The 110,479-nt window shown below is 68.4% G+C and carries 99 protein-coding genes, 1 tRNA gene, 1 other RNA gene, 5 pseudogenes and 4 riboswitches (1 of these 110 running past the window's edge); of the genes and pseudogenes, 65 read left to right on the top strand and 41 right to left on the bottom strand.

Translation table 11 applies throughout. The features are described 5' to 3' along the window. From A5728_RS08235 to A5728_RS08225, 3 genes and pseudogenes are all read left to right on the top strand, one after another. A pseudogene (locus A5728_RS08235) lies at positions 1 to 939 on the top strand (ATP-dependent helicase); the annotation flags it as partial. A 24-nt stretch (positions 940 to 963) separates the two neighbouring features. After that, entirely contained in the window at positions 964 to 1,167 is a 204-nt protein-coding gene (locus tag A5728_RS08230; protein ID WP_064846562.1) for a hypothetical protein, read from the top strand. Between the two features lie 220 nt (positions 1,168 to 1,387). Then, the gene (locus tag A5728_RS08225; RefSeq protein WP_064846561.1) at positions 1,388 to 2,494 is read left to right on the top strand and encodes a DNA-formamidopyrimidine glycosylase family protein; all 1,107 of its coding nucleotides are present in this window, start codon (positions 1,388 to 1,390) and stop codon (positions 2,492 to 2,494) included. Positions 2,495 to 2,604: 110 nt separating this feature from the next. Here A5728_RS08225 and A5728_RS08220 read toward each other — a convergent pair whose 3' ends face one another. Further along, on the bottom strand, positions 2,605 to 3,624 hold the full coding sequence (locus A5728_RS08220) for a CAP domain-containing protein (protein ID WP_064846583.1): 1,020 nt from the start codon (positions 3,622 to 3,624) through the stop codon (positions 2,605 to 2,607). Between the two features lie 274 nt (positions 3,625 to 3,898). Continuing rightward, positions 3,899 to 4,885, bottom strand: a complete 987-nt coding sequence (locus A5728_RS08215) for a pseudouridine synthase (protein ID WP_064846560.1) — start codon at positions 4,883 to 4,885, stop codon at positions 3,899 to 3,901. Between the two features lie 74 nt (positions 4,886 to 4,959). Here A5728_RS08215 and idi point away from each other — a divergent pair, with 74 nt between their 5' ends. Then, positions 4,960 to 5,502 carry an isopentenyl-diphosphate Delta-isomerase gene (idi, locus tag A5728_RS08210; RefSeq protein WP_064846559.1) on the top strand — a complete coding sequence of 181 codons (543 nt, stop codon included), beginning with the start codon at positions 4,960 to 4,962 and terminating at the stop codon, positions 5,500 to 5,502. On the opposite strand, the gene A5728_RS14135 is transcribed toward idi, so the two are convergent. Together A5728_RS14135 and A5728_RS08200 are read right to left on the bottom strand one after the other, a co-directional pair. Further along, positions 5,482 to 6,111: a HEPN domain-containing protein gene (locus A5728_RS14135; protein WP_156523414.1), complete on the bottom strand. Its 630-nt coding sequence runs from the start codon at positions 6,109 to 6,111 to the stop codon at positions 5,482 to 5,484. The two genes, idi and A5728_RS14135, sit on opposite strands and share 21 nt — an antisense overlap. A gap of 72 nt (positions 6,112 to 6,183) precedes the next feature. Continuing rightward, positions 6,184 to 6,498, bottom strand: coding sequence for a hypothetical protein (locus tag A5728_RS08200; RefSeq protein WP_064846557.1), 315 nt, complete (start codon positions 6,496 to 6,498; stop codon positions 6,184 to 6,186). Between the two features lie 582 nt (positions 6,499 to 7,080). Between A5728_RS08200 and A5728_RS08195 the strand changes: the two genes are divergently transcribed. Both A5728_RS08195 and A5728_RS08190 read left to right on the top strand, forming a co-directional pair. Further along, positions 7,081 to 8,259, top strand: a complete 1,179-nt coding sequence (locus A5728_RS08195; RefSeq protein ID WP_064846556.1) for a glycoside hydrolase family 76 protein — start codon at positions 7,081 to 7,083, stop codon at positions 8,257 to 8,259. 62 nt (positions 8,260 to 8,321) lie between these two features. Beyond that, positions 8,322 to 8,864: an NUDIX hydrolase family protein gene (locus A5728_RS08190; protein WP_035963988.1), complete on the top strand. Its 543-nt coding sequence runs from the start codon at positions 8,322 to 8,324 to the stop codon at positions 8,862 to 8,864. 26 nt (positions 8,865 to 8,890) lie between these two features. On the opposite strand, the gene A5728_RS14130 is transcribed toward A5728_RS08190, so the two are convergent. Beyond that, positions 8,891 to 9,127 (bottom strand): hypothetical protein, encoded by a 237-nt coding sequence (locus A5728_RS14130; RefSeq protein WP_156523413.1) that lies wholly within the window; start codon positions 9,125 to 9,127, stop codon positions 8,891 to 8,893. A gap of 213 nt (positions 9,128 to 9,340) precedes the next feature. Here A5728_RS14130 and tgt point away from each other — a divergent pair, with 213 nt between their 5' ends. Continuing rightward, positions 9,341 to 10,651 (top strand): tRNA guanosine(34) transglycosylase Tgt, encoded by a 1,311-nt coding sequence (gene tgt / locus A5728_RS08180; protein ID WP_367402662.1) that lies wholly within the window; start codon positions 9,341 to 9,343, stop codon positions 10,649 to 10,651. Continuing rightward, positions 10,648 to 11,508: an MBL fold metallo-hydrolase gene (locus tag A5728_RS08175; protein ID WP_064846553.1), complete on the top strand. Its 861-nt coding sequence runs from the start codon at positions 10,648 to 10,650 to the stop codon at positions 11,506 to 11,508. The genes tgt and A5728_RS08175 overlap by 4 nt, the downstream gene beginning before the upstream one ends. A gap of 64 nt (positions 11,509 to 11,572) precedes the next feature. On the opposite strand, the gene A5728_RS08170 is transcribed toward A5728_RS08175, so the two are convergent. Beyond that, a complete protein-coding gene (locus A5728_RS08170) occupies positions 11,573 to 12,319 on the bottom strand; it encodes a queuosine precursor transporter (RefSeq protein ID WP_064846552.1) in 747 nt (248 codons plus the stop codon). Between the two features lie 121 nt (positions 12,320 to 12,440). Here A5728_RS08170 and A5728_RS08165 point away from each other — a divergent pair, with 121 nt between their 5' ends. From A5728_RS08165 to A5728_RS08130, 8 genes are all read left to right on the top strand, one after another. Next, complete coding sequence (locus A5728_RS08165) at positions 12,441 to 13,268, top strand: hydroxymethylpyrimidine/phosphomethylpyrimidine kinase (protein WP_064846551.1); 828 nt, start codon at positions 12,441 to 12,443, stop codon at positions 13,266 to 13,268. Positions 13,269 to 13,419: 151 nt separating this feature from the next. Continuing rightward, a complete protein-coding gene (locus A5728_RS08160; protein ID WP_064846550.1) occupies positions 13,420 to 14,085 on the top strand; it encodes a TetR/AcrR family transcriptional regulator in 666 nt (221 codons plus the stop codon). A gap of 153 nt (positions 14,086 to 14,238) precedes the next feature. After that, positions 14,239 to 14,532 (top strand): type II toxin-antitoxin system VapB family antitoxin, encoded by a 294-nt coding sequence (locus tag A5728_RS08155; protein ID WP_064846549.1) that lies wholly within the window; start codon positions 14,239 to 14,241, stop codon positions 14,530 to 14,532. Between the two features lie 126 nt (positions 14,533 to 14,658). Further along, a complete protein-coding gene (locus tag A5728_RS08150) occupies positions 14,659 to 15,912 on the top strand; it encodes an endonuclease/exonuclease/phosphatase family protein (RefSeq protein ID WP_064846548.1) in 1,254 nt (417 codons plus the stop codon). A gap of 163 nt (positions 15,913 to 16,075) precedes the next feature. After that, positions 16,076 to 18,037, top strand: coding sequence for an ExeM/NucH family extracellular endonuclease (locus A5728_RS08145; RefSeq protein WP_064846547.1), 1,962 nt, complete (start codon positions 16,076 to 16,078; stop codon positions 18,035 to 18,037). Positions 18,038 to 18,100: 63 nt separating this feature from the next. Next, a complete protein-coding gene (locus A5728_RS08140; protein ID WP_064846546.1) occupies positions 18,101 to 18,544 on the top strand; it encodes a hypothetical protein in 444 nt (147 codons plus the stop codon). Between the two features lie 98 nt (positions 18,545 to 18,642). Beyond that, positions 18,643 to 19,035: a hypothetical protein gene (locus tag A5728_RS08135; protein WP_064846545.1), complete on the top strand. Its 393-nt coding sequence runs from the start codon at positions 18,643 to 18,645 to the stop codon at positions 19,033 to 19,035. Positions 19,036 to 19,359: 324 nt separating this feature from the next. After that, positions 19,360 to 20,019 (top strand): leucine zipper domain-containing protein, encoded by a 660-nt coding sequence (locus tag A5728_RS08130; RefSeq protein ID WP_064846544.1) that lies wholly within the window; start codon positions 19,360 to 19,362, stop codon positions 20,017 to 20,019. A 110-nt stretch (positions 20,020 to 20,129) separates the two neighbouring features. Here the strand turns inward: A5728_RS08130 and A5728_RS08125 are convergent. The 5 genes from A5728_RS08125 to A5728_RS08105 all read right to left on the bottom strand — a co-directional run bounded on the left by A5728_RS08125 (position 20,130) and on the right by A5728_RS08105 (position 25,350). Beyond that, positions 20,130 to 20,214 (bottom strand) — tRNA-Ser (locus A5728_RS08125). A gap of 130 nt (positions 20,215 to 20,344) precedes the next feature. Beyond that, positions 20,345 to 21,160 carry a sugar ABC transporter permease gene (locus A5728_RS08120; RefSeq protein WP_167318016.1) on the bottom strand — a complete coding sequence of 272 codons (816 nt, stop codon included), beginning with the start codon at positions 21,158 to 21,160 and terminating at the stop codon, positions 20,345 to 20,347. Positions 21,161 to 21,260: 100 nt separating this feature from the next. Further along, positions 21,261 to 22,778, bottom strand: a complete 1,518-nt coding sequence (locus tag A5728_RS08115; protein WP_231885572.1) for an ABC transporter permease subunit — start codon at positions 22,776 to 22,778, stop codon at positions 21,261 to 21,263. Positions 22,779 to 22,888: 110 nt separating this feature from the next. Next, a complete protein-coding gene (locus tag A5728_RS08110; protein ID WP_035960781.1) occupies positions 22,889 to 24,121 on the bottom strand; it encodes a maltose ABC transporter substrate-binding protein in 1,233 nt (410 codons plus the stop codon). Positions 24,122 to 24,183: 62 nt separating this feature from the next. Next, a complete protein-coding gene (locus A5728_RS08105) occupies positions 24,184 to 25,350 on the bottom strand; it encodes an ABC transporter ATP-binding protein (RefSeq protein ID WP_064846541.1) in 1,167 nt (388 codons plus the stop codon). 423 nt (positions 25,351 to 25,773) lie between these two features. On the opposite strand from A5728_RS08105, the gene A5728_RS08100 reads away from it, so the two are divergent. The 8 genes and pseudogenes from A5728_RS08100 to A5728_RS08065 all read left to right on the top strand — a co-directional run bounded on the left by A5728_RS08100 (position 25,774) and on the right by A5728_RS08065 (position 34,659). Further along, positions 25,774 to 26,787, top strand: a complete 1,014-nt coding sequence (locus A5728_RS08100; RefSeq protein ID WP_231885571.1) for a LacI family DNA-binding transcriptional regulator — start codon at positions 25,774 to 25,776, stop codon at positions 26,785 to 26,787. 12 nt (positions 26,788 to 26,799) lie between these two features. Next, positions 26,800 to 26,896, top strand: an RNA gene (gene ffs / locus A5728_RS08095) — signal recognition particle sRNA small type. 64 nt (positions 26,897 to 26,960) lie between these two features. Then, entirely contained in the window at positions 26,961 to 30,545 is a 3,585-nt protein-coding gene (locus tag A5728_RS08090) for a DNA polymerase III subunit gamma and tau (RefSeq protein WP_064846539.1), read from the top strand. A 48-nt stretch (positions 30,546 to 30,593) separates the two neighbouring features. Continuing rightward, positions 30,594 to 31,199, top strand: a complete 606-nt coding sequence (gene recR / locus A5728_RS08085) for a recombination mediator RecR (protein WP_064846538.1) — start codon at positions 30,594 to 30,596, stop codon at positions 31,197 to 31,199. Between the two features lie 143 nt (positions 31,200 to 31,342). Beyond that, positions 31,343 to 32,629, top strand: a complete 1,287-nt coding sequence (locus tag A5728_RS08080) for an aspartate kinase (RefSeq protein ID WP_064846537.1) — start codon at positions 31,343 to 31,345, stop codon at positions 32,627 to 32,629. A 14-nt stretch (positions 32,630 to 32,643) separates the two neighbouring features. Next, positions 32,644 to 33,165, top strand: coding sequence for a MarR family winged helix-turn-helix transcriptional regulator (locus A5728_RS08075; RefSeq protein WP_082943329.1), 522 nt, complete (start codon positions 32,644 to 32,646; stop codon positions 33,163 to 33,165). After that, a pseudogene (locus A5728_RS08070) lies at positions 33,158 to 34,054 on the top strand (3-methyladenine DNA glycosylase); the annotation flags it as partial. The gene A5728_RS08075 and the pseudogene A5728_RS08070, both read left to right, overlap by 8 nt. A 233-nt stretch (positions 34,055 to 34,287) precedes the next feature. Then, positions 34,288 to 34,659 (top strand): Rieske 2Fe-2S domain-containing protein, encoded by a 372-nt coding sequence (locus A5728_RS08065; RefSeq protein WP_064846536.1) that lies wholly within the window; start codon positions 34,288 to 34,290, stop codon positions 34,657 to 34,659. Positions 34,660 to 34,698: 39 nt separating this feature from the next. Here the strand turns inward: A5728_RS08065 and A5728_RS08060 are convergent, their stop codons facing one another. Together A5728_RS08060 and A5728_RS08055 are read right to left on the bottom strand one after the other, a co-directional pair. Further along, on the bottom strand, positions 34,699 to 36,516 hold the full coding sequence (locus A5728_RS08060; protein ID WP_231885570.1) for a glycoside hydrolase family 15 protein: 1,818 nt from the start codon (positions 36,514 to 36,516) through the stop codon (positions 34,699 to 34,701). Positions 36,517 to 36,620: 104 nt separating this feature from the next. Then, positions 36,621 to 37,463, bottom strand: coding sequence for an SDR family oxidoreductase (locus A5728_RS08055; RefSeq protein ID WP_064846535.1), 843 nt, complete (start codon positions 37,461 to 37,463; stop codon positions 36,621 to 36,623). Positions 37,464 to 37,697: 234 nt separating this feature from the next. Between A5728_RS08055 and purS the strand changes: the two genes are divergently transcribed. The 5 genes from purS (at position 37,698) to cls (ending at position 43,266) form a co-directional block, all read left to right on the top strand. Then, the gene (purS, locus tag A5728_RS08050; RefSeq protein ID WP_035960791.1) at positions 37,698 to 37,955 is read left to right on the top strand and encodes a phosphoribosylformylglycinamidine synthase subunit PurS; all 258 of its coding nucleotides are present in this window, start codon (positions 37,698 to 37,700) and stop codon (positions 37,953 to 37,955) included. A 2-nt stretch (positions 37,956 to 37,957) separates the two neighbouring features. Continuing rightward, positions 37,958 to 38,749, top strand: coding sequence for a phosphoribosylformylglycinamidine synthase subunit PurQ (purQ, locus tag A5728_RS08045; protein ID WP_064846534.1), 792 nt, complete (start codon positions 37,958 to 37,960; stop codon positions 38,747 to 38,749). A gap of 160 nt (positions 38,750 to 38,909) precedes the next feature. After that, positions 38,910 to 41,207, top strand: a complete 2,298-nt coding sequence (gene purL / locus A5728_RS08040) for a phosphoribosylformylglycinamidine synthase subunit PurL (protein WP_064846533.1) — start codon at positions 38,910 to 38,912, stop codon at positions 41,205 to 41,207. A gap of 39 nt (positions 41,208 to 41,246) precedes the next feature. Continuing rightward, on the top strand, positions 41,247 to 41,762 hold the full coding sequence (locus A5728_RS08035; RefSeq protein WP_035960795.1) for a GNAT family N-acetyltransferase: 516 nt from the start codon (positions 41,247 to 41,249) through the stop codon (positions 41,760 to 41,762). A gap of 13 nt (positions 41,763 to 41,775) precedes the next feature. After that, positions 41,776 to 43,266 (top strand): cardiolipin synthase, encoded by a 1,491-nt coding sequence (cls, locus tag A5728_RS08030; RefSeq protein WP_064846532.1) that lies wholly within the window; start codon positions 41,776 to 41,778, stop codon positions 43,264 to 43,266. Between the two features lie 181 nt (positions 43,267 to 43,447). On the opposite strand, the gene A5728_RS08025 is transcribed toward cls, so the two are convergent. The 5 genes from A5728_RS08025 to A5728_RS08010 all read right to left on the bottom strand — a co-directional run bounded on the left by A5728_RS08025 (position 43,448) and on the right by A5728_RS08010 (position 47,173). Then, positions 43,448 to 44,512, bottom strand: a complete 1,065-nt coding sequence (locus A5728_RS08025) for an alcohol dehydrogenase (RefSeq protein ID WP_064846531.1) — start codon at positions 44,510 to 44,512, stop codon at positions 43,448 to 43,450. Positions 44,513 to 44,795: 283 nt separating this feature from the next. Continuing rightward, a complete protein-coding gene (locus A5728_RS08020; RefSeq protein WP_231885569.1) occupies positions 44,796 to 45,110 on the bottom strand; it encodes a hypothetical protein in 315 nt (104 codons plus the stop codon). 3 nt (positions 45,111 to 45,113) lie between these two features. Further along, the gene (locus A5728_RS14790; RefSeq protein ID WP_231885568.1) at positions 45,114 to 45,287 is read right to left on the bottom strand and encodes a hypothetical protein; all 174 of its coding nucleotides are present in this window, start codon (positions 45,285 to 45,287) and stop codon (positions 45,114 to 45,116) included. Between the two features lie 27 nt (positions 45,288 to 45,314). After that, positions 45,315 to 45,566: a hypothetical protein gene (locus A5728_RS08015; RefSeq protein WP_156523412.1), complete on the bottom strand. Its 252-nt coding sequence runs from the start codon at positions 45,564 to 45,566 to the stop codon at positions 45,315 to 45,317. 191 nt (positions 45,567 to 45,757) lie between these two features. After that, positions 45,758 to 47,173, bottom strand: coding sequence for an LLM class flavin-dependent oxidoreductase (locus tag A5728_RS08010; RefSeq protein ID WP_064846529.1), 1,416 nt, complete (start codon positions 47,171 to 47,173; stop codon positions 45,758 to 45,760). Between the two features lie 77 nt (positions 47,174 to 47,250). Beyond that, positions 47,251 to 47,365, bottom strand: a riboswitch (SAM riboswitch). A gap of 128 nt (positions 47,366 to 47,493) precedes the next feature. Then, a riboswitch (SAM riboswitch) is annotated at positions 47,494 to 47,585 on the top strand. A gap of 7 nt (positions 47,586 to 47,592) precedes the next feature. Here A5728_RS08010 and A5728_RS08005 point away from each other — a divergent pair. The 10 genes from A5728_RS08005 to A5728_RS07960 all read left to right on the top strand — a co-directional run bounded on the left by A5728_RS08005 (position 47,593) and on the right by A5728_RS07960 (position 59,300). Beyond that, on the top strand, positions 47,593 to 48,396 hold the full coding sequence (locus A5728_RS08005) for an ABC transporter ATP-binding protein (RefSeq protein ID WP_064846528.1): 804 nt from the start codon (positions 47,593 to 47,595) through the stop codon (positions 48,394 to 48,396). 4 nt (positions 48,397 to 48,400) lie between these two features. Further along, complete coding sequence (locus A5728_RS08000) at positions 48,401 to 49,450, top strand: aliphatic sulfonate ABC transporter substrate-binding protein (RefSeq protein ID WP_064846527.1); 1,050 nt, start codon at positions 48,401 to 48,403, stop codon at positions 49,448 to 49,450. Then, positions 49,447 to 50,436: an ABC transporter permease gene (locus A5728_RS07995; RefSeq protein ID WP_231885567.1), complete on the top strand. Its 990-nt coding sequence runs from the start codon at positions 49,447 to 49,449 to the stop codon at positions 50,434 to 50,436. Before A5728_RS08000 ends, A5728_RS07995 begins: the two co-directional genes overlap by 4 nt. Before the next feature lie 112 nt (positions 50,437 to 50,548). Beyond that, entirely contained in the window at positions 50,549 to 52,681 is a 2,133-nt protein-coding gene (locus A5728_RS07990) for an AMP-binding protein (protein WP_197493127.1), read from the top strand. 9 nt (positions 52,682 to 52,690) lie between these two features. Continuing rightward, positions 52,691 to 53,209, top strand: coding sequence for a DUF3995 domain-containing protein (locus A5728_RS07985; RefSeq protein WP_064846526.1), 519 nt, complete (start codon positions 52,691 to 52,693; stop codon positions 53,207 to 53,209). A gap of 145 nt (positions 53,210 to 53,354) precedes the next feature. Beyond that, positions 53,355 to 54,329: a succinate dehydrogenase cytochrome b subunit gene (locus A5728_RS07980; RefSeq protein ID WP_064846525.1), complete on the top strand. Its 975-nt coding sequence runs from the start codon at positions 53,355 to 53,357 to the stop codon at positions 54,327 to 54,329. After that, on the top strand, positions 54,329 to 55,024 hold the full coding sequence (locus tag A5728_RS07975; protein WP_064846524.1) for a succinate dehydrogenase/fumarate reductase iron-sulfur subunit: 696 nt from the start codon (positions 54,329 to 54,331) through the stop codon (positions 55,022 to 55,024). Before A5728_RS07980 ends, A5728_RS07975 begins: the two co-directional genes overlap by 1 nt. 370 nt (positions 55,025 to 55,394) lie before the next feature. Next, a riboswitch (SAM riboswitch) is annotated at positions 55,395 to 55,492 on the top strand. 61 nt (positions 55,493 to 55,553) lie between these two features. Beyond that, positions 55,554 to 56,972: an O-acetylhomoserine aminocarboxypropyltransferase/cysteine synthase family protein gene (locus A5728_RS07970; protein ID WP_064846523.1), complete on the top strand. Its 1,419-nt coding sequence runs from the start codon at positions 55,554 to 55,556 to the stop codon at positions 56,970 to 56,972. A gap of 2 nt (positions 56,973 to 56,974) precedes the next feature. After that, positions 56,975 to 57,466, top strand: a complete 492-nt coding sequence (locus A5728_RS07965) for a CoA-binding protein (RefSeq protein ID WP_064846522.1) — start codon at positions 56,975 to 56,977, stop codon at positions 57,464 to 57,466. Between the two features lie 559 nt (positions 57,467 to 58,025). Next, the gene (locus tag A5728_RS07960) at positions 58,026 to 59,300 is read left to right on the top strand and encodes a hypothetical protein (protein ID WP_064846521.1); all 1,275 of its coding nucleotides are present in this window, start codon (positions 58,026 to 58,028) and stop codon (positions 59,298 to 59,300) included. A 138-nt stretch (positions 59,301 to 59,438) separates the two neighbouring features. Here A5728_RS07960 and A5728_RS07955 read toward each other — a convergent pair whose 3' ends face one another. The 3 genes from A5728_RS07955 to ilvD form a co-directional block, all read right to left on the bottom strand. Beyond that, positions 59,439 to 60,929, bottom strand: a complete 1,491-nt coding sequence (locus tag A5728_RS07955) for a sodium:alanine symporter family protein (protein ID WP_064846520.1) — start codon at positions 60,927 to 60,929, stop codon at positions 59,439 to 59,441. 130 nt (positions 60,930 to 61,059) lie between these two features. Next, positions 61,060 to 62,724: an amino acid permease gene (locus A5728_RS07950; protein WP_082943328.1), complete on the bottom strand. Its 1,665-nt coding sequence runs from the start codon at positions 62,722 to 62,724 to the stop codon at positions 61,060 to 61,062. Positions 62,725 to 62,764: 40 nt separating this feature from the next. After that, positions 62,765 to 64,603 carry a dihydroxy-acid dehydratase gene (gene ilvD / locus A5728_RS07945; protein ID WP_064846519.1) on the bottom strand — a complete coding sequence of 613 codons (1,839 nt, stop codon included), beginning with the start codon at positions 64,601 to 64,603 and terminating at the stop codon, positions 62,765 to 62,767. Positions 64,604 to 64,868: 265 nt separating this feature from the next. On the opposite strand from ilvD, the gene A5728_RS07940 reads away from it, so the two are divergent. Beyond that, positions 64,869 to 66,395 carry a gluconokinase gene (locus A5728_RS07940; protein ID WP_064846518.1) on the top strand — a complete coding sequence of 509 codons (1,527 nt, stop codon included), beginning with the start codon at positions 64,869 to 64,871 and terminating at the stop codon, positions 66,393 to 66,395. A gap of 20 nt (positions 66,396 to 66,415) precedes the next feature. Here the strand turns inward: A5728_RS07940 and bioD are convergent, their stop codons facing one another. The 4 genes from bioD to bioB form a co-directional block, all read right to left on the bottom strand. After that, positions 66,416 to 67,132 carry a dethiobiotin synthase gene (bioD, locus tag A5728_RS07935; RefSeq protein WP_064846517.1) on the bottom strand — a complete coding sequence of 239 codons (717 nt, stop codon included), beginning with the start codon at positions 67,130 to 67,132 and terminating at the stop codon, positions 66,416 to 66,418. Next, positions 67,129 to 68,403 carry an 8-amino-7-oxononanoate synthase gene (locus A5728_RS07930; RefSeq protein WP_082943327.1) on the bottom strand — a complete coding sequence of 425 codons (1,275 nt, stop codon included), beginning with the start codon at positions 68,401 to 68,403 and terminating at the stop codon, positions 67,129 to 67,131. The genes bioD and A5728_RS07930 overlap by 4 nt, the downstream gene beginning before the upstream one ends. Further along, positions 68,400 to 69,767, bottom strand: a complete 1,368-nt coding sequence (gene bioA / locus A5728_RS07925; RefSeq protein WP_231885566.1) for an adenosylmethionine--8-amino-7-oxononanoate transaminase — start codon at positions 69,765 to 69,767, stop codon at positions 68,400 to 68,402. The genes A5728_RS07930 and bioA overlap by 4 nt, the downstream gene beginning before the upstream one ends. Positions 69,768 to 69,843: 76 nt before the next feature. Then, positions 69,844 to 71,241 (bottom strand): biotin synthase BioB, encoded by a 1,398-nt coding sequence (gene bioB, locus A5728_RS07920; protein ID WP_064846516.1) that lies wholly within the window; start codon positions 71,239 to 71,241, stop codon positions 69,844 to 69,846. Between the two features lie 117 nt (positions 71,242 to 71,358). Here bioB and A5728_RS07915 point away from each other — a divergent pair, with 117 nt between their 5' ends. Together A5728_RS07915 and A5728_RS07910 are read left to right on the top strand one after the other, a co-directional pair. Beyond that, the gene (locus A5728_RS07915) at positions 71,359 to 71,988 is read left to right on the top strand and encodes a TetR/AcrR family transcriptional regulator C-terminal domain-containing protein (protein ID WP_064846515.1); all 630 of its coding nucleotides are present in this window, start codon (positions 71,359 to 71,361) and stop codon (positions 71,986 to 71,988) included. Then, on the top strand, positions 71,985 to 72,479 hold the full coding sequence (locus tag A5728_RS07910) for a GNAT family N-acetyltransferase (RefSeq protein WP_197493126.1): 495 nt from the start codon (positions 71,985 to 71,987) through the stop codon (positions 72,477 to 72,479). The genes A5728_RS07915 and A5728_RS07910 overlap by 4 nt, the downstream gene beginning before the upstream one ends. Here the strand turns inward: A5728_RS07910 and A5728_RS14125 are convergent. Then, positions 72,463 to 73,047, bottom strand: a complete 585-nt coding sequence (locus tag A5728_RS14125) for a LysR substrate-binding domain-containing protein (RefSeq protein ID WP_231885565.1) — start codon at positions 73,045 to 73,047, stop codon at positions 72,463 to 72,465. The genes A5728_RS07910 and A5728_RS14125 overlap by 17 nt on opposite strands. On the opposite strand from A5728_RS14125, the gene A5728_RS14120 reads away from it, so the two are divergent. Continuing rightward, positions 73,012 to 73,596 (top strand): NAD(P)-dependent oxidoreductase, encoded by a 585-nt coding sequence (locus tag A5728_RS14120; protein ID WP_369795623.1) that lies wholly within the window; start codon positions 73,012 to 73,014, stop codon positions 73,594 to 73,596. The genes A5728_RS14125 and A5728_RS14120 overlap by 36 nt on opposite strands. Here the strand turns inward: A5728_RS14120 and A5728_RS07895 are convergent. The 6 genes and pseudogenes from A5728_RS07895 to A5728_RS07870 all read right to left on the bottom strand — a co-directional run bounded on the left by A5728_RS07895 (position 73,521) and on the right by A5728_RS07870 (position 79,120). Continuing rightward, positions 73,521 to 74,852: pseudogene (locus A5728_RS07895) on the bottom strand (short-chain fatty acid transporter). The gene A5728_RS14120 and the pseudogene A5728_RS07895 sit on opposite strands and share 76 nt — an antisense overlap. 59 nt (positions 74,853 to 74,911) lie before the next feature. Continuing rightward, on the bottom strand, positions 74,912 to 75,793 hold the full coding sequence (locus tag A5728_RS07890) for a cytochrome c oxidase assembly protein (protein WP_082943324.1): 882 nt from the start codon (positions 75,791 to 75,793) through the stop codon (positions 74,912 to 74,914). Beyond that, positions 75,793 to 76,317, bottom strand: coding sequence for a DUF2243 domain-containing protein (locus A5728_RS07885; RefSeq protein WP_082943323.1), 525 nt, complete (start codon positions 76,315 to 76,317; stop codon positions 75,793 to 75,795). The genes A5728_RS07890 and A5728_RS07885 overlap by 1 nt, the downstream gene beginning before the upstream one ends. A gap of 142 nt (positions 76,318 to 76,459) precedes the next feature. Continuing rightward, positions 76,460 to 77,650, bottom strand: coding sequence for an acetyl-CoA C-acetyltransferase (locus tag A5728_RS07880; RefSeq protein ID WP_064846513.1), 1,191 nt, complete (start codon positions 77,648 to 77,650; stop codon positions 76,460 to 76,462). Beyond that, positions 77,647 to 78,324 (bottom strand): CoA transferase subunit B, encoded by a 678-nt coding sequence (locus A5728_RS07875; protein ID WP_064846512.1) that lies wholly within the window; start codon positions 78,322 to 78,324, stop codon positions 77,647 to 77,649. The genes A5728_RS07880 and A5728_RS07875 overlap by 4 nt, the downstream gene beginning before the upstream one ends. Beyond that, a complete protein-coding gene (locus A5728_RS07870) occupies positions 78,308 to 79,120 on the bottom strand; it encodes a CoA transferase subunit A (protein ID WP_082943333.1) in 813 nt (270 codons plus the stop codon). The genes A5728_RS07875 and A5728_RS07870 overlap by 17 nt, the downstream gene beginning before the upstream one ends. Positions 79,121 to 79,272: 152 nt before the next feature. On the opposite strand from A5728_RS07870, the gene A5728_RS07865 reads away from it, so the two are divergent. Continuing rightward, complete coding sequence (locus A5728_RS07865; protein ID WP_064846511.1) at positions 79,273 to 80,076, top strand: IclR family transcriptional regulator; 804 nt, start codon at positions 79,273 to 79,275, stop codon at positions 80,074 to 80,076. 212 nt (positions 80,077 to 80,288) lie between these two features. Here A5728_RS07865 and A5728_RS07860 read toward each other — a convergent pair. Continuing rightward, a pseudogene (locus tag A5728_RS07860) lies at positions 80,289 to 81,037 on the bottom strand (3-hydroxybutyrate dehydrogenase). Between the two features lie 250 nt (positions 81,038 to 81,287). Further along, positions 81,288 to 81,374, top strand: a riboswitch (SAM riboswitch). Positions 81,375 to 81,388: 14 nt separating this feature from the next. Here A5728_RS07860 and A5728_RS07855 point away from each other — a divergent pair. From A5728_RS07855 to A5728_RS07830, 6 genes are all read left to right on the top strand, one after another. Beyond that, positions 81,389 to 82,600: a cobalamin-independent methionine synthase II family protein gene (locus A5728_RS07855; protein WP_064846510.1), complete on the top strand. Its 1,212-nt coding sequence runs from the start codon at positions 81,389 to 81,391 to the stop codon at positions 82,598 to 82,600. Between the two features lie 351 nt (positions 82,601 to 82,951). Further along, entirely contained in the window at positions 82,952 to 84,379 is a 1,428-nt protein-coding gene (locus tag A5728_RS07850; protein ID WP_064846509.1) for an MFS transporter, read from the top strand. Positions 84,380 to 84,577: 198 nt separating this feature from the next. Continuing rightward, on the top strand, positions 84,578 to 85,801 hold the full coding sequence (locus A5728_RS07845) for a thiolase family protein (RefSeq protein WP_064846508.1): 1,224 nt from the start codon (positions 84,578 to 84,580) through the stop codon (positions 85,799 to 85,801). Between the two features lie 7 nt (positions 85,802 to 85,808). After that, positions 85,809 to 86,600, top strand: coding sequence for an enoyl-CoA hydratase/isomerase family protein (locus A5728_RS07840; RefSeq protein ID WP_064846507.1), 792 nt, complete (start codon positions 85,809 to 85,811; stop codon positions 86,598 to 86,600). Beyond that, positions 86,597 to 87,463 (top strand): 3-hydroxyacyl-CoA dehydrogenase family protein, encoded by an 867-nt coding sequence (locus tag A5728_RS07835; protein WP_064846506.1) that lies wholly within the window; start codon positions 86,597 to 86,599, stop codon positions 87,461 to 87,463. The genes A5728_RS07840 and A5728_RS07835 overlap by 4 nt, the downstream gene beginning before the upstream one ends. Before the next feature lie 71 nt (positions 87,464 to 87,534). Further along, complete coding sequence (locus A5728_RS07830) at positions 87,535 to 87,981, top strand: hypothetical protein (RefSeq protein WP_064846505.1); 447 nt, start codon at positions 87,535 to 87,537, stop codon at positions 87,979 to 87,981. A gap of 92 nt (positions 87,982 to 88,073) precedes the next feature. Here the strand turns inward: A5728_RS07830 and rraA are convergent, their stop codons facing one another. Next, the gene (rraA, locus tag A5728_RS07825) at positions 88,074 to 88,541 is read right to left on the bottom strand and encodes a ribonuclease E activity regulator RraA (RefSeq protein WP_064846504.1); all 468 of its coding nucleotides are present in this window, start codon (positions 88,539 to 88,541) and stop codon (positions 88,074 to 88,076) included. 122 nt (positions 88,542 to 88,663) lie between these two features. Next, a complete protein-coding gene (locus A5728_RS07820; protein ID WP_064846503.1) occupies positions 88,664 to 90,133 on the bottom strand; it encodes an XRE family transcriptional regulator in 1,470 nt (489 codons plus the stop codon). Between the two features lie 364 nt (positions 90,134 to 90,497). Here A5728_RS07820 and aceA point away from each other — a divergent pair, with 364 nt between their 5' ends. Next, positions 90,498 to 91,784 (top strand): isocitrate lyase, encoded by a 1,287-nt coding sequence (gene aceA, locus A5728_RS07815; protein WP_064846502.1) that lies wholly within the window; start codon positions 90,498 to 90,500, stop codon positions 91,782 to 91,784. A 298-nt stretch (positions 91,785 to 92,082) separates the two neighbouring features. On the opposite strand, the gene A5728_RS07810 is transcribed toward aceA, so the two are convergent. Next, a complete protein-coding gene (locus A5728_RS07810) occupies positions 92,083 to 92,565 on the bottom strand; it encodes a hotdog fold thioesterase (RefSeq protein WP_064846501.1) in 483 nt (160 codons plus the stop codon). Between the two features lie 184 nt (positions 92,566 to 92,749). On the opposite strand from A5728_RS07810, the gene paaZ reads away from it, so the two are divergent. The 3 genes from paaZ to A5728_RS07795 all read left to right on the top strand — a co-directional run bounded on the left by paaZ (position 92,750) and on the right by A5728_RS07795 (position 96,635). Beyond that, complete coding sequence (gene paaZ / locus A5728_RS07805) at positions 92,750 to 94,885, top strand: phenylacetic acid degradation bifunctional protein PaaZ (protein WP_064846500.1); 2,136 nt, start codon at positions 92,750 to 92,752, stop codon at positions 94,883 to 94,885. Next, positions 94,882 to 95,406: a GNAT family N-acetyltransferase gene (locus A5728_RS07800; protein WP_082943322.1), complete on the top strand. Its 525-nt coding sequence runs from the start codon at positions 94,882 to 94,884 to the stop codon at positions 95,404 to 95,406. Before paaZ ends, A5728_RS07800 begins: the two co-directional genes overlap by 4 nt. Before the next feature lie 68 nt (positions 95,407 to 95,474). Next, positions 95,475 to 96,635, top strand: coding sequence for an ATP-binding protein (locus tag A5728_RS07795; protein WP_064846499.1), 1,161 nt, complete (start codon positions 95,475 to 95,477; stop codon positions 96,633 to 96,635). A 39-nt stretch (positions 96,636 to 96,674) separates the two neighbouring features. Here the strand turns inward: A5728_RS07795 and A5728_RS07790 are convergent, their stop codons facing one another. The 4 genes from A5728_RS07790 to A5728_RS07775 form a co-directional block, all read right to left on the bottom strand. Then, complete coding sequence (locus A5728_RS07790) at positions 96,675 to 97,088, bottom strand: GNAT family N-acetyltransferase (protein WP_064846498.1); 414 nt, start codon at positions 97,086 to 97,088, stop codon at positions 96,675 to 96,677. A 49-nt stretch (positions 97,089 to 97,137) separates the two neighbouring features. After that, positions 97,138 to 97,764: a TetR/AcrR family transcriptional regulator gene (locus A5728_RS07785; protein WP_064846497.1), complete on the bottom strand. Its 627-nt coding sequence runs from the start codon at positions 97,762 to 97,764 to the stop codon at positions 97,138 to 97,140. Positions 97,765 to 97,871: 107 nt separating this feature from the next. Further along, positions 97,872 to 99,209, bottom strand: coding sequence for an AMP-binding protein (locus A5728_RS07780; protein ID WP_064846496.1), 1,338 nt, complete (start codon positions 99,207 to 99,209; stop codon positions 97,872 to 97,874). A gap of 4 nt (positions 99,210 to 99,213) precedes the next feature. After that, a complete protein-coding gene (locus tag A5728_RS07775) occupies positions 99,214 to 99,624 on the bottom strand; it encodes a PaaI family thioesterase (protein WP_064846495.1) in 411 nt (136 codons plus the stop codon). A 256-nt stretch (positions 99,625 to 99,880) separates the two neighbouring features. Between A5728_RS07775 and paaA the strand changes: the two genes are divergently transcribed. The 9 genes and pseudogenes from paaA (at position 99,881) to A5728_RS07730 (ending at position 109,266) form a co-directional block, all read left to right on the top strand. After that, positions 99,881 to 100,927, top strand: a complete 1,047-nt coding sequence (paaA, locus tag A5728_RS07770; protein WP_064846494.1) for a 1,2-phenylacetyl-CoA epoxidase subunit PaaA — start codon at positions 99,881 to 99,883, stop codon at positions 100,925 to 100,927. Between the two features lie 2 nt (positions 100,928 to 100,929). After that, positions 100,930 to 101,226 (top strand): 1,2-phenylacetyl-CoA epoxidase subunit PaaB, encoded by a 297-nt coding sequence (gene paaB, locus A5728_RS07765; RefSeq protein WP_064846493.1) that lies wholly within the window; start codon positions 100,930 to 100,932, stop codon positions 101,224 to 101,226. Continuing rightward, the gene (paaC, locus tag A5728_RS07760; RefSeq protein ID WP_064846492.1) at positions 101,223 to 102,059 is read left to right on the top strand and encodes a 1,2-phenylacetyl-CoA epoxidase subunit PaaC; all 837 of its coding nucleotides are present in this window, start codon (positions 101,223 to 101,225) and stop codon (positions 102,057 to 102,059) included. Before paaB ends, paaC begins: the two co-directional genes overlap by 4 nt. A gap of 65 nt (positions 102,060 to 102,124) precedes the next feature. Then, positions 102,125 to 102,646, top strand: coding sequence for a 1,2-phenylacetyl-CoA epoxidase subunit PaaD (gene paaD, locus A5728_RS07755; protein WP_064846574.1), 522 nt, complete (start codon positions 102,125 to 102,127; stop codon positions 102,644 to 102,646). A gap of 2 nt (positions 102,647 to 102,648) precedes the next feature. Next, positions 102,649 to 103,851 carry a 1,2-phenylacetyl-CoA epoxidase subunit PaaE gene (paaE, locus tag A5728_RS07750; protein WP_064846491.1) on the top strand — a complete coding sequence of 401 codons (1,203 nt, stop codon included), beginning with the start codon at positions 102,649 to 102,651 and terminating at the stop codon, positions 103,849 to 103,851. A gap of 111 nt (positions 103,852 to 103,962) precedes the next feature. Continuing rightward, on the top strand, positions 103,963 to 104,736 hold the full coding sequence (locus A5728_RS07745; protein ID WP_064846490.1) for an enoyl-CoA hydratase/isomerase family protein: 774 nt from the start codon (positions 103,963 to 103,965) through the stop codon (positions 104,734 to 104,736). Between the two features lie 189 nt (positions 104,737 to 104,925). After that, positions 104,926 to 105,792 carry a formate/nitrite transporter family protein gene (locus tag A5728_RS07740; protein WP_064846489.1) on the top strand — a complete coding sequence of 289 codons (867 nt, stop codon included), beginning with the start codon at positions 104,926 to 104,928 and terminating at the stop codon, positions 105,790 to 105,792. 298 nt (positions 105,793 to 106,090) lie between these two features. Beyond that, positions 106,091 to 106,999, top strand: a pseudogene (locus A5728_RS13590) (serine hydrolase). 269 nt (positions 107,000 to 107,268) lie between these two features. Then, positions 107,269 to 109,266 carry a M13 family metallopeptidase gene (locus tag A5728_RS07730; RefSeq protein WP_064846487.1) on the top strand — a complete coding sequence of 666 codons (1,998 nt, stop codon included), beginning with the start codon at positions 107,269 to 107,271 and terminating at the stop codon, positions 109,264 to 109,266. Positions 109,267 to 109,326: 60 nt separating this feature from the next. Here A5728_RS07730 and A5728_RS07725 read toward each other — a convergent pair whose 3' ends face one another. Beyond that, positions 109,327 to 109,770 (bottom strand): DUF4190 domain-containing protein, encoded by a 444-nt coding sequence (locus A5728_RS07725; RefSeq protein WP_064846486.1) that lies wholly within the window; start codon positions 109,768 to 109,770, stop codon positions 109,327 to 109,329. 180 nt (positions 109,771 to 109,950) lie between these two features. Here A5728_RS07725 and A5728_RS07720 point away from each other — a divergent pair, with 180 nt between their 5' ends. Both A5728_RS07720 and A5728_RS07715 read left to right on the top strand, forming a co-directional pair. Continuing rightward, entirely contained in the window at positions 109,951 to 110,343 is a 393-nt protein-coding gene (locus A5728_RS07720; protein WP_064846485.1) for a YidH family protein, read from the top strand. Further along, positions 110,340 to 110,479, top strand: the start of a protein-coding gene (locus A5728_RS07715; protein WP_064846484.1) for a DUF202 domain-containing protein. 202 nt of this gene lie beyond the right edge of the window; only the first 140 of its 342 coding nucleotides appear in the window; its start codon is at positions 110,340 to 110,342; its stop codon lies off the right edge, out of view. Before A5728_RS07720 ends, A5728_RS07715 begins: the two co-directional genes overlap by 4 nt.

Here is a 110,479-nt window from a genome sequence, read left to right as displayed (position 1 = left end):
GGCCCCACCCCCCCCCCCCCCCCCCCGGTGCGCGCACTCGTCTCGGGCGGGCACTCCGCGCACAAGACGCCCAAGCGCCCGGGCCGTTCCCGTACGGCCGGGCGGCGCGGCGCCGCGCGGTTGCGGGCCCGTGCCCGCGGCCCCGGCGGTGTGGATCCGGCGGCGTCCGCGTCCGGCGACGGCGCTCGCGTCGTTCGCGCCGCGGGGGGCGGTGAGGACCGTGTCACGGCCGGGCGCTGGTCCGTGCTGCGCCCCGAACCGCTCAACCCCACCGTGCGGGCGCAGGCCCAAGCGGAGCTGTTGCTGGACCGCTACGGCATCCTCACGCGCGGTCCCGTGGCGGTGGAGGACGTCCCCGGCGGGTTCTCCACCGTCTACAAGGTCCTGCGCGCACTCGAGGACGCGGGCCGCGCGCGGCGCGGGTACTTCATCGAGGGCCTCGGCGCCGCCCAGTTCACGCAACCCGCGACGGTTGACGTGCTGCGCAGTTTCACGGACGACGACGCCGCTCGCAAGGCCGAACCCCGCGTCCTCGCCCTCGCGGCCACGGACCCCGCCAACCCCTACGGTGCCGCGCTGGACTGGCCGGAAGCGGTGGCTCTCGAATCCAGCACCAAGCACCGCCCGGGGCGCAAGGCCGGTGCCGTGGTGGTGCTCGTGGACGGGGCGCTGATCCTCTACCTGGAACGTGGCGGGAAGACCGCGCTCGCGTTCGTGTCAGACCCGGCCCTGCTGCGCCTCGCGGCGGAGGCCGTGGCCGAGCTCGTGCAGCGCAGGGCCATGGACTCGCTCGTGGTCGAGAAGGTCAACGGCGACTCGGTGCTCTCCTCCGAGGACCTCGTGACCGCGGTCCGGGACGGTCTGCTGGCGGGCGGCTTCTACCAGACCCCGCGCAGCGTGCGGATGCGGGCTCCCGTGGGCGGGGGCAGGTCCGGCTGATACCACTTTGATACCTTGAGGGGCATGGCGATGACTTTGCGGCTGACCGAGGACGACGAACTCGCTCTCGCCGCCCTGGCCGAAGCGGACGGCATCAGCCGTCAGGAAGCCACGATCCGAGCCATCCACGAAGTTGCGGCCCGGAGAGGTCACGAGCGGCAGGTGACCGAAGCGTCGGCGCGTGCACGTGCACGCTATGCCGATGTGTTGGACCGGCTCGGGCGGTGACGCGGTACCTCACGACCGAGGACCTACTCGTGGTGATCAACGATCTCGGAGTCGGCCCATTGCGCGATGTGGGGTTGCTGGAGGCCACGGCGAGTGGCCGAGCCGATCTCCATGATGTCGCCGCAATGCTGCGACGGTGGCACTGACGCCACAGCTGCGAACTGCCGCCGAGCCCACTCCCGTTCGACACTGAACACCCCACCCTACCTAGGAGGCCCAGGTGCCTGAAGGTGATTCCGTCTACCGCCAGTGCAAGATGCTGCGCGAGGCGCTGGAGGGGTCCGTGATCGTGAGCTCGGACTTCCGGGTGCCCTCACTCGCCACATCGGACGTGTCCGGGCGCACGGTCGTGGCCGTGGTGCCGCGGGGGAAGCACATCCTCATCCGACTCTCCCAGGCCCCCGATGCGGCCGAGCTGAGATCCGGGGCCGAGCCCCTCACCCTACATTCCCACCTCATGATGGACGGCACGTGGCGAGTCTTCGACCGGGAACCGGCGGGGGGCGCCACAACCGGCTCCGGCGGGGAACCACGAGCGGCACGCAGCAAAGGTGATGCTCCGGCCGGAAGCGGGCGAGCGGCGTCGTCGTCACGAGCAAGGAACGGAATGCGCACGAGCCGACCCGGGGCGAGTCCCTACCGACCGCGGGGACAGGCCCGGCGGGGCGGCAGCGTGCGATCGCGTGCGGAGGCGAGGACCCGGCTCAGCGCGGACGTGGCGATCGGGCAAGGCTCGCACACCATCCGTGCGATCCTGCGCACCGAGGACGTGGAGGCCGTGGGTTTCGACGTCAAGGACGTCCGATTGGTGCCTACCCGCCTGGAGGACGAGCAACTCGTGGGGTACCTGGGCCCGGACATCCTCGGACCGGACTGGGACCTGGAGAAGGCCCTCGAGCGGCTGGGTGCGCAACCGGACCGGGCGATCGGCACCGCGCTCATGGATCAGCGCAACCTCGCGGGGATCGGCAACGTGTACCGCGTGGAGGTGCTGTTCATGTCGCGCACCAATCCATGGGTCACGGTCGGCTCCCTGCCGGAGGGCAAGCTGCGCGAGATCGTGACGCTCGCGCACAAGCTGCTGCACCTGAACAAGGACCGCTCGATGCGCTCGACCGTGGGGCAGGCACCGCAGGGGCGCCCCCTGTTCTGGGCGTACGGCAAGGACGGCCAACCGTGTCCCCGGTGCGGCGCGGTGCTGCGGCGCGGAGAGATCGACGACGCTCTGCTCACCGTCCCCGCGCCGGACGGCACCACGACGGCGCCGGGCACCGCAGTGCAGCACCCGCGCAAGATCGTGTGGTGCCCGCGCTGCCAGAGCGAGTGACGGGCTGACGAAAAGGGAATCGGCTGCGGGGTGCGCCCGGGCCTGTCAGGACCGGAACGCACCCCGTGCGCGCGCCGTCGGCGAATCCGGACGTTCCGGTTCGTGGTGCGTCAGCGGGTGACCCAGGTCTTGCCCGTGACCGAGGACCAATGGACGGTGTAGCCCTTGGAGAAGCGTTGGCGCATCTCGGAGCCCACGCGGTACTCCTCGGTGACGGGGTAGCCCCACCCTCGCTCGAAGCCGGCGGCCTTCCAGCGCTTGCCGATCACGCCGGTCTCCTTGATCACGTGCGCGCCGGAGGACGGGGACCACATGAACTTGTACTGGGCACCGCCCGCGGCCCTGAAGTTCTGGTACACGCCGCCGTTGACCAGGCCGCCGCGTTCGTTCATGGTCGGATAGCCGAACTTGGCCGCGCCACCCAGTGCTTGGTACCGGCTCTTGATGCCGCCCTTGACCGTGTAGGCCGGGGGTGCCACGGGCTTCGCGGCCACGGTGTCGGCCTGCGGGCGCGGCGCTGCCGCAGTGACCGTGCGGGTGACGTCCGAGGGACCGCTGCCGGCCGGGTAGCCGTAGGAATCCACGGTGCCCACCAGGCGCCAGCCCTCGCCCGTGCCGGACAACCGGCCGTCCACGTAGGTCAGTCCGATCCCCACGACCTGCATCCGGGGGTCCGTGAGGACCTTGTTGTGCGCGTGGGAGCCCTTCCACCAGTTCATGAGGTCGGGAACCGAGTTCTGCCACGACAGCGCGTGGATCTCCCCCGCCGCGTTGTACCCGGCGGCCCGGCGGTCCGTGAGGAACAGGTTGCTGTGGTCGATGACCTCTTCCTTGACCAGTCGGTCGGACTGGCTCTGGGCGATGCCGGACAGCGACTTGGAGTACTTCACCGGGGCCAAGCCCTTGGATGCCCGGTGTTGGTTGATCAGGTTCAGGAGCTTCTGCGCGTCCGCCGCCCGCGTGCTGCTGGACACGGACACGATGTCGGAGGGTGCGGCCTGCGCGGGGGTGCCGGTGAACAGGCCCCCGCTCAGGATCATGAGAGCCGCAGTGATGGTCGCGGCCAGGTTCGAGAAGGCTCGTCGGGTCGGGGAGTACCCGTCGAGGGCAGGAATGCGGTGATGTGACATGGGGACCATTTCGTCGTTGGGCGCACGCGCCCGCACCTCCGTGGCATGACACCACGAGGGTGTGACAGACGTACGCGCTGTGGGGGGACAGCTCGTGGTGGCATGTGCCAACCGACTCGGGGCTGTGTGTACGACAGCCCCTGTACGGGCCCGATGAGGGGGGAAGACCCGCTGATAAGGGTACCCCGGGGTAGCCGGGTTTTGGTGTGTTACATCACGCTCGGTCGGAACGTTTCGGCATCCTTCGACGGATGGTCAACCTTGCCCTTGCAGGTCAATGTGTCAGAAGTTCGCTGGACGCCCCGGATTGACGAGCCGTGTGGGCGCTGGGTGACAGACGTGAGCTCACGGTGATCATCTCACCCGTCATGGGATGGGTGAAGGTCAGGGAGCGGGCGATCAACTGCATGGGGTTGTCCGGGTCCTCCACGTCGAAATCGTCCAGCGGCACCGGGTACAGCTTGTCCCCGCGTAATGGGAGGCCCAACGAGTTCATGTGCACCCGGATCTGATGGGTGCGCCCGGTCAGCGGAGCGATCTCGTAGCAACCCCACTGCCCCGCGTCATCGGTGAAGCGTTCGAGCAGGCGGATGTCCGTGACGGCGTTGACGTCACCCGGTTCCTCGAAGGCCTGCACGACTCCCTGGATCTTGCGGATCCGGGACTCCACGCGCACCGGCTCCTTCCCCACCCGATCATTGACGCGGGCCACGGCCCAATAGGTCTTGGTCACCGTGCGCTCCTGGAACATGCGGTGGAACACCCCGCGGTCCGCCGCGTGCTTGCTCAGCAGCAGCACCCCGCCCGTGGAGCGGTCCAGCCGGTGCACGGCGGAGATCTCGTCGTTGTGGAACTGGCACCGCGCAGCCACCACCACGGAGCGGCGGACGTTCTCGCCCTTCGGTGTGCTGCACAGCCCGTGCGGTTTGTCCACCGCCAGGATCCATTCGTCCTCGTACAGCACGTCGAGGGTGATGGGCGCGGCGTCGTCGTCCGGGACCGGGCGGTGGAACCATACCGAGACCCCCGCTTCGTAAGGGGTGGCCGGGGTGACGACGGCGCCGTCGTCCTCGCGGACACGACCGGCGGCGACCTCGTGGGCGAACCACGCGGCGTCGTCCGGGAAACGCTGCTGGACGTAGTCCGCGGCCGTGGTCGGGAGACCGTCCAGAGCCCGCAAGACCGGGTCCGGGGAACCCGGGCCGGGCATCCGGACCCGCGCGGGCCCGACGCCGCGCACCGTGGGTAGCGGAGGGTTCACGCGTCGTCTCACTGCGTGTCCGATCCGGCGGTTACCATGGCCTGGAACCTAACACATGACCGTGAGGCGGCCTCGTGAGCGAGCACACCAGCCCGGAGCGCGTGGTGCTCCTGGACGATCAACACCAACCCACCGGAACGGCCCTGAAATCCACGGTTCACACCGAGGACACCCCCCTGCACCTGGCGTTCTCGTGCCACGTGCTCAACTCCCGCGGCCAGGTCCTGGTGACCCGCCGCGCGCTCGGTAAGCGCACGTGGCCCGGCGTGTGGTCCAACAGTTTCTGCGGTCACCCGGGCCCGGACGAGTCCTTCGAGGACGCCGTCGCCCGCCGTGCCCAGCAGGAACTCGGTCTGGAGATCCGCAACCTCACCGTGGTGCTGCCCGAGTTCCGCTACCGGGCCACGGACGCCTCCGGGGTCGTTGAGAATGAGTTCTGCCCGGTGTTCATCGCCGTCGCCGACGACGATCCCCGTCCCGCCGAGTCCGAGGTCGCCGAGTACTCGTGGGCCGCCCCCCACGACCTCGTGGCCGCGGTGGAGAGCGCCCCGTTCGCGTTCAGCCCGTGGCTCGCGGACCAGATCCGCGAACCCGTGCTACGGGAGGCGCTGGGCTGAGGGCCCAGGTTCACCATCCTGGATCGGGTCACCTTTGGCCGTTGTGTGTTGATCGTCCCTCGGGTTATTCGGGGCGTAGAAATCTGGCATCAGTGTTCTTCCCCAGCGCACCAAATTACCTCCACCCTCGGTGAGTGGGATCGACTCCACCAGCTTCTCCGGGGAGCACCCGACATACACGAGGCAACGGGAGGCCACCAAGACGGTCAGCGAGGTAGAAAGCACAAGGTTTTTCCTGAGCTGGGTCTGCTTCTCCAGGCCATGGGCGTAGTTGTTCCGCAGGCTCTTCACTTCTCTCTTCCACAGGTCGTGTGCCCCGGCAGCCGTCCCACAGATTATCGGCACCAGTGGCTGTACATCGTCCAAGATGTCCTGGATACGCTGATCAAGTGTGGGTTCTCCCAACTGGCTATTGAGGACACGATTTTTCAGGGTGGAGGCTATGAGATCGTCTATTTCCCCTTCATCCTTGACCCTCGCGATGATGTCCCCGATGGCGCGACGGGCCTTTTTTCTTGAGCTTTTGTCAGGGCACCGGTTTTCCCAGAGTGAAGCTTGCGGTGTAGCCCCCTCCAGCGACATGACCATCGTGGAGAAGTCTGCGTCCACGAACCGTTCGCCATGCGTGCCACGAGCTAGAACATTCGCTGTCAGTTCAGGAGCCCGCCCCAGTTCTGGACGTCATTCCAGCCAGGCAGCAATGAGCTCGACGCCAGACTCGCCCCTCCGAGCGGCCATGCCGTCATGACGTTGATCGTCTAGGGGATCTTCAACCATCCAACCGTCGACCTCCAACGGCCGCTCGGGCCCTCCGGCGATCCTCACTCGGTACCGGACGACCACAGCCCGGTTCATACGCAGCAAGGAGAAGAACTCCTGCCGTTCCTCAGCTTGGTCAGAAGTGCTCTCCAGGGACGCGATCGGAGCTTGCGCCCAGGCCTCCAATCCGCTCAGATGCATGAACAGGCAAAGTGGGGTGATCTGGGTCGATGCCATACACGAGCTCGCGCACCACGCGCCTATTCCACCCGCAAGTGATTACTCCTCGTGCATTTACTGGGGCCATACCGAGCACTCGGCCCCGACGGTCGTCCCTGCCTGCCGGCGATGGCCGCACGCTGCTCTCCGTGCACCCGGTGGGGCCGTCCTTCGAGAACGCCCCCTATGCCCAGACCCGGGCTTTCTACACCAGGATGGGTTTCCTTCCCCTGGAGGAGCACGAGGACCTCGAATGGCCGGGCCCCACGCTCATCCTGGTCCGAGCCTTGCCCGCGACAGGCCAAGGCCACACTGAGAACCAGGACCACACCCAGGGGACATCAGCACCACCAACCAACGGGGCAGGCGGCGTTGGGAGCGAGATGTCGGGGAATCGATGGGGCCCATGAAGCGAGTGTATGGGGAGGTGCTCAGGGATCCGCGCACGCCCCGACGCGAATTCCTGGTGGAGTAAAAGCACCCCACCACGGGGAAAAGCTGCGATAACTCAGAAAAGGCAGCGGGGGCACCGGGCGAGCCGCAGCAGCACCGGGCGATAAACTCCTCACACACCCCACCCGTCCTCCCAGGAGCCCCGCGATGTCCGAATCCCCCGCCCACCGCGCCGCGAAGGCCGCGCACTCCGTGGACCACCTGTTCGGTGCGCGGGCGCTGCGCGTGCCGGGCACGTACCTGGGGGCTGTCGCGTTCCCGCGCCCGTGGCGGGGGCCGTGGCACTACTGGTGGCAGGCCCATTTGCTGGACGCGTTCGTGGACGCCGCGGCCCGCGAGCGCCACGCCGGCAACCAGGACACCGCTGAGCTGGCCCGCTCCCGCGCGCACCGGTTGCTGCGGGGCATCGCCGTGCACAGCGGCGGGCGGGTGACCAACAACGTGTTCTTCGACGACATGGCCTGGCTGACCCTCGCCGTGGGGCGCCTGCGTGACGAGGACCTCGCCGCCACGGGCCGCACATCGCGCGCGGTGCAGGACGACGGCGCCGCTCTGGCCACGCGCCTCGCCTCCGGTTGCGACGACACCATGGGCGGCGGTGCGTGGTGGAACACCACGCGGGACTACAAGAACACGGCGTCCACCGCCCCGGTGGCGCTGACATTCCTACGCATGCACCGCACTGCCGAGGCTCGCGCACTGCTCACGTGGTTGTTCGACACCCTCTTCGACGCCGAGCGCGGCGTGTTCCTGGACGGCATCCGCATGGCCGCGGCGGGCTCCGGGAAGGAGATCACGTCCGTGGACCCGCACGTCTACACCTACAACAGCGGCCCGGCCCTCGGTGCGGCCCTCGAGCTCGCGGAGGTCACCGCGGATCCCGCCGAGCACGCACTGTGGCTCGACCGGGCGGCACGGCTCGTCCACGGCGCGGCCCGGGAGTTCACGGTCCCCGGCCCCCACGGTGCACCCGTGTTGCGCGGCCAGGGCGGCGGTGACGCCGGGCTGTTCACGGGCATCCTGGTGCGCTACCTGGGCGAAGCCGCGTCGTCGTCGTTGCTGGACGACGACGCTCGGGCCACCGCCCGCGCGCTCGTCACCGACACCGCGGACGCCTTGTGGGACGGGCGTCGGGAATTCGATCCGAACGAGGACTTCACGGTGCCCGCCGCGGTGCGAGCGGTGGGCGAGACGGTCGCGGTGTTCTCCCCCGAACCGGCGCAGCACGCGAACCAGGCGCAGCGGGCCGGCGCCCCGGTGGAACTCAGCACGCAGGTGCAGGCGTGGACCGTACTGGAAGCTGCCGCGCGTTCGGCTGATCGCTGAACTCGGCCGCTGACGCCGCGGATTCCTGGCCCGCGGGGGCGTCACGACGGTAGAAACGAACCATGAGTTCAGTACGCACCCCGGACCCCAACCCTGGCTGGCTCAGCGAGGACGACCTCAATCGTGCCCGCGCGTCCCTGCCGATCGTGTACGTACAGGCCATCCCCGTGCGCCTGGACCCGCTCGGTTGTCTGTCCGAGATCGGGTTGTTGCTCACGCCCAACGACGAGGGCCGCATGGTGCGCACGTTCGTCTCGGGACGCGTGATGTACCGCGAGACGGTGCGCGCGGCGCTGCTGCGTCACCTCGAGAAGGACCTGGGACCGCTCGCCATGCCGCAGATGCCGTCCACCACGGTCCCGTTCGCGGTGTCCGAGTTCTTCCCGTCCCCGTCCGAGACCGGGCTGACCGACGACCGGCAGCACGCGGTGGCGCTGAGCTACATCGTCCCCGTGCGCGGTGAGTGCGAGCCCCGTCAGGACGCTCTGCAGTTGTCGTGGATGACCCCGGACGAGGCGCTGTCCACGGATGTCCAGGAGGAGTTCGAGGGCGGGCGCGAGGACCTCATCCGCCAGGCGATCGCCCACGCGGGCTGGGGCCGCTGAACAGCGGATGATCTGCCCGGGGGGCGTCACGTGCCCCCGTTGGCTGCTTGCCGCATGAGCGGGATCGCCTGGGTGTCCGCCGCGACCATGGCCCAGTAGCTGTGGGACAGCCCGCTGAGGCTGCCCAGGATGCCGGCCACACCCGTGGCCAGGAAAAACCGACCGGCGTGGGCACACAGCTGTCCCGTGGTCAGCCCGTGATGCTCCGGGACGGGCACCACCGGTTCCGACGCCCCCAGGTTGGACAGCAACACACCGAGCATCCCGCATGCTGTGATGAGAACCCCCGCCTGGGTCTGGTGCGTGAACCGCGCGCGGATGGGCTCATTGCGCGCGTAGATGGAGGTGAAGGCACGGACGGTAGGACCCTGAAGAATTCTGTGACCTGACTCACCGGATTGCGCTCGTTCTTTCGGCATCGGGTGGAGGGGACACCACATTGTCTCTCGCTTTCGCGCAACCGGCACAATGGTGTGGTGTCCAGCACCGAATCCCCCTCCCCGTTCACCTTCCGGCTCCACACGCGCCTGCGTGATTCTCCCGTTCCGCAGCAGCGCATCCGGGACAATGGCGGCCAGTTCCAGGCCCGCACGGGCACCATCACCACGCCGCACGGCCCGATCCGTACCCCGGCGTTCATCCCGGTGGCCACGCAGGCCGCCGTGAAGGCCGTGCTCCCGGAGTCCATGGCGGCAGAGGGCGCCCAGGCGATGCTGGCCAACGCGTACCACCTGTTCCTCGAGCCGGGCGACGACATCCTGGACGCCGCCGGCGGGCTGGGCACCTTCATGAACTGGCCCGGCCCCACGTTCACCGATTCGGGCGGGTTCCAGGTGATGTCCCTGGGTTCGGGGCTCGGCAAGGTCATCGACATGTCCGCGCTCACACCGTCCCCTGGGGGCGCACAGCCCGCCCCCGGGCACAAGCGCATGGCGCGCGTGGACGACGACGGCGTGTGGTTCCGTTCCTACCTCAACGGGGACCTGCACCGGTTCACGCCGGAGGTCTCCATGCGGGTGCAGCACAACATCGGTGCGGACATCATGTTCGCGTTCGACGAGCTCACGACGCTCCACGATTCCCGCGAGTACCAGGAGGACGCCCTGGAACGCACCCGCAAGTGGGCCCTGCGCTGCGTGGCCGAGCACTGCCGGCTCACCGAGGCCCGTGCGGAGAAGCCCTACCAGGCGCTGTTCGGGGTGATCCAGGGCGCCCAGTACGAGGACCTACGGCGCATGGCCTGCCGGGATCTGGCCAAGATGGGCTTCGACGGGTTCGGGATCGGGGGTGCCCTGGAGAAACGTCAGCTGGGGACCATTGTGCGGTGGTGCACGGAAGAACTGCCCGAGGAGACCCCCAAGCACCTGCTGGGCATCTCCGAACCGGACGACATCTTCACCGCGATCGACAATGGCGTGGACACCTTCGACTGCGTCTCCCCCACTCGCGTGGCCCGCTCGTCGGCCGTCTACTCCCCCGATGGCCGGTTCAACCTCACGAACATCCGCTTCAAACGCGACTTCACGCCCATCTCGGACACGTGCCCGTGCTACACGTGCACCCACTACACCCGCGCGTACCTGCGTCACCTGTTCAAGGCCAAGGAGCGCAACGCCGCAACACTCGCGTCCATCCACAACGAGCGCTTCATCCTGGACCTCGTCTCCGGCGCGCGGGACGCCATCGACGCGGGGACGTACTTCGACTACCGTGACGATTTCCTGGCGAGGTACTACGGCGCGCCGTCGACCTCCCCTGTTCCTTCCGAAACGGGAGGCCCGCGATGAGCGACCCCAAGCCCGTGCACGCCACCCCAGGTGTCCTGCGCCGCGTGAGCGCGTGCGCCGGCGTGGTGCTCGCGCCCAATCCCGGGCCCATGACCCTCGACGGCACCAACACGTGGATCCTCTCCGCCCCGGGGGACGGCCCGGAGCACCCGAACTACGGCCACCACCCGTCCGCGCAGGGCCGGGGCGAGTGGCCCGGACCGGACGTCGTCGTCGTGGATCCCGGGCCCCTGGACGAGGCGCACCTGCAGGCGGTCGCGGCGACCGGGACCGTGGTGCTGATCCTCGTGACGCACCGCCACGGGGATCACACGGACGGCATCGACCGGCTCCACGAGATCACCGGTGCGCCCGTGCGTGCGGCCCTGCCCGAGTTCTGCCGGGACAGCGGCGAGCCCCTGCGGGACGGCGACTGCATCCTGGCCGCGGGCGTGAGCATCCGCGTGCTGGCCACCCCCGGGCACACCTCCGACTCCATGTGCTTCCGGTTGCCCCACGACGAGCCGGAGACGGTCATTACCGGGGACACCGTGCTGGGGCGCGGTTCCACCATGATCGACCACCCGGACGGTTCCCTGGGCGACTATCTGCGCTCCCTCGAACTGCTCGGTCAACGCTCGGGCGTCACGGTGCTACCCGCTCACGGCGCACCCCTGCCGGATCTGCAGGAGGTGTGCGAGGAACTCACGGAGCACCGGCTCGAACGCCTGGATCAGGTGCGGGAGATCGTCGCCGGACTCGGCCGCGACGCGAGCGTCGAGGCGATCACGGACGCCGTCTACGCCGACGTCCCCGCCGGGGTACGGCGCGCCGCGGAGCGCTCCATCGCCGCGCAGCTCGCCTACCTGGGGTACTGACCCGGGGGCACCTCGTCTACTTGGGCTCCCGAGCCGGGGGCACGACGACGCCGCTCGCGCCCTCCTACCGCGCGTTCGCCTCCTCGAGGGCGCGCGTGTCGTAGCCGGGTTCGCGGCGCTTGATCCAGCCGATCACCGCGTACGTGACCGGCATGATCACGACCTCCACGAGGACCTTGTAGACATAGCCCACCAGGACGTAGTTGAAGAACGCGGACCACGAGTCGATCCCGATGATGGGAGCGGCGATCGAGCAGAAGATCACGGTGTCCACGAGTTCGCCCACCATGGTGGAGGAGATCAGCCGCGCCCACAGGTGCTTCTCCCTGGTGCGTTCCTTGACCTTGACCATCACGTATGCGTTGAGCAGCTGACCCACCAGGTAACCCAGCAGGGAACCCGCCACGATCAGCGGGACCGGGCCCAGCACCGTCTCGAACGCGCTCTGGTTCTCGTAGAAGGGCGCCGGCGGCAGGATGATCACGATCCAGAACACCAGGGAGGAGAACGCCCCGAAGAAGAAGGACGTGATGATCGCCTTGCGTGCGGCTCGGAAACCGTAGACCTCGGAGACCACGTCCCCCAACACGTAGGCCAGTGGGAACAGGAAGAACCCGCCGTCCGTGATGATGGGGCCGAACTGCACGCCCTTGGTCGCGCCGATGTTGGAGAGCACCAGGATCACGCAGTACGCGGCCAGGATCACGTCGAAGTACGTCCGGGGGCGGCGCGCGAAGAGGGACTGCCGTTCGCCCTGCGCGAGCGCGGCGGTGCGGGAGGAGGAAGTGTGGGGCGGGGTGGCGTCAGACACGGGTGTCCTTGGGATGTACGGAAGGGTCAGGGACGTCGTCTGCCACCCGGCGTCGAGCCCAGTGTAACGGGGTGGTGCGCCGAGTCGCGGGCACGTCCCGCCCGGGAGCACAATAGCGTGCATGAGCGAAACCACACGTAACCAACCGCCCGTTGCCATGACCGTCGCGGGCTCCGAGGCCACCGGCGGTGCCGGGGCGCTCGCGGACATCAAGACCTTCACGTCCCTGGGGGTCTTCGGATCGCTCGCGCTGACGTGCATCGTGGCGTTCGATCCCGAGAACGACTGGGGCCACCGCCTCACGCCCGTGGACCAGCAGACCCTGGCGAACCAGCTGCAGACCATTTCCGCGGCGTACGACCTGGACGCCGTGAAGATCGGCATGCTGGGTTCCCCGGACACGATCCACACGGTCGCCACGGCCATGAAGGACCTCGCGCCCCGCCACCTGGTGCTGGACCCGGTGCTGATCTGCAAGGGCCAGGAACCGGGCGCCGCGCTGGACACCGATCAGGCGCTCAAGGCACAGATGCTGCCCCTGGCCACGTTCGTGACCCCCAACCACTTCGAGTCCCTGTCCCTATCCGGGATGGAGGAGATCAACGACGTGGAGGACCTCAAGGAGGCGGCCCAGCGCATCCACGACTCCTGCGGGGCCACCGTGCTCGCGAAGGGTGGCGTGCGGCTCTCCGGCCGGGACGCCGTGGACGTGTTCTACGACGGCTCCACGCTTGAGGTGCTGTCCGAACCCAAGGTGGGCGAGGTCCCGGTCTCGGGCGCCGGCTGCTCGTTGGCCGCGGCCGTCACCGCAGAGCTGGCCAAGGGCGCCTCCCCGTTCCAGGCCGCCCGCACCGCCAAGAGTTTCGTCTCCGCCGGCATCCGGCACCGGCTGGGATCCCACCTGCCGTTCGACTCCCTGTGGCAGGGCGGGCTCGCTGCCGAGGCCTGACCGAACACCGGCGACGAAGTTCCTGAAAGCCCGCGGGGAATGCCCTGAAGTAAGGGGCATTCCCCGCGGTCATGCGGTGGAATGGGGGAAGAACACACACGGCCCGTCAGTGCCCCGTCCTTTTGCTGACAGAATCAGGTAAGGTGTCGTCATGCCCCGCATCACCGCTTCCAGTAATGCCGCCCAGCGCGAGCGCACGCAGCGTGCCGTTCTCGACGCGTTCGGGGACCTGCTGTACAGCAACGGGCTCACCGATCTGACCATGACCCAGGTGGCCAAGACCGCCGGGGTGGGGCGCACCGCGGTGTACAACTACTTCGCGGACATGGGCGAACTGCTCGTGGCCTACGCCCTGGACAAGACCGAGCGCTTCGTCTCGGACCTGCATCGAGAACTCGCCGCGGTGGAAAACCCCGTAGACCAGTTGGGCGTGTACGTGCGGTTCCAGATCGAGGACCTCAGCCGCCGGCACCTGCCTCCCGGCCAGGCCATGCGCACCGTGTTGTCCCCGGAGGACTTCGCCAAGCTCGGCGAGCACGTGCAGCAACTGCAGTCCCTCCTCGCGTCCATCCTGCAGCGCGCCATGGACGAGGGCTACCTCCCGGAGGGCGACACCGACGAGCTGTCCGACCTGGTCCACGGCTCCCTCACCTCCACCGCGGATCGCAGCAAGTCGGTGCAGAGCGAGCGCGCCCAGCGCGAACGCACCCTGGCCACGGTCCGGTTCATCCAGCGGGGTCTGGGCGCCCAGTTCGACGCCGACTCCCGCCCCGTGCGCCTGCCCTCGCAGCCGCCCGCGCTGAGCGCGGTCTCCTGATCCCGAGCCCGGCCCCTCCGTCGGGTCCGGTCGACTTGTCCAGACGCCTGCCGCCTGCTGCAGCACGGGGAGCCTTCAGCCCGGCCGACGACACCTACCCGCCACGTACGCCCCGGTTCTGCGGACCGGGGCGTACGGCTTTAGGGTGAATCCATGATTTTCAAGGCCGTGGGAGACGATCGCCCCTATCCGGATCACGGTCTGGTCACGCCCTCCGGCTGGTCCAAGGTGGCCCCGCAGCAGGTCCGCCTGGGGGATCTGGTGACCACGACCTCCACCCTGAACCTGGCCACCCTCCTGGACTCGGACTGCACCTTCTACGGGGACCTCTTCCCCCACGTGGTGTCCTGGCGGGGAACCCTTTACCTCGAGGACGGTGTGCACCGGGCCCTGCGCACGGCCCTGCACCACCGTTCCGTGATCCACGCGCGGGTCCTGGAGCTCTGACCGCGCCGTCGCACGAGCCTTCGAGGCGCACGTAGCACGGATCACCAAATCTTCACTTTCCCGCCACGACCTGGTCGTTCGGCCTCCCTACCCTCGGGTCATCTCGTTCTGACCTGGAGGTTTGCCATGCGTCTGCGTTCTCGTACCGCTGTTGTCTCGGCCGCGGCACTGGCCGGAGTCCTCGCCGTGACCACCGTGGCACCAGCCGCGGCGGAGGAAGGCCCGCGAGCGGCGTCGTCGTCCAAAGGACACGAAAGCCGGGACAAGCACGGACTGCGCGTGGCCACGTACAACGCGTCCCTGAACCGGGGCGAGCAGGGGCAATTGCTGCGGGACCTGTCCACACCGGACAACCAGCAGGCCCGGAACATCGCCCAGGTCATCCAGATCAACGACCCGGACATCGTGCTGCTCAACGAGTTCGACTACGTCCCGGGCGGACGCGCCGCGCGGGCGTTCCGCGACAACTACCTGGCGGTGAGCCAGAACGGCCACGCGCCCGTGGACTACCCCTACCACTACGTGGCGCCGGTGAACACGGGCGTGCCGTCCGGTCTGGACCTCAACCAGGACGGCACGGTGGACGGACCGGACGACGCCTGGGGCTTCGGGCTGTTCCCGGGCCAGTACGGCATGGTGATCTACTCCAAGTACCCGATCGCCCGGGATCGGGTCCGCACGTTCCAGCACTTCCGGTGGCAGGACATGCCCGGTAACCGCATGCCCACCGACTACTACACGCCGGAGCAGGCCGCGCAGCTGCGGCTGTCCTCCAAGTCCCACTGGGACGTCCCCGTGCGCGTGGGCCACAAGACCGTGCATGTGCTGGCCGCGCACCCCACGCCGCCCAGCTTCGACGGCCCCGAGGACCGTAACGGGCGCCGGAACAACGACGAGATCCGGTTCTGGGCCGATTACGTCACGGGCACCAAGTCGGCGCGCTACATCTACGACGACGCCGGGCGGCGCGGCGGTCTGCCCCGCGGCGAGCGCTTCGTGATCGTGGGCGACTACAACTCGGACCCGAACGACGGCGATTCCTTCCCGGGTGCCGCGCGGCAGCTGCTCGACAACTCCCGGGTGCGCGATCCGCAGCCCACGTCCACGGGCGCCGTGGTGGCGAGCGCGCGCCAGGGCGGCGCCAACCGGACGCACGTGACGCGCCCGGCACTCGACACCGCGGACTTCTCGGACGATCCCGCCCCCGGGAACCTGCGGGTGGACTACGCGTTGCCGTCCAAGAACCTGCCCCTGCTCGACGCCGGTGTCTTCTGGCCCGCTCCGGGCCGGCCCGGTTCCGAACTGACCGGTGAGTACCCGTTCCCGACTTCCGACCACCGCCTCGTGTGGGTGGACGTCAAGGTCCCGGGCAGGCGCTGATCCCCGCACGACGGCGCGTCCCGGGTCTTCGTGTGAAGCGCCGCCCGCTTCCGTCACCGCCTGTCACGCACCCCCTGTTTTCGCAGCCTCTGTTTGCGTAACCCCGCCCCGGAGCGTGCGATCCCGATCCCCCACCCGACAAACCCTCAACTGGAGACCCCTCATGCCCGTGACATCACCCCTGTTCAGCCTGCGGACCCGCATTGCGGCCGTGTCCTCCGGCGCGCTCCTGCTGTGCGGCGGCCTGGCCGCAGCACCCGCGGTGGCCGCGCCCACCCCCGCGCCTTCCGGTTCCACCGGGACCGTGTCGATCGCTCAGATCCAGGGCACCGGGGACGAGACGCCCCTGAAGGGCCAGACGGTCACCACCGAGCCCTCCGTCGTCACCGCCGTGTACCCGGGTGATCCGGGGACCCTGGGCGGATTCGTGATCCAGACCCCCGGAACCGGTGGGCACGTGGACACCTCCCGGGCCTCGAACGCCGTGTTCGTGTACACGGGAGCCACCCAGTCCACGGTGTCCGTGGGTGACCGCGTGCAGGTCACGGGTGTGGCCGGGGAGTTCAAGGGCCTGACCCAGCTCGCGGGCAACGTGGAGGTCACTCCGGTGCGCGACAAGCTCCCCGCAGTGAAGCCCGTGACGAACAACTGGGCGTCCACCGCCGCGAACCGCGAGAACCTCGAATCCATGCTCTACCTGCCCAAGGAGAAGTTCCGGGTCTCGGACACCTATGGCGTGGGCCGCTACGGTGAGCTGGGCCTGTCCGCGGGCAAGGAGCTGCCCGCCCAACCCACTCAGGTGGCACGCCCGAACAGCCCCGAGGCGCGCGCCCAGGCACAGCGCAATGACGCCATCTCGGTCACGTTGGACGACGGCACCAACCGGGGCTTCGCGGCATCGCCCACCCAGGAACCCCGCCAGGTCCCGTACCTGACCCCCGAGAACCCCGTGGCCGTGGGCGACACCGCGCGGATCACCGCCCCAGTGATCGTGGACTACCGCTTCGACAAGTGGCGCCTGCAGCCCACCGCCCCGGTGGTCCCGGGCAAGGAACCGGCCCGGTTCTCCGGCTCGGCGGACCCCAAGCCGGGGGTGGGTGGACAGGTGCGGATCGCGTCCTTCAACGTGCTGAACTACTTCACCACCGTGGGGCAGGACAAGGGCTGCCGCGGCGGGAACTACTCCACGGACGGCACGTACAACGTGGCGCAGGGCTGTGACGCGCGCGGGGCCTACGACCGCGCGGACTTCGAGCGCCAGCAGGCCAAGACGGTCTCGGCGATCAACAAGGTGGATGCCTCCGTGGTCGGGCTCATGGAGGTCGAGAACTCCGCGAAGCTCGGCGAGCCCAAGGACGAGGCGCTCGCCTCTCTGGTCAAGGCGCTGAACAAGACGGCCGGCTACACCAAGTGGGCCTACGTCCCCGTGGCGGATTCCGAGCTGCAGCCGGTCGCAGAGCAGGACTTCATCACCAACGCGATCATCTACCAGCCCCGCGAGGTCAAGCAGGTGGGTCAGGCCCGGGCCCTCGGCTCCGAGGCCGTGGCCGGCGGCGCCTTCGAGAACGCGCGCACCCCGATCGCGGCCACGTTCACCGCGACCAAGGGCGGCGGCAAGCACGGCGCAGCACCCACCACGGTGGTGGTCAACCACTTCAAGTCCAAGGGCTCCGCTCCCCGCACCGGTCCCAACCGGGACACCGGTGACGGCCAGGGCGCCTGGAACGCGTCGCGCGTGGCGCAGGCGAGCGCCGTCGTCGACTGGATCCCCGAACTCACGGCCGCCGCGGGCTCCCAGGACGTGGCCGTGCTCGGCGACTTCAACTCGTACGCGCAGGAGGACCCCCTGCAGGAGTTCTACCGCGCCGGGTACGCACGGGCCGCCGAGGACGACTACACGTACGTGTTCGGGGGCCAGGTGGGTTCGCTCGACCACATGCTGATCTCGCCGTCGCTCGCCAAGCGCATGACCGGCGCGGCCGCGTGGAACATCAACTCGGGCCAGTCGCCCTTGCTGCAGTACGCCCAGTACCGCACCACGGCCCTGGACTACTACGTCCCGAACGAGGTCGCCTCCTCCGACCACGACCCGTTCATCGCCGGGTTCCGGGCGGGCAAGAAGTAGCCTTCCCTTCCGGTACGACGACGCCGCCCGGCCCGTTGCGCACGAACGCGGCCGGGCGGCGTCATGCTGCCAGCCCCCGCGACCTCGGAGGCGCGGGACTCCCCGGCCGCCACGGGTGGGTCGGGGAACTCCGCGGACAGCAGCGACCCCTCCGGCGGGATGGCCGCGGTGACCGGCTCGCTCACGGCGGTCGAGACGTGCCAGCACATCGACGCGTTCCGGGCCAACATGCCGGGCAACGTGAGCAACGATCCCGCGGGTGCCCTCGAGGCCGTGGCGCAGCTGCGCTCGGCGGCGCCGCAGGAGCTCAGCGGTAACCTGCGCGACATGAAGCAGGTGCTGTGCAACTTCGAGAACGGCAACAACCCCATGCAAGCGGTCGAGGGCAAGATGACCGGGCTGACCAACCAGTGCCGGGGCCTCGCGAACCGGAGACGGATCCGCGCAGACATGTGCGATCGTAATTATTCGGCGGATATTACTCGGGGGTCATTCCTGTTCCTATGATGTGCTCACCCCCTTGATCGGTGAGTACCGCACAGGCCGGCGGAGCTGTCATCACACGCCCGCCACGGGCTTCCTCACCCTTAACGAAGGATCCGCGCATGTCCGCCGCAACCTCCATCCGCCGCTCTGTCACGACCGGGCTCATCGCATTGTTCCTCGCCTCCGGCACCGTTGCCGTGGGCTCCTCCGCACCGGCCGAGGCCGCCGTGGTCAAGCCGTGCAAGGCCAGCATGTCCGTGACGCAGCCCCGCCAGTACACCAAGACCTCCGTGAAGGTCTCTCAGGTGGGTGCACGCGCCAAGGTCACCACCACGGCCAAGTACAAGACCACCACGACCAAGAAGTACGCCACCGCCTCGACCAAGGGCACCGCCGTGACGACCTACTCGATCGGCCGGGCCACCCTGAACCGCAAGGTGGTCGTGGACGTCGTCGCCACCTCGGGCAAGACCACGTGGAAGTGCTCCACGTCGTTCACGCCGAAGCGCTGACGCCTCGGGTGGTGGGCCGCCTTCCCACCCCTTCCGCTGGTGAAAATTAAGTGGAGTAAAAGCAGCCTGGCGCACGCGAGGCTGCTTTTACTCCACGAGGAATTCGACACGAGGTTCGACGCAGGGCCCGCGCCCACGCACCGACGTTCACGAATGAGAAATGCGCCCCGTGCTGACACGGGGCGCATTTCGTCGATCACAGCGCAGAGGATGGGGTGTCTAGCGTCAGGAGATCGTTGACAGTGTCGGCTGTGGGACCCACTGGGTGATCGTTGACAGGGGAGTCGCGTTATTGATGACACCACCGCCCGGTGACGATAACGGATGGGAAAAACCTCACGCCACCTCGTCATCGTCCGATCCGTGCGCGATCAACACCTCACCGTGGCCCAAGCTGCTACCCGTTACGGGGTCTCCCGGCAATGGGTCTACACCCTGCTCACCCGTTACAACACCCACGGGGTGGACGTGCTCACTCCACGCTCGAAAGCCCCCCACGCCACCCCGGGGGCCTTACGTCAAGCCCTGGTGGACCAGATCATCAACCTGCGCCGAGAACTTACCGCTGAGGGCGCTTCACCAAACCCTCAAGCGCTGGCTCACCGCCCGCCCTTACCGGCCACCACTACCGAACTCCAAGACCTCTTGGACCGTTTCCGCACCTGGTACAACACCGCCCGTCCCCACCGAGCCCTCGCACGCACCACCCCGGCTACCGCCTACACCGCCACACCCAAAGCCACCCCGACCACGACCACCACCGAATGGTGCACCCGCGCCGATGTGATCGACCCCTGGGGAAAAGTCAGCCTGCGCTACGCCGGAAAACTACGACACCTCGGCATCGGACGCGCCCACATCGGTGAACCCGTGCTGATGCTCATCCACGACAACCACGTCATCACCAGCAACGCCACCACCGGGCAGATGAACACACCATCAACCCCACCACCAACTATCAACGCCCCCAACCCCCGCACCTGAACCCACACCCCAGACACGACAAAAAGGCCCTGGAACCACAAAGTTCCAAGACCCTTCTGTCATCCATCTACCGACTCATCTGTTAACGATGACCCGACTCAGGATAAGCGCGGAGGATGGGGGATTTGAACCCCCGAGGGCGTTAACCCAACACGCGTTCCAGGCGTGCGCCATAGGCCGCTAGGCGAATCCTCCAAGCAAGCACGAGCCCCACATACGTGGGTAACGTGCGGCCATCAGCATAACGGAACTGGGCGGGCGGACGCGAATCGATGAAGTAAGTGAGCCGCCCGCGGCGGGCCCAGCGACGTCGTGAGCCCCCGAACTACCCCTTCACGGCCCCTCCGGTGAGACCGGAGACGATGTAGCGCTGCAGGAAAAGGAACAGCAGCACCACGGGGATCGCCGACAGGATGGCGCCTGCGGTGAACACTCCCCAGTTCTCACCGAACTGTACGGAGACGAATTGGTACAAGCCCACGGCCAAGGTGTACTTCTGCGGGTCCTGCAACACGATTTGAGCCAACAGGAAGTCTGAGAAGGACGCGATGAACGACAGCATGCCCACGACCACGAGGATGGGTGTGACCAGGGGAAGGATGATCGTCCAGTAGATCTGGGAGTGTGACGCGCCGTCCAGTGTCGCAGCTTCGTCCAGGTCACGCGGAATGGTGTTGAAGAAGCCGTACATCAAGAAGGTGTTCGCCCCCAACGCGCCCCCCAGGTAGACCGCGACCAGACCCATGCGGGAATTGAGCCCCAGGAACGGATACACCTCGGAAATACTGAAGAGCAACAAGAAGATTGCCACGAAGGCCAGCAACTGCGGGAACATCTGAATGATCAACAGGGACATCAGACCGCCCCTGCGGAACCTAAACCTGAACCGGGAGAAGGCGTATGCAGCTGCCGCGCCCATGAGAACCGTGCCCACAGCCGTGATGGACGAGATCAACATGGAGTTTCCGAACCATGTCAAGAACGGGTTCTGTGGATCGTTAAGAAGGTTTCGGTAGTTGGCGCCGGTGATCTCCGCGAAGAGGTCATTGGATCCCAACAAGGACCCCGTGGGCGACAACGAGGCCGATAGCGCGTAGACCAGGGGGAACAGGGCGAAGACGCACGCGATGACTGCGGCCACGTGTTTCCATCCCCCACGGGCGAACCGTTGTCCGACACTGAGCCGTGACCGGGACCCTGGCTTCCTGGAGGCGACGTTCGAGACTCGTGATGTGGACATGTCAGTTGATCTCCTCGAGTGCCCTGCTGCGGCGGAAGGTCAGTGCCGAGACCACCGCCACCATGATGAAGATGAGGATCGACAGCGCGGAGGCAACTCCATAGTCGTTGGCACCGCCGGCGAAGGCGATCTTGTAGACGAACGAGATCAGGATGTCCGTGGCCCCCACTCCCGTCGTGGATTCTAAGTCCTGGGGCCCGCCGCCGGTGAGCAGATAGATGACATTGAAATTGTTGAAGTTCATGGCGAAGGAAGCGATCAGAAGGGGTCCCACAGCCACCATGAGCATCGGCAGAGTGATCGAGCGGAACTTCTGGACGGCTCCCGCACCGTCCATGTCCGCGGATTCATAGAGTTCCGACGGGATGGACTGGAGCGCGCCGGTGGTCACCAGGAACATGTAGGGGAACCCCAACCACAGGTTTACCAGCAACAGTGAAGCCTTGGCCAGCCACGGATTGTCCAACCACGGGATGTTCGCCCCGCCCAGCAGCACCTGGTTGATGTAACCGAAGTCGGCGTTGAGCAGCCCCGCCCAGATCAAGATGGAGAGGAACGCGGGGAAGGCGTAAGGCAAGAAGATGATGGCCCGGTAGACGTTACGGAACTTGAGGTTCTTGTCATTGAACAGCATGGCCAGAAACAGACCGAGGAAGAACGTCAGGGCCACCGAGAGGATCGCGAAGGCGAAGGTCCAGAGGGTGACGGAAACGAACGGCCCGCCAAGGATGGCGGGATCGAAAATGGCCGCGAAGTTGTCCAGCCCCACGAAAACCCGCCACCCGGGACGCAGTTCTTCTCCCGCCGGGCTGACGAAGGCTCCCTGCCCGTTGTCCGTGTACACGGTCCCGTCGTCCGAGACCATGGCATTGGCCTGCTCGTCGTAGACCAACGTGGGCGTATAGGGATACGCAGTGCGGCCGTCATCGGTGCGCAGCGCGCCGACGGCCGGATCATCGGAGACCGGGACTCGCAGGTCCATGACCGCTTCGTGCGCCGCGGTGACCTGCCCGTAATCGAGGATGTCGTAACCGGGGACCGCATCGATGGCACCGTTCGTCACGGTCGCACCCTCGACCGGGCTGAGCGCCTGGTGTGCGGAGCCGACGAGAACCCGGCCGTCCTGCACGGTCGCCAAAGCCAGGTCACCGTCCGCATTGAGCACCGAGACCGGATATTCCTGACCACCCGCCACCCGCTGTTCGTACGTACGGGTCAGCTGATTGACGGCCGCTTGTTTCGTGGAATTGTGACCATCACCGTAATTGGTGAACGCGGTGGCCGCGGTATAGAGGACCACGAAGATCTGGAAGACCAGTAGGAAGATCAGCCCGGGATAGAGGTACTTAGCCGGGAGCATCCTGCGGGTCGGTAGGAAGTACACGAGGTCCGCCGCGATCAGGGCCAGGAGCAGGAACACCAGGATGCCCCAGCTCTCGGCCGCCCATGCGGACAGGATGCCGAACAGCCCGAAGGCGTTGATCAGGGCCATGAGCACGAGCTTGATCACGAACCCCATGCCGAAGCCGCGCGAGTGGGAATGCCGGATGCTCGGAGGTGACTCCGGCCGGCCGTCACCTGCTGAGTCCCTCTCCGTCGGAGAGATCACTGGACGGGCGGGGGTCGTGCTCATTGGATCTGTCCTTCGATATTGGCGATCATGCGATCCCACAGCTCGATCGGGTCCCCGTTGCCGTTGACGATTCCGTTCTCGGTGGTCCCCCAGAAGGACCACACTGCGCCCATCGCGGGGATGGCGGGCATGGGCAGTGCCTTGGTGGCGTTCTCTGCGTAGGCGGAACGCAGCGGGTCACCCTGCATACCGTCAATGGCCACTTTGCTGGCCGGTGGCCGCCCCGTGCTCTTGTAGAGCGCAGTCTGTGATTCCGAGCGTGTCAGATAGTTGGTCGCGAAGTCCTGCGCGGCCACGGGATTCGCCGCGTTCGCATTGACGAAGAACGCCTGGACTCCGGCGAACGGGCGTGCTTCCTTCCCACCCGCGGACGGGACGGGAAGAACGGTCACGTCCATACCCGCGGCTTCGATGTCGCCGAGCTCCCACGGGCCCGCGATGTGGAAGGCGGATTGCCCGGAGATGAAGGATTCTTTTGCGATGTCCGGTGTCATGGACGTCCTGAGGTCACCGCTGCGCCCCAGCTCCGCCAGGTAGCGGGCGAACTCGTGACCATTTTGTCCACCCATGGCCAGCTCGTTCGAGTACTCACCATCCGCGCCCCGCTGGAACACTTCCACACCGAACGAGGTCTGAAGGGGGTAGAGGTGATAGGGATCCCCGGCATCGGGTGACTGGCTCACCGTGAAGGGGTATTTGATGCCGCGTTCGTCCATGAGCCGATGGCCCTCGGCGCGCAGTTCGTCGAAGGTCGCGGGATCATCAGTGGTCAAGGCATTGTTGCGCACCAGGGCCACGCTTTCCACGGCGTAGGGCACCCCGTAGCTGACTCCGTTGTAGACGACGGCGTCCCGCGCGTTCTTCGTGAATTCCTCACCCCGGTCCCCCAGCTCCACGGGGGCGACCACCCCGTTGGCCGCCAACTGTCCGAGGTTGTCGTGCGGTGACACGATGATGTCCGGAGCTTGACCCGTGGGGCTCTGGGAGATGAAGTTCGAGATGGCCTGGGCGTTGATCTCGCGCTCGATGAACCGGACGTTCACACCCGTGTCGGCCGTGTATTCCTGCGCGATCTCACGCAGCGCGGGGATCTCGTCGTCACCGGCCTGGATGGTGACCTCCCCCGGCCCTCCGCCCAGCCCCGCCACCCCTGTTGTGGGTACGCTCGAACACCCGGCCAGTAGCAGAGCGCAACCAGCCAGAGCGGCTGCCCACCGCGTGCGTCTCATGGGCTTGTCCTCATCTCTCGTTCGGGTCCGTCGTCCGGCACGCCCACCGGGTCGCACGGGGCTCACGAGGGCAACCGGTTTCCGGTCGCGGCATCGAAAAGGTGGATGCGCTCGGGATCGGAAGCGACCCACAGGGTGCTCCCGGCGCTCGGCGGCGTGCGGCCGTCCGTCCGAACCACGATGGGGCTGGCGCCCCCATCGGCCCCTTCCTCCTCGGAATCGATGGAGTGGTCCGCGGCGTGTGCGGACGGATCCACCCGTACCACCGACGTGGCGGCTGTCAGCGGGGCGAGTTGGCCGTACACGTATGCATCGGCACCGAGTTCCTCAACGACCTCCACCGTGATCGGGACCCCCGTCCCTTCCGCTGCGGGTGACAGGTCCTCCGGGCGGATTCCGACGGTGACCTGATGATCGGTCACCGCCTCCTGCTGGGCGGAGGACAACTGCAGAGAAAGCGTGCCCAACTCCACATGACCGGCGGAAACCGGGGCTCGGAACAGGTTCATGGCCGGGGACCCGATGAAGCCCGCCACGAATTCGCTGTTCGGTCGGTCGTACAGGTTGCGAGGGGTGTCCACTTGCATGAGCACCCCGTCCTTGAGCACAGCCACCCGGTCACCCATGGTCATGGCCTCCACCTGATCGTGGGTCACGTACACCGTGGTCACACCCAGCCGACGGGTCAGGGACGCGATCTGGGTCCGCGTCTGGACACGCAGCTTGGCATCCAAGTTGGACAGTGGCTCGTCCATGAGAAACACCTGCGGTGAACGGACGATCGCGCGTCCCATGGCGACGCGCTGCCGCTGGCCGCCGGAGAGGGCTTTCGGTTTGCGATCGAGATACTGCGTCAGGTCCAAGATCTTCGCGGCCTCTTCGACCCGCCGACGCCGTTCCTCGGGATTGACCTTGGCGATCTTGAGCGCGAAGCCCATGTTCTCCGCCACCGTCATGTGTGGATAGAGGGCGTAGTTCTGGAAGACCATGGCGATGTCCCGATCACGGGACGGGACATCCGTGACATCACGGTCGCCGATCAGGATCGTGCCGTCCGTGACCTCCTCGAGTCCGGCCAGCATGCGCAGGGTCGTCGATTTGCCACACCCGGAAGGGCCGACCAGGACCAGGAACTCCCCGTCGGCGATGTCGAGGTTCAGATCGGTCACGGAGGGGCGCTCGGCTCCCGGGTACTGACAGGTGATGTGGTCGAAGGTCACGGCGGCCATGGGCTGAGCTTCCTTTCAGAGTCCCCGTCACGGGGAAATTCCGACATGTCACGAGGAGACTGCCGGGCGCCACCACCATCATGCGATAGTGATGGACCTCACTAATGTAAGCGATTCCATCAGTGGGAGGCAGGATCGGCACTTTGTTGCGTTGACATGTCGGAAGGAAGGAGCAAGCGTTTCCAGAAATGGGGTGAGACCCGCAGAGGAGAGGGAGCACGGGTTGGCCGGAGGCCGGTCCGCCGTGGAAGGTTTCGGGCCATAATTGGCGCATGCGGCGGTGGCGGCCCGCATCGCAGCTCATCCACCGCCCCGCCACGTGTTCTGTGCGGGATCACGCTGGTACCCACCCCTTGATGCGGAGGCACGCCCATGATCGCCCGAGAACTGTCGGCAACGCGTCGGCCGCAGGGGCCACCCCGCTTGAAGGACGTAGCCTCCAAGGTGGGGATGTCCACGGCCACCGTCTCACGCGCGCTCACGGGCCGGGGGCCCGTCTCCCCGGGGACGAAACGCCGCATCGAGGCCGCAGCCAAAGAACTCGGGTTCGTGGCGTCCTACCACGCATCGAGTCTCGCGAGCGGGCGCAGCCGGAACATCGGCGTCGTCCTGCCCTACGTGGATCGCTGGTTCTTCGCCACGGTCCTCGACGGCATCGCGAGCACACTGACAGCAGCCGGGTACGACGCCGCCCTGTACAACTTGCAGGGCGAGAACTTCCGCGAGAGCGTGCTCACCGATTTCCTGCTCCGCAAACGGCTGGACGCGGCCGCCGTGGTCTCGCTGCGATTGACACCCGGAGAGACCGAACAGTTGTTCTCCGCCGGCATTCCGCTGGTAGGAATCGGGGGCTCCCTCGAGGGTGCCCCCACGATCAGCGTGGACGATCTGAATGCGGGACTGCGCGCGACCAATCACCTGATCCAGTTGGGACATTGCCGTATCGCCTTCATCGGAGGGCCCCCCGAGGCCGGCCGCTCCTTCCCCATGTCCAGTGATCGACGCCGCGGTTTCGAACGAGCGATGTCAACTGCGGGACTGCCGATCCACGAGAGGGACCAACTCGTCTCGGACTTCACGTTCCTGGGCGCCTATCAGCAGGTTAAGAATCTGCTCGCCGAGCCAGAGCAACGGCCCACCGCCGTATTCGCCGCGACGGACGAAATGGCGGCCGGCGCCATTCTCGCAGCGAGGGACCTGGGCCTCGAGATCCCCCGGGATCTGTCCGTGATCGGCATCGACGCCCATCGCCTTGGTGAGGCCTTCGGGCTGACCACCATCGACCAGCAAGCCCACCATCAGGGCACCCGCGCCGCGCAGCTGCTCCTGCGCCAGTTAGCCGGGGAACCGGTCACCGCCGGCCACGAACTGCATCGGGCCCACTTCATCGCACGATCCTCGACGGCACCGCTCGGTTCGAACTCCTCGCCGGCTTGAGCTAAAGTATGGGGCAGCCCCTCGTGTGGCGCCATCTCGTAAAACTCCCCCAGGACCGGAAGGTAGCAAGGGTATATGGGCTCTGGCGGGTGCACGGGGGGTCTTTTCGTACCCGGCTCCCCACCCCCGCGAGTGCGCTGTGCGCGTCCGAGTCCCCGGCTAAGGTTTCATACGTGACTACCGCCCTGTACCGCCGCTATCGCCCGGAGACCTTTCAGGATGTCATCGGTCAGGAACACGTGACCGAGCCCCTGATGACCGCGCTGCGCAAGAACAGGGTCAATCACGCCTATCTCTTCTCCGGCCCGCGCGGCTGCGGTAAGACCACGTCCGCGCGCATCCTGGCCCGCTGCCTCAACTGCGCGGAAGGGCCCACGGCCACACCGTGCGGTCACTGCGAGTCCTGCCAGGATCTGGCCCGGGACGGTGCTGGCTCACTGGACGTCATCGAGATGGACGCGGCCTCCCACGGCGGCGTGGATCATGCCCGTGACCTGCGGGAACGCGCCACGTTCGCCCCCGTCCGGGACCGCTACAAGATCTTCATCATCGACGAGGCCCACATGGTCACGCGGGAGGGCTTCAACGCCCTGCTGAAGATCGTGGAGGAACCGCCGGAGCACGTGAAGTTCATCTTCGCCACCACCGAGCCCTCCAAGGTGCTCACCACCATCCGCTCCCGCACGCACCACTACCCCTTCCGCCTCGTTCCCCCGGAACCGCTCATGCGCTACCTCGAGCAGCTGTGCCAGGAGGAGGGCGTCACCACCGAACCGGGCGTCCTGTCCCTCGTGGTGCGCGCCGGCGGCGGCTCGGTGCGTGATTCGCTCTCCGTCCTGGATCAGCTCATGGCCGGCTCCGACGACGGCGGCATCACCTACGATCTCGCGGTCGCCCTGCTGGGCTACACGCACGCGGCCCTGCTCGACGACGTCGTGGACGCCTTCGCCGCTGGCGACGCCGCCACGGTCTTCGCGTCCGTGGACCGCGTCATCCAAACCGGGCAGGACCCCCGCCGTTTCGTGGAGGACCTGCTCGAACGCTTCCGCGACCTGGTGGTGGTCAACGCGGTCCCCGATTCCGCCGCGAACATCCTGCACGGGATGCCCACGGACCAGATCAACCGGTTGCGGAACCAGGCCACCCAGCTGGGCGCGGCCGAGCTCTCCCGCTCCGCGGACATCACCAACGAGGCCCTCAACGAGATGACCGGGGCCACCTCCCCGCAGTTGCACCTGGAACTGCTGTGCGCCCGCATCCTACTGCCCTCGGCGGACCACACAACACGCGGCATCACGTCCCGGGTGGACCGTTTGGAACGCCGCCTGAGCATTCCTCGAGGCACCGGAATTCGTACGACGGCGCACGACGCCGCGTCGTCGTCCCCCGCGGTGGAACCGACCGCACGCGGAAGCCAGGAGCCCACATCTCCGGAGCAATCCGGCACCGCTGCGCCGGCACCCGCGTCGTACGACGCCCCCGCACCGGAATCCGCCGGGGTACCTTCCCCGATGCCACCCGAGCGCGACGACGCCGCGACGGACTCCGTTGCCCCGTCGCAGCCCGTGCGCCCGGACGGGTCCGCCGCGGACGGCGCGGACGGTTCCGCAACGGGTCGCCCCGCGGAGGAGACCCCGGACGTCCAGGAACCCACGGACCCGCAGGACGAGTCCGAACAGCCCGAGGGCAGCAGCCACCCCGCCGCTGCGGATCCCGTTCCGGAAGGCGAGCGCGGCCCCGACGCCCAGCACCCGCCCGCGGACGGCACGACCGACACCCGCTCCCCCGCGTCACAGGACGCGGGAGCCGATGTATCGGCACGCATGCAGCAACGGGAGACGTCGAACCAGTACGGGTCCCAGCGGCCTGACGACGACGCATCCCGCCAGTACGCGCAGGGGGAGCCTCGCCGTGACGTCGCGCTACACGATGACCACCAGCCGCAAGCCCCGCAGGCGTCCGAGGAGCAGGCCGCCCCGAGCGATGTCACCAGCGGTGAACTGGAACTGCTGCGTTCCTCGTGGCCCGAGATCGTGTCCGCGCTCGCGGAGATCCGCCGCGTGGCCTGGGCCATCACCGTGCGAGGAACGCCCATCTCGTTCGAGAACCGCACTCTGCGGATCGCGTTCGAGAACGACGGCGACCTCCTGAACTTCCCCCGCTTCGAGGCGGACGTCCGTAATGCCATCCAGAGCGTGGTGGGGCTGGATTGTGCAGTGGAAGCAGTGCGCCCCGGTGACACGCGCGGCCGGCAGGACACCCCGGGTGCGGGTGGTCCGCCGTCGAACGCGGGCCGTGGCACCGGGCCCGGTCCCGGGCGGGACGCCGGCGGTGGACAGGGTTACCGGGGAGATCGCCCCGCGCCCCGGGGCAGCGGGCCCCAGAACGCTCAGGGATCCCGGCAGGATCGCGGATCGCAGCAGGACCGGGGTTATCAACGCGACGATTCCTCCTCGGAGCACGGCCAACAGTACGGATCCGGTTCACGGCGAGACACCGGTGCATCTCGCGGCGACGGACCCACCGGGCGGGACGCCAGGCTGAACGCCTCGGGCCAGGCCGGATCCTCCGACCAACCGGACTATTTCCGCGAGTCTGAGGGCTTCGGGGTCAATCGTCGTCGGGGCAATCCTCCCGCGCCCGACCGCGAACCGACACCGGAACGCGAGTCGCGGTCCATGCCCGATTCCGCCTCTCGTTCCACGTCCGGCACTGACCGGTCCTCCGTGCCCGCTTCCTCGTCGCACTCGGCGCCCGCATCCGCCCCGGACGACGACGAACCCGTCACCTCGTGGTCCGTGGCCTCCATTCCCCAACCGGGTTTCGCCGCACCGAGCGGCGGGGATTCCACGTCGAACACCGCCGATGCGGCGCCCACGCGTGATGATTCGGACCAGAATCCGGACACGTCCGACAGCTTCGAGGGCGACTCCTCCAGGGACGATGCCCACCGAGCGACGGATTCCCCGGCGGACGACCGCGCTGGCACCGGCGATTCCACCTCGGTTCCGTCTCGTGAGGGCTTGGGCGGTGCCAGTGACTCCGCGGACGTCGGCGCGACCTCGTGGACCCCTGGCGCCCCCGCGTCGGATGGCCCCGGGTCGGATGTTCCCGCTTCCGATGACTCCGCGGCATCCGAGTCCCACGATTCCGGGGCCGCTTCCGGCGGACCCGATCTGTCCATGCGTGACGGTTCCATGCGGGATGGTTCCGTGCGCGACGGCTCCGTGCCCGAGGACCCCGCATCCGGTGCTCCTTCCTTCCGTGCCCCGCAGCCGCGAGATCGCGGCCCGGAGTACTGGAGCCCGGAGGAACCGCCGCCCCCACCGGAGGATGACCCCCCGGCGGACATGTACGACGAACCCGTGCCCCGAGCGCCGTCGCCCGCGAGGGATCGTAGGGCCCAGGGCGGGAACGGCCCCGGCGGCGACAACCCGGCGGGTCCCGGTCCCGACCACGACGGGCGCGGGAACACCCGCCCCGGCGGCGTCGTCCCTCGCGAGAACGGCGACACCCGCCCCGGCGGGAACCGCCCGAGCTGGCGAGAGCGCCACGCGGAAGCGATTGCCGCGGCGGAACAGCGCTCCACCGACATCGCGCCCCCGACCTCGCGCAGCCCCGGCATGGAGGACGAGAACTTCGTCCCGGGCGCGGACGACGAATCCCTCGAGGACTCGTCCCTGTACGGGCGGGCGGCCATCGAGCGCATCCTGGGCGGCATGCTCATCGACGAGCACGCCCACGGAACGGATCAGTGACCGGGCCCATCGCCCCGCTGATCACGAACACGACAATGAAGGAGCACGGTGTACGAAGGACCGGTCCAGGACCTCATCGATGAGCTGGGGAGGTTGCCGGGTATCGGCCCCAAGTCCGCGCAGCGCATTGCCTTCCACCTGTTGGACGCGGACAAGGACGAGGTCCAGCAGCTCGTGGAGGCCATCACCACGGTGAAGACCTCGGTGTCGTTCTGCGTGATCTGCGGCAACGTCACAGAGCAGGAGGAGTGTGCGATCTGCCGGGACGCCCGCCGGGACCGCAGCGTGATCTGCGTGGTGGAGGAGTCCAAGGACGTCATGGCCATCGAACGCACCCGCAGCTACCGGGGGTTGTACCACGTGCTGGGCGGCGCGATCTCGCCGCTGCAGGGTGTGGGACCGGATCAGCTGCGCATCCGCGAGCTGATGACCCGGTTGTCGGACGAGACAGTTCAGGAGATCGTGCTGGCCATGGACCCCAACCTGGAGGGCGAGGCCACCTCCACGTACCTCACCAGGATGTTGAAAACGCTGGGTATCCGGGTCACCCGGCTGGCCTCGGGGCTGCCCGTGGGCGGTGACCTCGAATACGCCGACGAAGTCACGCTGGGCAGGGCCTTCGAGGGACGCACGGTGGTCTCCGAGGCCCGCTGAGGCCCGTAACATTCGCGTCCCTCTTTGTGTCCACGAATGCCCGCTCGACTCCGCGCGGCTGCGGGTGAGCGGATAGCATGGATCACTGATCCCGCGAGACCGCCCGTGCGTTCGGGCCGGGTGCCTGCCTGTGAGAGGAATGTATGAGCCTCATTGTCCAGAAGTTCGGCGGTTCATCGGTCGCCGATGCCGACGGTGTCCGCCGGGTCGCCCGGCGAGTAGCCGAGACCAGGAACGCCGGCCACCAGGTGGTCGTGGTCGTCTCCGCGATGGGTGACACCACGGACGACCTCCTGGACCTCGCCGGTGAGGTGGCCCGCAAACCACCGGCTCGCGAGTTGGACATGCTGTTGACCTCCGGGGAACGCATCTCCATGGCCCTGTTGGCCATGGCCATCTCCGACCTCGGCGTCCCCGCGCAGTCCTTCACCGGATCCCAGGCCGGAATGATCACGGACGGCGCCCACGGTGCGGCCAAGCTCGTGGAGGTCAGCCCCCTCCGAGTGCGTGAGGCGCTCGACCACGGCAACGTCGCGATCATTGCCGGGTTCCAGGGCGTCAACCGCTCATCCAAGGACATCACCACGCTGGGCCGCGGCGGCTCGGACACCACCGCCGTGGCGCTCGCCGCCGCCCTGGACGCGGACGTGTGTGAGATCTACTCGGACGTGGACGGCGTCTACACCGCGGACCCCCGCATCGTCCCCACCGCCCAGAAACTGGACCGGGTCTCCTCCGAGGAGATGCTCGAGCTCGCCGCCAACGGCGCCAAGATCCTGCACCTGCGCTGCGTGGAGTACGCCCGCCGCTTCAACGTGCCGTTGCACGTCCGTTCGTCTTTCAGTCACAACGAGGGCACCATGGTCATCCCCAGCCCGCACGAGAACCTCACGCCGCAGAAGGAGATCCCCTTGGAACAGCCGCTGATCGCCGGTATCGCTCATGATCGCAGCCAGGCCAAGATCACCATCGTGGGGGTCCCCGACCGCCCCGGGATCGCCGCGCGGATCTTCCGGTTACTGGCCGACTCCAAGGTGGACGTGGACATGATCGTCCAGAACGTCTCCACCGGCGAGAACCCGCTCACCGATGTGTCCTTCACCCTGGCCGAGTCCCAGGGTGACCTGGCCATGAACCTGCTGCGTGCCGCCGAAGAGAAGATCGGCTATGCGAGCCTGGACTACGACGACGAGGTGGGCAAGCTCTCCCTCGTGGGCGCCGGTATGAAGACCAACACCGGCGTGGCGTTCACGTTCTTCGAGGCGCTCGCGGAGAACGACATCAACGTGGACATGATCTCCACGTCCGAGGTCCGGATCTCGATCATCACGTCCATCGCCAAGCTCGACGAGGCCGTCCGGGCCGTGCACACGGTGTTCGGTCTGGACTCGGACGAGACCGCCACGGTGTACGGGGGTACGGGACGCTGACCCCGGCTTCATCCATGAGTTCTGATTCGGACCCGTCCGAGGATCCCCGGCTCGCCGAGATCATCGACTTCCTGGGTGGTTCGGACGAATCCGCCGTCGAGGATCCGCTGTCCCTGGCGGACCAGCTGTGCTTCTCGCTGTCCGTGGCGTCACGCAGGGTCGCGCACAGCTACCGCCCCGTGCTGGAGCCTCTGGGACTGACGCTGCCCCAGTACCTCGTGATGCTCGCGCTGTGGGATGCCAACCCGCGCACGGTGAAGGACCTGGGCGAGCAGCTCATGCAAGATTCGGCAACGCTCTCGCCCCTGCTCAAACGCTTGGAGGCCCGCGGTTACCTCACGCGGGAACGCGATCCGCACAACGAGCGGGCCCTTGCCGTGACTCTCACGGAGGAGGGCGCGCGTCTGCAGGACGGGGCGCAGGCCGTGCAACCGGAGATGATGCGCCGGTTGCGGTTGTCCCCTCAACAGGTCCGGTTGCTGAACCGCGGGATGCAGCGGTTGATCGACAACACCCAGGACGCCGAGAGTGCATGAGGCGCTGACCCGGGAGGAGTGGTCACGCCGGGCGCACGCGCACGCGGAGCGGGTGGCGCCCCACACCCGGCCGTTCCTGGACCGGCGGTCCCGCGGGGAAACGCATCCCGTGGAGGACTTCCTGTTCACGTACTACACGCTGTCCCCGGCCCAGTTCACGCGGTGGCACCCTGGGCCCGGCGTCATCCTCTTGGATGCCTCGGAGCGCGAGGGCTGGAAGCACTACCGTCCCGCGACGACCGCGGAGCTCGAGGCGGCGGGCGCGGGGGAGGGCGTGAGCGGCGTCGTCGTCGCGGTGGAGGAATTCGTGGCCGAGCGGGGCACCGCGGTGCGGTTCACGCGCGAGATCCTCGCGAACACCCTGGCCAGGAGCGGGACGTTCGACTGCTTCGGGCTGCATGAGTGGGCCATGGCCTACCGCGCGCAGAGCAACGGTGTGCGCCACGAGGACGCGCCGTTGCGCTTGGGGGCGTCCGGGACAGACGACGTGGTGGAGGCCCACCGGATCCGCTGCTCGCACTTCGACGCGTTCCGTTTCTTCCAGCCCCAGGCCGTGGAACGCAACGAGCTGCAGCCCACGCGCGAGTCACAGCGCCGCATGGAACAGCCGGGGTGCCTGCACGCGAGCATGGACCTGTACAAGTGGGCCTACAAGTTGTTGCCCGCGGTGGATTCGGACCTGCTCGCGGACTGCTTCGACCTCGCGTGGGACGTGCGCGTGACCGACATGGAGGCCTCCCCCTACGACCTCACGGAATGGGGGTACGAGCCCGTGCGGATCGAGACGCCCGAGGGCAAGGCCGAGTACGTCCGGCGCCAGCGCGCCTTCGCGCAGCGGGGTAATCGGTTGCGAGAGCGCTTGGCGGCGGCCGTCGAGCGGCTCCTGGACGGGGTCGACGACGCCGCGTCCGCGCCGCTCGATTCCGCCGGCTCCGCGCCCCGGTCACGCCGTTCGGACGACGCCGCGGTGTCCGTCCGCGCGGCCGGGCATGATGGCGCGACGAGGCAGTCCGGAGCGGGCGGGCACATCGGCGCTATGACGCAGACCGGAGCAGTCGGACGGAACGGCGCGAGCGGCGTCGTCATGCAGGGCCGAACCGCTCGGACTCGCGGAGACCGTTCATGAGGCCCGGGGAAACCGCCCACGGATGGGAACGGATCACGGCGGTCTCCGCGGTGGCAGAACCCCTCGACTTCGTGACCGCCCGCTCGAGCGCGGGCCCGGTGCTCGTGACCCGGGATGTTGACGGGGCGCTGCACGTGCTGTCCAACACGTGCCCACACCAGCAGGCCACGGTGTGCCGGGAGGCCGCAGGGCGCGCCGAGAGCTTCGAGTGTCCCAACCACTACTGGGTGTTCGGCCCGGACGGCCGGTTCCTGGGCTCGCGACTGGCCATGGCCGCCGGTCGGCAGCTGCCGCACGACCCGGCCAAGGACCTCCCCGCGGCCGCCGTGGATGTGGTGGACGGCTGGGTGGTGGCGCGCTTCGACTGAGCGGACCTCGGCGTTCGTCGTCCCCTGCTGCAGCGCGTCCTACTCGAGCGTCGCCTGCTCGAGTGCCACGGCGGCGTTGAGCAGGGCCAGGTGGCTGAGGGCCTGCGGAAAGTTGCCCAGAAACGAGTTGTCCTCGGGGTCGATCATCTCGGTGAACAACCCCACGTCATTGGCGAGAGGGAGCATCTCGTCCATGAGGTCCACGGCCTCCTCACGACGGCCCACCGTGGCCAGCGCCGCCACGGTCCAGAACGAGCACGCCACGAACGCTCCCTCCTCCTTCTCCATGCCGCTGTAGCGGTACATGAGCGGACCGCGGCCCAGCTCCTCCCGAACGGCGTCGATGGTCGAGGACATGCGGGGACCACGATCGAACCCGGTCATCGCGTGCAGCAACACGGACACGTCCAGCTCGTCGGTTCCCGGGTACCAGACGTACGCGCCCCGTTCCTCGCTCCAGCCCTCGGTCTCGATCCACTCCCGGATCCGTTCCCGTTCCGAGCGCCACCGATCCACGCACCCGGGGATGTGACCGGCCTCCGCCAGTTTCACGGCCCGGTCCAGGCCGTGCCAGCACCCCAGCTTGGAGCTCGTGTAGTGCCGGTGCTCAGGCAGTTCCCACATCCCGGAGTCGGGGCGGCGCCACAGGTCGCACACCGCGTCCGCGAGGTCGGCGAACATCCGGGCGGTGGCGGTGTCCAACACGTTGCCGCCGCCCACGTAGAGGTGCGCGATGTCGAAGACGTCCCCGTACACGCCCAACTGCAACTGGTCCGCGGCGTCGTTGCCCGAGACCACGGGGCCGATCCCCCGCCACCCGGGGGCGTCGTACTCGGTCATCTCGGAGGCGGGGACCTCGCCGTCGAAGCGGTTAAGGACGTGCAGGTCGGGGGTCTGTGCCCGGGCCCGGCGCAGGATCGTGGACACCTGCGCGTGCACGTCCTCCTGCTCCCCCAGTCGCAACAGCGAGTGCAGGGTGTAGGTGGCGTCACGGATCCACGCGAAGCGATAATCGAAGTTCTTGGTGCCCTCCCTGTTCTCGGGAAGGGACGTGGTCGCCGCGGCCGCCACGGACCCCGACGGGCTGTGGCTGAGCAGTTTGAGCGCGAGGGCGCTGCGTTCGACCTCCGCGCGGTAGGGACCGTCATAGTCGAGCAGATCACGCCATCGGCGCCACGTGTCCCGGGTCATGGCCACGTTCTTGCGGATCTCACGGGGCGAGGGCAGGCGCAAGGGCTCATCGTGCGTGGCGACCACCGCGAGCAGGTGCTCGGAATCGGGGCGCGTGGTGAACCGCCCGGAGATCTGCTGGGTCCCCACCTGCGGTTCCCCCGCATCGTCGGTGCGGACCCCCATGCCCACCCGGTTCGTGCGCAGCACGGGCTCCCCCGCGATCATCTCGACCCACGGGGAGACGGTGTTGAACATGGTGCCCGGGGCCACCCGCCACACCATGGCCACGTTCCCGGTCACACCGTCCACCGAGCGGGCCAGTTCGTTCCACGGCAATTGCCCCGTGGACCCCATGTTGAGGGAATCGGTGACCCGCACGGTCCCCGAGGCCGTGGAGAACGTGGTGGTCAGGATGTTGGTCCCGGGGACGTACTCCCGGGTGACCTCGAACTCCTCCTCCGGGCGCAGCTCGATACACCCGCCGTGCTCGGCGTCGAGCAGCTTGGCGAACGGCGGCGCGGAGTCCAGGTCCGGGACGGGGTACCAGTCCACGGATCCGTCCTGGGCCACCAGCGCCACGGTGCGCCCGTTACCCAGGGCTGCGTAGGAACGCAGGTCCACGTAGCCGTCCCGGCGCCGGGACACCTTGTTCAGGAGCTCGGCGCGGTCGGGGGTTGCGTTCACGGGGCTCGTTTCTCTCGTGAGGCGGGACGGGAGGACGGCGGATCGCGCCGCAGGAACGGCACGACCCGCCCTCCGGAGGACTCGGTGACGTCAGCGCGGCCGGGTCACAGGATCGGGCTGCCGCCGGTGACGGCGATCCTCGCCCCGGAGACGTAACTGCCGTCGTCGGACGCGAGCAACACGTACACCGGGGCCAGTTCTGCGGGCTGGCCGGCGCGCCCGAGGGGCTCCGCGTCCCCGAAACTCTCGAGCTGCTCCGCGGGGATGGTCGAAGGGATCAACGGTGTCCAGACGGGCCCGGGGGCCACGCTATTGACGCGGATCCCGCGCTCCCCGAGCAACTGCGCGAGACTCGCCGAGAAGTTGGCGATCGCCGCCTTGGTCGCCGCGTACGGCGCCAGGGTGGGGACCGGCATGTCCGAATTGACCGACGAACTGCCGATGATCGCCGATCCCGGCGCCATGTGCGGCACGGCCGCCTTGGCCAGGTAGAAGTACGCCCCCACGTTGAGCTTGAAGGTGTGCTCCCACTCCTCGTCGGGGATCTCCTCGAGGCTCTCGCGCGTCATCTGGTAGGCGGCGTTGCTCACGAGCACGTCCACCTTGCCGAACTCCTCCACGGCCTTCGCGATCACGGCACGGCAGTGCGCCGCTTCGGACAGGTCCCCGGGGACCAGGACGGCCTTGCGTCCCGCCTCCTCGATGTAGCGGGCGACGTCGCGGGCGTCCCGTTCCTCCTCGGGCAGGTAGGTGATCAGCACGTCCGCGCCCTCGCGGGCGTAGGCGATAGCCACCGCTCGGCCGATCCCGGAGTCACCACCGGTGACAACCGCGGCCTTGCCCTCGAGCTTGCCCGATCCGCGGTAGCTGTCCTCACCGCAATCGGGGACAGGGTTCATCTCGGCCTGCAGTCCGGGGGCCTCTTGCTGTTGTTCAGGGAATCCCATGACAGTGTCCTCTCTGGTGGAGCGGGTCCGGGCGAACTCTCGCGCTTCGCCGACCCGGTGACCGGGAGGACTCCCGGGCGGGCCGACGCTCAGCACACTTTCCATCGTAGGGGACGCCCGTGTCCGGAAACATCCCCTGCGGGCCGCGCACGGCAGCTCTGCCGTCTGCCCGCGGCCCACCCGCGGGCCGATAGGATGGGCGAGGATTGGCCCGTAAGCGCAGGAGTAGTGGAAATGGCCCGTATCGTCGTTGACGTCATGCCCAAACCGGAAATCCTTGACCCGCAGGGCAAGGCGATCGCGAATGAGTTGCCCCGGATCGGGCTCAGCGGTTTCACGGAGGTGCGCCAGGGCCGCCGGTTCGAACTCACGGTCGAGGGCGAAGCGGACGAGCAGGTGCTCGCCCAGGCCCGCGAAGCCGCGGAGAAGCTACTGTCCAACCCGGTGATCGAGGACGTCGTGAACGTCTCCGTGGCCCCCGAGGAGGACTGAGCGTGGCCCAGAACCTCACGGCCGAGCAGACGCCCCTCGTGGCGGACCTCTCCGAACCCGCCACCGATTCTCGACTCGCGGACGTGCGGGTGGGTGTCGTGACCTTCCCGGGCACGCTCGACGACCGCGACGCCGCTCGCGCCGTCGAGATCGCCGGCGGCACCGCGGTGCCGCTGTGGTACGCAGACAAGGACCTCAACGGTGTGGACGCCGTGATCCTGCCCGGTGGCTTCTCCTACGGGGACTACCTGCGCGCCGGTGCGATCGCCCGCTTCGCCCCCCTCATGGACAGGATCGTGGACGCTGCCAATGCCCGGGAGGGCATGCCGGTGCTGGGGATCTGCAACGGTTTTCAGGTACTCACCGAGGCCCACCTGCTGCCGGGGTCCATGATCAAGAACGAACAGCTCAAGTTCATCTGTCGGGACCAGGCGCTGCGCGTGGAGAACACGGACACTGCGTGGACCGGGCGATTCGAGCAGGGCCAGACCATCGTGGTGCCGCTGAAGAACCAGGACGGGCAGTACGTCGCGGATCAGCGCACCCTGGACGAGTTAGAGGCCGAGCACCGGGTGGTCTTCCGCTACGCGGGCGGCAACCCCAACGGTTCCCGCAACGACATCGCCGGGATCACCAACGCGCGGGGCAACGTGGTGGGACTCATGCCCCACCCCGAGCACGCCGTGGAACCGGGCTTCGGCGCCGATCTTTCCGGCTCCGGTCCGGTCCAGATGCGCCAGGGAACAGACGGGCTGGACGTCTTCGTCTCCGCCCTGGAACACCTATTGCGCTGACCCGTCCACGCCGCGCTCGCCCGCAGCGAGGACCGCGGCGTCCCATCCGTTCGTCATCGGGCCAGTTCGGGGAACCGCACCCGGCCCACACCATGCCTCCGCGTGAGCGCCCGCCCGGCACCGCACGCCCCATCGTTCGCAAAGGGATCTAGTAGTCGTCATGAGCGAAACCCACTTCAACCTGGACACCGTGGAGCACGCCGCCTCCACCCCGGACACCGAGCTGCCCTGGGCGGAACTGGGGCTGAACGAGACCGAGTTCGAGCGCATCAAGGAGATCCTGGGCCGCCGCCCCACCGCGGCGGAACTGGCCATGTACTCCGTGATGTGGTCTGAGCACTGCTCGTACAAGTCCTCCAAGGTGCACCTGCGCCAGTTCGGGGACAAGGTCACGGACGAGATGCGCAAGAACCTCATGGTGGGCATCGGTGAGAACGCCGGCGTCACGGACATCGGGGACGGTTGGGCCGTGACCTTCAAGATCGAGTCCCATAATCACCCGTCCTACGTGGAGCCCTATCAGGGTGCGGCCACGGGCGTGGGCGGGATCGTGCGGGACATCATCTCCATGGGTGCCCGCCCGGTGGCCGTGATGGACCCGTTGCGTTTCGGCGCGATCGACCACCCGGACACCCAGCGTGTGGTGCACGGGATCGTGGCCGGCGTGGGCGGCTACGGCAATTCGCTGGGGTTGCCGAACATCGGCGGAGAGGTGGAGTTCGACCCGTGCTACCAGGGCAACCCCCTGGTCAACGCGCTCGCCGTGGGCGTGATGCGCCACGAGGACATCCGCTTGGCGAACGCGTCCGGGACGGGCAACAAGGTGGTGCTCTTCGGCGCGCGCACCGGCGGGGACGGGATCGGCGGCGCCTCGGTGCTCGCGTCCGAGTCCTTCGACGACTCCAAGCCCTCCAAACGCCCCGCGGTGCAGGTGGGTGACCCCTTCGCGGAGAAGGTGCTCATCGAGTGCTGCCTGGAACTGTTCAAGGGCTCGCTCGTGGAGGGCATCCAGGACCTCGGTGCGGCGGGCATCTCGTGTGCCACGTCCGAGCTCGCGTCCAACGGTGACGGCGGCATGCGCGTGGACCTCACCGAGGTCCTGCTGCGCGATCCGTCCCTGACCCCGGGCGAGATCCTGATGTCCGAGTCGCAGGAACGCATGATGGCCGTGGTCACCCCCGAGAAGGTCGCGGGCTTCGAGGCCGTGATGGCCAAGTGGGACGTGGAGTACTCGTGGATCGGCGAGGTCACGGACACCGGCCGCCTGGTCATCGACTACCAGGGTGAGGTCATCGTGGACGTGGATCCCCGCACCGTGGCCCACGACGGTCCCGTGTACGAACGCCCCTACGCGCGCCCCGAATCCCAGGACGCCCTGCAGGCAGCCCACTTCACGGGCTCCCCGGAGGACGCCGCCCGCCCGTCCGGCGCGGAGCTCGGCCCTGCGCTCGTGGAACTGATGGCCTCCCCGAACCTGTGCTCCAAGGACTGGGTCACCGACCAATACGACCGCTACGTTCAGGGCAACACCGCCATGGCCATGCCGGATGACGCCGGCGTGATCCGCGTGGACGAGCGCACCAACCTGGGCGTGGCCCTTTCCACGGACTCGAACGGCCGCTACACCCGCCTGGACCCGTACCAGGGCGCCCAGTTGGCGCTCGCCCAGGCGTACCGCAACGTGGCCACCGCGGGCGCGCGCCCCGTGGCCGTGTCCGACTGCCTGAACTTCGGTTCCCCCGAGGACCCGGACATCATGTGGCAGTTCGCGGAGGCCGTGCGCGGCCTCTCGGACGGGTGCCAGACCGTGGGTGTGCCCGTGACCGGCGGTAACGTCTCCCTCTACAACCAGACCGGCGGCGTGGCCATCAACCCCACCCCGGTGATTGCCATGATGGGCGTGTTCGACGACGTCACGCGCCGCACGCCCTCGGGCTGGAGTGAGGATGGCCAGGCGATCTACCTGCTCGGCGAGACCGCGGACGAGCTGGACGGCTCCGAGTGGGCGCGCGTGCGCGGCCACCTGGGTGGGTTGCCCCCGCGCGTGGACCTGGCCCGCGAGCGCGTCCTGGGTGACATGCTCATCAACATGTCCCGGGACGGGATGATCGACGCCGCGCACGACGTCGCGGAGGGCGGCCTCGGGGCCACGCTCGCCGAGATGGCGTTGCGCTTCGGCGTGGGCGCCCGGATCGGCCTCGGTGAGGTCGCCGAGCGGGACGGCGTGGACCTGTTCACGCTGTTGTTCTCCGAGACGCAGGGCCGCGCCGTCGTGGCCGTGCCGCGCTCGGAGGAGGTGCGCTTCCAGGACATGTGCACCGTGCGCCGCTACCCGTTCGCGCGGATCGGCGTGGTGGACACCGAGGCCGGGGCCCTGGACTTCCAGGGCGAGTTCACGGTGGCGCTGGACGAGCTGAAGACCGCCCACGCATCAACCCTGCCCCGTCACTTCGGCTGACGGGCCGGGGCCAGAGCACGAGAACCCTCGGAGGGAGCCATGTTGGACGATATGCCGCGGCCGGTTCCGCCGCAGCCGTTGCGCACGCAGCGGTTGGAGCTGCGCGCGTTCACACCGGACGAACTCGAGGCCGTGGCCGGGGGCTCACGACTGCCCGAGTTCGCGCCGGGTTTCCCCACCCCCGAGAACGAGGACTGGGCCCGGGAGGCGATCGAGGCCGGTGAGCACTTCTTCACGGAGAGCGACTGCGCCCTGCTCGTCGTGATCCGGCTCAGCTCGGGGCAGGTCATTGGCGCCGCGGGGTTCGCGGGACCCGCCATGGACCACGAACTGGAGGTCAAGGGGTCCATCGTCCCGGAGCACCAGAACCAGGGGCTGGCCACCGAGGCCTTGCGTGCGCTCGTGGACCGCGCATTCGAGGACCCCGGGATCCGTGCGGTGCACGGCTCCGTCCCGGCCGACCACGAACCGGCACGCCGGGTGCTCGTGCGCTGCGGGTTCGTGAAACGACCCTCCGAGGGCTCGGAGGACACCTACTACCTGCGACGCCCCTGACGAACGGTCACGGATGTACCCCTGGATACCCTTCGACCTGCTCCCCGCGGACACCCTGCCGGAGTGGATCCTCATCATCCTGGCGGTCCTGGACCTGCTCCTGAAGATCCTGGCCCTGGGCTGGATCCCCCATCAGCGCCGTCCGTCCGTGGCGCTCGCGTGGTTGCTCGCCATCTTCCTGATGCCGTACGCGGGGCTCCTGTTGTTCGTGGTGATCGGTTCCACCCGGTTACCGCGTAAACGCATGACCAAGCAGGCCCGGATGAACCACGTGATCCAGGAGAACACCCCCGAGCGCCTCCCGCTGGGGCCCGAGCTCGCCGAGCACCCGGAATGGGTGCGCACCACCGCGGAGCTGAACCAGAACCTGGGTGCCCTGCCCATGGTGGGCGGTAACGACTTCGAGATCCTCACCGACAATCACGATTCCATGGCCCGGATGGCCCGGGACGTGGACCGCGCCACGGACTACGTGCACTTCGAGTTCTACATCGTGGCCGTGGACCAGGTCTCCCGAGAGCTGCTCGATGCCCTGATCCGCGCCCACGAACGAGGTGTGCGCGTGCGGATCCTGATCGACCACGTGGGGTCCCTGGGTTACCCGGGGTACGCGGAACTGGTCCGCCAGTTCAACCGTTCCGGGGTGCCGTGGCGGCGCATGCTTCCCATCCGCCCGTGGCGTGGTGAGTGGCAGCGCCCGGACCTGCGCAACCACCGCAAGATCCTGGTGGTGGACGGCCAGGTGGCCTACACGGGCTCACAGAACATCATCCACCGCTCCTACAACAAGAAGAAGAACCTGCGGAAGGGCCTCGAGTGGAAGGACCTCATGGTCCGGGGCACGGGATCCGTAGTCACCGAGTTGAACGCGGTGTTCGTCTCGGACTGGTACTCGGAAACCGACGACCTCTTGCTGGACGAGACCCCTGCCGCACTCGAGCACACGGCCGGGCCCATGTACGCCCAGGTGGTGCCGTCCGGGCCCGGGTTCGAGACCGAGAACAACCTGCGCCTGTTCAACCACTTGATCTACAACGCCAATCACCGCGTGGTGATCTCCAGCCCGTACTTCGTCCCGGACGAGTCCCTGCTCCACGCCATCACCACGGAGGCCCAGGCGGGCGTGCGGGTGCAGTTGTTCGTGGGTGAGACCTCGGACCAGTTCCTCGCCCAGCACGCTCAGAACTCGTACTACTCCGAACTCGCGCGCGCCGGGGTGGAGATCTACCGGTACAGCTCCCCCACCGTGCTGCACGCCAAGTTCGTGCTCGTGGACGACATCGTCTCCGTGATCGGCTCGTCCAACATGGACGAGCGTTCCTTCGCGCTGGACCTGGAGGTCTCCGTGTTGATCGTGGACGAGCCGTTCCGCACCCGGATGGAGGACGTGGTGGAGCAGTTCCGCGCCAACTCCACCCTGTTGGACCTCGAGGCCTGGGAGAAGCGCTCGCTGGGGCGCAAGTTCGTGGAGAACGTCTGCCGCCTTACTTCCGGCCTGCTCTGACGCGCCCCGGACGACGACGCCGCGGGGCCGGGTGCGGCGTCGTCCGTCCCCTCGGTGCCGCCCACCCGGGGCGGGCGCGAGTGTCCGTTCCTCGCCCGGGTGCGCGAACGCCGTCGCCGCCCGCAGAGATCGGGGTGGCGACGGCGTCGTCGTGCACGGTGGGCACGGGGCCCGGTGCGGATCAGCCCGCTACGAGCACCGCGCGGCCGTTGAACGTGCGGTTGCGCAGGCCGTCCAGCGCGGAGTTGACCTCCTGTGCGGTGAGCGGGAGCTCCGTGATGGGCGGCTTGGGCAGATCCGTGTCCTGGGCGAGCTTCACGAGCTCCTTGAGCTCGGGCAGGCTGCCCACGAAGTTGCCGCGAATGTTCAGCAGGTTGAACGCCACGAGCGCGGTGGGGAACGTGAACTGGCCGCCGAACAGCCCCACGCTCACCAGGGTGCCGCCATTGGCCATGGCGAACAGGGCGGCGCTGGAGGTGTCCCCGTTGTTGACCAGGTCGATGGCCGCGGCGATCTTCTCCCCGCCGGCCGCCACGATGTCCTGGTGGGGGGCCTCACCACCCGCTACCACGGTGGCCGTGGCACCCATTGCGGTGGCGTTCTCCAGTGCCTTCTCGCTCATGTCCACCGCCACGATGTTCTCGTGACCCAGGGCCTTCAGCAGCGCAATGGTCATGAGCCCCACGCCACCGGCGCCGATGACCGCAACCGGCTTGTCCGCGGGGACCGGCATGATCTTCTGGATGGCCGAGTAGGACGTCAGCCCGGAGCAGGCCAGCGTGGCACCGAAGGAAGGGTCGATGTCGCCCAGCGGCACCAGGTAGCGGTCCCCTGGAACCAGGACCTCCTCCGCGTAGCCGCCGTTGAGCGCCACCGAGAGGTTGCGCTTGGCGCCGCTGCAGTAGTTCTCGCGGTCCTCCTGGCAGGCCTGGCACTCACCGCACCCGACCCAGGGGTAGACGATGTACTTGGTGTCCCCCGGCTGCACCGTGGCCTGCGGGCCCACCTCCACCACCTCTCCCACGATCTCGTGGCCCAGCACCACCGGGTACTGCGCGCCCGAGGCGGTCAGCTCGCGACGCCCCGCGCTGCCCAGGTCGAAGTACCCGTCCTGACAGTGGACGTCCGAGTGGCACACCCCCGAGTTCGTGACGCGGACCAGCACCTCGGAACCCGTGAGCTGGGGCTTCTCCAGCTCGATCTCCTCCGCCGGGGCACCGGGTTCTGTGTGACCGAAAACCTTCATGGCTGACTCCTTCGTGGCGCATTCGCATGTGCGCTTCTCATGTGGGCTACGCCATCACTGTAGGCCGCATCACAGCGATATGCACCGGCTCATTGGGGCAGATGGACTCGGGAGTAATGTCTACGCACGCCCACCGGGGCCCGCGACAGCGCACGACGACACTACGGGGCCGGCGCATCCGACGGAACGGTCTGGACCGCGGGGCCAGGCATCCTCGTCCGCCGGTGCGGCACACGACGGTGAGGTCCCGCGAACCGCGCCACCCTGCTGGACACTTCCTCGCTCAACCGTCCCGCCCCAGCAGAGCGGCGTACCGCTCAGTGGCGAGCTTCGAGAAGAGCAGCACCACCAGAGCGGACACCACGCTCGTCAGCACGAGCCCCAGGGACCAGGACACCCACACGGAGAACAGTGCCGCGACCACCGCGACGAACACGGCCGCCGAGCAGATCTGGGTGGCCACCCGGCTCCGGGTCAGGGCGAAGAACAGGGCGTCCAGCAGCGTGTCCACCAGCATGAGCCCCACGACGACCATGCAGACCCCGAGGAACTGCGCGAGGAGCCTGACCGCCCCCACGGCCTGGTGCTCCCCGAACACCTGTCACAGCACCTGGGGAGCCAGCACCGACAGCGGGAAGCCCACCACGACCAGGCCCAGCTCCATCAGCACCCCCCATTCCTTGGCCTTGCCACTCCCCGCCGCCTCTTCCACCGATCGTCCGTCTTGTCGTGCGGTGCCCCGCACGTTCCGCCCGGCACCCCGCGGCTTTCGCACGGCCTCCCGCCCGGCCGCCGGGTCGGCTCAGCAGCTGCCCGCCGAGCAGCCCCGGTCCACCGGGACCGACGGTACCTCGGCCGTCTCCTTGACCGTCAGCAGGTGACACTCTGGGAAACGGTGCTCGGCATCCGGGCGGTTCACTGCGCGCCACCGCTCCGTGAACCCAGCGCGGTAGAGGCGGCCCGCCATCACGTCCGGGTGCCAGCGCCAGTCGGGCGCCACCGCATGGTCGAAGAAGACCACCGGCCGGCCGCCGTCCACGGCCTGGAACGCCACCAGCACCACAGCGCCCGCCGGCAGCAGCTGCGGGTGCGCGCTCCGCGGTCGCGTGTCCCGTGCCGCACCCCCCGTCCACCACGGGGCAGGACAGTCCGGGCTCCCGCACGTGCTCGGCGAACGCCGCCGCGGCGTGTCGCGCGTGCCCTCGGGAAGGTGCGGCGCTGCGTCGTCCCCTGGCTCGGGGCGGCTCAGCGTGAGCTGGCCGTGGCCACGGAGCTCGCGCCCGCGAAGGCGCCCCGGTAGGCCGCGGCGGGGTGGGTGTCCTTGACCCGCGGCTGGCCCTCGCCGTAGAGGGACTCGCGCAGGGTGGTGCCCTCGTACTCGGTGCGGTAGCGCCCGCGCTTCTGCAACTCGGGGACCACGTACTCGACGAAGTCCTCGAAGGAACCGGGGCTCACGTGGTAGGCCAGGTTGATGCCGTCCAGGCCGCCCTCGTCCACCCAGGTCTCGAGCTGATCCGCGACGGTCTGTGCGGAGCCCACGAGCACGGCACCCATCCCGCCCAGGGCGCAGTGCTTGGCGATCTCCTCGCGCGTCCACTGCTTGTCCTTGGACTGCAGCGTGAACGGGGTCAGGAAGGACTGGATGGAGTCGGTCTTGATGTAGTTCAGGGCCTCGTCCTCGTCGAACTGGGACAGGTCCACGCCGGACCACCCACCGATGATCGCCTGGGAGGCCTCCAGGTCCACGTATTGCAGGTAATCGCGGTACTTCTCCTGGGCCTGCTCGTCCGTGTCCGCGACGACCACGGAGAGCATCGCGTAGATCTTGACGTCGTCACGGCTGCGGCCCTCGGCCTGAGCCCGGTCGCGGATCTTGTCAGTCACGAAACGTGTGAGGTCCGGGCGCAACCCGCCGATGAACACGGCTTCCGCGTGCTTACCCGCGAACGCCTGCCCGCGCGAGGACGCGCCGGCCTGGAAGATCAGCGGTGTGCGCTGCGGGGACGGTGCCGTGAGCCCCGCTCCGGGAACCGTGAAGTGCTCCCCGCTGTGCCGGATGGGATGGACCTTGGTGGGATCCGCGTAGACACCCGTCTCACGGTTCTGAACCACGGCGTCCTCCTCCCACGAGCCCTCCCAGAGCTTGTAGCACACGTCCAGGAACTCCTCCGCGATCTCGTAACGCGTATCGTGCTCGATCTGGCGCGGCAGGCCCTGGTTCTCCGCAGCGGACGGAAGGTAGGAGGTCACCACGTTGAATCCCACGCGGCCCTTGGTGAGGTGATCCAGTGTGGCGTACTTGCGGGCCAGGGTGTAGGGCTGCTCGTAGGTCACCGCGCTCGTCACGCCGAAGCCCAGGTGCTCGGTCACGGCGGCCATGGCCGAGACCTGCATGAACGGGTCGTTGACCGGGACCTGGGCCCCGTCACGCACGGCCGGAGCCGCGGAGTTCTTGTAGATGTCGTAGATGCCCACCACGTCCGCAAGGAACAGTGCGTCGAACTTGCCCCGCTCCAGCAGCTTGGCCAGCTCCGTCCAGTACTCGATGGTGTTGTACTCGGTGGCCCGGGACCGCGGGTGGCGCCACAACCCGAAGCTCTGGTGATCCACGCAGGTCATGTCGAACGCGTTGACGGAAATCCGTTTGCTCATCTCGGTCAGCCCCTCAGCAGGAACACGACCCGCGCCCCGTGCACCACCTACGGCGGCCTACCTTGCGGGTCCAGCGCGCTTGTGTGGCGCCGTACTTGCCGCATGCGGTGTGTCATGCGGCCCGATCCTCACCTGGGGCACCCCGCTACGGGAGAGGGTTGCCGTCCGACAAGCCAGGGCTAAACGTCGGAACTCGTGATCGTTGTGGCATTGATCCTAACGGGGATCCCCGGTCCTCGGAAACACCTCGGGTTACGGCACGTCACGACGGCGCCCCGGCGCGTCACACGATTTGCACCCGCGGGCTCCCGGCCCGTTCAATGGTGGGGTTCCCATCCGGAGCGGCTGAGAGACCTGGCTCGTTGACGTCGCAGCAACCAGCCCCACGCGGGCAAGGTGCTAATGCCAGGAACGATGGAGTTGATGAATTGAGCCATATCCTCACGCGCCCGGAATCTGCCGTCGACGCCGCGGCGGTCATCTTCGACCGGGTCGGCAAGTCCTTCCCCGCGCACCAGGGACCCGGAACGCACCGGGTGTTGCAGGATGTGACGTTCACGGTGCGCCCGGGCGAGATCGTCTCGGTCCTGGGCCCCTCGGGCTGCGGCAAGTCCACCCTGTTACGCGCCGTGGCCGGGCTCGGCACGGCGAGCGAGGGCGAAGTCCGGATCGACGACTCGGTGGTGCGCGAGATCGACCCGCGCTGCGCCGTCGGCTTCCAGGAACCGCGGTTGCTGCCGTGGCGCAGCGTGGCCCGCAACGTGGCGCTGGGTCTGCCCGACGGGACTCCCGCCCGGGAGGGGAAGCAGCGGGTGGCGCAGCTGTTGGAGCTCGTGGGCCTGTCCCACCACGCGAATCACCGTCCCGCGGAGATCTCCGGGGGCATGGCACAGCGCGCATCCCTGGCCAGGGCCCTGGCACGGAACCCTCGGGTCCTGTTGTTGGACGAGCCCTTCGGGGCCCTGGACGCCCTGACCCGGATCAGGATGCAGGACCTGTTGCTGGACGTGCACCGCGCCGATCCCACGACCGTGCTCATGGTCACCCACGACGTCGAGGAAGCCCTGGTGCTCTCCGATCACGTGGTGGTGCTCGCGCGGGAAACGGCCACGGGCCCCGCGACCATCGCCGAGATCATCTCCCCCGAGCTGGCCCGCCCGCGCTCCCGCGAGGACAGTGAGATCACCGCGCTGCGCGCCCACCTGTTGGCCCTGCTCGGCGTGGAGCGCTGAGCGCATGGCGCAGTTGTCCCGACGCCGCGCACTGCAGGCACTCGGCCTGTCCGCGCTGGCGCTGCCCCTGAGCGGATGCGTCATGGAGGGCGAAGGTCCGGGCCGCGGTGTGGCCGGCGGTTCCGCGCACGAGATCTACCTGGACTACGCGACCTACAACCCGCTGTCCCTGATCATCAAGGCCAAGGGCTGGCTCGAGAAGGTCGCCGAGGCCCACGGCCAGACCGTAACGTGGGTGTACTCGGCCGGTTCCAACAAGGCCAACGAGTCGCTACGCGCTGGGGTCGTGGACGTGGGCTCCACGGCAGGTTCCGCCGCACTGCTCGCGCGTGCCAACCGCTCGCCGATCAGGACGATCGACCTGTTCTCACAGCCCGAGTGGTCCGCGCTCGTGCGCACCCCGGACTCCCCCGTGCGCACCGTGGCGGATCTCGCGGGCACGTCCGTGGCCGCGACGAAGGGCACGGATCCGTACTTCTTCCTCCTGCAGTCCCTCGGCGCGGCGGGCATGAGCGCACAGGACGTCACCGTGGTGAACCTGCAGCACGCGGACGGGCGCACCGCGCTGGACACCGGTCAGGTGGCCGCATGGTCCGGACTGGACCCCGTGATGGCCGCCGCGGAGAAGGCCGGGGACGTGCTGTTCCACCGGCAGTTGGAGTTCAACACGTACGGGTTCCTCAACGCGCGGGAGGTGTTCCTGCAGCTGAACCCCACGGGTGCGCAGGACGTGGTGAACACGTACGCCTACGCGCGGCAGTGGGCGCTGCAGCACCCGGAGGAGGGGATCGCGATCCTCGCGGAAGGCGCGAGCATCGATCGCGACACCGCCCGGCGGGTCTGGCAGCGCACCCACCTGGACATCGACCCCGTTCCGGGCCCCGAACAGCTCGCGGTGCTCGAGCGGGTCGGGCCCATCCTGGTGGAATCCGGGGACGTCTCCTCGCAGCAGGACGTGGACGAGGCGCTCGCGAACATCGTGGAGCAGCACTACGCACAACACGCCGATGCGGCCGCCGTGGCCCAGGTGATCGAAGGGAAGCAGTCCTCATGAGCACTCACGACACCTCCTCCGCCGCACCGCGGTCCTCGGACGGCGCGTCCCGCGAAGCACCGGGCGGCACGTCCTCCGAAGCAGCTGGCGTCACTGCGGTGGCCATACTGTCCGACGACAACGGACGCCACGAGGCGGGCGCGGTGGCACCCGGCGACGTCGCACCCCCATCAGACACCCCTGCCGCGGCGGATTCCCGCACGCGTCCCAGCGCGCTGCGCAATCCTTGGGCCCTGGGGCTGATCGGGATCGTCCTGCCCGTGCTGCTGGTGCTCGCGTGGCACACCCTCTCCACGAACGGGACCTTCTCCCCCGTGCAGTTGCCGCGCCCGTCCGCGGTGCTCGCCGCGGGATGGGAGCTGCTGCGCAGCGGTGACCTGTGGTTGCACGTGGGGATCTCCACGCAGCGCGTGATCGTGGGCTTCCTGATCGGCAGTGGGCTCGGGCTGTTGCTCGGCGCGTTGCTGGGGCTCTCCCCGTGGGCGCGGGCCATCGGCTCGCCCACGATCGGCGCGCTGCGCGCCGTGCCGTCCCTCGCGTGGGTACCGCTGCTGTTGCTGTGGATCGGGATCGGGGAGAACTCCAAGGTGACCCTGGTGGCGATCGGCGCCTTCTTCCCGGTGTACACCACGGTGTCCGCCGCGCTGCGCCACGTGGACCGGCACCTGATCGAAGCCGCACGGTCCTTCGGGCTGCGCGGGGTCAAACTCTTCACCACCGTGCAGTTGCCCGCGGTGCTGCCCTCCGTGATCTCCGGGCTGCGCCTGGCCCTGGCCCAGGCGTGGTTGTTCCTGGTGGCCGCGGAACTGCTGGGTTCCTCCATGGGCCTGGGGTTCCTGCTCACCGATTCGCAGAACAACGGCCGCACGGACCGGTTGCTGCTCGCGATCGTGTTGCTGGCCGTGCTGGGCAAGCTCACGGACGCCCTGCTCGGCATCTTCGAGCGGTGGACGCAGCGGCGCTGGAGCGTGGCCGGAACCAGGTGACAACCCGCCCGGTTCCCGCCGGCGCCCGCCGTTCCACCGCGGCCCGGTCGTTCGACCGGGGGCCCGGCCGTTGCAGACACCAACCGTTCGGATCGACATCACAGGAGGACTCGTGACCGGTACGCACTCGTACTCAGACCCCGCTCACCCCACACCGAACCCGGCGTTGATCTCCGACGACGCCCGGGTGCAGTTCTGGGTCGAGCAGGCCGGGCGGCTGGACTGGGCGCAGCCGTGGCACACGGCTCACCGGTTCGAGAAGCCGCAGCGCACGGGTGAGGACCACGACGGCAACCCCACTTACACCGTGCCCGAGATCGCGTGGTTCGAAGGCGGGAAACTCAACGTCTCGTACAACTGCGTGGACCGCCATGTGGCAGCCGGGCGTGGTCAGCACGTGGCCCTGTACTTCGAGGGTGAACCCGGGGACCGCCTGGTCTATACCTACGCGGACCTGCAGCGTGAGGTATCCAGGGCCGCCAACGCCCTGCTCCAACTGGGCGTGGAGAAGGGCGACCGCGTGGTCATCTACCTCCCGGTCATCCCGGAGACCGTGATCATCACGCTCGCGTGCGCGCGCATCGGGGCGATCCACTCGCTCGTGTTCGGCGGGTTCTCCGCAGAAGCCCTCAAGTTCCGGGTCGAAGACACCGGAGCCAAGGTCCTGGTGACCACGGACGGGCAGAACCGGCGCGGCGCCGTCGTTCCCGTGAAGACCAATGCGGACGAGGCCTGCAGCGGTGAGAACAGCATCGAGCACGTGATCGTGGTGCGCCGCACGTCCCGGCCCGGGCGCACCGATCTGCCGCGCGGCACCCGGGGCCTGCATTCCAAGGACGAGGAACTCGTGCCGTGGACCCCCGGGCGTGACGTGTGGTGGCACGAGCTCACCGCGGGCGTCTCGGACGTCCACGAGCCCGAGGCGTTCGACGCGGAGACGCCCCTGTTCATCATCTACACGTCCGGCACCACGGGGAGGCCCAAAGGCCTGGTCCACACGATGGGCGGATACATGGTGCAGACGGCATACACCCACGCCCTGCTGTTCGACCTGCTCCCGGACGTGCCCGACGCGTCCGGGGTGCTGCGCCCGGAGGAGCTGTCCGCCGTGAACGACCCCGCCAAGGTGGACTCCACCGTGCACTGGTGCACCGCGGACCTCGCGTGGGTCACCGCGCACACCTACGAGATCTACGGCCCGCTGGTCAACGGCGTATCCCAGGTGATCTACGAGGGCACGCCCAACACCCCGGATTACGGTCGCCACTTTGAGATCATCGAGCGCTACGGCGTGACCAACTACTACACGGCACCCACCCTGATCCGCTCGCTCATGGGCGCGTTCCCCAAGGGGCTGCCCCCGGTCTACAACCTCTCCTCGATCCGGTTGCTCGGCTCCGTGGGCGAGTCCATCAACCCGGAGGCGTGGCGCTGGTTGCGCGCCCAGGTCGGCCGCGACGAGGTGCCCTTCGTGGACACGTGGTGGCAGTCCGAGACGGGCTCGTGCGTCGCGTCCCCGCGCCCGCACGATCCGCAGTTCGCCCCTCCCGGCACGTTCGACGAGGCCGCAGCGCACACCTCCCCCAAGCCCGGTTGCGCTACGCGTGCGGTCCCCGGCGTATCTGTGCGGGTACTGGACGAGGCCGGTGAGGAAGTGGGCCCCAACCTGCAGGGCTATGCCGTGATCGACAAGATCGGCCCGTCCATGGCCCGCACGGTATGGGGCGATCCGCAGCGCTACCTGTCCTCCTACTGGGCGGCCTACGGCGAGCGCGGTTGGTTCCTGGCCGGGGACGGCGCACGCACCGATGACGAGGGCGACCTCTACATCCTGGGGCGGGTGGACGACGTGATCAACGTGAGCGGGCACCGGTTGTCGACGATCGAGATCGAATCCGCCCTGGTGACCCACCCCCACGTAGTGGAGGCCGGGGCCACCCCGATCCGCGACGCGGTAACGGGCCACGCCATTTTGGCGTGCGTGGTGCTCACGGCGGATGCGCAATCGCTGTCCACGGAAGAGGTCCGCGAGGAGCTGCGCGCGCACGTGGCCCGGGAGATCGGCCCGATCGCCAAACCGCGCGAGGTCATCGTGGTTCCGGATCTGCCCAAGACCCGTTCGGGGAAGATCACGCGCCGCCTGCTGACCCAGCTCTACGAGGGCGAGCAGCTGGGCGACCGTTCCTCGCTGCAGAACGAGGAAGCGCTAAACGCGATCGCGGAGGTCTTGGCAGGGCGTGCTTAGCTTGACCACATGAGCTTGTTGCCCCGATCCCACGGCGGTCGCGGCTGGGTCTGGTTGGCGTGTGCGGCCGGGGTCGTGCATGCCGGATTCAGCCTCTACTGGGCTTTGGGCGGGCACTGGTTGCTGGACACCGTGGGGCAGTGGACGGTACGGCTGTCCTACGAGGCACCCCTGGCGGCCGGGCTGGGGCTGGGCATGGTTTCGCTTTTCAAGCTCATGGCGGCCGTCATTCCAGTGGCGGAAGCCTACGACAGGGTGCCCTGGCGACGGTTCTGGCGGGCCATAAGTTGGGTGGGTGCTGTGGTCCTGGTGGTCTACGGCGGGACCAACACGGTGATCAGCAATGCCGTGCTCATCGGGCTCATCCGCCCGGCCACCGGATACGAGCGACTAGCCATGATCGGTCACGCATGGTTGTGGGATCCACTGTTCCTGGTCTGGGGTGCCGCGCTGCTGATCCATCTGTGGCGGTCCCGGCCGGCGCGGACGCGCCCGCACGGCACACGTGAGTCACTTATCGGGAGGTGAACATCCGCACGAAGGAGACGACCGGGGAACCCACGCCGCCAACTGCGGATGACCACCACCCAGGCTTCTTCCCGATCTGCGGGCATGACCGCGTGTGACCCCGCGAACTGTTATGCCCCGAAGGAACTTCTAAGATGGCTCAGTGATGAATTCCGCCGCGCAGCCCTCGACCGAGCGACCCGTCACCGGCACTACCCGCACGGCCACCGCCCCCGCGGACGCGTCCGTCACTGCCGGGATTGCTGCCGTGGCCGGCGATGCCTGGCAGCGCATGTTCGGGGACACCCACAGCTCCGACCTCAAGCTCGCCATGGCCGCCTCGGGCACCGTGTTGAGCGTGTTCACTGTGGGGCACATGGCCGGGAACATGCAGGTCTACCTAGGCCGGGACCACTACAACGAATACGCCGAGTTCATTCGCACGGTGGGCGCGCCGGTGCTGCCCCGCAACTCCGTGCTGTGGGTCGTGCGTATCGGGTTGATCGGAAGTGCTGCGACCCACGTGTTGGCCGGAACCGAGCTCACGCTGCGGGCCATGAGCGCCGAGGGCCGCACGGTCGCTGATGCGCTCCGGCCGATCACGTGGCGGGTGGGCGCCGCCGCTCAGAAGATACGGAACGGTTTCCCCACCGCGCCTGCCCCGAGCGGGACGCAACGGTACCGGAAAGCGGCGTTCGACGGAGCCTTCCTGGCCAGCCACTTCGACCGCCACGCGCCACGTCAGCGTCCCCGAGGCCGACGCCGCTCCGTCCCCCGAATCATCGCCCGCTCGATGCGCTCCACGGGCGCGGTGCTCGGACTGTTCACGGTGTACCACGTGCTGGACCTGACGGCGGGCGCCCGGCCTGCTGCTTCCGTAAGCCACACCCACGGTGACGCGTACGGCAACCTGGTGGCGAGCCTGTCCCGGCCGTCCGTGGCGGTGTTCTATACGGCCTCGATGGCCGCGCTCGCCGGACACATGATCCATGGCCTGCGGACCGCCGCGATGGACACCGGGGTGACCGGAACCGCCCGACGGGTACGACAGGTGGACACGATCGCTAAGGCCGTGGGCGGCGTCGTCGCCCTGGGGAACGTGAGCATTCCCGTGGCCGTACTGACCAAGGTGGTGCGCTGATGCTGTTGACCGTTCACGTGTGGCGCCAGGCGGGCGAGGACGAGCCCGGTGGCTTCGAGACCGTCCACCCCGTGCAGGCCCGCGAGGAGATGAGCGTGCTCGAATTGCTCGATGCCGTCAACGAGACGCTCGAGCGCCAGGGTGCAGAGCCGGTGAGCTTCGACGACGGCTGTCGCGAGGGCATCTGCGGCAAGTGCGGCGTGACCGTGGACGGCGTGGCCCACGGGCCGGAGAAGAACCGGGCCTCGTGCACGCAGTCGCTCAGGGCCTACCGGGACGGGGACGAGATCTTCATCGAGCCCCTGCGCGCGGGAGCGTTCCCGGTCAAGAAGGACCTGTCCGTGGACAAGAAGGCCCTGCGGCGCGTGGCCAAGGAGGCCAAGTTCCCGGTCGCGATGAAGGCATTGAACACCGCTGGGTGCATCAGCTGCGGCGCGTGCGTGGCCGCGTGCCCCAACGGCTCGGGCCAGCTCTACGTGGGCACGCTGCTCAAGGAACTGCCGCCGCTCGCTAAGACGCCCGAGGAACGCGACGAACGCTCGAGCAAGGTGCTCGACGCCGCCGAGCACGAGTTCGGCCCGTGCTCCCTGCTGGGCGATTGCACGGGGGTCTGCCCGGCGGGGCTGCCACTCGAGAACCTCACCGCGGTGGCGCGGGAGAACCTGCGCCGGAAGGACCCCGAGAAGTACGGCTGAGTTCCGCCCCGAAGCCAGCGAGCTCACCAGCAGTCGGCGACCCCGCAGGCGGGAAGTTCACCGCTTTCACCGCGGGCCCCACCGACCGGGGGCCTAACCGCGGACGGGCGGGTCAGCCCTTGCGCCACCGGGGAAAGGGCAGCCGCAACGGCCCGGCGGGACGCGCGGTGGTGCGGGCCGCCGAGCGTGAGTCCTCGACCACCGTGGCATCCGGGATCCTGCGGGCCAGAGAACGCTGGAACCTGTTCTGTAGCGTGACCTTCGCGGCGGGGCACCCGTGGCGCGCGCCCTCTGAATCAATCGCACCCGCTTTCGGGTGGCTGCGATCCGCACGGTTTGGTCCGTCACCCACGCGCGCGACACAATAGACGCACCATCCCGAGCGGCCGAGAGACCTGGATCCATGACGCCGCAGCAACCCGCAGTGCTCGGCCAACTGCACGGTGCTACCGCCAGGACCGATGGAGTGCTGCGCGGCCCCGGGCAGCTGTCGGACGGGAGCCGTACCCGGCCGACGAGGAGGACATCCATGGCCGAGCACCAGTTCGGTTTCCGCACCCGCGCCCTGCACGCCGGCGGCACCCCGGACGCCGAGCACGGCGCCCGCTCCGTGCCCATCTACCAGACCAGCTCGTTCGTCTTCAAGGACGCCGACGACGCCGCCAACCTGTTCGCGCTGCAGAAGTACGGCAACATTTACTCGCGCATCGGCAACCCCACCGTGGCGGCCCTGGAAGAGCGCATCGCCTCCCTCGAGGGCGGGATCGGGGCGGTCGCCACGTCCTCCGGGATGGCCGCCGAGTTCATCACGTTCGCCGCGCTGTGTGGCCAGGGTGACCACGTGGTGGCCTCGTCCCAGCTCTACGGCGGAACGGTCACCCAGCTGGACGTGACCCTGCGTCGCTTCGGTGTGGAAACCACCTTCGTCCCCGGGACCGAGCCCGCCGACTACAAGGCCGCGATCACCGAACACACCAAGGCCGTGTACACCGAGCTCGTGGCCAACCCTTCCGGGGAGATCGCGGATCTGGAGGGGCTCGCCGCGGTGGCCCACGAAGCAGGCGTGCCGCTCATCGTGGACGCGACGCTCAACACCCCGTACCTGTGCCGCCCGTTCGAGCACGGCGCGGACATCGTGATCCACTCGATCACCAAGTTCCTGGGCGGGCACGGTAACACTCTGGGCGGCGTGGTGGTCGAATCCGGCCGCTTCGACTGGGGCAACGGGAAGTTCCCGGCCATGACCGAACCGGTTCCCTCGTACAACAACGTGACGTGGTGGGGGAACTTCGGTGAGTACGGGTTCCTGACCAAACTGCGTTCGGAGCAGCTGCGGGACATCGGGCCGTCCTTGACCCCGCAGGCCGCGTGGAACCTGCTGCAGGGTGTGGAGACCCTCCCCCAGCGCATGGACGCCCACGTGGCCAACACGCAGGAGGTCGTGCAGTGGCTCGCCACGGATCCACGCATCTCCTACGTCAATTACGCGGGACTCGAGGGCCACCCCCACCACGAACGCGCGCAGAAGTACCTGCCCCACGGCATCGGATCCGTTTTCGCCTTCGGTGTGGCCGGCACGGACGAGTTGAGCGGCCGTGAGGTGGGCGCCCGATTCATCGGGAGCCTGCAACTGGCCTCACACCTGGCCAACATCGGGGACGCCCGCACCCTTGTGCTGCACCCCGCATCCACGACCCACCAGCAGTTGAGCTCCGAACAGCTCGCCGCGGGCGGGGTCAAGGAGGACCTGATCCGGATCTCCGTGGGTCTCGAGGACGCCGCGGACATCCTGTGGGACCTGGACCAGGCACTGAGCGCAGCCAGCGGTAGGAACCGGGACGGCGGCGTCGTCGCCCCCTCCGCCGCGCTCACGGACGCGGCGCGCACCACCCTGGACCAGGACAACAGTGCGGCGGCCTGCGCGCTGCCCGGAGCCGAAGGAGAATAGGTATGAGCACGCAACGCACCTGGGTGGGCCCCAGCGCCCCCGAACGGCTCGGCATCCTCCGAGGCACGCGCTCGATCGCGATCGTGGGGATGTCCAACAAGCCGTCCCGTGCGAGCTACTTCGTGGCCACGTACCTGCAGTCGTCGAGCCCGTACCGCGTGTACTTCGTGAACCCCGTGCTGGACGAGGTGCTGGGCCAGAAGGCCTACCCGTCGCTCGCGGAGCTGCCCGAGGTCCCGGACCTCGTGGACGTGTTCCGCAAGGACGCGGACCTGCCCGACGTGGCTCGGGAGGCCGTGGCCGTGGGCGCCAAGACCCTGTGGCTGCAGCTGGGCTCGTGGAACGAGGAAGCGGCGGCCATCGCGGAGGACGCCGGGCTGGACGTGGTGATGGACCAGTGCGTGAAGATCGAGCACGCGCGCTTCCACGGCGGTCTTCACCTGGCCGGGTTCAACACCGGAGTGATCTCCTCGAAGCGCCAGGTCCTGGCCTGAGACCGGGGCGCGACGGCGCCGGCGCGCCGCTGCCGACGCCGCTGACCGGCCACCCCCGCTGACGCCCGCACCGGAAATCGAATTTCTAGTGGAGTAAAAACAGATTTGGGCGCGAAACCCTGCTTTTACTCAGTTAAATCGCGAGGGCTATCGGCCCTGCGAGTGCGGGTCGCTCAGGGTGGAGTGCACCACGGGTGACCCCATTCGTCCACCTCGAAGCGCGAGTAGTCACCCATGGGGGCGTCGAACGATCCCGCCTCCCCGGAGCACACCAGGACCTCCTGCTGCGGGGCGTCGTCGCGGACGGCGTCCTAACCGGCCACCAAGCTCTCGAGATCTGCCTGCCACTGCTGCGTCACGGGGTGCGCCCTTCGTCGAATGCTCCACCTCCGCGTATTCCGCCGACCCCTGAGTCGGGAGGTGTCGGCATCATCACGTCACGGGCAGGCCGCTGCCACGTGGCGCGGACGAGCCCACTCCCTATGCTTGACCAGTGGAGAAGACCTGGAATGTGGTCCGAGCCACATGAGAACCGTCCGACCCCCGAGGAGTTGCTCCCGTGTCCGCCAAGAAAACCCTGCAAGTCACCCTGGCCTTCGTGGGCCTGCTGGTGGGTGCCGGTTTCGCCACCGGTCAAGAAGTCATCCAGTACTTCATCTCGTTCGGTGTCTGGGGGCTGGCCGGCGCGGTGGTCTCGGGGATCCTGATGATCGCCGCGGGTGCCGTGATCATCCACATCGGCAGCTACTTCCTGGCGGACGAGCACCGCCGGGTCTTCCGGTCCGTGTCCTCTCCCGTGGTGTCCCGGTTCCTGGACATCGCGGTGAGTCTGACCCTGCTGGCCATGGGCATCGTGATGCTCGCCGGCGCGGGTTCCACACTGGAACAACAGTTCGGGCTGCCCGCGTGGATCGGTTCGGCCATCATGGTGGTGCTCGTGATGGTCACGGGGCTGCTCAACGTCAACAAGGTCACCAACATCATCTCGGCGGTCACCCCGGCGATCTTCGTGGCCGTGATCGTGGCGTTCGGTTACACCCTGACCAAGCTCCCCGTGGATCTCGGATCGCTGCACGAGCTCGCGGTGCAGGCGGGCTCCCCCGTGAGCCCGTGGTGGCTGTCCGCGATCAACTACACGTGCATGGCCCTGATGCTGGGCGTGTCCATGTCCCTGGTGATCGGCGGCAACGCCCTCAACCCGCGCGATGCCGGCTGGGGCGGGCTGCTGGGCGGCGTGGTCTACACCGTTCTTCTGGCCATGAACGCCTTCGCCCTACTCGTGAACTTCGATGCCGTGGGCGGCTCCGAGGTGCCCATGCTCCAGCTCTTCCAGACCATGCACCCCTGGGCCGCACTCGGGATGGTTGTGGTGACGTTCGTGATGATCTACAACACGACCATCAGCATGTTCTACGCCCTGGGTCGCCGGGTCACCGTGAACCACCGCCACCGCTACGTCCCGATTTTCCTGGGCCTGTGCGCGGTGGGTTACGTGGTGAGCCTCGTGGGCTTCGGCACCCTGATGAGCGTGGTCTACCCGATCATCGGGTACGTGGGCATGGTCCTGGTGGTCGTCATGCTGTGGTGGTGGTTCCGTCACCGCGAGGACATCAGCGTGGAGGCCGGGCGCCGCAACCGAATCCGCGCCCTGCTGACCAAGCGTCGCGCGCAGGACAAGGAGTTCTCCGAGTTCAACGAGCACCAGCTCCGGGACGCGGCCCACGATTCCCCCGCGGACGACGACGCCCTCACCGGCGCGATCGACACCCAGGTCCAGCAGGATCTCGCGGACGGCTCGGGCGATTCCCCGAGCCCCTCGCCCGAGCGCGGCTGAGCGCAGCCGTCGAGCGGCCCCCGCGAGCGGCGTCGTCCGCGCGCGCCGCGCACAGACGACGACCTGCGCGCGGGGACGCGTGCGGCGTCGTCGCCCCTGCAAAGAGCCGGGGACGACGACGCCGCGTACGGGTCGCTCTCAGGGGCGCGCCCCGTTCTTCTGGTTGGCGCGCTGTTCCCAGAACACGGGGAGTGTGACGGTGTCCGTGCCGTCCCAGGCGGAGAGACCGGTGATCCCGGGGACGTCCCCGGCCTTGAACACGGGCTCCACCCCGGCCTTGCGCTGTTCCATGTAGTTGGCCAGCACCTTGGCGGCGACACCCGCGAGCATGCACAGCGCGATGAGGTTCAGCGTGGCCATGAGGGCCATGAACAGGTCCGCGAGGGACCACACGAGGTCCAGCGCGAGCATGGCGCCCAAGAACACGCACACGAGCACGGCGAAGCGGTAGATGTTCATGGCCGCACGGGACTTGGTCATGAAGCGGATGTTGGACTCGCCGTAGTAGTAGTTGCCGATCACCGAGGACCACGCGAACAGGAAGATCGCCACGGTCAGGAAGTGCACGGCCCAGTCACCCAGCTGCATGCCCAGGGCGCTCTGCGTGAGGGAGGCACCCTGGCGCTCGTCGCCGAACGTGGGGTTGGAGAGCAGCACGATGAACGCGGTGATCGAGCACACGAGCATGGTGTCGAAGAACACCCCCAGGGACTGCACGAAGCCCTGCTTGGCCGGGTGGGAGATGGACGCGGTCGCACCGGCGTTGGGCGCGGAACCCATGCCGGCCTCGTTGGAGAACAGACCGCGCTTCATGCCCTGGATGATCACACCGAGCACGCTGCCCGTAACGAACTCACGGATGCCGAACGCACCCTCCACGATCATGAGCAGCATGCCGGGGACCGCGGTGATGTTCAGGACCACCACGAGCAGCCCCAAGACCAGGTACAGCACGGCCATGACGGGGACCAGGATCTGCGTCACGGAGGAGATGGAGCGGATGCCGCCGAAGATCACGGCCGCGGTGATGACCACGAGCGCGAGACCCAGGACCACACGCATCCACATGCCCTGGCCGTTGGTGATGTCCACGTCGAAGGACCCGCTCACGGCGTCCACGATGGAATTGGACTGCACGGAGTTGAACACGAAACCGTAGGTCACGGTGATGATGACCGCGAACAGCAGACCCATCCAGCGCTTGTTGAGCCCGCGCTCCATGTAGTACGCGGGACCGCCCACGTAGCCGTCGCCGGTCTTGACCTTGTACAGCTGCCCCAGCAGGGACTCCACGAACGCGCTGGCCGCGCCGATCGCGGCGATGACCCACATCCAGAACACCGCGCCGGGCCCACCCAGGCTGATGGCGATGGCCACACCGGCGATGTTGCCCGTGCCCACGCGAGCGGCCGCGGAGACCGTGAACGCGCGGAACGAGGAGATGCCCTTCCGGCCGTTCTCGGCATCACCGGGCGGATCGGTGAGCACCCTGAACATCTCGGGGATCCCGCGTAGCTGAATGGCCTTGGTGCGGATGGTCAGGTACAACCCCACACCAATCAGGATCGCGAAGACGACGTACCAGATGTAACCGCCCAGCGTTCCCACGAGTTCTGTCAACGCATCCATGTGATTCCCCGGAATTCTGCCTCAAGACGGTTCCGGCCGCTGCGCGATGGGCAGCGGGGAACCGGGTGACTGACGTGTGCTGTTGCACTGATCTAGGTCACAGTAGCGGAAACAGGGCCCCGTGTGAGTGTCAGCGGGACGTGTCAGGGCCCTGGTGCCCCGGGCCCTGGTGCCCCGGGGGCGGCGTCGGGGCACCGTCGGTGGAACCCGGCCCCGGGGCCCGATGCAGGGACGCCGTGGACGTGGTGGACCCGGAACCCGTGGAGTTCTCCCGGCCCACCGGGCGGAACGCGCCCACCGCGGGCCGCTCCGCGAGCACCGGGAACGCCCCCGTGAAGCCCTCGCGTTCGGCGGCGATCTCGCGCACCCTGCCCCGCACCATGAACCACCCGATCACCAGGACCGGGATCAGCACCAGGGAGGACGCCAGGGTGAAGGTGCCCACGGGGTAGTCCACAGCCATCAGCACAAGGACCCCCGCGAGGAAGAACATGGTCAGCCAGTTGGTGAACGGCGCCAGCGGTGCCCGGTAGGTCGGGCGGTTGTAGAAGCCCTTCCGCGCCAGGGAGACGTATCGCTGGTGGGACAGCGAGATCGCGGCCCAGCCCGCCATGGTGCCCAGTGCCGCGAGGTTCAGCACGATCTCGAACGCCTGCTCCGGGACCACGAAGTTCAGCCCCACGCCGAGCACGGCCACCCCGGCGGTCAACAGGATGCCGCCGTAGGGCACACCGGACGCGGACAGCTTGCCCGTGAACCTCGGGGCGGAACCGGCCTGCGCCATGGAATGGACGATGCGCCCGGTGGAATAGAGGCCTGCGTTGAGCGAGGACAGCGCCGCGGTGATCACCACGAGCTGCATGATGGGCCCCGCCGCGTCCACGCCAATGGACGAGAAGAACGTGACGAACGGGCTCTCGGTGGCGCTGTAGGCGGTGTAGGGCAACAGCAGGCACAACAGCAGGACGGAGCCCACGTAGAACACCGCGATCCGCAGGATCACCGTGTTGATGGCCCGGGGGATGACCTTCTCCGCGTTGCGGGTCTCCCCGGACGTGGTGCCCACGAGCTCGATGCCGGCGTACGCGAACACCACACCCTGCACCACGATGAGCGCCGGCAGCACGCCGGACGGAAAGAGGCCCCCGTTGTCCCGGATCAGGGAGAACCCCACCTCGGAACCGGTGGGCGTGCCAAACAGCACGAAGAACGTGCCGATGACCAGGAAGACCACCAGGGCCAGGACCTTAATCAGAGAGAACCAGAACTCCAGCTCGCCGAACACCTTGACCGAGACCAGGTTCAGCGACACCACTAGGACCACCACGATCAATGCGAGGATCCACTGCGGGATCCCCGCCACGAACGCGCTGTACTGACCGAACCACTTGATGTAGATCGCGATGGCCGTGGCATCCGCGACCGCTGTCATGGCCCAGTTCAGCCAGTACAACCACCCGGAGACGTACGCGGCCTTCTCGCCGTAGAACTCACGGGCGTAGGAGACGAACGAACCGGAGGACGGCCGGTGCACCACGAGTTCGCCCAGTGAGCGCAGGATCAGGTAACCGAAGAAACCGCACACCGCGTACAGCAGGAACAGGGACGGACCGGCCTGCTCCAAACGGCCACCGGCGCCCAGGAACAGCCCGGTCCCGATCGCGCTGCCGATCGCGATCATCTGCAACTGGCGGGCGCCCAGCCCCTTGTGGAACCCCGCCGTCTCGTCCTCGAAGCGCCGCCGCAGGATGTGTTTCTCCTGGGCCTCGGTCAACTGCGGGCCGTTCTGGGACATACCTGTTCCCTTCGTCCTGACCGCCCGGGTCGGACCGTCCTCAGTCCTCCACGACGCGCACTGCGCCCTTGTCCGCGGAGGTCACCATGGAAGCGTACGCCCGCAGCGCCTTGGACACGCGACGTTCACGCGGCTTGGTGGGCTTCCAGGGGGCGTCACCCTTCTCCTGGCGACGGCGCGCGAGCTCGGCGTCGTCCACGTTGACCCGCAGCACGCGGTTCTCCACGTCGATCTCGATCTCGTCACCGTGCTCGATGAGACCCACGGCACCGCCGGCCGCGGCCTCCGGGGAGATGTGGCCGATCGAGATCCCGGAGGTGCCCCCGGAGAAGCGGCCGTCCGTGATGAGCGCGCACTTCTTCCCGAGCCCCAGGCCCTTGAGGTAGCTCGTGGGGTACAGCATCTCCTGCATGCCCGGTCCGCCCTTGGGTCCCTCGTAGGCGATGACGACGATGTCCCCCTCCTTCACGTTCTTGGAGAGGATCTCGTGCACGGCCTCGTCCTGGGACTCCACCACGAAGGCCCGGCCGGTGAAGTGGAACAGGTCGGGGTCGATCCCGGCGGTCTTGATCACCGCGCCGTCCTCGGCGATGTTGCCGAACAGCACGCAGAGCCCACCCTCCTTGGTGTAGGCGTGCTCCACGGAGCGGATGCAGCCCTCGGCGGCGTCCACGTCGTGGTCCTCGTACTCGTTGGCCTGCGAGAACGCCTGGGTGGTGCGCACGCCGCCCGGTGCCGCCAGGAAGAACTCCTTGGCGGCGTCGGATGCCTTGCCCGAGCGGATGTCCCACTCGTCCAACCACTCGCCCATGGTCTGCGAGTGGACGGTGTGGACGTCCTCGTTCAGCAGCCCGCCGCGCCGCAGTTCACCCAGGATCGCGGGGATGCCGCCCGCCCGGTGGACGTGCTCGATGTGATACTTGGTGGAGTTCGGCGCCACCTTGGCCAGGCACGGGACCTTCCGGGACAGCGCGTCGATGTCCGAGAGATTGAAGTCCACCTCGGCTTCCTGCGCGGCGGCCAGGATGTGCAGCACCGTGTTGGTGGACCCACCCATGGCGATGTCCAGGGCCATGGCGTTGCGGAACGCTGCCTTGGTGGCGATGTTGCGGGGCAGCACGGAGTCGTCGTCGTGCTCGTAATAGCGCTTGGCGGATTCCACGATCCGCCGCCCGGCCTCCAGGAACAACCGCTTGCGGTTCACGTGCGTGGCCAGCGTGGTGCCGTTGCCGGGCAGGGACAGACCCAGCGCCTCGGTCAGGCAGTTCATGGAGTTGGCGGTGAACATCCCGGAGCACGAACCGCACGTGGGGCACGCGTTCTCCTCGATCTGGGCCAGCTGCGTGTCCGTGACGGACTCGTCCACGGCCAGGGCCATGGCGTCCACGAGGTCCACGCGGTGCTCCACCACGCCCTCCACGCCCTCGCCGGATTCCATGGGGCCGCCGGAGACGAAGACCACGGGGATGTTCAGGCGCAGCGCGGCCATGAGCATGCCGGGGGTGATCTTGTCGCAGTTGGAGATGCACACCAGGGCGTCCGCGCAGTGCGCGTTGACCATGTACTCCACGGAGTCGGCGATGATGTCCCGGGAGGGCAGGGAGTACAGCATGCCGTCGTGGCCCATGGCGATGCCGTCGTCCACGGCGATGGTGTTGAACTCCTTGGCCACGCCTCCGGCCTCGCGCACCGCGGAGGCCACGAGCTCCCCCATGTTCTTCAGGTGCACGTGACCGGGGACGAATTGCGTGAAGGAGTTCGCGATCGCGATGATCGGCTTGCCGAAGTCTTCGCTGCCCATGCCGGTGGCGCGCCAGAGGGCGCGGGCACCCGCCATGTTCCGACCGGTGGTGGACGTTGCTGAACGTAGCTGCGGCACTGTGACCCCTTCCCGAAGGCTGGACCGGGATGTGGACGAGGCGAAATGCGCCGTTCTCCCGGCAAAAAGTGTTCCCTCCAGGATACGCGTGACCCCGACACAGTTTTCACATAGCAGACAGCAGTCTCACCATTCGGGACGAGGGGACGACGACGCCGCCGTCCGTCCCGCGCGCCCCGGACCCCGGCGCCGTCGTCCGCCGAGCGCGCACCGGGCCCGTCCCTAGACTGGGAGGACGGCACAACCGCGAGGGAGCAAGACGCAGATGGGCAAGCACAAGAACACACCGTGCATGGACGACGGCGTGGACTTCGCCGTGGAACTGGACCGGGCGCAGGACCCCCTGGTGATGACCCTGGACATCGGCTCCACCGCCACGCGCGGCTCCGTGCATGACGCCACCGGGACACCCGTGCGCGGGTACCGCCACAAGATCCCCCACGCGTTCACCACCGCGGCGGACGGCACCTCCGTGATCGACCCGGACCAGGTGGTGGACGAGATCCGCGAGATCCTGGACGTGGTGTGCGACCGGAAGGAGCTCGCGGGGCGGGTGCGCGGCGTCGGCCTGGACTCCTTCGCGTCCTCCCTGGTGGGTGTGGACGCGAAGGGTGACCCCGTGACCGAATGCTTCACGTACGCCGACTCACGGTGCGCGCCGCAGCTGAAACAAATGCGCGAGGAACTCGACGAACGGCAGGTCCAGCAGACCGTGGGCGCGCGCCTGCACACGAGCTACCTGGCCCCGCGGTTCCGGTGGCTCGCGGAAACGCGCCCCGAGGACTTCGAGGCCGCAGAGCGCTGGCTGAGCATCGGCGAGTACGTGTGGTTGCGTCTGCTCGGCACCACCGCCGCGGGTACCGCGACCGCCGCGTGGACGGGGCTGCTCAACCGCCGTTCGGGCAACTGGGATCGGCGGATGCTCAAGGCCGCCGGCATCACCGCGGACGCGCTCTCCCCGGTCCTCGAACCCCACGAGCCGCTGCCGGACGTGGATCCCGATCGCACCGCGCGTTGGCAGGGGCTCGCGGACGCGCAGTGGTTCGCGCCCGTGGCGGACGGGCTGTGCGCCAACCTGGGGGTGGGCGGATCGGACGAGCACACGATCGTCGCGTCTGCGGCGACCTCCGGCGCCATGCGGGTCCTGCTGCACCACCGCCCCCAGGACATCCCGCCGGGGCTGTGGTGCTACCGCATTGACTCCTCCCGGTGCCTGCTGGGCGGCGCCCTCAACGACGTGGGCCGCGCCGTGAGCTGGTTGCTCGACACCCTCGCGCTCGACGGCGTCGTACTCGACGAGATCGCCGCCGCGGATCCCTCCCCCGACACCCCCGGGGTGCTCCCCTTCCTGACCGGCGAACGCTCCACCGGGTGGGCGGGCAGTGCGCGGGCGGTGTTCGCAGATGTGTCAGCGTCCACGGATGCCTCCGCTATGGCGCGCGGGATGCTGGAGGGGATCGCTGGTTCCTACCGGAGGGTGTCGGACGAGCTGGAACGGGCCGCCACGGACGTGGAGCGGATCGTGGCGGCGGGCCGGGTCACCCAGGAGTTGCCGTCCTGGTTGCAAATCCTGGGCGACTACCTGGGCACCCCCGTGATCCACCAGACCATCAAGCGGTCCACGTGCCGCGGCAATGCCCTGCTCATGCTGGAGTCACTCGCACCGGACGTGGAGTGCTCATCCCCGGAACCCGCGGGGACGTACACCCCTCGCGATTCCGCGCAGGAGTACTACCGGGGTGTCCACGACCGTTTCGAGCGGCTCTACGGGGCGGCGGTGGAGGGCTCGTGAGCCCCGTCCATGTGCCGTCTTCAGCTCACGCCGACGTTCCATCCCGCGGGGACCGCGCCCAGTAGGGGGATGTGGTGGCCGCTCACATCCGGCAGGTCCGCCAGGTAGTCCCGATTGGATTCCTGCACCGGATCGGGGTGAGCTGGCCAGGATCCCAGCACGACCCCCGACACCCGCACGCCCCGGTGGTGCAGGGCCTCCAGGGTCAGCAGGGTGTGGTTCAGGGTTCCCAGGTCCGGGCGGGTCACCACGACCGTCCCGACGTCCTCCCCCGCGCGGCCTTGCAGCTCCCGCGCCAGATCCGCGATCGTGTGCTGCTGCCCGTCCAGTTCCACGAGCACTCCCCCGCTGCCCTCCACCAGCACGAGGTCGTGGGATTCCTGTAATTCCATGACCCGCTCCACGTGCGCGGTGATCGACAGAAGGTCCACCCCGTCGATCGCCGCCGCGGGAGGCGGGGCCATGGGCTCGGTGAGCCGCTGTCCCTCCGCCACGGTGAGCGCCGCGGACGGCACGCCGACGGTATGAGCCAGCCGAGCGACGTCGTCAACGTCCCCCGGATCGTCCCCGCGCACGCCTGTCTGTTGGGGCTTGTAGACCGCGATCCGTTGGACTCCGGAGGACCATGCGGCCACCGCGAGCGCCGCGGTCGTGTAGGTCTTGCCCACGTCCGTGTCCGTCCCCGTGACGATGGTGATACGGGGAAGGGGCGCATGGGCGAGTGGGTTGTGAGTCATGCGGTGACCTCCTGGACGGATGGCGTACCTCTATCGGCGCCGGAACCCGGGGCCGGAACGGGTCGCGACGGCGCGATCCGGCCGGGGCCGGCGCCCATTCCCGGCGTGGACGGCTCCAGAGCGCGCAGAACCTCCCGCACCCGATCCACCGCCCCCGACAATTCTTGTAATTCCATGTTCGCGCGCGCCGTGAGACGCAGCCTGCTGATGCCGTCCGGCACCGACGGCGGGCGGAAGCATCCCACCGCCACCCCACGCTCACGCAGGGTCCGGGCCGCGTCCACGGCGAGTTCCGCCGATCCCACGGGCACCGACTGCACCGCAGCCTGCGCGAGAGGCACGTCCAGCGCGCGGGCCACGAAGGCCGCGCGCTCGTGCAACCGGTCCGCAAGGTTGGGCCGCCCGAGGACGATCCGGGCGGCCTCCGCGGCGGCCGCGGCACTCGCCGGTGCGAGGGCGGTGTCGTACACGAACGGGCGCGCACGGTTGAGCAGGTGGTCGCGCAGCAGCTCGGACCCGAGCACCGCCCCGCCCTGCGCGCCGAGCGCCTTGGACAGCGTCACGGTCAGGACCACGTGCGGCGCGCCCGCGAGACCGAGTTCGTGCACGAGCCCGCGACCACGGCCGGCGACCCCGATCCCATGGGCCTCGTCCACGAGTAACAACGCATCGTGCGCGCGACACACCCGCGCCAGCGCCTCGAGCGGTGCGCGATCCCCCCACACCGAGTACAAGGATTCGACGACGACGATCGCCCGCGACTGCGACCGCTCCGCCAGCAGCTGCTCCACGTGGGCCACGTCCGAGTGCCGCGCGATCCGCACGGGCGAGCGGGACAACCGGGCACCGTCCACGAGGGAGGCGTGCACGTGGGCGTCCGAGACGATGAGGGTGTCCACATCTCCCAACGCCGTGAGCACACCCGTGTTCGCCGCGTACCCGCTCGAGAAGACCAGGGCCGCGGGCTGACCCGTGAGCTCGCACAGGGCGCGCTCGAGCTCCTCGTGCACGGGCAATGTGCCCGTGACGAGCCGCGACGCCCGTGAACCGGCCCCGTACCCGTCCAGTGCGCGGTGCGCCGCGGCCACGACGCGGGGGTCCCGCGACAGGCCCAGGTAGTCGTTGGACGCGAGGTCCACACACGGCCCTCGCATGGGCCGCAGTTCACGCCGCAGTCCCAGTTCGTCGCGTTCCCGCGCCCGGTCGTGAAGCCAATCGTCAAGGGGTCCCGCGGCGGTTCCGGCCGCGGCCGCTTCCGTGTGCGCGTTCATGCTCCGGCCTCCCTTGTCACGTCCCGGGCCGCGTGCACCACGGCGTGGGCGATGCGGCGGGAGTCGTCGTCCGAACAGATGTAGGGCGGCATCGCGTAGAGCAACCGACCGAAGGGCCGCACCCACACACCGTGCTCGAGGGCTGCGCGCGTCAACCGTGCATTGTCCGGGGCCCGGTGGAATTCCACGACACCCACCCCGCCGATCACCCGCACGTCCTCTACCGCGTCGAGTTCGGCGGCCGCGGGGAGGATCTCCCGGAAGGCGGTTTCCAGTCGGGTGATGTCCCGGCGCCACGTGTCCCGGAGCATCCGCACGGACTGCAGGGCCACCGCGCACGCGAGCGGGTTGGCCATGAACGTGGGCCCGTGCATGAGCGCACGCTGCGGTGACGCCGTGATGACCGTTCCCACGGATCCGGACACCAGCACAGCGGCGAGGGTCATGTATCCGCCGGTCAGGGCCTTGCCCACGCACATCACGTCCGGGACCACCCCGGCCCACTCGCACGCGAACCACCGCCCGGTGCGTCCGAACCCCGTGGCGATCTCGTCCGCGATGAGCACGAGGTCCAGCTCGTCCGCGATCTCCCGCAGGGCTCGCAGACAGCGCGGGTCGTACGTGCGCATCCCGCCGGCTCCCTGCAGAACGGGCTCCACGATGACGCCCGCGAGCTCGTCCCGGTGCGCCCGGGCCGTGGCGCGCACGTCCGCGATCCACCGCGCGACGTCCTCGTCCGGCCCCACCCACTCGTGATCCTCCCCCGACGACGACGCCGCGGGAGGCGGTGCCACGAACAGCTGCTCCGCCACCAGCCCGGAGAATTCGGCGTGCATCCCGCCCTCGGGGTCGCACACGCTCATGGCGCCAGTGGTGTCCCCGTGGTAGCCGCCGCGCACCGTGAGGATGCGCCGACGCTGCGGCCGGCCGCGCGCCGCCTGGTACTGCACCGCGAGCTTCAGCGCGACCTCCACGCTCACGGAGCCCGAGTCTGCGAAGAACACGTGCTGCAGCTCGGGCGGGGTGACCTCCACCAGCAGCTCCGCGAGTTCTACGGCCGGGCGGTGCGTGAGCCCCCCGAACATCACGTGGGAGAACTCGGTGATCTGGTCCACGGCGGCGCGGTCCAGTTCCGGGTTGCGGTAGCCGTGCACGGCGCACCACCACGAGGCCATGCCATCGATTGCCCGGATCCGGTCCCCCTCAGGAGTCTCCAGGGTCAGGGTCACGCCCTCCGCGGCCAGCACCGCGTGGGGTGCGGGTCCGTCCAGCGGTGCGTAGGGGTGCCAGAGCAGCCCGCGGTCACGAGCGGCGAGGCGGGTGGGCTCCACGGCGTCGTCACCCTGTTCTGCCGTCTCTGCCACGGCACCCGCGGCGGGGCAAGAAGCCTCCCCGCTGCTCTCGGCGGGCGCGGTGCCGTGCGTGATCTGCGGTGCCGGTTCAGGCATTCGGCGCCACCGAGGTCCCCGCACCACGACGCCGCACGGTCGGGCTCAGCTCGATCCTCACCCGGGTGTCGTTCTCGTCGCGTTCGGGCCCGTCGCCCGAGCTCAACAGGGCGGCGAGCGCCGCGGAGACCGGGGCAGCTGACCGAGTAGGGACCGGGCCCTGCGCGGTCGAGGGCAGCGCGGCGTCGTCACCCTGATCGGAAAAGACGGGGTCGAAGGGGGCCGGACCGCCGCCCGAGGTTGCATCGGGACCGGCAGCTCCACCGGTTCCGCACGTGGCCCCGCAGGGCGTGCTCGCCGGGCCTGCCGAGCCCGTCTGACCTGCCTGGCCCGCCGCAGCCTGCTCGGGAGCCGCGCCGCTCGAGGCGTGGGCGGGCACCGCGGCGTCGTGCTCACGGGAAAGGTCTGGCCCCGCACCAAGGACGGTGAAGCCGGCGTCCGCGATCATGTCCAGGTCCGCCTTGGCCGCCTGCCCTTCGGAGGTGAGGTAGTCGCCCAGGAACAGGGAGTTGACCACGTGCAGGGCGAGCGGCTGCAGCGAGCGCAGGTGCATCTCGCGGCCACCGGCCATGCGGATCTCCTTGTCCGGGCACACGAAGCGCACAACGGAGAGGATCTTCAGGCACTTCTGCGGGCTCAGCTGCCACGTGCCTGCCAGGGGCGTGCCGTCGAAGGGCATGAGGAAGTTCACCGGCACGGAGTCCGAGCCCAGATCCCGCAGCGCGAAGAGCGCCTCAACGAGCTGCTCGTCCGTCTCCCGCATGCCCACGATCAGCCCGGAGCACGGGGAGAGCCCGGCGTCCTTCGCGCGCTCCACGGTGTCCACGCGGTCCTGGTAGGTGTGGGTGGAGCAGATGGACTCGTAGTGGGACTCGGCGGTGTTGAGGTTGTGGTTGTAGGCGTCCACGCCCGCGCCGCTCAGCGTCTCCGCCTGGCCGTCCTTGAGCAGGCCCAGGCATGCGCAGACCTCCACATCCGGGTGCTGCTCCTTCAGCGCCTCGACCGTGCGGGTCACGTTGCCCACCTCACGGTTGGACGGGCCGCGACCGCTCGCCACGAGGCACACGCGGCTCGCACCACCGCGGATACCGTACTCGGCCTGCTCCACCGCCTTTTCGGGGCTCAGCCACGAGTACTTGAGGATGTCTGTCCCGGCGTTCAGGCGCTGGGAGCAGTAGCCGCAGTCCTCGGCGCACAGCCCGGACTTCAGGTTGACCAGGTAGTTCACCTTCACGGTCATCCCGAAGTGTTCGCGGCGCAACCGTGCGGCGGCGGCCACGAGGTCCAGCATGCCGGGGTCGTCGGTGTGCAGCAGTTCGAGGGCTTCGTCCGGGGTCACGGGGTCGCCAGCCAGGACGCGCTCGGCCAGCTCGGCAGGGTTCTTGAACATTGTTCAATTATTGAACGCCGTTCAAGAAAGTCAATTCTCCAACGCCCGCCCCGCGCCGCACCGGCCGATCGGTAGAGTCACACGCAGCACCCGACCGAGCACCCCGAGAGGAGCACCGTGGCCCTGAACCGCGATGACGTGGTGGATGCCGCGTGGCACATCCTGCAGAGCTACGGCCTGGGTGATCTCTCCATGCGCCGCCTCGCCAAGGAGCTCGAGGTCCAGCCCGGCGCCCTCTACTGGCACGTGGCCAACAAGCAGGAGTTGCTGGCGGTGCTCGCCCAGCGCATGGTCGCACCGCTCGCCGCCGACCGCGCGGTGCACGACGACGCCGCTCCCCGCGCCGTCCGCTCGGCCGGTCACGACGGGGCGGGTCCGGGGCACTCCGATGACGGCCGCACCGAGCCCGGCCACCTCGACCCCGCTCGGGTTGCCGCGGAGTTCCGTCGGCTGATCCTCGCGGTGCGCGACGGCGCGGAGGTCGTCGGCGTGGCCCACGCCCTCGATCCGCTCGACCTGCCGCCGGTTCCGCTACTCGTCGCGGCCCTATCCGCCACGGGTCTCACGCAGCGGACCGCCGAGAACACGGCCCTGACCCTGGTCCGGTTCACACTGGGCTCCGTCACCGCTCAGCAGACCCGCGAGGCCATGGGGCTGCCCACCACTGACAGCGCTCCGCGGTTCGAGGCCGGACTGGCCCTGATCCTCGGGCGTGAGGCAGCGCCCCTCGAGAGGTCCGACCCATGACACGGCCCGCCTTCACCATCCGTCTCCCCGAGCCCGACGACGCTCCCGCCCTCGCGGCCGTCCACGTGCGTTCCTGGCGTGAGACGTACGCGGGCATGCTCCCGGAGCGTTTCTACGACGAGACGGCGCAGTGGCGTCGTCGCACCATGTGGGACGGCCTGCTGCGCGATGAAGCCGGCCGGAGCGCGGTGCGCGTCGCGGAGGTGGCCGGACGGATCGTGGGCTTCGCCGCGGTCGGTGCACCGGAGGAGTCGCAACCGGCGCGGGAGACCGCGCTGCGCATGGTGTACGTTCTGCGCGAGCACCACGGCGGCGGAGCGGGACAGGCGCTGCTGGACGCCGCGCTGGGGGCCGAGCCCGCGCAGCTGTGGGTCGCCGCGGCCAATGCGCGCGCCATCCGGTTCTACGAGCGCAATGGCTTCCGCGCGGACGGGACCGAGACGGTGGACCCGCGACTGTCGGACCTGCGCGAGCTCAGGATGGTGCGCTAGCGAGCGAGTGCGTTGGCGCGCGGACCCTGGCGCGATCGGCCAGGTAGCACGGCAGCAGGCCGATACCCGCCCCGGACCGGGTCAACTCCACGTGCACCATGGAGGACGTGGCCCCGATCGACTGGTGCATCCGCGGCAGATGCCGCACGGGATCGATCAGCTCCGGGACGTCCTGCATGGACTCGATGGAGTAGAGCAGAGGGTGCTCCTGCAATTGGGCGGGGGACTCGAGGGCCGGGTGGCGTTCCACGTACGCCGCGGACGCGTAGAGCCCCAGGAAGTAGTCCGCCGAGTGGAACGACTCGTTCCGGGAGACCTCTGGGCACCCCACGACCACCGCGACGTCGATCCCCACGAGGTTGGCGCTCGGGCGGCGCGCCGCGTTGATCATCTCGAGCCGCACACCGGGGTGGGTCTCGGACAGCCTGCGCATGGCCTCACCCACGGCGATCCCGCCCAGGCCGTCCGGGGCCAAGACCCGCACGAGCCCCTTCACCCCGCCTCCCGCACCGCCCGATTCCAGGGCGAGGGAATCCAGGGCCCTCTCGATGCCCTCGGCGGCACTCACGAACTGTCGACCCAGATCCGTGGGCTCCCACGCCCCGTCCGATCGGACCAGGGCGTCCTGGCGCTCGCCCCGAAGGACGCCCTCCTCATCGACAGTTCCACGATCGACGTGGAAACCGCCCTGGAGCTGCACAAGGCCGCGGCGGAGAAGGGTTTCGCGTTCGTGGACGCCCCGGTCTCGGGCGGGATCAGCGGTGCTGCGGCGGGAACACTCACGTTCATGATCGGGGGCGACAAGGACACCGTGGCCCGGGCCGAGCAGGTCATCACTCCCATGGAGGGTCGGATCGTGCACACCGGCGGGCCGGGCATGGGGCAATCGGCCAAGATCGTGAACAACATGATGCTCTTCGTCAATCTCGAAGCGTGTGCGGAGGGTTCCGTCCTGGCCGCCAAGGACGTGGGGCTCGCGCTGTCCGCCGGTGAGCAGACGGGCGTGGACCTCCCCGCGGCCGCCCGGAGCACGACACGCGCTCAGACCCCCGCGCCCACGACCAGCATGGTGGCGGCGAAGACGATTCCGGAGACCAACAACACCACGGTCGTGTAGCCCAGGATGTCCCGGATCTTCAGTCCCGCGATGGCCAGCAACGGCAGGGCCCAGAACGGCTGGATCATGTTCGTCCATTGATCGCCGTAGGACACGGCCATGATCACCACGGCGGGGTCCACGTCCAGGCGGGCGGCGGCGTCCAACAGGATGGGTGCCTGGATGGCCACCTGCCCGCCGCCGGACGGGACGAAGAAGTTGACCAGCCCTGCGGACAGGAAGGCCAGCAGGCCCAGCGTCTGGGGCGATGCCACGGCGACGATCGAGTCGGAGAGCACCTGGATCAGCCCCGTGGCGGTCATGATGCCCATGATCCCGGCGTACAGGGGGAACTGCAGCAGGATGTCCCCCACGTTCGACGCGGCGTTCTTGACCAGGCCCATGACCTCGAACGTGTTGCGGGACAACAGGAAGATCAGCCCCAGGAACATCCAGTTCACGATGTTCAGGGTGACCGTTCCACCCCCGGCGAAGTGGATGACCAGGTAGGCCACCAGTGCCAGGCCCACGAGAGTCGTGGGGATGCGGGAGGCATCCAACCGGTCGGCCGGGGCCTCTATGACCGGACGCTCGATCTCCTGTTCGGACTGGGCGAGCGCCTCGGCCGTGACCGTGTGGGACTCGGGAACGCTGCGCGGTGCCACGAGCCAGAGCGCCAGGGCCACCAGGATCAGGGTGACGACGATCGCGCTGATGTTCCATTACGAGAAAATGGTCTCCCTGATGGGAATGATGTGGCCCACCTGCTTCTCGATGAACGAGCCCGGGGTCGCGGCGGTCAGTGGGCCGGAGCCCGAATACCCCATGTGCCACACCACGAACCCGGAGAACCCGGACGCCACGAGCATCGGGAAGCTCACGGCCTGGCGCCTGCGCGCGAACTCCGCGGCGACCTCCCGGGCGAGCAGACCGCCGACCACCAGGCCGAAACCCCATGTGATGAGGGAGGCCACCGCAGCGATGACGAACACGAAGATGTAGGCGCGCAGGGGTGAGCGGGGCACCGAGGCCAACTTGCCGAGACCGGCGCGCACGGGCCGGGTACTGGCCAGGGCATGACCGAGCAACAGCACCAGCGCCATCTGGGTCATGAACTCCAGCAGCCCAGACAGTCCCGTGCCCCATCCCTGGATCACGGCCACGGGCCCGGAATCGGTCAGCAGCAGGGCCATGAGGGCCACCAGGACGGTGAGGACTATGGCGAAGATCAGCGCCGAGGGGATGAACCTCTCCACGGCGGTGTTGAGCGGCCGCATCACGCGGGCCAGCGGCGGTTCGGACCGGGCGGCGGTGGCCTGCGGGGTTCCCGGGGTGCTCATGACAACGGCTCTCGATGGTGGCGGGACACGGGTGGTTCTCCGATCTGGGTCAGGGTTGGGGACATGCGATCGGTTGCCGGGCGCGGGCGCGTGGCCCGGTGGTGGTCCAGGAACAGCAGGACGATCAGCAGGACGTCCACGACGTCGCCGCCGTAGTACATGACCTGCGCGCCCACGTGGGCGTCGTGGGGCGCGACTCCCGCGGGCGGATGCGCGTAGAGCCACTTGGCCAGGACCGAGTGCGCCGCGATGAAGAGCACCAGGACCACGGCGCGCACCCGGAAGGACGAACGATGCGGATCGGGGTCCGGTCCGGCGATGGCCGCCGTGAACACGTAGCCGGCCAGGAAGATGTGGGTGTGGACGAGCGCGTGGCCCCACGCGGAGGCGTGCATCCAGTGGAACAGCGCGGTGCTGTAGAGCAACCACAACCCGCCGGCATTGAGGATCGCGGCCACCACGGGGTGCGTGACCCAGCGGACGACCGGGAACCGCAGCACCCGCGAGACCCGGCGCGCCCCGGCGGTGGACAGCCCGCGCAGCGCCACCCGCACGGGCGCGCCCAGGACGAGCAGCAGGGGTCCGAGCATCCCCACCAACAGGTGCCCCACCATGTGAGCGGTGAAGCTGGTGTGCCCGGCGTGGACGAGGGGCCCCACGAGGCCCACCCCCACGCCCAGCAGGCCGACGTAGAAACTCACGGGACGCCACGGACTCGGGCCCGTCCTGTGACGGCCCGACCACAACAACCACCCGTACCCCGCGGCAGCCAGTACCAGCACCACCACGACCAGCCACTCGAACACAGGCCATCCGACAGCAGCGGTGGTCTCCGCGTGGTGGGTGTGATCCGCATGGTGGGCGTGGTCCGAGGACATCAGCGGGTCCGATAGGCCCGCGCGCCGCGCCGCAGCACCACGAACCCGATGAGCATGAGGATCACCGCGGTGCCGTTCCACACGAGGTCGTACGGCAGGATGTCCACCCCGTAGCGGATCTGGTGGATGCCCAGCAGCTTGTGGTCCACGATGCCATCGAAGAGCTGGAAGGTCCCCACACCCAGGATCACGGCCCCGATCCAGTGGGGCCAGTGCACCCCACCCCGTCGGCGCACGTCAGCGAGCAGGAACAGACCCCAGATGGTGATGAACCACCCGAAGGCGTGGAAGAACCCGTCCGTCACGAGGGCCACCTCGTGCGTGGAGAGGTCGTAGAAGTGATGCCACTGCAGGCCCAGGTGGAAGATGAACAAGTCGATCATGGAAGCGGCGATACCGCATCCGAACAGGAACCCGGACAGCGCCGCCCGCTTGCGGGTGCGCCGCGGGTCCGGGACAGGCCCGCCCCCTGATCCAGGGCCCTCCAACGATGTCGAGTCCGGTGTGGATGCCGTGTGCGCCATAGTTCCTCCTGAATCCATTCGATCAACCCGGCCGCCCGCCCCCGGGGACCACACGGGCCGGTCAGCCGGCTCGAGCCGGGCCGCCCCTGGTGCGGGTCACGCCCGCCCCGGGTCCGGGACGGGCGTGACCCACCTGCAAGGCTCAACGGCTCAACAACAACGCCTCACCCTGACCGCCGCCACCGCACAGGGACACGGCGGCCTTGCCGGAGCCACGCCGCGCCAGTTCCAAAGCGGCATGCAGCGCGATCCGCGCGCCCGAGGCCCCCACGGGGTGGCCCAGGGCGATCGCACCACCGTGGATGTTGACCTTCTCGGGGTCCACGCCCAGGTCGCGCACCGACTGCACGGCCACGGCCGCGAACGCCTCGTTGATCTCGATGAAGTCCAGATCCTCCAGGGTCCAGTCGGACCGCGAGAGCGCGTGCTCGATGGCCCGGGAGGGCTGGGAGTGCAGGGAGGTATCCGGACCGGCCACCTGACCGGGTTTGCCCACCACGGCGAGCCACTCGAGTCCGTGCTCCTCCGCGTAGCCGCGCGTGGTCAGCACGAGGGCCGCAGCGCCGTCGGAAATGGGGGACGAGTTGCCCGCGGTGATGGCGCCGTCCTTCGTGAAGGCGGGGCGCAGCTTGCCGAGGCCCTCCGCGGTGGAATCCGGGCGCACGCCCTGGTCCTCTGACACCGTGATCGGATCGCCCTTGCGCTGGGGCACCTCGATGGGCGCGATCTCGTCCGCGAAGATCCCGTCCTGCTGGGCCTTGCCCGCGAGCTGGTGGCTGCGCGCGGCCACCGCGTCCTGCTCGGCGCGGTCGATCTGACGCTCGCCGTTGCCGGACTCGGTGAGCTCACCCATGGGCACGCCCTTCTCGACGTCCACGAGCCCGTCGTGGGCGAGCGAGTCCGCGAGCCGCATGTCCCCGTAGGACTTGCCCTTGCGGGCGCCCAGGGCCAGGTGCGGCGCGTTGGTCATGGATTCCATCCCGCCGGCCACGACGACGTCCGCCTCACCCAGGCGCAGCATTCGCGCCGCTTCCGTGACGGCCACCAGACCGGACAGGCACACCTTGTTCAGGGCCGCCGCCGGGACGGTCTTGGGCAGTCCGGCCTTCACCGCGGCCTGCTTGGCCGGGTTCTGCCCGGTGCCCGCCTGCACCACGTTGCCCATGTAGACGTAGTCCACGTCCTCGGGGGAGACCCCCGCGCGCTGCACGGCGTGCTTGATCGCGTGCGCGCCCAGGTCCACGGCGCTCAGGTCCGCGAGCGCGCCCAGCAATTTGCCCTGGGGTGTGCGTGCTCCGTTGACGATCACCACGTCATTGGCGTTCTCTGTCATTTCTCCTCCTGTACGGGCACGGAGTCCGGGGTGACGTCCACGAGCTCAACCCGGTATTCGGCCTCGGTCTTGGCTGCTACTTCTTCTTCGGTCACACCCGGGGCGAGGGTCCGCAACACCAGCCCGTGTTCCTCCACGTCGAAGACGCACAGGTCGGTGATGATACGGTCCACGACCCCGACACCGGTCAGGGGCAGATCGCACTCCCGCTTGAGCTTGGCGGAGCCGTCCTTGGCGACGTGTTCCGTCAAGACCAGCACACGAGGTGCTCCGGTCACAAGGTCCATGGCCCCGCCCATTCCCTTGACCATCTTGCCGGGAATCATCCAGTTGGCCAGGTCGCCGCGCTGCGAGACCTGCATGGCCCCCAGGATCGCCATCTTCACGTGTCCACCGCGGATCATCGCGAAGGACATCGCGGAGTCGAAGATCGCGGCCCCCGGCTGCAGGGTGATCGTCTGCTTCCCGGCGTTGATCAGGTCCGGGTCCTCGTCCCCCTCGTACGGGAACGGGCCCATGCCCAGCGCCCCGTTCTCGGTCTGCAGCACCACGCTCACGCCCTCGGGCAGGTTGTTCGCCACGAGGGTCGGGATCCCGATGCCCAGGTTCACGTAGTCGCCGTCATGCAGTTCCGACGCCGCGATGGCCGCCATCTCATCACGCGTCCAACTCATGCCACCGTTCCTTCCGCTCCGCCGTTGCCCGCGCCCCGGGCGGCACCACCGCCGGTCCGCACGTCCGTTCCGCCCTCCGACGACGACGCCGCGCCGCGGGCCTCGGTCGCGTGGTGCGCTGCTCGATCTCCTTGGGCGCCCCCGAGTACTGCACCACGTGCTGCACGAAGACCCCGGGGGTCACGATGTGGTCCGGGTCCAGCTCACCCGGGGCCACGACCTCCTCGACCTCCGCGAACGTGATCCGCGCGGCCGTGGCGCACACCGGGTTGAAGTTGCGCGAGGTCCTCCGGTAGATCAGGTTGCCGTCCGTGTCCCCTCGCCACGCGTGCACCAGGGCGATGTCCGCGACGATCCCGCGTTCCAGGATGTAGGTGCACCCGTCGAACTCCGCGGTGGGCTTCCCCTCCGCCACGCGCGTGCCCACACCGGTGGCGGTGTAGAACGCGGGGATCCCCGCACCGCCCGCGCGCAGCCGTTCGGCGAGCGTGCCCTGCGGGTTGAACTCGACCTCGAGCTCACCCTCCAGGTACTGGCGGGCGAACTCCTTGTTCTCCCCCACGTACGAGGACAGCACCTTACTCACCTGCTTGTTCTCCAGCAGCAGACCGAGCCCTTTGCCGTCCACGCCCATGTTGTTGGACACCACGGTCAGGTCCTTGGCTCCGTTGTCGCGGACCGCTTCGATGAGGTCCCGCGGGATCCCGGACAGTCCGAAACCGCCCACCGCCACGGTCATCCCGTCCCGCAGCGTCTCGGCGAGCAACTCGGCCACGTTGTCCCTGAGTTTGGACATGGTCACCCCTCCAGTGCGTGATCTGCCTCTCAGGCTAGAAAGTGACCACATCTTGGTCAATGCTTCACCCGTAATCGTCGGTGAAGGGATCACAATCTGAAAAACTGTCGCTAGTCTGTCCATATTGTGAACGTCCCGACGCAGGAGCGTGTATGACCCCGCAGAAATCCCGGAACCCGCAGTCCTCCCCGCAGGGCACGCAGGTGGTCTCCCGGATCGCCGCGATCCTGCAGGCCGTGGCATCCGGGGAGTCAGCCGGATCCACCGCGGCCATCGCCCACCGCACGGGGCTGACCCGGCCCACCGCGCACCGATTGCTCGCAGCGCTCGCCGCCGAGGGGTTCGTGGACCGCACGGAGGACGGCAACTGGGCCCTGGGTCCCGAACTGCACATCCTGGGCACGGTGGCCGCCCAACGTTATCCCGCCCAGGACCTCGCGACCCCGTGCCTGCAGCGGCTCGCCGAGGCCACGGGCGAGTCCGCGTTCTTCTCCGCTCGCCGCGGCAACGAGGTCATCTGCCTGGCCCGGGTGGAGGGGGCGTTCCCGGTGCGCTCGCACGTGCTCTACGAGGGCCTGCGGTTGCCCCTGGGCGTGGCCTCCGCGGGACTCGCGATCCTCGGTCACCTACCCCCGGACCAATTGGAGACCGCCCTCGCGGACACCCGGGAGGAGCGGACGCGCCTCGGTCCACAGCACGACGACGCTCACGTCCGCCGCCTCGTCGCCCAGGTCCGGGAGGACGGCTGGTCCCTGAACCCCGGACGTATTGTGGAGGGCTCGTGGGGCATGGCGGCCGCGGTGTTCGACGCGACCGGCCAACCCCGCTACGCACTCTCCCTGACGGGGATCGAACCCCGGTTCACCGCGGAACGCAGACCCCGCCTCGGGGCGGCTTTGCTGGACCAGGCCCACAGGCTCTCCACGGCGCTGCGCGCGGGGGCCACGACCGTGTGAACCGGACGCAGCGGCGTCGTCCCGTACCGTCAGACCCCGCGTTCTCGCACCCCGGAACATCTGTGTCCCGATACCGCATGCGTTGTGCGACTGCGGGTGTTTTTTCGGGACGCAGATGTTCGGGCCCTTGGCCGGAGAGGGGCCGTGGAACGCGGGCCATTGCCTCGACACCGAACGGCAGCGAGGGTGGACGCGGCGACGTCGCCCCGCACTCAGAACGCCGTCCAGCCACCGTCCATCGTGTAGGACGCACCCGTGACCATGCCCGCGGACGGGCCGGCCAGGAACGCGATGAGCTCGCCAACCTCCTCGGGTTCCACGAGGCGCTTGATCGCGGACTCGGTGAGCATGATCTTCTCGATCACCTGGTCCTCGGGGATCCTGTGGGTCGCGGCCTGGTCCTTGATCTGCTTGTCCACGAGCGGGGTGTGCACGTAGCTGGGGTTGACGCAGTTGCTGGTCACACCGTGCTCAGCGCCCTCCAGGGCCACGGTCTTGGACAGCCCTTCGAGCCCATGCTTGGCCGTGACGTACGCGGATTTGTACGCGGACGCGCGCAGACCGTGGATGGAGGAGACGTTGATGATCCGGCCCCATCCGCGCTCGTACATGTGCGGCAGTGCGGCACGGATCAGCAGGAACGGAGCCTCGAGCATGAGCGTGAGGATGCGGTGGAAGTCCGCGGGGTCGAAGTCCTGCACGGGGGCCACCTTTTGGATCCCCGCGTTGTTGACCAGGATGTCCACGTCCAGGCTCAGTTCGGCGAGCGCGGCGGTATCCGAGAGGTCCACGACCCAGGCTTCCCGCCCACCTCGGAGGCCGTCGTCTGAGCGGCTTCTTCATTGATATCCGCGACGACCACGTGGGCGCCGCGGTCCGCGAACGCCTGCACGGCGGCGCGGCCGATCCCGCTGGCCCCACCGGTGACCAGGGCCTTCTTCCCCCCGAGTGATTGCTCCATGACAGCCTCTTTGCGCGTGGACGGTTCTCCTACCGCGTCACGCTACGCCCCGAGGGCCGCCGGGTCACGATCCGGAACGGACCACCCCGGACCAGCTACGAGTCACGGCCCGCACCGGAGTCCGCCGGGTCACGGAAGCCCCGGTGACCCCAGCCCGAGGGGCCGGGGCAGGAGGAACCCGGGGAGCGGCGTCGTCGTCCGACACGCCACAACTGGCGTCCACTCCTCGCGATGCTGTTGGATGGAGCAGTACCCATCCAGAGCGGCCGAGAGATCTGGCTCGTGGAAGCCGCAGCAACCGGGGTGACACCGGTGCTAACGCCAGGACCGATGGAAAGGAACAGCACAGCCATGCCCTTGAACACCGATCGCATCCAGACCACCCACGTGGGCTCCCTGCCTCGCACGCCCGAGCTGCTGAAGGCCAACAACCGTTTCCAGGCGGGCGAGATCGACCTCTCCCAGCTGGGCGAGGCGCTCGACGAAGGCGTCGCAGAGATCGTGCGCACCCAGCGCGAGATCGGCATCGACATCGTCAACGACGGCGAGTACGGCCACACCACGTCCGGCGCCGTGGACTACGGGGCCTGGTGGAACTACTCGTTCCACCGCCTGGGCGGGCTGACCCCCACGGACGAGGACCGGTGGAACGAGGGCGAGAAGCACCGTTCCAGCCCGGGACACATCGTGCTCACGAGCTTCCCCGACCGCCGCGACCGGGAGCGCTTCCGGGACGCCTATGAGGACCCCACAGCGGGCGTGCTCGTGCACCGCAACACGGTCTCCCAGCCCAAGATCACGGGCCCGCTGACCTACACGGGTCAGGAGGCTGTGGCCGGGGACATCCGCCGCGTGAAGGACGCGATGGCCCTGAACGGTGCCACGCAGGGCTTCGTCGCGGCACTGTCCCCCGGCTCCTGCGCGCGCGTGAAGAACGAGTACTACGCCACGGACGAGGAACTGGTCTACGCGTGCGCGGACGTGATGCGCGAGGAGTACAAGGCCATCGTAGACGCCGGACTGACCGTGCAGATCGACGACCCCTCGATCGCCGAGTCCTGGGACCAGATCAACCCCGAGCCCACCGTGGAGGACTACCTGGCCTTCACCCAGCTGCGCGTGGACGCGCTGAACTACGCACTGCGCGACCTCCCCGAGGAGCAGATCCGCTTCCACCTGTGCTGGGGTTCGTGGCACGGCCCGCACACCACGGACCTCGAGTTCAAGTACCTCGTGGACCTCATGCTCACCATCCGCGCGCAGGGCTACAGCTTCGAGGCGTCCAGCCCGCGCCACGGCCACGAGTGGAAGGTCTGGAAGGACCACCAGCTGCCCGAGGGCAAGGTGGTCTACCCCGGTTTCGTCTCGCACTCGACCAACGTGGTGGAGCACCCCGAGCTCGTGGCGGACCGGATCGAGCAGTACGCGTCCGTGGTGGGCAAGGAGAACGTGATCGCCTCTACGGACTGCGGTCTGGGCGGGCGGTTGCACCCGCAGATCGCGCTGGCCAAGCTCGAGTCCCTCGTGGAGGGTGCGCGGATCGCGTCCGAGCGCCTGTTCTGATCAGGCCGCGCGGCTGGTCCTGCAGCTTTTAGTCCCACCGCGTCGCTGACCGTTCCGGTTCCCCGATCTTCCCGGACGACGCCGCCCGCCCCCTTCCGCTGCGCCCGCACCTTCCACGGTGCGGCACGGCGGGAGGGGGCGTTGCCGTGTCATGAACGCGTCACAACGGCCGACATGCTGCCCGCCCGGGTGAACGGCCCGGGAAAAATATACGATTTAGTACACGAAACGTGTGGTGCGCTTCACATTCTTTCGTACACTTATTTCGAGGCCAATCGGTCGGTTATTCCCCTGATCCACCCCGCCACTGGCACCCCACGGACCCCGCGTCCGCCGATCCTGGAGACCCACATGGCATCCACCACCTCAGCGCCCGCTCAGCCGGCGCACACCATGACCCGAGAAGAGCGCAAGGTCCTTGCGGGCACCCTCGTGGGCACCACCATCGAGTGGTACGACTTCTTCATCTATGCGCAGGCGGCCGCCTTCATCCTGGCCACCCACTTCTTCAACCCGGCGGGCGAGCAGAACGCCACGCTGGGACAGATCGTCGCCTGGGCGTCCCTGGGCATCAGCTTCCTCTTCCGTCCCCTGGGTGCGATCGTGGCCGGTCACATCGGTGACAAGTACGGGCGCAAGATCACCCTGGTCATGACCCTCTTCGGGATGGGCGCGGCCACCACGCTGATCGGCCTGCTGCCCACGTACGAGCAGATCGGTATCGCGGCCCCCATCATCCTGCTGGTCCTGCGTATCCTGCAGGGCTTCTCCGCCGGTGGTGAGTGGGGTGGTGCGGCCCTGATGTCCGTGGAGCACGCGCCCGCGAACAAGCGCGGCTTCTTCGGCGCCTACCCCCAGATCGGTGTGCCCCTGGGCGTGCTGATGGCCACCCTGTTCATGTTCGGTCTGAGCACCATCCTGACCCCCGAGCAGTTCGAGGCCTGGGGCTGGCGCGTTCCGTTCCTGTTCTCCATCGTGCTGATCTTCGTGGGTTGGCTGATCCGCCGCTCCGTGGACGAGTCCCCCGTGTTCCTGGAGATGCGCCAGCGCGCCAAGGAGTCCTCCGCTCCCCTGGACCAGCTGTTCCGGACCAACTCCCCGCAGGTCATCCTGGCCGCGCTGATCTTCGCCGCGAACAACGCCGCGGGCTACCTGGTCATCGCGTTCTTCGCGTCCTACGGCACCAAGACCCTGGGGATGTCCCGCCCCGAGACGCTGATCGCCACCCTCGTGGGCGGCGTCGGGTGGCTCATCTTCACGATGTTCGGCGGGTGGATCTCGGACAAGATCGGGCGCAAGCTCACGTTCCAGATCGGCTACGGCATCATCATCCTGTGGGCCATCCCCATGTGGTGGATGCTCAACACGGCGTCCCTGCCCCTGTTCGCGGCCGCGATCTTCATCCTGACGATCGGTCTGGGTCCGTCCTACGGTCCGCAGTCCGCCATGTACGCCGAGATGTTCCCGGCCCGCGTCCGCTACTCCGGTGTCTCGATCGGTTACGCCCTGGGGTCGATCATTGGTGGCGCGTTCGCCCCCATGATCGCCCAGCTGCTGCTCAACCGCACCGGCGCCGCGTGGACCATCGGCCTGTACATCTCCCTGATCTCGCTCGTGTCCTTCATCGCGGTCTCCTTCGTCAAGAAGTCGGACCAGGGCAAGGACCTGCACGTCGCGGAGGTGCACCAGGAGTACGTCCGGGCGCATCCGGACGAGATCGTTCCCCCGGTGGCCGGCGAGCCCGAGACCACCGCTCCGGCGCGCATCCGCCGCCACTGATCCCCGGCACACGAACCAACCGTCCCGGCCTCTGATTCGTCGGAGGTCACGACGGCGCACGGCGGGCCCCGCAGCCATACGGTTGCCGGGCCCGTCGCGCTCTTCCCCGCGTGACCGTCATCGATTGACGTGGCTCACATGATCGGGGAACCTTTACAGTGAACAATCGGTCGGTTATTGCCCCACTTAGGAGTTGCCATGTCCTCGATGCCGCAAGCCTTCCTCGTCGGAGGGGCGCGAACCCCCGTGGGTCGTTACGGCGGTGCCCTGTCCTCGGTACGCCCGGACGACATAGCCGCACTGTGCATCCGTTCCGTCGTGGAGGACGCCGGCATCGATCCCGCGCTCGTGGACGAGGTGATCCTGGGCAACGCCAACGGCGCCGGTGAGGAGAACCGCAACGTGGCCCGGATGGCGTGGCTGCTCAACGGGTACCCGGACACGGTCCCCGGGATTACGGTCAACCGGCTGTGCGCGTCGGGGATGTCCGCGATCACGATCGCGTCCCAGATGATCAAGTCCGGGGCCGCGGACATCGTGGTGGCCGGTGGAGTGGAATCCATGTCCCGCGCGCCGTGGGTCATGGAGAAGCCCCGTACGGCGTTCGCCAAGCCCGGGGAGGTCTTCGACACCTCGATCGGGTGGCGGTTCGTGAACCCCGCGTTCGTGGAGGGCCCGCTCTCGCGGGACGGCAAGGCCACCTACTCGATGCCCGAGACGGCCGAGGAGGTCGCCCGGGTGGACGGAATCTCCCGCGAGGACGCGGACGCCTTCGCCGCGCAGTCGCACGAGAAGGCCCTGGCCGCGATCCGCGCCGGTCATTTCGACGCCGAGATCGTGCCCGTGGAGGTCCGCGGCCGCAAGGGTGCGGTCACGGTCGTGGACACGGACGAGGGCCCCCGCGAGGGCTCCACCCCGGAGGTGCTCGCCAAGCTGCGCCCCGTGGTCAAGGGCGGGTCCGTGGTCACGGCCGGTAACTCGTCCTCGCTCAACGACGGCGCGTCCGCCGTGATCGTGGCCAGCGAACGGGCCGTGACCAAGTACGGGCTCAACGCCCGAGGCCGCGTCGTGGACGGTGCTTCCGCCGGTCTCGCCCCCGAGATCATGGGCTTGGGCCCGGTGCCCGCATCCGAGAAGGTCCTGGAGCGCGCCGGCTGGAGCGTGGGCGATCTGGGCTCCGTGGAGATCAACGAGGCGTTCGCGACCCAGTCGCTCGCATCGATCCGCCGGCTCGGCCTGGACCCGGAGATCGTGAACCGGGACGGCGGGGCGATCGCCCTGGGCCACCCCCTGGGTTCCTCGGGCTCGCGCATCGTCATCACCCTGCTGGGCCGGATGGAGCGGGAGCAGACCGCCAAGGGCCTGGCCACCATGTGCATCGGCGTGGGCCAGGGTGCAGCACTGCTCGTGGAGCGGGTGTGATCCGGCCATGACGCAGCACGACACCCCCGAGTGGGCCGCGCAGTTCACGGCCCTGCGCATCACCGACACCCCGGACCGCCTGCACGTGGCGCTGGACCGCCCCGCGGTGCGCAACGCCATCGACGAGGTCATGGTGGACGAGTTGCACGCTGTGTGCGCCCGTCTGGAACGCGATCCCCGGATCATGATCCTGAGCGGCACGCACGTGAACGGGAAAGGGATCTTCGCCTCCGGTGCGGACATCGCGCAACTGCGCGAGCGGCGTCGTGAGGACGCCCTGCGCGGCGTGAACTCGCAGCTGTTCGACCGGATCGCCAAGCTACCCATGCCCGTGATCGCGGCCCTGGACGGCTACGCGCTGGGCGGGGGCGCGGAACTCGCGTGGGCCGCGGACTTCCGGATCGGCACGCCGCGGGTCAAGGTGGGCCAACCCGAGACCGGCCTGGGCATCATCGCCGCCGCGGGGGCCCTGTGGCGACTGCGGGAACTGGCCGGTGAGGCGCTCGCCAAGGACATCCTGCTGGCCGGTCGGACCCTCTCCGCGCAGGAGGCCCTGGAGGCCCACCTGATCACCGAGATCCACGAACCAGACGAGCTACTGGTCGCGGCGGATGCCCTGGCCGATCGCATCGCCGCGCAGGACCCGCTGGCCGTGCGCGTGTCCAAGCGTGTGTTCGCCATGCCGCGCGAGGCGCACCCCCACGTGGACGAGCTCGCGCAGGCCATCCTGTTCGAGTCGCAGGCCAAATTCGACCGTATGCAAGCGTTCCTGGACCGCAAGAAGGAGCCCAAGACATGACCGAGAACACCACCGCAACCGTCCCGTCCCGCGTGGGAGTCCTGGGAGGCGGGCGCATGGGCGCGGGGATCGCCCACGCGTTCCTGATCTCCGGAGCGCGCGTGACCGTGGTGGAAGTGGACGGGCCGGCCGCGGAGAGCGCCAAGGAGCGGGTGGAATCGGACCTCGTCAAGTCCCTCGAGCGCGGGAAGATCGACGGCAACCTGGACACGTGGACCCAGAACTTCTCCGTGAGCGTGGACTACGCGGACTTCGCGGACTGCGAGCTCGTGATCGAGGCCGTTCCCGAGACCTGGGACCTCAAGGTCTCCTCCCTCCAGCGGGTCGAGAAGAACCTGTCCGAGACGGCGTGGCTGGCCACCAACACGTCCTCGCTGTCCGTGGACGGGCTCGCCGATGAGCTCCAGCGCCCCGAGCGGTTCTGCGGCATGCACTTCTTCAACCCCGTCCCGGCTTCCAAGCTCGTGGAGATCGTGATCGGGCGCAAGACCCGTCAGGAGCTGAAAGAGCTGACCCTGCAGTGGGTCGCGGGCATCGGCAAGACGCCGGCCACCGTGAACGACGCCCCCGGCTTCGCGTCCTCCCGGCTCGGGCTGGCCCTGGGCCTCGAGGCCATTCGCATGGTCGAGGAGGGTGTGGCGTCCGCGGAGGACATCGACAACGCCATGGTCCTGGGCTACAAGCACCCCGTGGGTCCGCTCGCCCTCACCGACATCGTGGGTCTGGACGTGCGCCTGGGGATCGCGGAGTACCTCGAATCCACGCTCGGCCCCCGCTTCGCCCCGCCCCAGCTCATGCGGGACATGGTCGAGCGCGGCGAACTGGGCCGTAAATCCGGCAAGGGGTTCTACGACTACTCCTGAGCGCGTGCACGGCCGTACTCGTGGCGGGTCGGGTGCGCATCGGCTGTTCCGCGCGTCGAACCCCTTCTGACTTGGGGTTCGACGACGCCGCGGGGTTGTTCCCCACCCCCGGCCCGGTCACCGCTGCGAACACCGCGGGTGCGGGCAGCACCCCGGCCGCGTCAGCCACCGCTACGGCGCCGTCCCTGCCGGCCGTCGCGGACCCCTGCGCGGGGCCGTGCGACAAGACCGCAGCGATCCCGGTGCACCACCCCGTCTTCGGCGCCATGGAGATCGTGAGCTACGAACGTGTCGTGGAACCCGGCAGCGCCCCCGCGGGCAAGCAGGCCAGCTACGCCGTGTACCAGAACGGTCAGGCCGTGGGGTACGTGCCGCCCAGGGAGGGCACCACGGTGGTCTCCTTCGGCCCCGCTCCCGTGCTGGGAGCTCAGGAGTGGGATCTGCGCACCAACTCCACCGTGGACAAGTACGGCAACGTGTACCTGACGGACGGCCAGGAGTTCGTGGCCCAGAAGTAGTCACGACACCCGGCCCCCACCGGAACGACGACGGCGAACCCCGCGGGTGCGGGGGGTCGCCGTCGTATATCCGTCCAGCGGAGGTGGCGGGTTCAACGCTCTACCAGGACCCCGTCCTCGTCCGCCCACAGGGTCCTGCCCGGGCGGAAGGTTACGCCGCCGAAGGTGACGATCACGTCCACTTCCCCGGAGTCGTTGGGTTCGGACTTGCGGGGATTCGTGCCCAGCGCCTTGATGCCGATGTCCAGGGTGCCCAGTTCCACGCGGTCCCGCACGGGGGCGTTGATGATCAGCCCGGCCCACCCGTTCTCCATGGCGGTGCGGGCCACGTTGTCCCCGAGCAGCGCGCGGTTCATGGATCCCTGCCCGTCCACCACGAGCACCGCGCCCTCACCGGGGGTGGCCACGAGCTTCTTGACGTCCACGTTGGACTCGAAGCAGCGCACCGTGCGGATGGGTCCGGTGAACCGGTGGACACCACCCACCGAGATGAACTGGGTGGTCACGGACTGCAGGTCCTCGCCGTGTTCGTCGTACAGGTCGGCGGTCGCGAAGCTCATGGGTCACCTTTCGTGCCTACGGATCGCCGACGACGCTCGGGGCCCGGGCACGCGGCGTCCGGACACGGACGATCTGGGCGCGTAGGGGTGGCGCGACGTCGTCGGCGGGAACGTGATGGAGGTTACGCGAGGTCGCCAGATGAGGCAACGGGGGCGTGTCGCTGCAGGAAGCGGTAGACCTCGGTCTCGTCCACCCCGGGGAACGCGCCGGCGGGCATGGCGGCGAGCATGTGGGACGCGGGGCGGGCGGAGGGCCAGGATTGGCCGTCCCACTGCTCGGCGAGCGCCGGGGCGGGCTGTTGGCAGCACGCGGGGTCGGGGCAGGTGGAGGTGTGGCGCACCGTGGTGGCGCGGCCCCGGAACCATTTGACGTGCTCGTACGGCACACCGAAAGAGATGGAGAATTCCCCGTTCTCGGATCCCTCCACGCGGGCCGAGCACCAGAACGTGCCGTGCGGGGTGTCGGTGTACTGGAAGTGGGACAGCAACCGGTTGGTCCCCGAGAACGCCTGCCGTGCGGAGAAGAACCGGCAGGCCCTCTGCCCCTCCACCGCGCCGCTGTGGTCGGTGGGCAACTGCAACCCGTCGTTCTGCCAGGCCTTGTGGATGATCCCGGAGGAGTGCACCTTCTCGAAGTGGGTGGGGATGCCGAAGTGGTGGGTCATCAAGTTGGTCATCCGGTGTGCCGCGGTCTCGTGGGACACCGCGAACGCGTCCCGTAGGTCGTCCACGGACAACTCCCGCTGGGACTTGGCGCGCCCCAGCAGGTCCACCGCGGAGGCCTCCGGGATCATCAGGGCCGCTGCGAAGTAATTCGTCTCCACGCGCTGTTCCAGGAACTCGCCGTAGTCCGCCGGGCGGTGGTGTTCAAGCAAGTGATGCCCCACGGCCTGCAACAACACCGACCACGGCGAGCCCGCCCCGGCGGTGGCCGGCAGGTAGAACCGGCGGTTGCGCAGGTCCGTGACCGAGCGCGTGGAGTGCGGCAGGTCCGGGACCTGGTGGATCTCGAATCCCACGTGCTCCACGAGCCGCGAGATGTGGTGCTCGGACAGCGGTCCGCCCGTGTGGCGGATCGCGGCGAGCAGGTCCGCGGCCATGGTCTCGATGCGTTCGAAGTAGTTGTCGATCCCCCGCATGCGTGCTCGCAATTGCGTGTTGGCGCGCCGGGCCTCCTCGGGCGTGGCCGCTTGTTCCTCGAGCCGCTGGGCGAGTTGCCGCTGCAGTGCCGCGAGCGCCTCGAGGGTCTCGGTACTCGTGCCCGGCCCCACCCGCACCGTGGGCAACCCGAGGGACGCGTACATGGGTCCGCGCTGCACGCGCTCCACCTGGATCTCCAGTTCCATGCGGCGCGACGGCGCCTTGGTCCCCAGCAGTTGCTCCACGCTCATGTCCAGCGCGGCAGCGATGGCGGACAGCGCGCTGAGCTTGGGTTCGCGCTTGCCGTTCTCGATCAGCGACAGCGCCGACGCCGCCATGCCCACGGTGCGCGCGAGCTCCTCGAGCGTGATCCGCAGTCGCTTGCGGCGGTAGCGGATCCGCCGCCCCAGCACGATCGGATCGGTCGGGTCCCCGGACTCCTCGGGTGGCACGTCGGACGACGAGCGCGCGGGGACCCGCGTGCCGGTCGCGGGGTCCGTGCGCCGCGGTGTTGCCGTCCGGGCGGGCTCCGTGCCTCGCGACCGCGCAGCGCGCGCGGGTTCCGAGCCATGAGCGCTCCACGGTGCGGCGGGGCGAGGGGGAGCGCCGTCGCCGGTGCGACGGCGCCTGCGGGGTCCTGTGTCCGGGGTCATAGTCCGAGTTTAGGCAGATTTTTCTCAAACGTGAAGAAAACCAATTCTTCATCCTAAAAGCCTCTATGCGGGAGTGCAGATCGCGGCAAAAGTGAAACACATCAAGTTACCCGTGCGGAGCTCCCACCGAGGCCGCCGGCTCGAACGATCAAAGGAGAACGAGATGAGCAACGAGAACAGCAACCTCCGCAGCGCCGAGGAACTCGCCCGGGACTGGGAGGAGAACCCCCGCTGGGCCGGCGTGACCCGTGACTACGCCCCCGAGGAGGTCCTGCGTCTGCAGGGTTCCTTTCGAGAAGAGCACACCAACGCCCGCCGCGGTGCGGAACGGCTCTGGTACCTGCTCAACTCGGAGGATTACATCAATGCTCTGGGCGCTCTGACCGGTAACCAGGCCGTCCAGCAGGTCAAGGCCGGGCTCAAGGCGATCTACCTCTCCGGTTGGCAGGTCGCCGGTGACGCGAACCTCGCGGGCCAGACCTACCCGGACCAGTCCCTCTACCCGGCGAACTCGGTTCCCCAGGTGGTGCGCCGGATCAACAACGCGCTCAAGCGTGCGGACCAGATCGAGCACGCCGAGGACGTCCACACCGTGGAGAACTGGATGGCGCCGATCGTCGCGGACGCGGAGGCCGGCTTCGGCGGACCGCTCAACGCGTTCGAGCTCATGAAGTCCATGATCGACGCCGGTGCGGCGGGCGTGCACTGGGAGGACCAGCTGGCCTCCGAGAAGAAGTGCGGTCACCTGGGCGGCAAGGTGCTGATCCCCACCCAGCAGCACATCCGCACCCTCAACGCGGCCCGCCTCGCGGCGGACGTGGAGGACGTCCCCAGCATCATCATCGCCCGCACGGATGCCGAGGCGGCCACCCTGATCACCTCGGACATCGACGAGCAGGACGCCGAGTTCATCACCGGCGAGCGCACCCCGGAGGGCTTCTACAAGGTCCGCAACGGTGTGGAGCCCTGCATCGCCCGCGCCAAGGCGTACGCCCCCTACTCGGACCTGATCTGGATGGAGACCGGCACGCCGGATCTCAAGCTGGCCCGCCAGTTCGCGGATGCCGTGCATGAGGACTTCCCGGACCAGATGCTCGCGTACAACTGCTCGCCGTCCTTCAACTGGAAGAAGCACCTGGACGACGAGACCATCGCCAAGTTCCAGCGCGAACTCTCCGCCATGGGCTACCGCTTCCAGTTCATCACCCTGGCCGGTTTCCACGCGCTGAACTACTCGATGTTCGATCTGGCCCACGGCTACGCCCGCAACCAGATGACCTCGTACGTGGAACTGCAGGAGCGCGAGTTCGCCGCCGAGGAGCGCGGTTACACCGCCACCAAGCACCAGCGCGAGGTGGGTACCGGGTACTTCGACCTGGTCTCCCAGGTGGTCAACCCCAACTCCTCCACGATCGCCCTCACGGGCTCCACCGAGAGCGCCCAGTTCTGAACCCGGCGCCCTGAAGACCCGCGGAGACCGGAGCACGGTCACTGAGGCCAAAGAACTCCGGGCATCCGGTCTCCGCGTCCACCCTGTCCGCGCGGCATGAGAGGGGACTCCTCAGCCCTCCCGCGGACCACGAACCGCCCCGACACCGTTCCCACGCGGTGCCGGGGCGGTTCCGTGTGTTCCCTGCGGTGCCGGGGCGGTTCCGCGCGCCCTCCGCGGTGCCGGAGCGGCTCCGCGGACGACGACGCCGCGGTGCCCTTCCCGAGGGACGGGCACCGCGGCATCGTCGGACGAATGCTCAGGAGCGCTTCGCGGGCTTGAGGTAATTGGTAATCCGCACGGTGCACAGGCGCTGGCCGGTGTCGATGTGGGTGATGACCACCTCGTGGTTCGTGACGCTGCGCCCCAGGTGGATCGCCGTGGCCACGCCGCGCACCCGGCCGCTTGTAGCGGAGGCGTGGTGGGTCGCGTTGATGTCCACACCCACGGCCACCTTGCCCATGGTGGAGCCGTGGATCACCGCGGCCCACGAACCCAGCATCTCCCCGAGCGCCACGGACGCGCCGCCGTGCAGCAGCCCCAGGGACTGCCGGTTGCCCTCCACGGGCATGGTCGCCACCACGCGCTCGGCGGACTGCTCCTCCACCACCACGCCCATCTTCTCGTCCAGTTCACCCAACTCGATGATCCACGGCTCGTACGCCTCACCGAACTCCTCGGCGGGGGACGCGACTCGTGCGTTCTCGGCGCGGACGTCCGCGCGGGTGGGATCCTCGTGCATGCTGACTCCTCGGTGATCAGGCCCCACGCCGCGCCGGTGGGCCGCGCTGAGCGGTGCGCAGAGCGGCGTCGAACGCCGACGGCGGAGCGTGGTGACCATGGTGCCCTTGTGTGACCTAGGTTATCCTGGACCAAATACTGACCGATCGTTCGGCTGATGGCCGCGACAGTCCGGAGGACCCCGCGTGAACACCCAGACCCAGGCATCCGAGACCCAGGAACCGCAGATCCTGCCCAGCTTCGTCGCCGGGAAGTGGTGGCGGCCGGAGGACCCGCAGAAGATCGCGGACGTGCGCAATGCCACCACCGGGGAGCTCGTGGCCCGGGTGAGCACGGACGGGATCGACACCGCGGGCGCCCTGGACCACGGACGCACCGTGGGCCAGGCCGCACTGGGGCAACTGCGCATCCACGACCGCGCCCTGATCCTCAAGCAGCTCGCGCAATACCTGGGCGAGCACAAGGAGGAGCTGTACGAGATCTCCTACGCGACCGGGGCCACGGCCAAGGACCACCTGATCGACATCGACGGTGGGATCGGGACCCTCTTCACGTTCTCGTCCAAGGGACGGCGCGAACTGCCCAACGCCAACGTGATCGTGGACGGCGCGGTGGAACAGCTCTCGCGGGACGGCTCGTTCCTGGGTGAGCACGTCTACACCCGCGTGCCCGGTGTGGCCGTGCAGATCAACGCGTTCAACTTCCCCGTGTGGGGCATGCTCGAGAAGTTTGCGCCCGCATTCATCGCCGGGGTGCCCACCATCGTGAAACCCGCGACCCCCACCGGGTACGTGACCGAGGCGTGCGTGCGGCTCATGCTGGACTCCGGGCTGCTGCCGGAGGGTTCCCTGCAGCTGATCTCCGGCGCCGCGCGCGATCTGCTGGACCACCTGGACGCCCGCGACCACGTGGCCTTCACCGGCTCGGCCGCCACCGCCCAGTCGCTGCGCGCCCACACCAACGCGCAGGAGAAGGGCGTGCGTTTCACGGCGGAGACCGATTCGCTCAACGCCGCGATCATGGCCCCGGACGTCACCGAGGACTCCCCCGAGTTCGAGGCGTTCGTGAAGTCCGTGGTCCTGGAGATCACCGCCAAGGCCGGGCAGAAGTGCACCGCGATCCGCCGGGTCATCGTTCCGCAGGCGCTCAAGCCCGCCGTGATCGCCGCGCTGCGGGAGCGGGTGGCGCAGCGCGCCGTCGTCGGCGACCCGCGCGATTCCGCCACCACGGTGGGCCCGCTCGCGTCCGACGACCAGCACTTCGAGGTGCTGCGCTCCGTGCGCGCCCTGATCGACGCCGGCGCCACCGTGGAACTCGGCGGTCCCGAGGAACTCGCGTCCCTGCCGGAGCAGGGCGCCTTCTTCCCCGTCACGGTGCTCTCGTTCGACGATGCCCGCACCCCCGCCGTCCACGAGCTCGAGGCGTTCGGCCCGGTCACCTCGGTGCTGGGATACTCGGGGGACATCGCGGACGCAGTGGAGATCGCCGCGCTGGGCGGCGGCTCGCTCGTGGCGACCGTGTGCACTCACTCCCCCGAGCTCGCGGCGCAGTTCGCCTCCGGAATCGGTGCGTACCACGGTCGCGTGCTCTTCCTGGATCGCGACGACGCTAAAACCTCCACAGGTCACGGCTCCCCCGTTCCGGGCCAGGTACATGGCGGCGCCGGCCGCGCCGGTGGTGGGGAGGAACTCGGTGGCGTGCGCGCGGTCAAGCACTACATGCAGCGCACCGCCGTCCAGGGCTCCCCGAACCTACTGACCGGGATCACTGGCCAGTGGCACTGGGGCGCGACCGCCAACACCGTGACCCGCGAGGACGTGGAGAACGGCACTGGGGAGCACCCCTTCCGGAAGTCGCTGCAGACCCTGCGGATCGGGGACCAGTTCGTCTCAGACCTGCGCACGGTCTCACTCGAGGACATCCTGGAGTTCGCGGAGAAGACCGGGGACACGTTCTACGCCCACACGGACGAGGAAGCCGCCATGGCCAACCCGTTCTTCCCCCGGCGGGTGGCCCACGGCTACCTGCTGGTCTCGTGGGCCGCGGGGCTCTTCGTGGAGCCCGCCCCCGGGCCAGTACTCGCCAACTACGGGCTGGAGAACCTGCGCTTCATCACCCCGGTGACCTACGACGACGCCATCCGCGTGACCCTGACCGCCAAGAAGATCACCCCGCGTGTCACGGACGAGTACGGCGAGGTGGCCTGGGATGCCCGCCTGACCAACCAGAAGGACGAGATCGTGGCCACCTACGACGTCCTGACGCTGGTGGCCAAGCGGTGGCCGGTGGCGGACAGCGGGGCAGACCAGGACGTGGCGTGACGATCCATGTGACGGACACCACCTGGACACTGCTGGACGGGTCCCGGTACCGCCCCATCCGGGTACGTCCGGAGGACCTCCCCGCAATCGTGCGCCTGCTGGCGGACGATCCGCTGGGGAGCACTCGGGAAGGCGGGGACATGGGTGCCTACGAGCGCGCCTTCCAGGAGATCGCCGCCGATCCGCACCAGTTCCTGACCGCCGTCCGGAACGACGCGGGCGATGTGGTGGGCACCATGCAGCTCACGGTGATCCCGGGCCTGTCTCGCGGGGGCACACGCCGCCTGCAGATAGAGTCCGTTCGGGTGTCCTCCACCCTTCGCGGTCAGGGGCTGGGGGAACGAATGTTCGCCTGGGCGGAGACCGTTGCGCTCGACTCGGGCTGTTCACTGCTGCAGCTGACCACCGACACCTCGCGGCCTGATGCCCACCGTTTCTACGAGCGTCTGGGCTACCGCTCGTCCCACGTCGGTTTCAAGAAGCAGCTGCAGAACCCGGGCCCGGCATCCCAGCTGTACTGACCGGGCACGTTGGCCAGAAGCCTCTATATACTTCTTTATAGTTCAGCGGTTTTTATAAAGGAGTATCCATGCAGCGCTCCCCGTACACCCCTGGCGAGGTCACCGCATTCCTTCCCGGGCGAGAAACACACATGGTTCGACTACGCGTTCAGATGCAGCATGTAGCGGACGAAAAAGCATTCATTGCTCGGCCACGCGTGTACGTAGGGAGCCGAGGGGTCGGCAAAACGTCTTTGCTGCGGTATGGCCAACGAGCTGCACGCGAACGAGGACTGACCCCGGTCTGGATCACCGCTGGCGATGCCGACCTTCTGCCCGTCCTGTCCGCAGAACTCGAGAAGCTGACCCGCGCGTGGCACTCCGCGGCCGCGCAGGAGATCGCATCCCTGATCCGGAACCTGGAACTCTCCGTGAGTGTCGCAGGTCTGGGGGCCACAACCTCTCCCGGTCAGGGACGCTCCACGGCCGAGGCCCCGGGACAGGCCCTTGAAGCCCTGATCGCCGCCACTGCGCACTCACTGCACCGGCACGGCGGGGGCCTGGCGATCTTCATCGATGAGCTCCAGGCAGCGGATCACACGGCACTGAAAGCGCTGGCCTATGCATGGCAGCATCTTCGTTCCCGGGATGAAAGCCCCCTGCCAGCCACCCTCGTAGCGGCCGGATTGGGTCACACGTCGGATGTGGTCACGGATGCCGCCACGTTCGGAGAACGCTTCGAGTTCGTCCGCTTGAAGGACCTGAGCCGGGAAGCCGCGTACAACGCGCTGTCCGAACCCGCCATCAAGTTCGGTGTCTCCTGGCAGTACCAAGCAGTGGAGGCCGTCCTGGAGAAAGCTCACGGCTACCCCCACTTCCTCCAGCTGTGGGCACACGCCGCATGGGAATCGGCGGGTTTTCCCGACCCTGGCGGGACGATCACGCTGGGTGCAGTGGAGGCGTCCGAGGATGAGGTGCTCGAACAGCTGGATGTGTTCTACCGCACCAGATGGGGTAAAGCTACGCCTGCGGAACGCGAACTGCTGCGCGCCATCGCACTGCAGTCCAGCCCCGCACCGCGCAGGGCCGACGTGGCAGCCGCCATGGGAAAGCCGACCACGGCCATCAGCATGGCCCGGCGTTCTCTCATGGACAAAGGGATTCTCGATTCGCCCACCAGGGGTTTGCTGGCTTTCACAGCGCCCGGATTCAGCAGCTACATCTTGGAGCAGGACGGCACCGAGGACTGAAAACTCAACCTCGACGACGGGCTGCTCAAGCGCATCGGCTCACCGCATGATGGCGAGCGTGGTGCAGCCCAGGTCCGAGGTGGGGCGGAATCCCAGGGAGCGGTAGAGCTTCACCACATGGCGGTTCCAGAGGGGATCGTCGGTGGTGATGTAGACCTGGCGGATGTGGGACGTCTCGTCCAGCACCTCGGTGAGCAGCGCACGACCGATGCCCCGCCGCTGGTGGTCCGGGTCCACCAGCAGGTCCTGGATGTACGCCACCGTCACACCGTCGCCGACGACCCGGGCCATTCCCACGAGCTCCCCCGCATCCCACGCGGAGATGACCAGCCACGCGTTCTGGACCATGGGCCCGAAGTCCTCGGGGCGCCGCGTGTAGGAGCGCCACCCGACGGCGTCGTACAGGCGGATCAGCGCAGCGTGGTCGAGATCTCGGGAACGGGAGATGTCCATGGGCTCACCCTAGGCGGGCCTGGACACCTCCCTGCGGAGGGAGCGCCGGCTACGCCCGCAGGCCCGAGAAGACCATCGTCACCACGGTCGCCGTGAGCTGGTCCACTGTGCCCGAGCGGCCGGGCTGGTACCAGTCCACGATCGAGTTGACCATGCCCAGCATCAGACGCGGTGCGGACTTGCCGGAGACGTCCGTGCGCAGCTCCCCCAGCTCCTGCGCCTCGCGCACCAGGTCCTCGACCGTGCGGGTCAGGGTGCGACGACGCTGCAGCGCGGCCTCCTCGATCTCCGAGTTCCCACGCAGGCGCAGCAGCAGGGTCACGTAGGGCATCTGGTCCACGAGCACCCGCACCGAGCCGTCGAGGATCGCCTCGAGCTTGTTGACCGGCCCGTGGTCCGAAGCCAGGACGGACTCGAAGACCGCCTCCAGCGAGTCCAGCGCACGGTCCAGGGCTTGGCCGAGAATCGCCTCCTTGGACTCCACGTGGTGGTAGATCGCGGACTTGGAGATCCCCAGGTGCTTGGAGAGGGTCCCCATGGAGGTGGCGTCGTAGCCGTAGCGGTTGAAGACGTCCACGCACACGGACAGCAGGGTCTCTCGGTCGTACCCGGGACGGCCTCGCTTGGGGGCCGCCGCGGCGTCGTCGGAGGCGGGGGGAGTGCTCGCGGGGGGCATGGACGGGGACCTCGACCTTCTGTCGGGCTGTCGGGAACGGAGAACCTCAGGCTACCGGCTCGTCACCTGGGCTCCACCGCCGCAGCGGGCCCCGGCAACGCCGGAACTCACTTGTCACGGTGGTCGTAGACGCGGCGCAGCTTGCCCGAGGAACGTGCGAGGGTCCCGGGCTCGGCGATGTCGATCGTGGCGCTCGAACCGATCTTCGTCTTGATGTCGTGCAGCAGCTTCTTGCCACCCTCCTGGGCCTGCTCCAGGGTGGCTTCCTCGCGGCGCTCGATGTGGATGGTCATCTGGTCCATGCGGTGGGGCCGGGTGATCTCGAGCGTGAAGTGCGGGGAAAGCGCGGGGATCTTCAGCGCGAGTTCCTCGATCTGGGACGGGAAGAGGTTCACACCGCGCAGGATGATCATGTCGTCCGAGCGCCCCGTGATCCGGCCCATGCGCCGGTGACCCGGACGCGCGGTGCCCGGCAGCAGACGGGTGAGGTCGTGGGTGCGGTAGCGGATGATTGGCAGCGCCTGCTTGGTCAGGGCGGTAAACACGAGTTCGCCGGGGCGGCCGGTGGGCAGCACGGTGTCGTCGAACGGGTCGATGACCTCCGGGCGGAAGTGGTCCTCCCAGATGTGCGAACCGTCCTTCGTCTCGCAGGACTCGCCGGCCACGCCGGGACCCATGACCTCGGAGAGGCCGTAGATGTCGCACGCGGAGATGTTGAACGTCTTCTCGATCTCGTGGCGCATCTCCTCGGTCCACGGCTCCGCCCCGAGTACCGCGTGCCGCAGGGAGGTCTCGCGCGGGTCGAGACCGAGCTTGCGGAAGCCGTCCGCGATGGTGAGCAGGTACGTGGGGGTGGAGAGGATGGCCTGCGGCTCGAAGTCTCGGATGAGCTGCACCTGTTTTTCCGTCTGCCCTCCGGACATCGGGATCACGGCGCATCCCAGGCGCTCCGCACCGTAGTGAGCGCCCAGCCCGCCGGTGAACAGCCCGTAGCCGTACGCGTTGTGCACCTTGTCCCCGGGCTTCATTCCCGAGAGCCGGAAGCAGCGTGCCACGAGGGCCCCCCATGTCTGCAGGTCCTCCTCCGTGTAGGCCACCACGGTGGGCTGCCCGGTGGTGCCCGACGACGCGTGGATGCGTCGGATCTCGGACATGGGCGTGGCAAAGGACGTGAACGGGTAGGCCTTGCGCAGGAATTCCTTGTCCGTGTAAGGGAACTTCGCGAGGTCCTCGAGCTCCCGGAAGTCATCCGGGTGCACCCCGTGCTCGTCGAAGAGCTCCTGGTAGGCGGGCACGTTCTCGTACGCGTAGTGCAGGGTCCAGTTCAGGCGCTCCGTCTGCAGCGCCTCGATCTGGTCCCGGCTCATCAGCTCCTCGGGATCCGGCTGAGAGGAGTCCCCGGAGGCCACGGGGTGGTACGGGCTGGGCACGGAGCACGACGTCATGGGTTCACGCTTTCTGGCGAAGGGGCACGGTGCGGCTGCGGCCGCGGAACTGGGCGACGACGTCCCCGTCCTGGGTGGAGACGGTGATGTCGCACAGGCCGCTGCGCCCGGTGGTGGCGATCTGGCGACCCTCCGCGACGAGGGTCTGGCCCGGGTGGGCCGAGCTGAGGAAGTTGATGTCCACGCCCTGAGCCACGGTCATGGAGGTGCCGTCCGGTTCCGGGTCGTTGCACGTCATGGCGAAGCACGAGTCCGCGAGCGCGAAGATCATCCCGCCGTGCACGATGCCGAAGCCGTTGAGCATCTCCTCCCGCACGGCCATGGAGATCACGCAGTGCCCGGGGTCCACGCGCTGCACGGTGATCCCCAACCACTCGGAGGCACGGTCGCCAGTGAGGACGGGATGGTGTGGCACGGGGGCTCCTCAGATTTTCAGAACGATCGGTCAGTAGGTAACCGCGAAATGTGACGTGTGTCAACAAGTCCAGGGCTCCGCCGCGGCGTCGTCACCCCTGCACATCCATTGGCGAACCCCCCGCCTCCCGGGCGGAAATTGTGTTGACGACCACACCGGGGGCCTATATTCTGAACGAGCGGTCAGTTATTATTGTCGGCAGCGTACAGAGTTCATCCTCCGCTCCCATCTCACCCGCGAACCGAGGACACACACCATGACTGAGCAGACCACCTCTGCGGACCAGGCGGAGCCCACCGCCGAGCAGCAGCACTTCGAGCACCTCCTCAGCGAGGACTCCCGCGTGGAGCCCCGGGACTGGATGCCGGAGGCCTACCGGAAGAGCCTGACCCGCCAGGTCTCCCAGCACGCGCACTCCGAGATAATCGGTATGCAGCCGGAGGCCAACTGGATCACCCGCGCCCCGAGCCTCAAGCGCAAGGCCGTGCTGATGGCCAAGGTCCAGGACGAGGCCGGCCACGGGCTGTACCTCTACTCCGCGGCGGAGACCCTGGGCACCCCGCGCTCCGTGCTCAACGAGCAGCTGCTGAGCGGCAAGGCCAAGTACTCCTCGATCTTCAACTACCCGGCCCGCACCTGGGCGGACATGGGCGCGATCGGCTGGCTCGTGGACGGCGCCGCGATCTGCAATCAGGTGCCGCTGTGCCGCGCCTCGTATGGCCCGTACGGCCGCGCCATGGTGCGCATCTGCAAGGAGGAGTCCTTCCACCAGCGCCAGGGCTGGGAGATCCTCTACGAGCTCTCCCACGGCACCGAGGCACAGAAGCAGATGGCCCAGGAGGCCGTGAACCGCTTCTACGGCCCCGCCCTGCAGATGTTCGGTCCCCCGGACGCCGACTCCCCCAACTCGCAGCAGTCCATGGAGTGGAACATCAAGCGCTTCTCCAACGACGAGCTGCGCCAGCGCTTCGTGGACATGATCGTCCCGCAGGCCGAGGCCCTGGGTCTGACCCTGCCGGACCCGGACCTGAAGTGGAACGAGGCCCGCGGCCACTACGACTACGGCCAGCTGGACTGGAACGAATTCATGTCCGTGATCAAGGGCTCCGGGCCGTGCAACGTCCAACGCATGAAGCGCCGTCGTGAGGCCCACGCGAACGGTGCGTGGGTGCGCGAGGCCGCGCAGGCCTACGCCGAGCGCCAGGCGCGCGAAGCAGCGGCGTCGTCCCCCGAGGCCGCCGTGGCGATCGACCAGACCACCGTCATGGCGGGCCGCGGCTCCGCAGAACTGATCGGAGCGTGAGCATGAGCGAGAACCAGAACGGTAATTGGCCCCTGTGGGAGGTCTTCGTGCGTTCTTCGCGCGGGCTGTCCCACGTGCACGCGGGCTCCCTGCACGCCCCGGACGCCACCATGGCCGTGCGCAACGCGCGTGACCTCTACACCCGGCGCAACGAGGGCACGAGCGTGTGGGTGGTGCCCGCGAACGCCATCACGGCGTCGGACCCGGACTCCAAGGGCGGCTACTTCGAGTCCGCGCAGGGCAAGAGCTACCGCCACGCCACGTACTACACCAAGAGCGAAGGGGTGAAGCACCTGTGAGCGCGTTCGCCTCCCACGACTCCGCCACCAAGCAGTCCGCGGGTGACGCGATCACCGCCGAGGAGATCGCGGAGACCGGCGGCAAGGCCTCGGAAGCCGTGGCCCAGTACGCTCTGCGTCTCGGCGACGACGCCCTGATGCTGTCCCAGCGCCTGGGCTGGTGGATCTCCCGGGCCCCCGAACTCGAGGAGGACATCGCGCTCGGCAACATCGCGCTGGACCTGATCGGGCACGCGCGGTTCCTGCTGACCTACGCGGGTTCCGCGTGGGGCAAGACCGAGGACGAGCTGGCCTACTTCCGGAACGAGGAGGAGTTCCGCTCCGTGCGCCTCGTGGAGCAGGAGAACGGGGACTTCGGACAGACCATCGCCCGGCAGCTGCTGTTCTCCTTCTACCAGTTCGAGCTCTACACGGCACTGCAGTCCTCCTCCGACCAGACGCTCGCGGCCATCGCCGACAAGGCCCTCAAGGAAGTGGAGTACCACCAGGACCACGCGGCCCAGTGGATCCTGCGCCTGGGTCTCGGCACGGAGGAGTCCAAGCGGCGGATCCAGGAGGGGCTGTACTACATGTGGCCCTACCTGGACGAGCTGTTCGCGGACGAGCCCCTGCACGACGAGCTCGAGGGCATCGCCGTGCGGCCCTCCAGCCTGCGCGAGCGGACCATGGACCGCGTCACCGCCCTGCTGGCGGGGGCCGAGCTCGATGTCCCGAGCGTGGCCCAGGCCCGACTCTCCGCCGCACCGCGTGACGGCTCCTACTCCGAGTACCGCGGGTACATCCTCGCCGAGATGCAGTGGCTCGCCCGCCAGCATCCCGGCGCCACGTGGTGAGCACCGTGTTCTCCCGCGTACCGCCCCGTTCGTTGCCGCCCACGGGTGGCGTGGCTCCCCGCGAGGTGCCGCTGGGTCCGTCCCGGCGCCCGAGCGATCCGGACGACGCCGCCCTGTGGGACGTGGCCGCCACGGTGTGCGACCCCGAGATCCCCGTGCTCACGCTCGCGGACCTGGGGGTGCTCCGGGACGCCGTGGCCAGGCAGGACGAGACCGTGGTGGTCATCACCCCCACGTACTCCGGTTGCCCCGCCATGGACACCATGGCCGCTGACCTCGAGGCCGTGGTCACCGCCGCGGGGTACCCGAACGTGCGGATCGTGCAGGTGCTGCGCCCGGCCTGGACCACGGACTGGATGTCCTCCGAGGGCATGGCCAAACTCAACGAGTACGGCATCGCACCGCCCACCGGGCGCACCACCGCCGGTCACAACTCCGGGCCGGTGCGGTTGAGCCTGGCCGTGAAGTGCCCGCGCTGCGACTCCCTGAACACCCGGGAGATGACCCGCTTCGGGTCCACGTCCTGCAAGTCCCTGTGGGTCTGCAACGACTGCAAGGAACCCTTCGACTACTTCAAGGTGCACTGATCATGAGCGAAACCGCGGACACCTCCACGCTGGAGGACGCCACCGAAGAAAGCGCGGCCGCTCCCGGCAAGCGCCGCGCCACGTTCAACACGCTCACGGTGTCGGACGTGCGCAAGCTGACCTCCGACGCCGTGGAGGTCACGTTCGAGGTCCCCGAGGACCTCGTGGCGGACTACGACTACCTCCCGGGCCAGTACGTGGCCATCCGGGCCCAGATCAACGGCCACGAGGTGCGCCGCTCCTACTCGATCTGCGCGGATCCCACCCCCGGTGAGATCCGGGTGGCCATCAAGAAGGACATGGGCGGCGTGTTCTCCACGTGGGCCAACGAACAGCTCGCCGCCGGGGACGCCCTGGACGTGATGAACCCGCAGGGCGCATTCACGTCCAAGGTCAACATCACCTCCATGAACGACCCCGAGAAGCTCGCCGAGCGCGAGGTGGCGAAGAAGCGCAACGTTCACCTCGTGGCCTTCGCCGCCGGGTCCGGGATCACGCCCATCATGGCGATCGCCCGCGCGCTGCTGCGCGCCTCCGACACCGCCGCGGTGGATGTCATCTACGCCAACCGCTCGTCCATGGACGTGATGTTCGCGGAGGAGCTGGGAGACCTCAAGGACAAGTACCCCGCCCGCCTGGCCGTGCACCACGTGCTCTCCCGCGAGCAGCGGATCTCCCCGCTGATGTCCGGGCGGATCGACCACGACAAGCTGGAGGAACTGCTCGACCACGTGATCCAGGTGGATTCCGCGGACGAGTGGTTCCTGTGCGGGCCGTTCGAGCTCGTGCAGCTGTGCCGTGACGTGCTCAAGGAACGCGGCGTGGACGAGTCCCGCGTGCGCTTCGAACTGTTCACCACGGGCAAGCCCACCACCCCGCAGGGCCAGCAGGGCCGCGCGGTCAAGGCGGACCCCAAGGGCGAGAACTACACAATCGTTTTCAACCTGGACGGCACCTCCGCCCAGGTGGATTCCCCCAAGTCCGCGCAGGAGACCGTGCTCAACGCCGCCCTGCGCGTGCGCCCGGACGTCCCCTTCGCGTGCGCCGGCGGGGTGTGCGGCACGTGCCGCGCCAAGGTCACCTCCGGCGAGTTCGAGATGGAGGAGAACTTCGCGCTCGAGAAGGACGAGCTGGACGCCGGGTACGTCCTTACCTGCCAGACGCGCCCCACGTCCGACCGGTTGAGTGTGGACTTCGACGCCTGAGTCCCATGCACTCCGACGACGACGCCGCGCCGGGACCGCGCGGCGTCGTCGTCGTACCTGCCCGCTCGCCCCGCGGGGCGCACAGGAACCCCGAACCGCAAGGAGAACCCCATGATCGACCTGACGATCGAGGACGCGATCGCCCGCGTGGTGCTCGACGCGCCCAAGAAGCTCAACTCGCTGGACGAGACCGCGCTGGACGACCTCGCCGCCGCATACACCGACGCCGAGCGGGCCGGCGTGCGAGCGCTCGCGCTGAGTGGCGAGGGGCGCGCGTTCTGCGCGGGCCGGGACATCTCCGCCGTAGACCCGGCGAGTGACGACACCGACGGCTACCTCACCGGCAAGGTGCAACCGCTGCTGCAGCAGATGTCCCGGTTCCCCGCGCCCACGTTCGCCGCGGTGCAGGGCGCGTGCTTGGGCGTGGGGCTGGGGCTCGCGATCGCCACGGACGTGGTGTACGTGGCGCAGGACGCGACCATCGGATCCCCGTTCGCCAACCTGGGGGCCACGCTGGACTCGGGCGGGCACGCTCTGTTCACCGAACGACTGGGCCCCCACCGCACCCTGGACCTGATCTACACCGCCGAGATGATGACCGGCGCTGAGGCCGTGGCGGCGGGACTGTTCTCCCGAGCCGTGCCGGCGGAGGAGCTCATGGAGTTCACCATGCAGCGGGTGTCGAAGGTGGCCCGCGGTGCCACGCAGTCCTACCTGGCGTCCAAGGAACTCGTGGCCCAGGTGCGGGACAACCGCGTGGGGCTGTGGGAGTCCATGGCCGCGGAGAACAAGGCCCAGGCGGCCCTGTGCGCCACGGACGACTACAAGGAGGGCTTCGCGGCATTCCAGCAGAAGCGCAAGCCGGAGTTCACGGGACGGGACTGAGCGCTTGGGCCGCAGCCGGGCCGCCGTGAGTAGGGACGCCGTCGGCCTTCGCTGCGCATACCTGGGCGGCCGCTCCGACGCGGTGAGTACATCTGTGCCCCGGAAAGACCACGGGAAGCGCCTGTCCGTGTTTTTTCGGGGCACAGATGTATCGCGTGATGGCTTCCCGCGTGGCCTACGCTGAGGCCCATGCCCACAGCGCGTGACAGCGAGTCCAAGCGGCGTTCCTCGGGACGCACCGATCAGCCCCTTGAGGACGAGCTGGTCGAGGAGTTCCAGAACACCGTCCAGGAAGGCGCGGATCGGCTGCACCGCACGTGGCGGGCGTTGATCATCACCGGCCTCTTCGGCGGGATCGATGTGGGCCTGGGCATCATGGCCATGCTCGCGGTCATGGATGTCACCGACTCCAAACTGCTGGCGGGCATCGCGTTCGGCGTGGGGCTGCTCGCGTTGCGCCTGGCCCACTCCGAGCTGTTCACCGAGGACTTCCTGCTCCCCATCAACGCGGTGGTCGCCGGTCACGGGACGTGGTGGTCACTCGTGCGGCTGTGGGGTGGGACCCTGCTGGCCAACCTCGTGGGTGGTTGGGTGTTCATGTGGGTGGTCGTGGCGGCGTTCCCCGACTTCACGGACTCCCTGGTGGAGGTCGCCTCGGGGTACGTCGCGGACGGGATCGGGTTGGAGACCGTGTGCCTGGCCCTGTTGGCCGGTTCCACTATCACCCTCATGACCCGCATGCAGCAGGGTACGGACAACGACATGATGACCGCGGTGATCTCCCTGATCGGCGGCCTGTTGGTCGTGGGCCTGGGCATGCTCCACGGAGCGCTGAACTCCATCGTGATCTTCGGGGCCATGCACGCCGGTTGGGACTACTCCTACCTGGACTGGTTCGTGTGGTTCGCGTGGGTCATCCCGCTGAACATGATCGGCGGCCTGGTGATCATCTCCATCCCCCGCCTCATCCGCACGTGGGAACTGCTCATGGCCGAGCGCCGCGGCGAGAGGATCTCGGACGCGTCGTCCGAGGAGGAAGAGGAAGACCGACCGTGACAAATGCTCCTCGTCGACACATGTTCGGTTTCCCGTGAAGGGTTTACCCATGTGATCAACAATCCTCTGATCGTCCTCTCGATCGCGGCTGGAAGGGGTACCCCATCACCGAGAACTGGGTAGCCTCCGCAGGAATGGACACCTTCGCCTGTCTGATGGGAATCCTTCCTGTACGCCCAGCAAAATCGACCATTAATTCCTCTAATGCCGGCCCTTCCGCTTCGGTGTTCCAACCATTGAGTATCCGGATCCCACCCTCGACAGGAATAAACATTTCCCGTACCCCCATGGAGAATGGTTGCCGAGAAGGGTACAGGCTGGCCATATTCACCTGATTCACCCGACACGGGAGGTAGCTCGGATTGTTGATCCGCAGGACAGCTTTCCAGGCGGTGGGGCAGGTCAAACTGCCACCGGTTCGCTCCTCACGCCCGATCCGCTACCTCCCTTCAATTACCGGACTGGGGTCAGGTTTCCAACGGCTTCCCTGTACAAGCTCGTTGTCATGGCCGCCTTCTGTCAGGCTGCGGGCGATGGCCTCATCGGCCCGGCTGCACCGGTCGATCTGGTGCCTGAGACCCGCGTTCCCGGGCCCACGGGGTTGTCGATATGCCTGGACCCCGTGTGCATGTCGTGTCGAGACCTGGTCGAATTGATGACGACCATCTCGGACAACACGGCTGGAAAAGCGGTGCTATGCGCCATGGGTCACGATCGTGTGGCACACACTCTGAGACACCTCGGGTTGCTGCAAACCGATATCCGGCCCTACCTTCTCGCAACCGATCTGCACACGGTCGAGGATGCCCGGGACGCCGATAATCTGGATCCCTACCTTCTGCCCGATCCCCGGGAATACGACCCCCTGCTGGTATCGAGTACCACGGCCTCCGATCTCGTAGATATCCTTTCGTTCATCTGGGAGGACCACGCAGCCACTCCCTCCCAGCGCTCGTTCATGCGGCATGTACTGGGATAACAAGCATGGGGACACCGTTTCGCTGAAGTCTTCACGTACCCGGGTGTCCAGAGCGCAGCCAAGACTGGGTCTTTGGCGGCGCTCAGCCATGAGGCTGGGGTCATTTCCCACCCCGACGAACCGCCTATCGCGGTCGCGGTCCTGACACAATCGGCCCGCAGGGAGCGGACCATTCCTCTGTCCAACACGGTGGGGGGGGGGGCAGATCGCTCGCCACTGCGTTCGTAGCTACCGCCAGGTCCTGCAGATACTCACGGATGGCGCCCATTTAGGTCATCATTGCGATACGGCGTACCGGGGGCTGCCAATCCGCCGGTACATCTGAGTCCCCAAAAGGCCGGTGGTGGCGGGTTCTGATCGCATTTCCGGGCCTCAGATGTTCTGCGCATGACTGACCGTCCCGCCCCTACGGGCACGACGCCGTACGGTTCTGCCCTGCGGGAACAGGCCGAGCCCCGGTGTGACCCGCTCCACCGCCGCTCAGTACCGTGGGGCTCATGACCACTTCCGTGTTTGACCTCGATGCCTTCGACCGCTCGGTCCGCCCGCAGGACGACCTCTTCCGCCACGTCAACGGTTCATGGCTGAAGGAGGCCCGGATCCCGGACGACAAGGCCAGCACCGGGGCGTTCATCGAACTGCGGGATCAGGCCGAGCAGGCGGTGCGCGAGATCATCACGGGCGCAAGCGCGGAGGGCGGCGCCGCGGCGTCGAACCCGGCGGAGCAGAGCGCCGAGACCAAGATCGCGCTGCTGTACGCGTCCTTCATGGACACGGACCGGATCGAGGAGCTGGCCACCGAGCCGCTGCGCGAGGACCTGGACGCCGTGGCCGCGATCGACTCCCCGCGTGCGCTGTCCAAGTGGTTCGGTACGGCCATGCGCCGGGGGATCGGGGCGGCGCTGGACATCGACCTGGACTCGGACCCCGGGGACCCGCAGCGCAACCTCGTGTTCGTGGGCCAGTCCGGGTTGGGACTGCCGGACGAGGAGTACTACCGCGAGGAGCAGTACGCCGAGATCCGCGAGAAGTACGTGGCGCACGTGGCGAAGATGCTCGAACTGGCCGGATTCGAGGACGCCGCCGAACAGGCGCAGGCGGTCATGGAGCTGGAGACGCGCATCGCCGCGCAGCATTGGGACAAGGTCACGGTGCGGGACCTCACCAAGATGTACAACCCCATGGGGTTCGCGGAACTCACGGACCAGGTGTCCCGCCTGGATTGGGACGCCGTGCTCGAGGGCATGGGGCTCACCCCGGAGCACCTGAGCACCGTGATCAACGCCCAGCCCAGCTTCTTCACGGGCCTGGACGAGCTGCTCACCGACGATCTGCTGGACGCGTGGAAGTCCTGGGCCCGCTGGCACGTGGTCTCCGCCCGCGCTGCGTACCTGCCGCAGGCCTTCGTGGACCAGAACTTCTCGTTCTACGGGACCGTGCTCTCCGGGACGCCGCAGTTGCGCGAACGCTGGAAGCGCGGCGTCGGGCTGGTCAACGGCGCCCTGGGTGAGGCCGTGGGCGAACTGTACGTCGCCGAGAACTTCTCGCCGTCCGCCAAGGCGCGCATGGACGAGCTCGTGGCGAACCTGCTGGAGGCGTACCGCGACTCGATCGAGCACCTGGACTGGATGACGGAAGACACCCGGGCCGAGGCGCTCAAGAAGCTCTCCGGATTCACTCCCAAGATCGGCTACCCGGAGAAGTGGAAGGACTACTCGGGCCTGCTGGTGCGCGGGGACGACCTGGTGGGCAACGTAGTGCGTACCGCCCAGTTCGCGGTGGACGAGCTCGCGCGCAAGGCCGGCAAGCCGGTGGAGAAGCACGAGTGGCTCATGACCCCGCAGACGGTCAACGCGTACTACCACCCGCTGCGCAACGAGATCGTGTTCCCCGCGGCCATCCTGCAGCCCCCCTTCTTCAACGAGGACGCGGACGACGCCGTGAACTACGGGGCCATCGGCTCGGTGATCGGTCACGAGATCGGTCACGGCTTCGACGACAAGGGTTCCACGTGCGACGGCGAGGGCAAGCTGCGCAACTGGTGGACGGACGAGGACCGCGCGGCGTTCGAGCAGCGCACGGCCCGTCTCGTGGGCCAGTACGCGGCGCTGTCCCCCGCGCAGTTCGCGGACGACGACGCCGCTCCGCACGTCAACGGCGAACTCACCCTGGGTGAGAACATCGGAGACCTGGGCGGCTTGTCCATTGCCTACAAGGCATGGAAGACCGCGCAGGAGAAGAAGGACCGTCCGGACAGCGAGAGCGTCGACGGGTACACCCCCGCGCAGCGGCTGTTCATCTCCTGGGCCTACGTGTGGCAGGAGAAGTCCCGGGACGAGGCGCTAAAGACACGCATCGCCACGGATCCGCACTCCCCCGCCGAGTTCCGTGCTGTCCAGACCCCGCGCAACGTGGACGCGTTCTACGAGGCGTTCGACGTCCAGGACTCAGACGGCATGTGGCTGCCGAAGGAGGAACGCGTGGCCATCTGGTAGCGCCCCTCGAGCTACGTGGACGGAGCCCCGCCGGTCGGACCGGCGGGGCTCCTGCGCGTCTCAGACGCTCGAGCGGGATTGCTGCATGAACTCGTTCATCGCGAATCCCCAGATCGCGAAGAAGAACACCAACCACAGCACCATCAGGATCAGCAGCGCCACACCGACCCAGCCCAGGACCTTGCCCGCGGTCGCCCTACCGCCGAGTTTCTCAGCCTTCGTGGCCTGCCACAGGGCGAACGGTGCGAGGATCGGCAGGACGGTGACCCCCAGGATGCCCAGCACGAGTGACGTCTCCGAGCTGGAGCTCGCCTGCTGTTGCCGCTGGGCGTCCTCCGGTCCGGCGGGGACGTAGTGCCACTGTCCTGCGGGCTGCGCGTAGGGACGGTGGGTATCGGCCGACACGGACAGGGGCTGCGTGTCGCGGTGGTACTCGGTCCCCGGGTACCGGGTTCCTTCCTCGTGGGGCGAGGTGCCACTGCCCGGGTGGTTGCTCGTGCTCATGACCTGTTCCCCCTACGCCAGTGGTCTGCGAATGCGACCATCTTCTCGTGCGCGGCACGAGCGGACAAGGGTGCGCCCCCGCCCACGACGCCGCTTCCGGCCCCCGAGCGCATACCATCACCTCAGGATCCTGCTTCTGCGCCGAGAAGCGCGTACGGAGAGCCCAGACGAAGGAGAACCGTGAGCCACCCCGAAGACCCGGCCGAGCGGCGTCGTGGATCGATCAGCCACCGTGTCCTGCGCGGCGGGACGGAACCGGACCCCCGCTTCACGCTGGCAAACGAACGCACGTTCCTCGCCTGGATCCGCACGTCCCTGGCCTTCTTGGCCGGGGGCATCGCCATCGAGGCGTTCACCGGGGACATCTTCGACATCGCGGTGCGCAAGTTCCTGGCCCTGGTTCTGCTGGTGCTGGGCATGTTCCTCAGTGCCGGAGCCGCACTGCGGTGGCTGCGCGTGGAACGTTCCATGCGGCACAAGGCTCCCCTGCCCCTGCCGCTGATCGTCCCGCTCGTGGCGGTGGGGGGCGCGATCGCCTCCGGGGTGCTCGTGGTCGTGGTGCTGACCCGATGAGTTCCATCACCCCGCCGGGCGTGCGCACGCACGAAGATCCGGGACTACAACCCGAGCGCACCGTGCTGTCCTGGGGCCGGACCATGCTGGCACTGTGCACCGCCGCGGCGATCTACCTGAAGTGGCTCCCGTCCCA

This window comes from Kocuria sp. ICS0012, from assembly GCF_001665945.1.
GTDB lineage: Bacteria > Actinomycetota > Actinomycetes > Actinomycetales > Micrococcaceae > Kocuria > Kocuria marina.
The sequence above is the reverse complement of the archived record's forward strand: the minus strand, read 5'-3'. Positions and strand labels throughout refer to the sequence as shown.

Coding starts and splice junctions, on each gene's coding strand:
- A5728_RS08230 (WP_064846562.1), top strand. CDS start 964: ATGGCGATGACTTTGCGGCTGACCGAGGACGACGAACTCGCTCTCGCC.
- A5728_RS08220 (WP_064846583.1), bottom strand. CDS start 3,624: ATGTCACATCACCGCATTCCTGCCCTCGACGGGTACTCCCCGACCCGA.
- A5728_RS08200 (WP_064846557.1), bottom strand. CDS start 6,498: ATGGCATCGACCCAGATCACCCCACTTTGCCTGTTCATGCATCTGAGC.
- A5728_RS08195 (WP_064846556.1), top strand. CDS start 7,081: ATGTCCGAATCCCCCGCCCACCGCGCCGCGAAGGCCGCGCACTCCGTG.
- A5728_RS08190 (WP_035963988.1), top strand. CDS start 8,322: ATGAGTTCAGTACGCACCCCGGACCCCAACCCTGGCTGGCTCAGCGAG.
- A5728_RS14130 (WP_156523413.1), bottom strand. CDS start 9,127: ATGCTCGGTGTGTTGCTGTCCAACCTGGGGGCGTCGGAACCGGTGGTG.
- A5728_RS08175 (WP_064846553.1), top strand. CDS start 10,648: ATGAGCGACCCCAAGCCCGTGCACGCCACCCCAGGTGTCCTGCGCCGC.
- A5728_RS08165 (WP_064846551.1), top strand. CDS start 12,441: ATGAGCGAAACCACACGTAACCAACCGCCCGTTGCCATGACCGTCGCG.
- A5728_RS08160 (WP_064846550.1), top strand. CDS start 13,420: ATGCCCCGCATCACCGCTTCCAGTAATGCCGCCCAGCGCGAGCGCACG.
- A5728_RS08155 (WP_064846549.1), top strand. CDS start 14,239: ATGATTTTCAAGGCCGTGGGAGACGATCGCCCCTATCCGGATCACGGT.
- A5728_RS08150 (WP_064846548.1), top strand. CDS start 14,659: ATGCGTCTGCGTTCTCGTACCGCTGTTGTCTCGGCCGCGGCACTGGCC.
- A5728_RS08145 (WP_064846547.1), top strand. CDS start 16,076: ATGCCCGTGACATCACCCCTGTTCAGCCTGCGGACCCGCATTGCGGCC.
- A5728_RS08140 (WP_064846546.1), top strand. CDS start 18,101: ATGCTGCCAGCCCCCGCGACCTCGGAGGCGCGGGACTCCCCGGCCGCC.
- A5728_RS08135 (WP_064846545.1), top strand. CDS start 18,643: ATGTCCGCCGCAACCTCCATCCGCCGCTCTGTCACGACCGGGCTCATC.
- A5728_RS08130 (WP_064846544.1), top strand. CDS start 19,360: ATGGGAAAAACCTCACGCCACCTCGTCATCGTCCGATCCGTGCGCGAT.
- A5728_RS08115 (WP_231885572.1), bottom strand. CDS start 22,778: ATGGGGTTCGTGATCAAGCTCGTGCTCATGGCCCTGATCAACGCCTTC.
- A5728_RS08110 (WP_035960781.1), bottom strand. CDS start 24,121: ATGAGACGCACGCGGTGGGCAGCCGCTCTGGCTGGTTGCGCTCTGCTA.
- A5728_RS08105 (WP_064846541.1), bottom strand. CDS start 25,350: ATGGCCGCCGTGACCTTCGACCACATCACCTGTCAGTACCCGGGAGCC.
- A5728_RS08080 (WP_064846537.1), top strand. CDS start 31,343: ATGAGCCTCATTGTCCAGAAGTTCGGCGGTTCATCGGTCGCCGATGCC.
- A5728_RS08075 (WP_082943329.1), top strand. CDS start 32,644: ATGAGTTCTGATTCGGACCCGTCCGAGGATCCCCGGCTCGCCGAGATC.
- A5728_RS08065 (WP_064846536.1), top strand. CDS start 34,288: ATGAGGCCCGGGGAAACCGCCCACGGATGGGAACGGATCACGGCGGTC.
- A5728_RS08055 (WP_064846535.1), bottom strand. CDS start 37,463: ATGGGATTCCCTGAACAACAGCAAGAGGCCCCCGGACTGCAGGCCGAG.
- purS (WP_035960791.1), top strand. CDS start 37,698: ATGGCCCGTATCGTCGTTGACGTCATGCCCAAACCGGAAATCCTTGAC.
- purL (WP_064846533.1), top strand. CDS start 38,910: ATGAGCGAAACCCACTTCAACCTGGACACCGTGGAGCACGCCGCCTCC.
- A5728_RS08035 (WP_035960795.1), top strand. CDS start 41,247: ATGTTGGACGATATGCCGCGGCCGGTTCCGCCGCAGCCGTTGCGCACG.
- cls (WP_064846532.1), top strand. CDS start 41,776: ATGTACCCCTGGATACCCTTCGACCTGCTCCCCGCGGACACCCTGCCG.
- A5728_RS08025 (WP_064846531.1), bottom strand. CDS start 44,512: ATGAAGGTTTTCGGTCACACAGAACCCGGTGCCCCGGCGGAGGAGATC.
- A5728_RS08000 (WP_064846527.1), top strand. CDS start 48,401: ATGGCGCAGTTGTCCCGACGCCGCGCACTGCAGGCACTCGGCCTGTCC.
- A5728_RS07995 (WP_231885567.1), top strand. CDS start 49,447: ATGAGCACTCACGACACCTCCTCCGCCGCACCGCGGTCCTCGGACGGC.
- A5728_RS07985 (WP_064846526.1), top strand. CDS start 52,691: ATGAGCTTGTTGCCCCGATCCCACGGCGGTCGCGGCTGGGTCTGGTTG.
- A5728_RS07980 (WP_064846525.1), top strand. CDS start 53,355: ATGAATTCCGCCGCGCAGCCCTCGACCGAGCGACCCGTCACCGGCACT.
- A5728_RS07975 (WP_064846524.1), top strand. CDS start 54,329: ATGCTGTTGACCGTTCACGTGTGGCGCCAGGCGGGCGAGGACGAGCCC.
- A5728_RS07970 (WP_064846523.1), top strand. CDS start 55,554: ATGGCCGAGCACCAGTTCGGTTTCCGCACCCGCGCCCTGCACGCCGGC.
- A5728_RS07965 (WP_064846522.1), top strand. CDS start 56,975: ATGAGCACGCAACGCACCTGGGTGGGCCCCAGCGCCCCCGAACGGCTC.
- A5728_RS07955 (WP_064846520.1), bottom strand. CDS start 60,929: ATGGATGCGTTGACAGAACTCGTGGGAACGCTGGGCGGTTACATCTGG.
- A5728_RS07950 (WP_082943328.1), bottom strand. CDS start 62,724: ATGTCCCAGAACGGCCCGCAGTTGACCGAGGCCCAGGAGAAACACATC.
- A5728_RS07940 (WP_064846518.1), top strand. CDS start 64,869: ATGGGCAAGCACAAGAACACACCGTGCATGGACGACGGCGTGGACTTC.
- bioD (WP_064846517.1), bottom strand. CDS start 67,132: ATGACTCACAACCCACTCGCCCATGCGCCCCTTCCCCGTATCACCATC.
- A5728_RS07930 (WP_082943327.1), bottom strand. CDS start 68,403: ATGAACGCGCACACGGAAGCGGCCGCGGCCGGAACCGCCGCGGGACCC.
- bioB (WP_064846516.1), bottom strand. CDS start 71,241: ATGTTCAAGAACCCTGCCGAGCTGGCCGAGCGCGTCCTGGCTGGCGAC.
- A5728_RS07910 (WP_197493126.1), top strand. CDS start 71,985: ATGACACGGCCCGCCTTCACCATCCGTCTCCCCGAGCCCGACGACGCT.
- A5728_RS07890 (WP_082943324.1), bottom strand. CDS start 75,793: ATGTCCTCGGACCACGCCCACCATGCGGATCACACCCACCACGCGGAG.
- A5728_RS07885 (WP_082943323.1), bottom strand. CDS start 76,317: ATGGCGCACACGGCATCCACACCGGACTCGACATCGTTGGAGGGCCCT.
- A5728_RS07880 (WP_064846513.1), bottom strand. CDS start 77,650: ATGACAGAGAACGCCAATGACGTGGTGATCGTCAACGGAGCACGCACA.
- A5728_RS07875 (WP_064846512.1), bottom strand. CDS start 78,324: ATGAGTTGGACGCGTGATGAGATGGCGGCCATCGCGGCGTCGGAACTG.
- A5728_RS07870 (WP_082943333.1), bottom strand. CDS start 79,120: ATGTCCAAACTCAGGGACAACGTGGCCGAGTTGCTCGCCGAGACGCTG.
- A5728_RS07865 (WP_064846511.1), top strand. CDS start 79,273: ATGACCCCGCAGAAATCCCGGAACCCGCAGTCCTCCCCGCAGGGCACG.
- A5728_RS07855 (WP_064846510.1), top strand. CDS start 81,389: ATGCCCTTGAACACCGATCGCATCCAGACCACCCACGTGGGCTCCCTG.
- A5728_RS07850 (WP_064846509.1), top strand. CDS start 82,952: ATGGCATCCACCACCTCAGCGCCCGCTCAGCCGGCGCACACCATGACC.
- A5728_RS07845 (WP_064846508.1), top strand. CDS start 84,578: ATGTCCTCGATGCCGCAAGCCTTCCTCGTCGGAGGGGCGCGAACCCCC.
- A5728_RS07840 (WP_064846507.1), top strand. CDS start 85,809: ATGACGCAGCACGACACCCCCGAGTGGGCCGCGCAGTTCACGGCCCTG.
- A5728_RS07835 (WP_064846506.1), top strand. CDS start 86,597: ATGACCGAGAACACCACCGCAACCGTCCCGTCCCGCGTGGGAGTCCTG.
- rraA (WP_064846504.1), bottom strand. CDS start 88,541: ATGAGCTTCGCGACCGCCGACCTGTACGACGAACACGGCGAGGACCTG.
- aceA (WP_064846502.1), top strand. CDS start 90,498: ATGAGCAACGAGAACAGCAACCTCCGCAGCGCCGAGGAACTCGCCCGG.
- A5728_RS07810 (WP_064846501.1), bottom strand. CDS start 92,565: ATGCACGAGGATCCCACCCGCGCGGACGTCCGCGCCGAGAACGCACGA.
- A5728_RS07795 (WP_064846499.1), top strand. CDS start 95,475: ATGCAGCGCTCCCCGTACACCCCTGGCGAGGTCACCGCATTCCTTCCC.
- A5728_RS07790 (WP_064846498.1), bottom strand. CDS start 97,088: ATGGACATCTCCCGTTCCCGAGATCTCGACCACGCTGCGCTGATCCGC.
- A5728_RS07785 (WP_064846497.1), bottom strand. CDS start 97,764: ATGCCCCCCGCGAGCACTCCCCCCGCCTCCGACGACGCCGCGGCGGCC.
- A5728_RS07780 (WP_064846496.1), bottom strand. CDS start 99,209: ATGACGTCGTGCTCCGTGCCCAGCCCGTACCACCCCGTGGCCTCCGGG.
- paaA (WP_064846494.1), top strand. CDS start 99,881: ATGACTGAGCAGACCACCTCTGCGGACCAGGCGGAGCCCACCGCCGAG.
- paaB (WP_064846493.1), top strand. CDS start 100,930: ATGAGCGAGAACCAGAACGGTAATTGGCCCCTGTGGGAGGTCTTCGTG.
- paaE (WP_064846491.1), top strand. CDS start 102,649: ATGAGCGAAACCGCGGACACCTCCACGCTGGAGGACGCCACCGAAGAA.
- A5728_RS07745 (WP_064846490.1), top strand. CDS start 103,963: ATGATCGACCTGACGATCGAGGACGCGATCGCCCGCGTGGTGCTCGAC.
- A5728_RS07740 (WP_064846489.1), top strand. CDS start 104,926: ATGCCCACAGCGCGTGACAGCGAGTCCAAGCGGCGTTCCTCGGGACGC.
- A5728_RS07730 (WP_064846487.1), top strand. CDS start 107,269: ATGACCACTTCCGTGTTTGACCTCGATGCCTTCGACCGCTCGGTCCGC.
- A5728_RS07725 (WP_064846486.1), bottom strand. CDS start 109,770: ATGAGCACGAGCAACCACCCGGGCAGTGGCACCTCGCCCCACGAGGAA.